Origin of the sequence: Celeribacter ethanolicus, assembly GCF_001550095.1 — a bacterium.
Lineage (GTDB): Bacteria > Pseudomonadota > Alphaproteobacteria > Rhodobacterales > Rhodobacteraceae > Celeribacter > Celeribacter ethanolicus.
In genome coordinates this window covers 1-115,077 of the sequence record NZ_LRUC01000013.1, presented here as the reverse complement: position 1 = coordinate 115,077, position 115,077 = coordinate 1, and the positions used below count along the sequence as shown (strand labels likewise).

Annotated in this window: 107 protein-coding genes (1 of these 107 only partly in view); 48 read left to right on the top strand and 59 right to left on the bottom strand. The window is 62.3% G+C overall.

Annotation, left to right across the window (positions count from 1 at the left end; all coding sequences use genetic code 11):
• Positions 1-85, top strand: partial view of a peroxiredoxin gene (locus tag NH195_RS07135; protein ID WP_066705000.1) — the 3' portion only. 464 nt of this gene lie to the left of the window's left edge; only the last 85 of its 549 coding nucleotides appear in the window; the start codon falls outside the window, past its left edge; its stop codon occupies positions 83-85.
• A gap of 132 nt (positions 86-217) precedes the next feature.
• Here NH195_RS07135 and NH195_RS07130 read toward each other — a convergent pair whose 3' ends face one another.
• Both NH195_RS07130 and NH195_RS07125 read right to left on the bottom strand, forming a co-directional pair.
• On the bottom strand, positions 218-1,141 hold the full coding sequence (locus NH195_RS07130; RefSeq protein WP_066704998.1) for a hydrogen peroxide-inducible genes activator: 924 nt from the start codon (positions 1,139-1,141) through the stop codon (positions 218-220).
• Positions 1,142-1,560: 419 nt separating this feature from the next.
• Positions 1,561-2,739, bottom strand: a complete 1,179-nt coding sequence (locus tag NH195_RS07125; RefSeq protein WP_066704996.1) for a DUF6456 domain-containing protein — start codon at positions 2,737-2,739, stop codon at positions 1,561-1,563.
• 350 nt (positions 2,740-3,089) lie between these two features.
• Here NH195_RS07125 and NH195_RS07120 point away from each other — a divergent pair, with 350 nt between their 5' ends.
• The 13 genes from NH195_RS07120 to NH195_RS07060 all read left to right on the top strand — a co-directional run bounded on the left by NH195_RS07120 (position 3,090) and on the right by NH195_RS07060 (position 15,047).
• Positions 3,090-3,383 (top strand): DUF6477 family protein, encoded by a 294-nt coding sequence (locus NH195_RS07120; RefSeq protein WP_066704995.1) that lies wholly within the window; start codon positions 3,090-3,092, stop codon positions 3,381-3,383.
• Between the two features lie 192 nt (positions 3,384-3,575).
• On the top strand, positions 3,576-5,147 hold the full coding sequence (gene guaA / locus NH195_RS07115; RefSeq protein ID WP_066704993.1) for a glutamine-hydrolyzing GMP synthase: 1,572 nt from the start codon (positions 3,576-3,578) through the stop codon (positions 5,145-5,147).
• A 57-nt stretch (positions 5,148-5,204) separates the two neighbouring features.
• Positions 5,205-6,176: a glycosyltransferase family 8 protein gene (locus tag NH195_RS07110; RefSeq protein WP_066704992.1), complete on the top strand. Its 972-nt coding sequence runs from the start codon at positions 5,205-5,207 to the stop codon at positions 6,174-6,176.
• A gap of 60 nt (positions 6,177-6,236) precedes the next feature.
• Positions 6,237-6,518 carry a putative quinol monooxygenase gene (locus NH195_RS07105; protein ID WP_066704990.1) on the top strand — a complete coding sequence of 94 codons (282 nt, stop codon included), beginning with the start codon at positions 6,237-6,239 and terminating at the stop codon, positions 6,516-6,518.
• Positions 6,515-7,411, top strand: a complete 897-nt coding sequence (locus tag NH195_RS07100) for a DMT family transporter (protein ID WP_066704988.1) — start codon at positions 6,515-6,517, stop codon at positions 7,409-7,411. Before NH195_RS07105 ends, NH195_RS07100 begins: the two co-directional genes overlap by 4 nt.
• 168 nt (positions 7,412-7,579) lie before the next feature.
• The gene (locus NH195_RS07095) at positions 7,580-8,683 is read left to right on the top strand and encodes an OmpP1/FadL family transporter (RefSeq protein ID WP_066704986.1); all 1,104 of its coding nucleotides are present in this window, start codon (positions 7,580-7,582) and stop codon (positions 8,681-8,683) included.
• A 226-nt stretch (positions 8,684-8,909) separates the two neighbouring features.
• A complete protein-coding gene (locus tag NH195_RS07090) occupies positions 8,910-9,827 on the top strand; it encodes a DMT family transporter (protein ID WP_066704984.1) in 918 nt (305 codons plus the stop codon).
• 68 nt (positions 9,828-9,895) lie between these two features.
• Entirely contained in the window at positions 9,896-10,768 is an 873-nt protein-coding gene (locus NH195_RS07085) for an ATPase (RefSeq protein WP_066704982.1), read from the top strand.
• Positions 10,769-10,800: 32 nt separating this feature from the next.
• Positions 10,801-11,724, top strand: coding sequence for a homoserine O-succinyltransferase (locus tag NH195_RS07080; RefSeq protein ID WP_066704980.1), 924 nt, complete (start codon positions 10,801-10,803; stop codon positions 11,722-11,724).
• 1 nt (position 11,725) lies between these two features.
• On the top strand, positions 11,726-12,658 hold the full coding sequence (locus tag NH195_RS07075; RefSeq protein WP_066704979.1) for an alpha/beta fold hydrolase: 933 nt from the start codon (positions 11,726-11,728) through the stop codon (positions 12,656-12,658).
• A gap of 45 nt (positions 12,659-12,703) precedes the next feature.
• Positions 12,704-13,603: a polyphosphate kinase 2 gene (gene ppk2, locus NH195_RS07070; protein ID WP_066704978.1), complete on the top strand. Its 900-nt coding sequence runs from the start codon at positions 12,704-12,706 to the stop codon at positions 13,601-13,603.
• Positions 13,604-13,619: 16 nt separating this feature from the next.
• A complete protein-coding gene (locus NH195_RS07065; RefSeq protein WP_066704974.1) occupies positions 13,620-14,237 on the top strand; it encodes a TetR/AcrR family transcriptional regulator in 618 nt (205 codons plus the stop codon).
• Between the two features lie 18 nt (positions 14,238-14,255).
• On the top strand, positions 14,256-15,047 hold the full coding sequence (locus tag NH195_RS07060; protein ID WP_066704972.1) for an alpha/beta hydrolase: 792 nt from the start codon (positions 14,256-14,258) through the stop codon (positions 15,045-15,047).
• A 1-nt stretch (position 15,048) separates the two neighbouring features.
• Here the strand turns inward: NH195_RS07060 and NH195_RS07055 are convergent, their stop codons facing one another.
• From NH195_RS07055 to rplM, 7 genes are all read right to left on the bottom strand, one after another.
• On the bottom strand, positions 15,049-16,164 hold the full coding sequence (locus NH195_RS07055) for an ABC transporter ATP-binding protein (RefSeq protein WP_066704970.1): 1,116 nt from the start codon (positions 16,162-16,164) through the stop codon (positions 15,049-15,051).
• Positions 16,164-16,964 (bottom strand): ABC transporter permease, encoded by an 801-nt coding sequence (locus tag NH195_RS07050; RefSeq protein ID WP_066704968.1) that lies wholly within the window; start codon positions 16,962-16,964, stop codon positions 16,164-16,166. The genes NH195_RS07055 and NH195_RS07050 overlap by 1 nt, the downstream gene beginning before the upstream one ends.
• A complete protein-coding gene (locus NH195_RS07045; protein WP_066704967.1) occupies positions 16,961-17,866 on the bottom strand; it encodes an ABC transporter permease in 906 nt (301 codons plus the stop codon). Before NH195_RS07045 ends, NH195_RS07050 begins: the two co-directional genes overlap by 4 nt.
• An 89-nt stretch (positions 17,867-17,955) precedes the next feature.
• The gene (locus tag NH195_RS07040) at positions 17,956-18,768 is read right to left on the bottom strand and encodes a hypothetical protein (protein ID WP_066704965.1); all 813 of its coding nucleotides are present in this window, start codon (positions 18,766-18,768) and stop codon (positions 17,956-17,958) included.
• A gap of 24 nt (positions 18,769-18,792) precedes the next feature.
• Positions 18,793-19,842, bottom strand: a complete 1,050-nt coding sequence (locus tag NH195_RS07035; protein ID WP_162265852.1) for a GSCFA domain-containing protein — start codon at positions 19,840-19,842, stop codon at positions 18,793-18,795.
• 142 nt (positions 19,843-19,984) lie between these two features.
• Positions 19,985-20,473, bottom strand: coding sequence for a 30S ribosomal protein S9 (rpsI, locus tag NH195_RS07030; RefSeq protein WP_066704958.1), 489 nt, complete (start codon positions 20,471-20,473; stop codon positions 19,985-19,987).
• Positions 20,474-20,478: 5 nt separating this feature from the next.
• Positions 20,479-20,940, bottom strand: coding sequence for a 50S ribosomal protein L13 (rplM, locus tag NH195_RS07025; protein ID WP_066704957.1), 462 nt, complete (start codon positions 20,938-20,940; stop codon positions 20,479-20,481).
• Positions 20,941-21,197: 257 nt separating this feature from the next.
• On the opposite strand from rplM, the gene NH195_RS07020 reads away from it, so the two are divergent.
• Positions 21,198-21,884, top strand: a complete 687-nt coding sequence (locus NH195_RS07020) for a VIT1/CCC1 transporter family protein (RefSeq protein ID WP_066704956.1) — start codon at positions 21,198-21,200, stop codon at positions 21,882-21,884.
• Positions 21,885-21,942: 58 nt separating this feature from the next.
• Here NH195_RS07020 and NH195_RS07015 read toward each other — a convergent pair whose 3' ends face one another.
• Entirely contained in the window at positions 21,943-23,982 is a 2,040-nt protein-coding gene (locus NH195_RS07015) for a TonB-dependent receptor domain-containing protein (RefSeq protein ID WP_066704954.1), read from the bottom strand.
• Positions 23,983-24,330: 348 nt separating this feature from the next.
• On the opposite strand from NH195_RS07015, the gene NH195_RS07010 reads away from it, so the two are divergent.
• A complete protein-coding gene (locus NH195_RS07010; RefSeq protein ID WP_066705080.1) occupies positions 24,331-25,545 on the top strand; it encodes an NADP-dependent isocitrate dehydrogenase in 1,215 nt (404 codons plus the stop codon).
• Between the two features lie 78 nt (positions 25,546-25,623).
• Here NH195_RS07010 and NH195_RS07005 read toward each other — a convergent pair whose 3' ends face one another.
• On the bottom strand, positions 25,624-25,857 hold the full coding sequence (locus NH195_RS07005) for a hypothetical protein (protein ID WP_066704952.1): 234 nt from the start codon (positions 25,855-25,857) through the stop codon (positions 25,624-25,626).
• Between the two features lie 464 nt (positions 25,858-26,321).
• Between NH195_RS07005 and NH195_RS07000 the strand changes: the two genes are divergently transcribed.
• The 8 genes from NH195_RS07000 (at position 26,322) to NH195_RS06965 (ending at position 32,589) form a co-directional block, all read left to right on the top strand.
• Positions 26,322-26,888 (top strand): HupE/UreJ family protein, encoded by a 567-nt coding sequence (locus tag NH195_RS07000; protein ID WP_066704950.1) that lies wholly within the window; start codon positions 26,322-26,324, stop codon positions 26,886-26,888.
• A gap of 148 nt (positions 26,889-27,036) precedes the next feature.
• The gene (locus NH195_RS06995) at positions 27,037-27,651 is read left to right on the top strand and encodes a hypothetical protein (protein ID WP_066704948.1); all 615 of its coding nucleotides are present in this window, start codon (positions 27,037-27,039) and stop codon (positions 27,649-27,651) included.
• Between the two features lie 134 nt (positions 27,652-27,785).
• Positions 27,786-28,217: a hypothetical protein gene (locus tag NH195_RS06990; protein ID WP_066704946.1), complete on the top strand. Its 432-nt coding sequence runs from the start codon at positions 27,786-27,788 to the stop codon at positions 28,215-28,217.
• A gap of 102 nt (positions 28,218-28,319) precedes the next feature.
• Complete coding sequence (locus NH195_RS06985; protein ID WP_066704944.1) at positions 28,320-28,943, top strand: YitT family protein; 624 nt, start codon at positions 28,320-28,322, stop codon at positions 28,941-28,943.
• A 23-nt stretch (positions 28,944-28,966) separates the two neighbouring features.
• Complete coding sequence (locus NH195_RS06980) at positions 28,967-29,581, top strand: YitT family protein (RefSeq protein ID WP_066704942.1); 615 nt, start codon at positions 28,967-28,969, stop codon at positions 29,579-29,581.
• Positions 29,582-29,595: 14 nt separating this feature from the next.
• On the top strand, positions 29,596-29,931 hold the full coding sequence (locus tag NH195_RS06975) for a DMT family transporter (RefSeq protein ID WP_066704940.1): 336 nt from the start codon (positions 29,596-29,598) through the stop codon (positions 29,929-29,931).
• Between the two features lie 99 nt (positions 29,932-30,030).
• Positions 30,031-31,848 carry a translational GTPase TypA gene (typA, locus tag NH195_RS06970; protein WP_066704938.1) on the top strand — a complete coding sequence of 606 codons (1,818 nt, stop codon included), beginning with the start codon at positions 30,031-30,033 and terminating at the stop codon, positions 31,846-31,848.
• 153 nt (positions 31,849-32,001) lie between these two features.
• A complete protein-coding gene (locus NH195_RS06965; protein WP_066704934.1) occupies positions 32,002-32,589 on the top strand; it encodes a VOC family protein in 588 nt (195 codons plus the stop codon).
• A 49-nt stretch (positions 32,590-32,638) separates the two neighbouring features.
• Here the strand turns inward: NH195_RS06965 and NH195_RS06960 are convergent, their stop codons facing one another.
• The 8 genes from NH195_RS06960 to NH195_RS06925 form a co-directional block, all read right to left on the bottom strand.
• Complete coding sequence (locus tag NH195_RS06960; protein ID WP_066704933.1) at positions 32,639-32,926, bottom strand: DUF1330 domain-containing protein; 288 nt, start codon at positions 32,924-32,926, stop codon at positions 32,639-32,641.
• Positions 32,927-32,929: 3 nt separating this feature from the next.
• Positions 32,930-35,581: an alanine--tRNA ligase gene (alaS, locus tag NH195_RS06955; RefSeq protein ID WP_066704931.1), complete on the bottom strand. Its 2,652-nt coding sequence runs from the start codon at positions 35,579-35,581 to the stop codon at positions 32,930-32,932.
• Between the two features lie 138 nt (positions 35,582-35,719).
• Positions 35,720-36,781: a recombinase RecA gene (gene recA, locus NH195_RS06950; protein ID WP_238379714.1), complete on the bottom strand. Its 1,062-nt coding sequence runs from the start codon at positions 36,779-36,781 to the stop codon at positions 35,720-35,722.
• Positions 36,782-37,077: 296 nt separating this feature from the next.
• On the bottom strand, positions 37,078-39,384 hold the full coding sequence (locus NH195_RS06945; protein ID WP_066704926.1) for an ATP-binding protein: 2,307 nt from the start codon (positions 39,382-39,384) through the stop codon (positions 37,078-37,080).
• Between the two features lie 284 nt (positions 39,385-39,668).
• Positions 39,669-40,850 (bottom strand): RsmB/NOP family class I SAM-dependent RNA methyltransferase, encoded by a 1,182-nt coding sequence (locus tag NH195_RS06940; RefSeq protein WP_066704924.1) that lies wholly within the window; start codon positions 40,848-40,850, stop codon positions 39,669-39,671.
• Between the two features lie 88 nt (positions 40,851-40,938).
• Positions 40,939-42,294 (bottom strand): tetratricopeptide repeat protein, encoded by a 1,356-nt coding sequence (locus NH195_RS06935; RefSeq protein ID WP_066704922.1) that lies wholly within the window; start codon positions 42,292-42,294, stop codon positions 40,939-40,941.
• A gap of 236 nt (positions 42,295-42,530) precedes the next feature.
• Positions 42,531-43,982 (bottom strand): IMP dehydrogenase, encoded by a 1,452-nt coding sequence (guaB, locus tag NH195_RS06930; protein WP_066704920.1) that lies wholly within the window; start codon positions 43,980-43,982, stop codon positions 42,531-42,533.
• A gap of 162 nt (positions 43,983-44,144) precedes the next feature.
• Entirely contained in the window at positions 44,145-45,146 is a 1,002-nt protein-coding gene (locus tag NH195_RS06925) for a TDT family transporter (protein ID WP_066704918.1), read from the bottom strand.
• Positions 45,147-45,311: 165 nt separating this feature from the next.
• Here NH195_RS06925 and NH195_RS06920 point away from each other — a divergent pair, with 165 nt between their 5' ends.
• Positions 45,312-46,058 (top strand): NYN domain-containing protein, encoded by a 747-nt coding sequence (locus NH195_RS06920; RefSeq protein ID WP_066704916.1) that lies wholly within the window; start codon positions 45,312-45,314, stop codon positions 46,056-46,058.
• A gap of 55 nt (positions 46,059-46,113) precedes the next feature.
• Here NH195_RS06920 and NH195_RS06915 read toward each other — a convergent pair whose 3' ends face one another.
• The 5 genes from NH195_RS06915 to NH195_RS06895 all read right to left on the bottom strand — a co-directional run bounded on the left by NH195_RS06915 (position 46,114) and on the right by NH195_RS06895 (position 52,647).
• Positions 46,114-47,205, bottom strand: a complete 1,092-nt coding sequence (locus NH195_RS06915) for an ABC transporter ATP-binding protein (RefSeq protein WP_066704914.1) — start codon at positions 47,203-47,205, stop codon at positions 46,114-46,116.
• Positions 47,206-47,225: 20 nt separating this feature from the next.
• The gene (locus NH195_RS06910) at positions 47,226-48,902 is read right to left on the bottom strand and encodes an alpha-glucosidase (RefSeq protein ID WP_066704912.1); all 1,677 of its coding nucleotides are present in this window, start codon (positions 48,900-48,902) and stop codon (positions 47,226-47,228) included.
• Between the two features lie 29 nt (positions 48,903-48,931).
• Positions 48,932-50,194 (bottom strand): carbohydrate ABC transporter permease, encoded by a 1,263-nt coding sequence (locus NH195_RS06905; RefSeq protein ID WP_066704910.1) that lies wholly within the window; start codon positions 50,192-50,194, stop codon positions 48,932-48,934.
• Between the two features lie 10 nt (positions 50,195-50,204).
• Complete coding sequence (locus tag NH195_RS06900) at positions 50,205-51,206, bottom strand: carbohydrate ABC transporter permease (protein WP_066704908.1); 1,002 nt, start codon at positions 51,204-51,206, stop codon at positions 50,205-50,207.
• Between the two features lie 160 nt (positions 51,207-51,366).
• Positions 51,367-52,647 carry an ABC transporter substrate-binding protein gene (locus tag NH195_RS06895; RefSeq protein WP_066704906.1) on the bottom strand — a complete coding sequence of 427 codons (1,281 nt, stop codon included), beginning with the start codon at positions 52,645-52,647 and terminating at the stop codon, positions 51,367-51,369.
• 435 nt (positions 52,648-53,082) lie between these two features.
• Here NH195_RS06895 and NH195_RS06890 point away from each other — a divergent pair, with 435 nt between their 5' ends.
• The 10 genes from NH195_RS06890 to NH195_RS06845 all read left to right on the top strand — a co-directional run bounded on the left by NH195_RS06890 (position 53,083) and on the right by NH195_RS06845 (position 61,892).
• Positions 53,083-54,111, top strand: coding sequence for a substrate-binding domain-containing protein (locus NH195_RS06890; protein ID WP_066704904.1), 1,029 nt, complete (start codon positions 53,083-53,085; stop codon positions 54,109-54,111).
• Positions 54,112-54,247: 136 nt separating this feature from the next.
• Positions 54,248-55,588: a GH1 family beta-glucosidase gene (locus NH195_RS06885; RefSeq protein ID WP_066704902.1), complete on the top strand. Its 1,341-nt coding sequence runs from the start codon at positions 54,248-54,250 to the stop codon at positions 55,586-55,588.
• A 3-nt stretch (positions 55,589-55,591) separates the two neighbouring features.
• On the top strand, positions 55,592-56,566 hold the full coding sequence (locus tag NH195_RS06880; protein ID WP_066704900.1) for a glucokinase: 975 nt from the start codon (positions 55,592-55,594) through the stop codon (positions 56,564-56,566).
• A 184-nt stretch (positions 56,567-56,750) separates the two neighbouring features.
• Complete coding sequence (locus NH195_RS06875) at positions 56,751-57,032, top strand: STAS domain-containing protein (protein WP_066704898.1); 282 nt, start codon at positions 56,751-56,753, stop codon at positions 57,030-57,032.
• Positions 57,029-57,394: a response regulator gene (locus NH195_RS06870; protein ID WP_066704896.1), complete on the top strand. Its 366-nt coding sequence runs from the start codon at positions 57,029-57,031 to the stop codon at positions 57,392-57,394. Before NH195_RS06875 ends, NH195_RS06870 begins: the two co-directional genes overlap by 4 nt.
• Before the next feature lie 9 nt (positions 57,395-57,403).
• A complete protein-coding gene (locus tag NH195_RS06865) occupies positions 57,404-59,719 on the top strand; it encodes a chemotaxis protein CheA (RefSeq protein ID WP_066704894.1) in 2,316 nt (771 codons plus the stop codon).
• Positions 59,720-59,723: 4 nt separating this feature from the next.
• Positions 59,724-60,191: a chemotaxis protein CheW gene (locus tag NH195_RS06860; RefSeq protein ID WP_066704893.1), complete on the top strand. Its 468-nt coding sequence runs from the start codon at positions 59,724-59,726 to the stop codon at positions 60,189-60,191.
• A 32-nt stretch (positions 60,192-60,223) separates the two neighbouring features.
• The gene (locus NH195_RS06855) at positions 60,224-61,105 is read left to right on the top strand and encodes a CheR family methyltransferase (protein WP_066704892.1); all 882 of its coding nucleotides are present in this window, start codon (positions 60,224-60,226) and stop codon (positions 61,103-61,105) included.
• On the top strand, positions 61,105-61,491 hold the full coding sequence (locus tag NH195_RS06850; RefSeq protein ID WP_066704887.1) for a response regulator: 387 nt from the start codon (positions 61,105-61,107) through the stop codon (positions 61,489-61,491). Before NH195_RS06855 ends, NH195_RS06850 begins: the two co-directional genes overlap by 1 nt.
• On the top strand, positions 61,491-61,892 hold the full coding sequence (locus NH195_RS06845) for a hypothetical protein (protein WP_066704883.1): 402 nt from the start codon (positions 61,491-61,493) through the stop codon (positions 61,890-61,892). Before NH195_RS06850 ends, NH195_RS06845 begins: the two co-directional genes overlap by 1 nt.
• 377 nt (positions 61,893-62,269) lie before the next feature.
• Here the strand turns inward: NH195_RS06845 and NH195_RS06840 are convergent, their stop codons facing one another.
• The 6 genes from NH195_RS06840 to NH195_RS06815 form a co-directional block, all read right to left on the bottom strand.
• Positions 62,270-62,593 (bottom strand): hypothetical protein, encoded by a 324-nt coding sequence (locus NH195_RS06840; RefSeq protein ID WP_066704881.1) that lies wholly within the window; start codon positions 62,591-62,593, stop codon positions 62,270-62,272.
• 273 nt (positions 62,594-62,866) lie between these two features.
• Entirely contained in the window at positions 62,867-63,775 is a 909-nt protein-coding gene (locus NH195_RS06835; RefSeq protein ID WP_066704879.1) for a glycoside hydrolase family 26 protein, read from the bottom strand.
• A 13-nt stretch (positions 63,776-63,788) separates the two neighbouring features.
• Positions 63,789-65,675 (bottom strand): glycosyltransferase, encoded by a 1,887-nt coding sequence (locus NH195_RS06830; RefSeq protein WP_081423822.1) that lies wholly within the window; start codon positions 65,673-65,675, stop codon positions 63,789-63,791.
• A gap of 3 nt (positions 65,676-65,678) precedes the next feature.
• The gene (galE, locus tag NH195_RS06825; protein WP_066704878.1) at positions 65,679-66,695 is read right to left on the bottom strand and encodes a UDP-glucose 4-epimerase GalE; all 1,017 of its coding nucleotides are present in this window, start codon (positions 66,693-66,695) and stop codon (positions 65,679-65,681) included.
• Positions 66,692-67,762, bottom strand: a complete 1,071-nt coding sequence (locus NH195_RS06820) for a UDP-glucuronic acid decarboxylase family protein (RefSeq protein ID WP_081423813.1) — start codon at positions 67,760-67,762, stop codon at positions 66,692-66,694. Before NH195_RS06820 ends, galE begins: the two co-directional genes overlap by 4 nt.
• Positions 67,763-68,033: 271 nt before the next feature.
• Positions 68,034-68,498 (bottom strand): Lrp/AsnC family transcriptional regulator, encoded by a 465-nt coding sequence (locus NH195_RS06815; RefSeq protein WP_066704876.1) that lies wholly within the window; start codon positions 68,496-68,498, stop codon positions 68,034-68,036.
• A 111-nt stretch (positions 68,499-68,609) separates the two neighbouring features.
• Here NH195_RS06815 and putA point away from each other — a divergent pair, with 111 nt between their 5' ends.
• Positions 68,610-72,017, top strand: a complete 3,408-nt coding sequence (putA, locus tag NH195_RS06810; protein WP_066704874.1) for a bifunctional proline dehydrogenase/L-glutamate gamma-semialdehyde dehydrogenase PutA — start codon at positions 68,610-68,612, stop codon at positions 72,015-72,017.
• Positions 72,018-72,103: 86 nt separating this feature from the next.
• Here putA and NH195_RS06805 read toward each other — a convergent pair whose 3' ends face one another.
• The 9 genes from NH195_RS06805 to mhpA all read right to left on the bottom strand — a co-directional run bounded on the left by NH195_RS06805 (position 72,104) and on the right by mhpA (position 80,874).
• Positions 72,104-72,436 carry a hypothetical protein gene (locus tag NH195_RS06805; protein WP_066704872.1) on the bottom strand — a complete coding sequence of 111 codons (333 nt, stop codon included), beginning with the start codon at positions 72,434-72,436 and terminating at the stop codon, positions 72,104-72,106.
• Between the two features lie 10 nt (positions 72,437-72,446).
• Complete coding sequence (locus NH195_RS06800; RefSeq protein ID WP_066704870.1) at positions 72,447-73,283, bottom strand: dioxygenase family protein; 837 nt, start codon at positions 73,281-73,283, stop codon at positions 72,447-72,449.
• A gap of 29 nt (positions 73,284-73,312) precedes the next feature.
• Positions 73,313-74,341 carry a branched-chain amino acid ABC transporter permease gene (locus NH195_RS06795; RefSeq protein WP_066704868.1) on the bottom strand — a complete coding sequence of 343 codons (1,029 nt, stop codon included), beginning with the start codon at positions 74,339-74,341 and terminating at the stop codon, positions 73,313-73,315.
• A 9-nt stretch (positions 74,342-74,350) separates the two neighbouring features.
• Positions 74,351-75,214 (bottom strand): branched-chain amino acid ABC transporter permease, encoded by an 864-nt coding sequence (locus tag NH195_RS06790; RefSeq protein ID WP_066704866.1) that lies wholly within the window; start codon positions 75,212-75,214, stop codon positions 74,351-74,353.
• Positions 75,211-75,924 carry an ABC transporter ATP-binding protein gene (locus NH195_RS06785; protein WP_066704865.1) on the bottom strand — a complete coding sequence of 238 codons (714 nt, stop codon included), beginning with the start codon at positions 75,922-75,924 and terminating at the stop codon, positions 75,211-75,213. Before NH195_RS06785 ends, NH195_RS06790 begins: the two co-directional genes overlap by 4 nt.
• The gene (locus tag NH195_RS06780; protein WP_066705069.1) at positions 75,921-76,640 is read right to left on the bottom strand and encodes an ABC transporter ATP-binding protein; all 720 of its coding nucleotides are present in this window, start codon (positions 76,638-76,640) and stop codon (positions 75,921-75,923) included. The genes NH195_RS06785 and NH195_RS06780 overlap by 4 nt, the downstream gene beginning before the upstream one ends.
• 74 nt (positions 76,641-76,714) lie before the next feature.
• Positions 76,715-77,980: an ABC transporter substrate-binding protein gene (locus NH195_RS06775; protein WP_066704863.1), complete on the bottom strand. Its 1,266-nt coding sequence runs from the start codon at positions 77,978-77,980 to the stop codon at positions 76,715-76,717.
• 40 nt (positions 77,981-78,020) lie between these two features.
• Complete coding sequence (locus NH195_RS06770) at positions 78,021-79,097, bottom strand: maleylacetate reductase (protein WP_238379713.1); 1,077 nt, start codon at positions 79,095-79,097, stop codon at positions 78,021-78,023.
• 130 nt (positions 79,098-79,227) lie between these two features.
• Positions 79,228-80,874 carry a bifunctional 3-(3-hydroxy-phenyl)propionate/3-hydroxycinnamic acid hydroxylase MhpA gene (gene mhpA / locus NH195_RS06765; protein ID WP_066704861.1) on the bottom strand — a complete coding sequence of 549 codons (1,647 nt, stop codon included), beginning with the start codon at positions 80,872-80,874 and terminating at the stop codon, positions 79,228-79,230.
• Between the two features lie 298 nt (positions 80,875-81,172).
• Between mhpA and NH195_RS06760 the strand changes: the two genes are divergently transcribed.
• Complete coding sequence (locus NH195_RS06760) at positions 81,173-81,856, top strand: TetR/AcrR family transcriptional regulator (RefSeq protein WP_066704860.1); 684 nt, start codon at positions 81,173-81,175, stop codon at positions 81,854-81,856.
• Here the strand turns inward: NH195_RS06760 and NH195_RS06755 are convergent, their stop codons facing one another.
• Positions 81,857-82,807: a LysR family transcriptional regulator gene (locus NH195_RS06755; RefSeq protein WP_066704859.1), complete on the bottom strand. Its 951-nt coding sequence runs from the start codon at positions 82,805-82,807 to the stop codon at positions 81,857-81,859.
• Between the two features lie 174 nt (positions 82,808-82,981).
• Between NH195_RS06755 and NH195_RS06750 the strand changes: the two genes are divergently transcribed.
• The 10 genes from NH195_RS06750 (at position 82,982) to NH195_RS06705 (ending at position 93,017) form a co-directional block, all read left to right on the top strand.
• On the top strand, positions 82,982-84,736 hold the full coding sequence (locus NH195_RS06750; protein ID WP_066704857.1) for an FAD-dependent oxidoreductase: 1,755 nt from the start codon (positions 82,982-82,984) through the stop codon (positions 84,734-84,736).
• A gap of 244 nt (positions 84,737-84,980) precedes the next feature.
• Positions 84,981-85,856 carry a helix-turn-helix domain-containing protein gene (locus NH195_RS06745; RefSeq protein ID WP_066704855.1) on the top strand — a complete coding sequence of 292 codons (876 nt, stop codon included), beginning with the start codon at positions 84,981-84,983 and terminating at the stop codon, positions 85,854-85,856.
• 146 nt (positions 85,857-86,002) lie between these two features.
• Positions 86,003-87,010 (top strand): TRAP transporter substrate-binding protein, encoded by a 1,008-nt coding sequence (locus NH195_RS06740; RefSeq protein WP_066704853.1) that lies wholly within the window; start codon positions 86,003-86,005, stop codon positions 87,008-87,010.
• Positions 87,011-87,110: 100 nt separating this feature from the next.
• Positions 87,111-87,602 (top strand): TRAP transporter small permease, encoded by a 492-nt coding sequence (locus NH195_RS06735; RefSeq protein ID WP_066704851.1) that lies wholly within the window; start codon positions 87,111-87,113, stop codon positions 87,600-87,602.
• The gene (locus NH195_RS06730; RefSeq protein WP_066704849.1) at positions 87,599-88,882 is read left to right on the top strand and encodes a TRAP transporter large permease; all 1,284 of its coding nucleotides are present in this window, start codon (positions 87,599-87,601) and stop codon (positions 88,880-88,882) included. The genes NH195_RS06735 and NH195_RS06730 overlap by 4 nt, the downstream gene beginning before the upstream one ends.
• Positions 88,883-88,896: 14 nt before the next feature.
• Positions 88,897-89,736 carry a dihydroorotate dehydrogenase electron transfer subunit gene (locus NH195_RS06725; RefSeq protein ID WP_066704846.1) on the top strand — a complete coding sequence of 280 codons (840 nt, stop codon included), beginning with the start codon at positions 88,897-88,899 and terminating at the stop codon, positions 89,734-89,736.
• Positions 89,736-90,674: a dihydroorotate dehydrogenase gene (locus NH195_RS06720; RefSeq protein WP_066704844.1), complete on the top strand. Its 939-nt coding sequence runs from the start codon at positions 89,736-89,738 to the stop codon at positions 90,672-90,674. The genes NH195_RS06725 and NH195_RS06720 overlap by 1 nt, the downstream gene beginning before the upstream one ends.
• Positions 90,671-91,951, top strand: coding sequence for a Zn-dependent hydrolase (locus NH195_RS06715; protein ID WP_066704843.1), 1,281 nt, complete (start codon positions 90,671-90,673; stop codon positions 91,949-91,951). The genes NH195_RS06720 and NH195_RS06715 overlap by 4 nt, the downstream gene beginning before the upstream one ends.
• The gene (locus NH195_RS06710; protein ID WP_238379712.1) at positions 91,948-92,670 is read left to right on the top strand and encodes an orotate phosphoribosyltransferase; all 723 of its coding nucleotides are present in this window, start codon (positions 91,948-91,950) and stop codon (positions 92,668-92,670) included. Before NH195_RS06715 ends, NH195_RS06710 begins: the two co-directional genes overlap by 4 nt.
• Positions 92,671-92,699: 29 nt before the next feature.
• Positions 92,700-93,017, top strand: a complete 318-nt coding sequence (locus NH195_RS06705) for a hypothetical protein (RefSeq protein WP_066704842.1) — start codon at positions 92,700-92,702, stop codon at positions 93,015-93,017.
• A 16-nt stretch (positions 93,018-93,033) separates the two neighbouring features.
• Here the strand turns inward: NH195_RS06705 and NH195_RS06700 are convergent, their stop codons facing one another.
• From NH195_RS06700 to NH195_RS06645, 12 genes are all read right to left on the bottom strand, one after another.
• Positions 93,034-94,023, bottom strand: a complete 990-nt coding sequence (locus NH195_RS06700) for an asparaginase (protein WP_066704841.1) — start codon at positions 94,021-94,023, stop codon at positions 93,034-93,036.
• 39 nt (positions 94,024-94,062) lie between these two features.
• Positions 94,063-95,256, bottom strand: coding sequence for an ABC transporter substrate-binding protein (locus NH195_RS06695; protein WP_066704837.1), 1,194 nt, complete (start codon positions 95,254-95,256; stop codon positions 94,063-94,065).
• Entirely contained in the window at positions 95,256-96,302 is a 1,047-nt protein-coding gene (locus NH195_RS06690) for a CobW family GTP-binding protein (protein ID WP_066704831.1), read from the bottom strand. The genes NH195_RS06695 and NH195_RS06690 overlap by 1 nt, the downstream gene beginning before the upstream one ends.
• Positions 96,299-96,631: a hypothetical protein gene (locus tag NH195_RS06685; RefSeq protein WP_066704829.1), complete on the bottom strand. Its 333-nt coding sequence runs from the start codon at positions 96,629-96,631 to the stop codon at positions 96,299-96,301. Before NH195_RS06685 ends, NH195_RS06690 begins: the two co-directional genes overlap by 4 nt.
• Positions 96,632-96,708: 77 nt before the next feature.
• Positions 96,709-97,587, bottom strand: a complete 879-nt coding sequence (locus NH195_RS06680; protein ID WP_066704827.1) for a polysaccharide deacetylase family protein — start codon at positions 97,585-97,587, stop codon at positions 96,709-96,711.
• A 23-nt stretch (positions 97,588-97,610) separates the two neighbouring features.
• The gene (locus NH195_RS06675; protein WP_066704825.1) at positions 97,611-98,678 is read right to left on the bottom strand and encodes an ABC transporter ATP-binding protein; all 1,068 of its coding nucleotides are present in this window, start codon (positions 98,676-98,678) and stop codon (positions 97,611-97,613) included.
• 80 nt (positions 98,679-98,758) lie between these two features.
• Positions 98,759-99,979, bottom strand: a complete 1,221-nt coding sequence (locus NH195_RS06670) for an ABC transporter substrate-binding protein (protein WP_066704823.1) — start codon at positions 99,977-99,979, stop codon at positions 98,759-98,761.
• 78 nt (positions 99,980-100,057) lie between these two features.
• Complete coding sequence (locus NH195_RS06665; protein WP_202906488.1) at positions 100,058-100,810, bottom strand: SDR family NAD(P)-dependent oxidoreductase; 753 nt, start codon at positions 100,808-100,810, stop codon at positions 100,058-100,060.
• A gap of 24 nt (positions 100,811-100,834) precedes the next feature.
• Entirely contained in the window at positions 100,835-101,566 is a 732-nt protein-coding gene (locus NH195_RS06660) for an SDR family NAD(P)-dependent oxidoreductase (protein WP_066704816.1), read from the bottom strand.
• A complete protein-coding gene (locus tag NH195_RS06655; protein ID WP_066704814.1) occupies positions 101,563-102,405 on the bottom strand; it encodes an ABC transporter permease in 843 nt (280 codons plus the stop codon). The genes NH195_RS06660 and NH195_RS06655 overlap by 4 nt, the downstream gene beginning before the upstream one ends.
• Before the next feature lie 3 nt (positions 102,406-102,408).
• Positions 102,409-103,317, bottom strand: coding sequence for an ABC transporter permease (locus tag NH195_RS06650; protein WP_066704812.1), 909 nt, complete (start codon positions 103,315-103,317; stop codon positions 102,409-102,411).
• Positions 103,317-104,282 (bottom strand): ABC transporter ATP-binding protein, encoded by a 966-nt coding sequence (locus tag NH195_RS06645; protein ID WP_238379711.1) that lies wholly within the window; start codon positions 104,280-104,282, stop codon positions 103,317-103,319. The genes NH195_RS06650 and NH195_RS06645 overlap by 1 nt, the downstream gene beginning before the upstream one ends.
• A 363-nt stretch (positions 104,283-104,645) precedes the next feature.
• Here NH195_RS06645 and NH195_RS06640 point away from each other — a divergent pair, with 363 nt between their 5' ends.
• Positions 104,646-105,650 (top strand): GntR family transcriptional regulator, encoded by a 1,005-nt coding sequence (locus NH195_RS06640; protein ID WP_066704808.1) that lies wholly within the window; start codon positions 104,646-104,648, stop codon positions 105,648-105,650.
• Positions 105,651-105,761: 111 nt separating this feature from the next.
• Here NH195_RS06640 and NH195_RS06635 read toward each other — a convergent pair whose 3' ends face one another.
• From NH195_RS06635 to NH195_RS06605, 7 genes are all read right to left on the bottom strand, one after another.
• Positions 105,762-106,238, bottom strand: a complete 477-nt coding sequence (locus NH195_RS06635; protein ID WP_066704806.1) for a PaaI family thioesterase — start codon at positions 106,236-106,238, stop codon at positions 105,762-105,764.
• Positions 106,239-106,322: 84 nt separating this feature from the next.
• A complete protein-coding gene (locus NH195_RS06630) occupies positions 106,323-107,498 on the bottom strand; it encodes an acetyl-CoA C-acyltransferase family protein (RefSeq protein WP_066705063.1) in 1,176 nt (391 codons plus the stop codon).
• Positions 107,499-107,582: 84 nt separating this feature from the next.
• Positions 107,583-109,223, bottom strand: a complete 1,641-nt coding sequence (locus NH195_RS06625; protein WP_066704804.1) for an acyl-CoA synthetase — start codon at positions 109,221-109,223, stop codon at positions 107,583-107,585.
• Positions 109,224-109,279: 56 nt separating this feature from the next.
• Positions 109,280-111,535 carry a 3-hydroxyacyl-CoA dehydrogenase/enoyl-CoA hydratase family protein gene (locus tag NH195_RS06620; protein WP_066704802.1) on the bottom strand — a complete coding sequence of 752 codons (2,256 nt, stop codon included), beginning with the start codon at positions 111,533-111,535 and terminating at the stop codon, positions 109,280-109,282.
• Positions 111,536-111,592: 57 nt separating this feature from the next.
• A complete protein-coding gene (locus NH195_RS06615) occupies positions 111,593-113,380 on the bottom strand; it encodes an acyl-CoA dehydrogenase (RefSeq protein ID WP_066704800.1) in 1,788 nt (595 codons plus the stop codon).
• 19 nt (positions 113,381-113,399) lie between these two features.
• The gene (locus NH195_RS06610; protein WP_066704798.1) at positions 113,400-114,314 is read right to left on the bottom strand and encodes an electron transfer flavoprotein subunit alpha/FixB family protein; all 915 of its coding nucleotides are present in this window, start codon (positions 114,312-114,314) and stop codon (positions 113,400-113,402) included.
• Complete coding sequence (locus NH195_RS06605; RefSeq protein WP_066704797.1) at positions 114,314-115,066, bottom strand: electron transfer flavoprotein subunit beta/FixA family protein; 753 nt, start codon at positions 115,064-115,066, stop codon at positions 114,314-114,316. The genes NH195_RS06610 and NH195_RS06605 overlap by 1 nt, the downstream gene beginning before the upstream one ends.
• Positions 115,067-115,077: the final 11 nt, after the last annotated feature.

The window sequence follows — 115,077 nt, the reverse complement described above, 5'->3', positions numbered from 1 at the left end:
CCATGGCGAAGACCCCTATGGCGTCTCCTCCCCGGAGAACGTGCTGAAGTGGCTCAAAGGCGAAGAAGCGGTCGCCGTCGCCTGATCCTCTCCCGGATCCGATCCTACGAAAGGCCCGCAGGACATCCCTGCGGGCCTTTTCGCATCCGCAGCATCGCGCGATCTCGGAATACCGTCGCATACCGGGAATACCCGGAACGCATGGCTGATACGCGCCTCACGCCCGGCTTTGCGCCTCACACATCAACTCTTCCCCCGCATCCTTCAAAAGCGCCGCCAGCTCGGTGAACCACAGCTTCGCCTCCGTCGACTGCCGCCGCACCAGCGCCACCATGCGCTGAGGTTCGGGATCGGAAAAGCGCAGCACCGCCATCTCCGGGCTCGCCGCCATTTCGGAACAGAGCGCAATCTCCGGCAACAACGTCAGGCCAAAGCCCTGCGCCACCAACCCGCAAAGCGTCGCCAGAGACGAGGCCCCGAGATCGACCGACTGCCGGTTGCGTTTCAGCCCGCAGACCTCAAGTGCCTGATCGGCAAGGCAGTGGCCCTCATCGAGCAACAAAAGGGTGTCCGGCGACAACTCCGTCGGGCGCGGCACCGTGGCCTCGGTCAGCGCCGCGATCCGTGCCTGCGATCCGGCCAGGAGAAACCGGTCGGTAAAAAGCGGCTCGGCCAGCAACCCCTGGATGTCATACGGCAGCGCGATCACCGCCGCATCGAGTTTTCCCGCCGCCACCAGCGCGATCAGCTCCGCCGTCTGCGCCTCCCGCACCCGCATGTCGAGATCGAGCGCCGCCGCCTTGATCCGTGTGAGCGCCCGTGGCAGGAGATAGGGCGCGATGGTCGGGATCACCCCAAGCGCCAGCCGCCCGGTCAGGCCTTTCGAGAGCCGGATTTCCGCCTCCAGATCGCGGGTCATCGCCAGGATCTGCCGTGCCCGGTCCAAAACCACCTGCCCCGCCCGCGTCAGCCTTATGTCCCGCGGCAGCCGTTCGACCAGTTGCGTGCCGAGGCTTGCCTCCATTTCCTTGATCTGCTGCGACAGGGCGGGCTGGGTCACATGCACGGTCTCGGCCGCCTGCGAAAAGCTGCGAGTCTCGGCCAGCGCCACGAAATAGGTCATTTGTCTGAGTGTCAGCATGGCCCCTCCAGTCATTAGAAGAGCTAATATCAAATCACGGAAATTACAATTTCAATTGATCCCATAGCGGCGCTATTCCCGCTTCACCCCGCTGGCTAGGGGGCGCCCAAAGGGTCCTGACCGACCCGATGGGCACGGATCGCAAGGTCCGACTTGAGCAGGACCGCCCCGGATCGGTCCCACCTGAACACCCGGAGGCTTTGAGACCTTCGGGTGCTTTTTTCAGGAGGCGGCAGAGCATTTGCCGGGGCAAAAACCCAGACCTACCGGCCCTCGAAAGTGGGCGAGGGCGTTCGCGCCTTGAAAAGGTCCACTGGACCTTTCAATCTGGCCACAGGCCAGACCGGCCGGGGCTCCGCCCGTAAAACCCTCAAACGCTCCACTGGAGCGTTTGCCGGGGCCATGCCCCGAACCGGATTTTACCCAATCAAATTCGAATACCCCGCCTCGTCGTAATGCTTCTTCAACCGCTGCAACGCGATCCGCAGCACGATCTTGCCCGAGCGCGCCGACCAGCCCATGCGCTTTTCCGCCTGCTCCATACCTTCCAGAAAACAACAACAGCGCAGCGCCACATCGCCAAGCCCCGGCCCGAGATCGCCAAGCGCCGCCGCAACCCGCGCTTTCGCCGCCTCCGACCCGAAACCGTTGACGTCCCCCGTCACCTGCCGTGCCTCAATCAGAAACCGCTCCCAGTTCACACCGCCCGCGCCCATCTGCGCCAGTTCGAAATCCTCGCGCAGCCGCTCCGCCGCCGCCACAAGCTCCGGCGAGAGGAACATCGTGCCATCCTTGTCACGCCGCCGCGCCAGCACCATCACCGGGCTTTCCGCGGCATTGTAGCGAATGCGCTTCGGACGATCCTCCGCCTGCGTTTCATCGCGCAAGGCAAACCCACCCGCCCCGGCATCGAACCGCGTCGGCGCTTCGGCAAAGCCTGCCCGCGCGCTTTCGTCTTCGGCGAGAAACCCGCGCAGCGCCGCGCGCCCCGCCGCCGTGATCGTGTAGCGCGTGATCTTGCCCTTGGCATTGGCCACAATCCAGTCCTTGAGCGCCATCGCCTGCGCAATGGGACGGTCGAGCACCGCCGTGCGCGCTGTGCGCCCGTCCGGTAGATCGCGCACGACCACGGCCTTTTCCATATCCTTGGCCACCGCCAGACAGGCCCCCGGCTCCGACAGGCGACGCAGGATGCGGCGGGCTTCGCGGGCGATGGTCGCGTCATCCGGCGGCGTGGTGCCGGTCGGCTCGGAGAACGGGCTGTGGTCGGTCATGGAGTCCTTGTCCTTGCTGTCCTGAATGTCCGGGGAGGTCTGAAAATGCGGGTGCGCGTGCAACGACGGATCGACCCCGGGCGCGGCCTTCGGTGCAAGACGGCTGAGCGAAGACAGCGCCTCGTCAATCAGCGGGTCGTCCCGCTTCTGTTCGAGCTTGCGCACCTGGCGCAGCACGGTCGAGGGCGCACAGCCGCCGCGCCGCGCAAGTTCACGGATCGTGTCGCCGCTTTCCGTATGCGCCAGATAGCGCTTGGCCTCCTGTGGCACCCATTTCGGAAGCTGCCCCCCGGCTCCGGCGGTTCCTTTCCTAGTTTCCAGCATATTTCCCCCAGCGTTCAGAATAATTGTTTCCATTTTTGATACAGTTAAGATTTGGGCCCCTCACAAAACAGGCAGATATCCACTGGATCTTCACAGGTTATCCCCCGTTTTATCCCGAATCCCGCCTCAACCATGAGTTGCATTGGTTACGCAAAGGTTAACTGTTTCTCGCTCTGCCATTATCGTTTCTTAAATATAAACAATAACGCCACGCACCGCCCTCAATTAGGAAACAATACGCAACACACGCTCAGGTTGTGCAAAGCTCCTTTCATATCGTTTCAACCACGACCCGCCGCCTGACATCGGACATTCCGTCGAACAGGCGCGACACCAACAGGAGACCTGCCATGACCGACGTCACGACCCTGCTTGCCGCCCTGCGCCGCCCCCGCCTTTTGATCCGTGCCGCGCGGTTCGGGCTGGAGCATTACAACCGCAATCGTGACCTCAGGCGTGTGATGCGCAGCGCCACCGCCCCCTCGCCCGCCCGCGCCCTTACCGCGCTGATCGAGGAAGAGGCCCGCATGGAGGACATCCGCCGCTCGGGCGACGCAACCTATAATGTGACGCGCCATGTCGAGGTGCTGATCGCGCTGATGGGCGAGGCCCGGCTTTTGCCGCAGGCGCAACAGGCCGCCTGAGACATCGCCGAGACCTCCCCGTTTCGCAGGCCGCCCGACAGACCCACGCCACGGGTCATCCCTCTGTGCCGCCCCCGTTTCCGCCTCTTCCCGGCCGAAACGGGGGCTTTTTTACACCCGGCCTCCCGCAACATGCCGCACAAAGCGGAAATCCATCTTGCCTGAATCCGTCCGCGCGCATAAAGGCAGGGCATGACCCAGATTTCCCATGACCGCCTCCTCATCATCGACTTTGGTTCTCAGGTGACGCAGCTCATCGCGCGCCGTCTGCGGGAGCTGAATGTCTATTGCGAAATCCACCCCTATCAGAAGGTCACCGAAGAGAGCCTCAAGGAATTTGATCCGCGTGCGATCATCTTCTCCGGCGGACCGGATTCGGTGATGCGCGAGGGCTCGCCCCGCCCGCCGAAAGCGGCCTATGAGCTGGGCGTGCCGATCCTCGGCATCTGCTACGGCCAACAGGTGATGATGCACGATCTGGGCGGTCGTGTCGAAGCGGGCGAACATGCCACCGCCGAATTCGGCCGCGCCTATGTGACCCCGACCAAAGATCACACCGATCTCCTGAACGGCTGGTTCATGGATGCGACCGGCAAGGAACAGGTCTGGATGTCCCACGGCGACCACGTCGCCGAGATCGCGCCGGGCTTTGAGGTCTACGGCACAAGCCCTGGTGCGCCTTTCGCCATCACCGCCGACACCGAGCGCCGTTTTTACGCCGTGCAATTCCACCCGGAAGTGCACCACACGCCCAATGGCGCGACGCTCTACGAGAATTTCATCAAACTTGCGGGCTTCTCCGGCGACTGGACCATGGGCGCGTATCGCGAAGAGATGATCGCGAAAATCCGCGAACAGGTCGGCGACAAGAAAGTCATCTGTGCCCTGTCCGGCGGCGTCGACAGTTCCGTCACCGGCATCCTGCTGCACGAGGCGATCGGCGATCAGCTCACCTGCGTCTTCGTCGATCACGGCCTTCTGCGTCTCGGCGAAGCCGAGCAGGTCGTCAACATGTTCCGCGAGAACTACAACCTCAATCTGATCCATGCCGACGAGAGCGATCTTTTCCTCGGCGCGCTCGAAGGCGTGTCCGACCCGGAAGTGAAGCGCAAAACCATTGGCAAGCTGTTCATCGACGTGTTCCAGAAATACGCCGATCAGATCGAAGGTGCCGAATTCCTCGCGCAAGGTACGCTCTATCCCGACGTGATCGAATCCGTGTCCTTCTCCGGTGGCCCCTCGGTAACGATCAAATCGCACCACAACGTCGGTGGTCTGCCGGAAAAAATGGGCCTCAAACTGGTCGAACCGCTCCGTGAGCTGTTCAAGGACGAGGTCCGCGCGCTGGGTCACGAGCTGGGCCTTCCGGCCTCCTTCATCGGGCGCCACCCCTTCCCCGGCCCGGGTCTTGCGATCCGTTGCCCCGGCGAGATCACCCGTGAGAAACTCGACATCCTGCGCAAAGCGGACGCGGTTTACATCGACCAGATCCGCAAACACGGGCTCTACGACGAGATTTGGCAGGCCTTCGCCGCCATCTTGCCGATGCGCACCGTGGGCGTGATGGGCGACGGGCGCACCTATGACTATGCGCTGGCGCTGCGCGCCGTGACCTCGGTCGATGGCATGACCGCGGATTACTACCCGTTCACCCACGAGTTCCTCTCTGAGACCTCCACCCGGATCATCAACGAGGTCAAAGGCGTGAACCGCGTGTTCTACGACTGCACCTCGAAGCCGCCGGGAACCATCGAGCTGGAATAAGTCCAAGTCTCAACATGCCCTGCTTTGGGGCATGTTCCAGTTTTAAAGCCTATATTGATGTCAGACCCTGCCCATTTTTCCTACGTATTCAACCGCGGCTATGCGTTTCCGTCTCTGGTGTCGTTGTCGTCTTTGCTGCGCCAAAGCCGCAAAGGCTGCGACGTTCTTCTCCTGACCGACTGCGCGGTGCCGCGGTTCAAGGCCGCCTTGGACTGCCTGCGCGAGCGCCATCCCGAATCTCGGATCAACCTCGTCGAAGACCCGACCCTCCCTAGTGCGGATCACCCCCTGGCGCATAAGGTGCGGCTGCAAAACTTCTGGCAGCTGTCTCTCTATAAGATCCTGCCGCGAAAAAGCCTTGCGATCGACGGCGACACTTTGGTGATGGAAGACCCTGCGGAGGCCTATGAAACACCTCTGGGACAACATGCCATCGCCGCCGCACCCGATTATCACTTTCAGGACCTCTATTACCGAAAGCGGTACTACCGGCGCTTCTATCCGTTCGAGCAAAACAAATGGCGCGACATTCCCGCCATCCTTTGTAAGAGCAAACGCGACATTCCCTTGCGCCACTACTGCAACAACGGCATCGTCCTGATCGACATGCCGAAACTGCGCGCTACGGGATGGGCGGACCGTCTTTGCGATCTCGACACCTGCCTGAGCACCAAACTGGAAAAAGGTTGGGAACACAACGATCAGGACTGGGTGAATTTTATGTTCGCCGGACGGATCGCGCCGATGTCGCTCCGGTGGAATTTCCAGATCATGCTGATCGTGCCAAGCCGAACACGCAAACGCTACACACCCCGCCATATGCGCAAAGACTACAAAGACGGCTTTGCCCGCCCCGGCATCCTGCATTTCGCCGGAGATCGGAAACCCTGGCGGGACATGGAGACCGACACGGACCTGAACACTCTGCATCGCGAGGCCTTCCTGCATTGGCGCAAAGAGGCTGAGCGTCTTTCGGAGGAAACAGGGATGGACATCCGCCACCTTTGCAACGACCCTTTGGCTGCTTGACACGTGTATTCATTGCCAAAATAACGCAGGCGTGTCGGGCACAGGGAGGAGACAAGAACCATGGCTGGCAAAGTGATGCTCAGCGGCACCCTGACCTGCGCCGCCCATGAGGTCGACCATGTTCTGGCGCTGATGCCGGAACATATCCGCCTCTCACGCGCCGAACCGGGATGCCTCCAGTTCGAACTCTGGCAGGACGAGGTGCGCCCCACCGAATTCCACGTCACCGAAGTCTTCCGCGACGCGCGCGCCTTCGAGGCCCATCAGGACCGCACCCATGCCTCCGACTGGGGACGTGTCACCCATCACATGCAGCGCGATTTCCGGAAGACCGACGCATGAGTCAGGAGAGCCACCCACTCAAGGCCGCGCTCTGGATGAGTGGCGCACTCGCGGGATTCTCCGCCATGGCCGTCGCCGGGCGCAAACTCGCCGGTCATCTCGATACGTTCGAAATCCTCGGCTACCGCTCGCTCGTGGGGCTCGTGATCGTACTCACCATCGCCGTGGCACAACGCCGTCTCAAGGAATTCCGGCCCAAGGCCATGGGCCTCCACATCGGCCGCAACCTCGGGCATTTCGCCGGTCAGAACCTCTGGCTCTACGCCCTGACCCTCATTCCCATGGCCCAGCTCTTCGCGCTGGAATTCTCCTACCCGATCCTCGTGGGCCTCGGCGCCACGATCTTTCTCGGGGAAAAGATGACACCGACGCGGGCGCTCACCTCCGCCATGGGCTTTGTCGGCATCCTGATCGTCGCCCGGCCCTTCGGCGGTGCGCTTTCCATCGGGTTGATTGCCGCCATGCTCTGTGCCCTCGGTTTCGCCGCCTCGGCGCTGTTCACCAAGCGCCTGACGCTCACCGCCCATGTCACCGTTCTCTCGATCATGTTCTGGATGGTCACGCTGCAACTGATCTTCGGTCTGGTCTGTGCGCTGGCCGACGCCGATGTCGCCCTGCCGCGTCTTCAGGATGTGCCCTGGGTGATGGTCGTTGCCGTCGCCGGACTCGGCGCGCATTTCTGCCTGACCACGGCATTGTCGCTGGCGCCCGCCTCCATTGTCACACCCATCGACTTCCTGCGCCTGCCGATCATCGCGGTCATCGGCATGGCCTTTTACAATGAGAGCATCGACATCTGGGTGTTCATCGGCGCGGCGATCATTTTTTCCGCCAATTACATCAATATCTTGTCCGAAAACCGCCGGATGTCCCGCTTGTCCCGCCCCGCCTGATGCAGAAAAGCCATGGTCGGGCGGTTGCAACCATGACGCGGCGTCAGAATTGCTTGAAATCTTGTCGCAGCTTAGGCTGATTGGACAATAAGAGCGGCAATTCGCTCACCACGACACTTTAAAAAGATCTAAGGAGCGGGCCTCAGTGCCCGTCAGGGATGGAGATCAATGAAAAACACGACACTTCTGGCGGCCTCCGTGGCCGTCGCGGCCATCGGCGCCGCATCCGGGGCACATGCAGGCGGCATGGATCGGTCCCGTCAATCCATCGCACCGCTGTTTGAGACCGGCACCTATGTCGAGCTGAGCTTCGGTTCGGTCAGCCCGGATGTGAGCGGCTATTTCCCGCACCCTCTCTACGGTGACCTCGACGCGGGCGATGTGACGCCGTCCTTCAACATGGTCGCGGGCGCCTTCAAACAGGACCTCAGTCCCAATCTGTCCTTCGCGCTGATCATCGACCAGCCCTTCGGCGCCGATGTCGATTATGGCGCCGGCACCAGCTACCCGATTGCCGGCTCCAACGCGACGGTGAAAACCACGGCGGTGACCGCCGTCCTGCGCTACAAGTTCGATGATCGTTTCTCGGTCTACGGCGGCGTGCGCAACCTGACGTCCGAGGGCGAGGTGTCGCTCTACAATCAGGGCGTCAATTTCTATCAGATGGAGACAACGACCGAGAACGACTGGGGCTATCTCGTCGGCGCCGCCTATGAAATTCCGGACATCGCGCTGCGCGCCAGCCTGACCTACAATTCCGAAATCGACATTGATTTCACCGCAGATGAGCTTTCCGGCCTCGGCGCCAACTCGTCGGCCCTGTCCGTGACCATGCCGAAATCGGTGAACTTCGATTTCCAGACCGGCATCGCGGCCGATACGCTTCTGATGTTCTCGGCACGCTGGGCGGAATGGACCTCCACCACGATTGCCCCGGACGATTACGTCACGATCATCGGCGACAATCTTGTCGACCACGACAACGATACCGTCTCCTACAGCCTCGGCCTTGGCCGTCGTTTCAACGACAAGCTCTCCGGTTCCTTCTCCATCGGCTATGAAAAAGCCTATGGTGGAACCTCCGGAAACCTGTCGCCGACCGACGGCTACAAATCCGTTGCGGCCGGTCTGAAATATCAGATCACCGATCAGACCGCGATTTCCGGTGGCGTCAGCTACGCCTGGATCGGCGACACCACCACTTCGGTGGGCGGCGAGTTCGAAGACAACTCCGCCCTCGGTTTCGGCATCAAGCTGTCGCATCACTTCTGATCCGATCCCATCAATCCATGGAAAGGCCCTGCGATCCCGCGGGGCCTTTTTTGTGGCGGTCCTTGCCCGACAAAAGTCCGACACAAGTCCGACGCTTTTCCGACAGCGGTTTTGAGCCCGTTTGCAGTCCCTTCCGATCAAAAACCGTGATCCGCATTTGCACAAATTCCGGTTTGCCACCGGGGCCCGCTCAGGCGATTTTGCAGCGAACACATAAGGAAAGATCATGGCCCCGCAAAAGACCATCTCCGCCGCCGCATGGGCCGGGCTGTTTGCCATGGGCTTTCTCTGGGGCTGTTCCTTTCTCGCCGTCGCGATCCTCATCCGCGAGCTGCCGATCTACTGGGTCGTGGCGGGCCGGGTCTCCATCGCCGCCGTGGTGCTTTGGGGCTACATCATGCTCAAGGGTCTGCCCGTGCCGAAAATTTCCCAGTATTTATGGCGGTTTATCCTTGTCGGTGCCTTGACCTCCGCGATCCCCTTCCTGCTGATCACATGGGCGCAGCGGCACATCCCCTCCGGCCTTGCGGGCATTCTCAACGCCTCTACCGCGATCTTCGGCGTGCTCTTTGCGGCGCTGATTTTTGCCGATGAAAAACTGGGATGGCGCAAGGGAACCGGTGTGGCGCTCGGCGTGCTGGGCATCGTCGCCGTGATCGGCCCGGAGGCGCTTCAGTCCTTCGACCTGACCTCTCTGGGCCAGCTTGCCATGATCGCCGCAACCATGTCCTACGGGGTCTCGAACTCCGTCGGGCGCATCCTGCTCTCCGACCTGCGCCCCGAGGTGGCCGCCGCCGGCATGCTCTCCGGTGCAGCCCTCATCGCGCTTCCGGTCGCCTTTTTCGTCGCGGGCGCCCCGCCCGTGTCGCTCAAGCCCGAAACCTGGGGCGCGCTGCTCTATCTCTCGGTGATGTCGACCAGCCTCACCTATATCATTTACTACAAGGTGATGGCCGCAGCCGGTGCGGGCAACACCTCGCTCACCACGCTGATCGTCGCACCGGTCTCCATCGCCCTCGGGGCACTGGTGCTGGGCGAGAGCCTGCCACCGCAGGCCTATCTCGGCTTCGGCCTGATCGCGCTCGGGCTTCTGGTGATCGACGGGCGGATTTTGACCCGGCTGCGGGGCAAGGATACGGCTTAGCCCTTGCGAGCGGGCGCGCGCCGTGGCACCACCGAACCCGACCAACAGGGCCCGACAGGAACAGACGGATGACATACGAAACAGGTGCACAGTGGCAGGAGTGCGGGCGCAAGCGGCTCATTCTCTTTGGCATGTCGGGACTCGGCAAGACCGTGATCTCCAACATGCTGCGCGGCACGGGGGAATGGTATCACTACTCGATCGACTACCGCATCGGCACGCGCTACCTCGGCGAAGCCATTGACGACAATCTGAAAAAGGTTGCGATGCGCGAGCCGTTCCTGCGCGAACAATTCCTCTCCGACAGCATCTACATCAAGGCCAACCTGACCTTCGACAACCTCGCACCGGTGTCCTATTTTCTCGGCAAACCCGGCTCCGAAGCCCTGGGTGGCATCCCCATGGCCGAGTTCCGCCGCCGTCAGGCCCTGTTCCGCCGTGCCGAAGAAGCCGCCCTTCTCGACACCGGCCATTTCATCGACCGGGCGCAGGCGCTTTACGGCTATCCGCATTTCGTCTGCGACACCGGCGGCTCGATCTGTGAATGGGTCGATCCCGAGAACGCGCAGGACCCGATCCTCAAGGCGCTCTCCGACGAGGCGCTTCTGGTCTGGATCAAGGGCTCCGAGGCCCATACCGAAGAGTTGATCCGCCGTTTCGACAAGGCGCCGAAGCCGATGGCCTATCAGCCGGAATTTCTGGCTGCGATCTGGGAAGAATATCTCGCCGCAAAAGGCGTCAAGGAAGACGCGGTCAACCCGGACGATTTCATCCGTTACACCTATGCCCGCGCCCTTGCACATCGCCAGCCGCGCTACAAGGCGATGGCCGACAAGTGGGGCATCACGCTCGATTATGAGGACGTCAAACGGATCGAGGGTCCCGACGACTTCTCCGCCCTGATCGCCACGGCGCTTGATAATCGTCCAAAAGAGTCCTAAATCACCTAGCCTTACCCATAAGGAGCGCTCACATGCCCATCACCCTGCCCGAAAACCTTCCCGCCTATGACGTGCTCTCGGCCGAGGGTGTGATGGTCATGGGCGAAGGCCGGGCAGCGACGCAGGAGATTCGGCCGCTCAAGATCGCGCTTCTGAACCTCATGCCGAAGAAAATTCAGACGGAGAACCAATTCGCCCGTCTGATCGGCGCAACCCCGTTGCAGATCGACTTTCACCTGATCCGCATGAGCGAGCATCAGACGAAAAACACCGCCGCCGAGCATATGGAGCAGTTCTACCGCCCCTTCTCCGAGGTCAAAGCTTCCGGCGAGAAATTCGACGGGCTGATCATCACCGGCGCACCGATCGAGCATCTGCCGTTTGAGGCAGTCACCTATTGGGACGAGCTCAAAGAGGTGTTCGAGTGGACCCAGAGCCATGTGTTTTCCACCTTCGGCGTCTGCTGGGGCGGGATGGCGATGATCTATTACTTCCACGGGGTGCAGAAACACATCCTCGATCACAAGGCCTTTGGCCTGTTCCAACAGGAAAACCTCGCCCCAAGCTCGCCCTATCTGCGCGGGTTCTCGGACCTGTGCTACATCCCGGTGAGCCGCTGGACGGAAATGCGTCAGGCGGAGATCGACGCTGTGCCCGGCCTCGTGCCGCTTCTCGGGTCCGACGAGACAGGGCCGTGCCTCGTGCAGGACCCGGATCACCGCGCGCTCTATATCTTCAACCATTTCGAATATGACACGGGCACATTGTACGAGGAATATCAACGGGATGTGGATGCGGGCAAAGAAATCATCCTGCCGCAGCACTATTTCCCGAACGACAATCCCTCGCTGCGCCCGATGAACCGCTGGCGCTCGCACGCGCATCTTCTCTATGGCAACTGGATCAACGCGATCTATCAGGACACGCCCTACAAACTGGAAGAGATCGGGCTCTGACATGCGCAGTCGCGCGCCCGCTCCGCTCGAAATGCCGCTGCGGCGCGGGCCGATGCGGGCGCTCAAAACCCGGCGCAAGGGCGATCTGATCGAAACGCCTTCGGGCGCGGCGATCCATGTCGAGAGCTATGGCCCGCCCGAATCCACCCCCGTCGTTCTGATCCATGGCGCGTCGGGGTCGACTTATGACATGAATTTCGCCCTTGCCCCGGCCCTGGCACAGGACCACCGCGTCTATGTCGTGGACCGTCCCGGCTATGGTCACAGCTCCCGGATGCGCGACGAAAGCCTTGCCGCTCAGGCGCGTGTCCTGCGCGACGCCATTGCCATTGTGGAGCCGCGCACGCCGGTCGTTCTGGGCCAGTCCTACGGCGGCGCCGTCGCCTTGCGGTGGGCGCTCGATGCGCCCGGCACGCTTGCGGCCCTCGTGCTTGTCTCCTCCCCGTCCCATGACTGGGAAACCGGCCATCCGCTGCTGCACCGCACGCTGGCCGCGCCCGTTCTCGGCTGGTGGGCGGCGGAGCTGATTTCGCTCACCGTGCCGGAGTTCATCGTCGAACAGCGTCTGGCCGAGGTCTTCGCCCCCGATCCGGTGCCCGACGGCTATGCCGAGCATTTCCAGCCGCGCAAGTCGATCCACCCGCCCCGGCACCGGATGAACGCCCGCCAACGCATCGCGCTGCGTGACGAGATCAGGGCCATGGTGCCGCGCTACGATACGCTCACCCTGCCGATCGAGAGTATCCACGGCACGGCGGATGTCATCGTCCCAGACAGCGTGCATGCTCTGGCGCTTGCCGCGCGCCTGCCCTCGAACCGCCTCACGCGGCTCGAAGGCATCGGCCATATGCCGCATCACGCCGCGACAGAGGCGGTGGTCGCCGCCGTCGCGCGCGCCACGTCACGGGCTGCCGCACGTTGCAACCGGGGCTGAAAAACCCCATAGTGTTAAAGAGATTAACACGGAAAGCCACGCGCCATGCCCGACAAATCCCCTGATCTGCCCTTTGGCGGGGCCATTTCCCGCTATTTCGAAAAGGACGCGCCGAAATCCATCCGCAAGGCGGTCGAAGACGGCGGCAAGAAGGAAATCCTCTCGCCCTCCTTCCCCTATGAAACCTGGATGAAGAAGGCCGAGTACGAGGCGGAGATCGAGGCGCTGCAACTCGAACTGGTCAAGATGCTTTCTGATGTGCGCGAGACCGGCAAGCGCATCGTCGTGGTCTTCGAAGGCCGCGACGCGGCGGGCAAGGGCGGCACGATCAAACGCTTTCGCGAGAATTTGAACCCGCGTTCGGCACGGATCGTGGCCCTGTCGAAACCGACCGAGCGCGAGGCCGGGCAATGGTATTTCCAGCGCTACATCGACCACCTGCCGACGGCGGGGGAAGTCGTCTTGTTCGACCGCTCATGGTACAACCGCGCCGTGGTCGAAAAGGTCTTCGGCTTTTGCAGCGATGAGCAGCGCGAGAAATTTTTCCACCAACTCCCCGAGTTCGAGGAGATGCTGGTCTCCGAAGGAATCCAGCTTTTCAAGATCTGGCTCAATGTCGGGCGCGCCGAACAGCTCCGGCGGTTTCTGGCGCGCGAGAGCGATCCGCTGAAACAATGGAAACTGTCCTCGATCGACGTCGAGGGGCTGAAACGCTGGGACGAGTATACGAAAGCGATTTCCGAGACCATGGAGCGCAGCCACACGCTGATCGCGCCCTGGACGGTGATCCGCTCCGACGACAAATACCGCGCGCGGCTGAATGCGATCCGCTCGGTGCTTTCGAAAATCGACTACAAGGGCAAGAACGCCAGAAATCTCGGCGAGATCGACCCGAAGGTCGTTGACGGACCGAAGCTTCTGATCACCGGCGACGCAGACGAATAAGCGGGGCGATTGAGCGGTGAGCAAACGCGGCTATCATCACGGCAACCTGAAGCAGGCCCTCATCGACGCGGCCTTGCAGTTGATCGAGGAAAAGGGCCCGACCGGGTTCACTCTCTCGGAAGCCGCGAAAACCGCGGGCGTGACCCCCGCTGCGGTCTATCGCCATTTCGAGGGACGTGAGGATCTGATCGCGGAGATTGCGTTGCAGGGCTTCGAGGTGTTCGCCGACCTGCTCAACTACGCTTACGACACCGGCCAGCCCTCGGCGCTGGCGTCCTTCGAGGCGGTCGGGCGCGCCTATCTGGCCTTTGCCCGCAAATACCCCGGCCATTACATAGCGATGTTCGAAAGCGGCATCTCCATGCAACGCTCGCCCGAGCTTTACGCCGTGGCGAACCGCGCGCTTGGCGTGTTGGAACGCGCCGCCGATCAGCTTGCGCAGCAAATCCCCGAAGGCAAACGCCCGCCGCCGCAGATGTTTGCCGCCCATGTCTGGGCCATGGCGCATGGGGTGGTCGAGCTTTTCGCGCGCGGCACCCCCGGCGCGCGCGTCCCTTTCCCGCCCGAAGACCTTTTGGAAACCGGAATCGGGATATACTTGCGTGGATTGGGGCTCATTCCACAGGATACGTAAACCCCGCAAAGGAGGCATATGTCTGGTTTCACACGCAGAACCCTGATTGCTGGCGGCGCGGCGGCACTTGCCTGCCCCTCCCTGCTTTGGGCCAGAGACAAGACTGAGACCCGGAGCTACGGCGCGGATGTGCTCGACATTTTCCGCGCCCCCGCGTTGCGCGGGGCGGTGATTTACATCCATGGCGGGGCATGGCGGGCCGGATCGCGCAAGGCGGTCGATGCCAAACCGGCATGGATCAACGCGATGAACCTCGATTTCGTCTCCATCGACTATCCGATGTTGCCGAAAACCCCGGTGACCGGTCAGATCAGGGCAGTGCGGCAGGCAATCGACTGGTGCTTCGCCCATGTCGCCAAACCAGATCGCACGATTGTCATGGGCCATTCGGCGGGGGCGCATCTCGCCGCCATGGCGACGCTCACCGGATGGGAGCCACGCCCGGCGGGCGTCATCGTCAACGACAGCGGCGCGGTCGACCTGATCACATTGGCGCGTGTCAATGAAGGCCACCTGCCCTTCGGAACCGCGAGCGCGTTCAAGGACCGCGCGCAATGGGGAGCACTCTCCCCCGCCTACAACCTCGCCAAGACCCTGCCGCCCATTCTGGCAATCTGGTCGGGGGCGCGGGGCCACGGGCTGGCGATGTCGAATTTCGTCACTGTGGCACGTTCCAGAGGCGCGAATGTCAGCCTGTTCGACGGATCGGCCTACCGCCATGCCGAGGTGAACCGCACGCTCGGCACGGGCAAGATCCCCGATCTGGAACGCGCAGTGACAGGGTTCGTGACCAAGGCGCTGCGACGGTAAGTTACTGATCCGCCCCGAACACCACCAGCGCCCCCGGCGACCAGCTCACGCGGGCCGAGGCACCGACGTCCAGAACATCCCGGCCGAAAATGTTGCGCATCGAAATGCGCACCGGCTTTTCGACGCCTTCGAAACGCACGTCATAATAGGTCATGTCACCGTAATAGACGACCTCCTCGACCTTGGCGGGGGCTTCGCGGTGGGTGGCGGTCTGACCTTCGTAGAGGATGGTCAGGGTTTCAGGCCGAAAGCCCACGGTCGCCTCGCCCAAGGGCACGCCTGCGGGGCATTGCCCCTCGGTGATCTCCGCCTCGCCGAGCCCCGCGACCGAGGCAATATATGTGCCGTTCTCTTCGCTCACTGTGGCAGGAAGGAAGTTCATCACCCCGATGAAATCCGCCACGCGTTTCGATTTCGGACGGCGATAGAGCACTTCCGGGTCGTCGCATTGCACGATTTCGCCCTCAAACATGACGGCGATCCGATCAGACATCACCAGTGCCTCTTCCTGATCGTGGGTCACGAGGATGAAGGTGATACCCACCTCGCGTTGCAGCTTGATCAGCTCCACCTGCATCTGCTCGCGCATCTTGCGGTCGAGCGCGGAGAGCGGTTCGTCGAGAAGCAGAACCTTGGGTTTCAGCACAAGCGCGCGGGCCAGAGCCACCCGTTGACGTTGCCCTCCGGACAAAGCATGCGCCGCGCGGTGGCCGTAGCCCTTGAGGCCGACCATCTCCAAAGCGTCCTCGGCAGCTTTGGTTTTCTCCGCTTTCGACATCGGCGATTTGCGCAGACCGAAGGCGACGTTCTGCAACACGGTGAGGTGCGGGAAGATCGCGTAGCTCTGGAACACCATGTTCGTGGGGCGCTTGTTGGCCGGAACCCCGCGCATGTCACGCCCGGAGATCAGCACGTAACCGCTGTCGTAATCCTCGAACCCCGCGATGGTGCGCAACAGCGTGGTCTTGCCACAGCCCGAGGGGCCGAGGAGCGAAAAGAATTCGCCCGTGCCGATCTCAAGGTTGATGCCCCTGAGCGCATGGTAGTCGCCGTAGTGCTTTTCCACGTTCTGAAGCGTGATCAGCGCGGGGCCTGTCGGTTTTTTCTTGATGGTCATTAGAGGAAGCCCCCGGTGTCTTTGAGCCCGGCGCGTTTGGCGCCACGGCGGCGGAAGAATTCTGCGATGACGATGAGCAGCACGGAGAGCACGACGAGGATCGTGCCAAGCGCCATGACCGCCGGAAGAAGTTTCGGAAAGCGCATCATCGAGAACAGGTAGACCGGCAGGGTCGGCTCAGCCCCTGTGAGGAAGAAGGCGATGATGAACTCATCCATCGAGATGGTGAAGGAAATCAGAAGCGCGGAGATGATCCCCGGCATGACGAGCGGCAATGTCACCAGACGGAAGGTCGAGGCGGGCGTCTCCCCCAGATCATAGGCCGCCTCTTCGAGCGAGGGATCGAGCGAGGCGAAAGCCGATTGCAGGATGGCGATGGCAAAGGGCGTACAGATCAGCGTATGCCCCGCAATCACCGACCAGGCGCCGGTGTTGAACCCCATCCGCAGGATCACGATCAGAAGCGACACCGCGACAATGATCTCCGGCAGTACCAGAGGCAGCATGATAAAGCCCATGATGCCCTTTTGCCCCGGAAAGGTATAACGCGTCGCCGCCATGGCCGCGAAAATCCCGAGGATCGTGGCGAGCACGGCCGAGGTCAGTGCGATCTTGAGCGAGTTCAACAGCGCGCCGTGCATTTCGGTCAGCGTCAGGAGCGTGGTGAACCATTCGGTCGTGAAGCTCGTGAGCGGAAACGCGATGACCGTCGAGCTGTTGAAGGCGAAGAGCGGCAGCAGAAAGATCGGCGCGTAGAGGAAGATCAGATAGAGGATGGCGTAGGTCTTGAGCGATTTCATTTCCGGCGCCCTCCTTTGTTCCCGCCTGCGGCCTTGTTGCCCAGGAGCATGAAGGCGATGGCGATCACCGCGACGATGAGCATGGCGAGCACCGCCAAAGTGGCCCCCAGAGGCGCGTTGTTGAGGCGCAGGAACTGGGTCTGGATCATGTTGGCGATCATCAGACCACCCGGACCGCCGACAAGGCGCGGGGTCACATAGTCACCGATGGTCGGGATAAAGACAATCAGCACGGCGGCAACCACGCCGGGCGCGGCCAGCGGCAGGGTGACGCGCAGGAAGGTCATCGTGCGGCTTTCACCGAGATCGCGGGAGGCCTCCAGAAGCGAGCGGTCGATCTTTTCGAGCGCCACGAAGATCGGCAGGATCGCAAAGGGCGCATAGGCATGGGCCAGTGTGATCACCACGGCATTGACGTTGTAGAGGATGAAACTCATCGGCTCCTCGATCACGCCCACGGCCAGAAGCCCGGAGTTCAGCACGCCGTTGTAACCAAGGATCACTTTCCACAGGAACACACGGATCAGATAGGAGGTCCAAAACGGGATGGTGATCAGGAAAATCCACAGGGATTTATGCTCGGGTTTGACCCCGAAGGACACGAAATAGGCAATCGGGAAGGCCAGAACCACGGTGATCGTCGTCACCAGCCCCGACACCATCAGCGAGCGCAGCATGAGCTGACGATAGAGCGGATCGGTCAGGGCCTCTTTATAATTGGCGAGCGTGAACGTGGTGTCGAAATCGCGTACGCCCGTCTGGGTCCAAAACGAAATCACGACAATCGCCACCAGAGGCACCGCCAGCAGCAAAAGCGCATAAAGGGCGGTCGGTGACACGAGCATCACGCCAACCCCCTGCTCCGAACGGAAGAACCGCCGTATCTTGTCACCGAATGTCATGCCCTCTTCCCCTGGACCCACCTGTGAGAACCGCTTTTCCCGATCCTGTGAGGTTTTTGATCAAATGCGCAAGAGCCAACCCGCAAGCCTCACGCCGCAATGGGTAAATTCATCGAAACTGCCACTTGATCGACCATCAAACGGGCAAAATCCGCATTGGCATGCAGCACATCGTCGTCGTCATGCGCCAGGCCTTTGCGCTTGGCAAGCCGCACCGAGCCACGCAGAAAGGACTCGCTCGTGAACAGCCCCTCCTCCACCGTCTCCGCCGGTTGCGGGATAAACTTGAGCCGCCGGGACGCACAGAACGCCTCTGTCTCCCGGTCGAACCAGTCGGACACGAACCCCCCGTCGCCCCGCGCCGCCAATTGGCTGAATCCAAGATAGGTGCCGCCGCGCTCCCGCACCCGCCCCGAGGGCCGCGGCTGGCTTGCGACGAAGACCGGCACCTCGGTCGCCGCGCGCAGCATCAGGGCAAGCTTTATCCCGCCGGTGCGCATCAGCCGCTCCGCCCCATAGGCGCGGAGCATCGCCCCGGACGCCAGAGGCCGCCCGTCCTCCAGCGCATTCGAAGCCCCCTTCACAGAGGGCATGTCGACCGAAGACAGCTCACGGAACATCCGCACGAAAGTGAAGACCGAAACATGCAGCCCGGTGACGACGAAACCGTCGTAATCGGAGAGCGCAAAGGCGTCACGCCCGACCAGATGGGCGAGCCGCGCCCGTGCCTCTGCATCCTCGCTCAGAAACCGCCCGTCCTGCACCTCGAAGCGCGACAGCGCATCGCCATGTGCCCCGAACATGTCGAGCGCCATCCCCGGCCAGCGCGCGGCATCGCGCTCCGCCGCCGTGGCGAAGGCGGCCATGTGGGAATTGCCCAGAACGCAGAGCCGCTTGGTCATCTCGCCCCCTTCACTTTGCCAGCTTCATTTCCGGAGCGCCTCCAGAAGCGCGTCTTCGCAGACCACATCGTCCTCCGCCTCCTCCCTGTCGGAAAACTCTTCATGCTGCATCGCCTCGACAGGCTCCAGAAGCCCCTGTGCGGTGAGGAAGATCGCCATGACCCGCTCCACCGTCTCCGGCCGGACCGAGCGCAGGTTGGCGGCAAAGGCGGGCGTGGTGTTGGCCCATGTGGTCACCAGCTCATAGGACGGGAAATAATCCACACTCTTCCGGGAGGCGGCGAAATCGCCCGCCGCAGCACGTAGCACGGATTTCGAATAGGTCGTCGCCGCCAGAACGTGCTGACCCGAGGCGGTGGCCGTGAGCGGCACCGGCGAGACGGTCAGCAGGAGCCGGATGTTCCTGTTCAGCATCCTGAGCAGGCGCTGGATCTCGGCCAGATCGGCCATGATCTCGTCATAGGTGAAATTGTGAAACACATGGCGCTTGCGATAGCTGCCCGCGATCACGCCCGGAGCCATCGCCATGGTGCGGTTGACCCCAGTGTGTATCCAGCCCTCGGTCAGGCCAAGGGTGAAGACGAAGACATCCGCCATCTGCGCCAGAGACGCCACTTTCATGAGATGCTCGCGCCTGAGTTCGATCGCCTCTTCCCGGCTCTCGCAACCCTCGGGCTCCACCCCGGGCCGCAACGCATCGAACCAGCGATCTTCGCGGGTCAGGAACAGGCGGGTGTAGACCTGCCCGGCAATGGCATCTTCGAGCAGTTCGCGCATCTGCCGGGCGGTGTAGACATTGCCATAGCGCGCCGAATAGAGGCCATAGCCATAGCGGCGGGCCAGCGCATCGCTCATCCCTTTCGGCTTGGGCTCGGCATCGAGTACATTGACCCCGGCCAGCGTCAGGTAATTGCCGATATGCTGGGCGAAACAGCTCCCCGCCGTGGCCACGGCCGTGTCACGCCTGATGCGCACCTTCGGCATATACATCCCCGGCCAGCTCTGGCGGTCGGTCTCGACCACCCCGCTGCGCCAGAAACTTCGCGAAGGAATATCTTCGTAGGGATGGGACAAATTTCAGGCGGCTCGCATCGAACGGATTTGCCCCACTATGAACCGCAGGGCCCGGGTTGCCAAGGGGATCGCAGCTTCGTCTTCCGGCATGGAAAAGGGCCGCCCGAAGGCGACCCTTTGAATTTCTGGACCAGTCCGGCGATTAACGCTTGGAGAACTGGAAGGAACGGCGGGCTTTGCGCTTACCGAATTTCTTCCGTTCCACAACACGGGAGTCGCGGGTCAGGAAGCCGGCGGCTTTCAGAGCGCCGCGCAGTTCCGGGTTGTAGAGCTGCAGAGCTTTGGAGATGCCGTGTTTCACAGCACCGGCCTGACCGGAGAGACCGCCGCCTTTGACGGTGGCGACAACGTCGAATTCACCTTCGACGCCGGCGATCTGGGCCGGTTGTTTCACGATGAGCTGGAGCACCGGACGGGCGAAGTACACGGACATGTCCTTGCCGTTCACGGTGACCTTGCCGGAACCCGGCTTGATCCAGACGCGGGCGACAGCGTCTTTACGCTTGCCGGTGGCGTAGGAACGGCCCAGTTCGTCACGAACGGGTTCACGGGGGGCAGCGGCTTCGACGACGAGGGTCTCACCACCGGCGACTGCGCTCAGCGCGTCGAGGGATTTGATTTCTTCAGCCATCGGTCTCAGCTCCGGGTGTTTTTCTTGTTCATGGACTTGACGTCCAGCACTTCCGGGCTCTGAGCTTCATGCGGGTGCTCGGAGCCGGCGTAAACGCGCAGGTTGGTCATTTGCTGGCGGGACAGCTTGCCGCCCGGCAGCATACGTTGCACGGCTTTGGTCACGACGCGTTCCGGGTGATCGCCTTCGAGGATCTGACCGATGGTGCGGGATTTGATGCCGCCCGGGTGGCCGGTGTGCCAGTAGAAGCGCTCGTCGGTGCGCTTCTTGCCGGACAACTGGATTTTGTCGGCGTTGATCACGATGACGTTGTCACCCATGTCCATGGACGGGGTGAAGGTCGCTTTGTGTTTGCCACGCAGGCGCATGGCGACGATGGAAGCGAGACGGCCCAGCACGACGCCTTCAGCGTCGATCAGGATCCATTTCTTGTCCACGTCCGCGGGAGTAGCGGAAAAGGTTTTCATGTTTCTTGCCCTTATGGGATAGGAATTCGATTGAGCGTGTTCTAAGCATTTCACGCCCCGCGTCAAGCGCCCGCCACTTCGATTTTCCATTCAAAAACAAATGCTTAAAAAATAGGTATTATTATACCCCATAAAATCCCCGGCTTTCTCCGCAAAATCCGGTCCACATCGGGTTTGAGCGATGTCATGGAGCGCTCTATAGCTCTCTTCTACCATCGCAGCCAGTCGGATGCGAGACGCGCAAGAAGGACCCCAGCATGTTCGCCAGGCCCAGGCTCACCGATCACCTGAAACAGATCGTCTATGGCGGCAACGACGGCATCGTCACCACCTTCGCCATTGTCGCAGGTTACGCGGGCGCCAATGCCGAGGGAGGCGGGGAGCTCGCCACGCTGGCGGTGCTGGTCTTCGGGCTGGCCAATCTCTTTGCCGATGCGACGTCGATGGGGCTGGGTGAATTCCTCTCTGCCCGCGCCGCGCGCGACATGATCCGGCGGCGACAAGCCCGGCTGTCACGCGATCCTTCGGCACAGATCGGCGCGCTCACCCGGCATCTCAAGGGCCACGGGCTGTCGACGCTCGACGCCACCACCATGGCAACTCTGGCCGCCAAATCACCTGGCCTGATGGCGGAGATCACCCTGTCGCAGGTCGAGGGGCTGGAAGACCCCGGTCAGGGGGCGCTCTGGCCACGGGCGCTGATCACCTTCCTCTCCTTCGTGAGCTTCGGCGTGATCCCGATCCTGCCCTATATCCTCGGCCTCCCCGGCCCCGACCAGTTTACCGCCGCAGTTGCCGCCACCGTGCTCGCACTGACACTTCTGGGGCTGTTGCGCCATGTGGCGACGCGGGCCGGGCTCTGGCGCGCGATCGGGGAAACGGTCTTCCTCGGCGGCATCTGCGCCATGGTCGCCTATGCGGTCGGGGTGATCGTGGCGGGATGACGCCAAAAGGCCTGCCCCCGAAGGAGCAGGCCCGCCTGATATTCCATCCGCGAAGGGCTCAGAACCGGTAGGTCATCCCCACCTGAATCGTCCGCCCGCGTCCACCGAAGTCGTTTTCGTAATCCACCGAACCGGTCGAGGCGTCGATGTAATAGGTATCGGCGACGTTCTCGATATTGGCGTAAAGCTCCAACGAGTCCGTGACGTCCCAGGAGGCATAAAGGTCGACCACCGTGTAATCATCCACCGGCTGCACGGCCCCCTCGCCGGTCACGAAGGACATGATCGCAATCGAGCTTTCCCCGACATAGCGCACCCGCGTGCCGATCCGGGCATCGCCCTCCAAAAGTTTCATTCCGAGATCGAGAGTCAGGTACTGATCCGGCAGTTCGCCGTATTGGTCCTGACCATAGCCAGCATAGGTGGCAATCGGCTGATCCGTGTCGGAGAGCGTGAAAGCGAGGCTGCCAAAGAACCGGTCGTTTTCGAACCCGCCCGACAATTCCAATCCGCGCATGTGCGTTGTGCCATCAATGTTCACATAACGCACATTGCTGTCCGTATCCTGCTGATACCCGATGTAATCGTCGATATCCGACTGGAACAGCACCGCCTCGGCCCAGAGCCCCTCGCGGGCAAAGCTCACGCCGATCTCAAAGGTCTCGGCCTTTTCCGCCTCAAGGTCCGGGTTGGTCAAAACCGAGTTGACCGCCGTCGCATGCGAACCGCCGCCGTAGAACATTTCCGTCACCGTCGGCGCGCGCATGGTCTGGGCGTAAGAGCCATAGACAGACCAGGCGTCGCTCAGATGATAGCGCGCCGACAGGTTGGGGTTCCATTCGCCAGCGCTGCGGGACACCTCGTCGCTGTCGATCAGCCCGGTGAGCTTGTAGTGATCGTAACGCAGGCCCCCGCCCAGTTCCCAATTGCCAATCGCATAAGCCGCCGACAGGAAGGCCCCGGACTTCGCAAGTTTGCCATCCGAGTTCGACCCGCCGTATTCATTGATGTCGAAATCGTTCTCCGTGTAGGCGACGCCGTAATTCAGCAACAGCTTTCCATTCGCCAGCGCGATGCGGCTTGTATTGGAAAGATCGCCCCCAAGCGTCGCATCCGTGCCATCCCGCCCAAGATAGGAACCGGAGGTCTTGCCTTCGCCGGTCGGAAAGCTGAAATCCAGCTCCTGCCAGTACAGTTTGGCGCTGACGTCGATCAGCGGATCGCCCGGATCATAGGCCATCTCCGCCACCACGCTCTGACGTTTCACATCCCAGATGTAGCCCGATGAACTGGTCGGGTAAAAGGTGTTGTCGTAATCCTGCGCGGTCAGGTTGAATTCGAGATCGGACGACGGGCGATAGCGCATCTTGGCCAGAAGCGTGCGCGGTTCGTCCTTGTAATACTCACTGGTCTCCGTGCCATCGCCGTCTTTGTAAGGCCCGTCGTTATAACCGCTCACCGCCGCCATGCCACCGAACACGCCGTCGGCGCTTTGCATCGCGCCCGCAAACGTCGCCGCCGCATCCTTGCCGTTGTCGCCGAAGCTCAGCCGCACCATACCGCCGGAGGTCTCCCCTTCCTCCAGCAGATCGTCGATGCCGATGGTGCGGAAATTCGCGGCCCCTGCCAGTGCGCCCATACCCGCCGCCCCGGCAACCGCGCCCTTGGCAATGTCCGCCTCGGCCAAAAGACCGGGGTCGAGATAGACCTGATCGTCATAGGAGCCGCCATGGCCCGACATGTTCCGGAAGGTCTGCGGAATGCCGTCGATCATGGTGTTGACCCGGCCAAAGCCCTGCATGCCACGGATGTTCACCGAAACCGCCGGGCTGTCGGAGGGCGAACGGGTGAAGGCACCGGGCGTATTGCGCACCGCGGTCGCAACATCGCCGCCATAGGTTTCGACCAGCGCCGTGCCGTCGATCGTGCTGACGGAGCCGCCGGAGAGGGTCTCTGCCCCCTCCTCCGTTTCGCCCTGAACCACGATCAAGTCGAGCTGTGTCATATCCTGTGCGGCAAGCGGCAGGCCAGGCAGAACCAGCGCGGCACTGAGCAGCAGCCGGGCGCGGGCGCGTTCGGGCCATAGAAATACGGTCATGAGAATCCCCTCTGATGTCTCCGGATCGGTTGAAGCTTGGGCTTTCGTGATCTCGGGGGCCGGGTTCGGGGACCTTGGGCTGCCTGGCACCGGCATGCACCTGCCGGGAAAGCGTATGAGACGCCGTGTATAAATTCTTAGTTTTTCTGTCAACTTTAAAATCACATTGCGTGACGGCATGAACTGCCGCGAAATCGGGCAAAGCCGAAGGCCGCAACACGCAGAACCCCCACCGCCACTCTCAGCTTTGTGAAAATTTGGTATACAATGGTATGCACATCTTCCACTCGCCTCGGATATGGTCTAAAAGAAAGCGACTCTCCCAGACCCCTCATGGAGCTCCCCCAGATGACCAAGATCAAGGTAGACAACCCCATCGTCGAGATGGACGGCGATGAGATGACCCGCATCATGTGGGATTTCATCAAGAAGAAACTCATCCTGCCCTACCTCGACATCGACCTGCTCTATTACGATCTCGGCATCGAAGAGCGCGACGCCACCGAGGACCAGATCACCATCGACGCCGCGATGAAGACCAAGGAGGTCGGTGTCGCCGTCAAATGCGCGACCATCACCCCCGACGAGCAACGCGTCGAGGAATTCGGCCTCAAGAAAATGTGGAAATCGCCCAACGGCACGATCCGCAACATCCTCGGCGGGGTGGTGTTCCGCCAGCCGATCATCTGCAAGAACGTGCCGCGCCTCGTGCCCGGCTGGACCAACCCGATCGTGGTCGGTCGTCACGCCTTCGGCGACCAGTATAAGGCCACCGATTTCCGCTTCCCCGGCAAGGGGCAGTTGACGATGAAATTCACCGGCGAGGACGGCACCGAGATCGAACATGTGGTCTATGACGCCCCCTCGGAGGGCGTGTTCATGGGCATGTACAACCTCGACGCCTCGATCCGCGATTTCGCCCGCGCCTCGCTGAACTACGGTCTCAACGTCGGCTGGCCGGTCTATCTCTCGACCAAGAACACCATCCTCAAGGCCTATGACGGTCGCTTCAAGGACATCTTCCAGGAGATCTACGAAGAGGAATTCGCCGATGCCTTCAAAAAGGCGGGCATCTGGTACGAACACCGGCTGATCGACGACATGGTCGCCTGTGCGATGAAATGGTCCGGGAAATTTGTCTGGGCCTGTAAAAACTACGACGGTGACGTGCAATCCGACACCGTGGCGCAGGGCTTCGGTTCGCTGGGTCTCATGACCTCGCAACTCATGACCCCAGACGGCAAGATCGTCGAGGCCGAAGCCGCCCACGGCACCGTGACACGCCACTATCGCCAGCATCAGGCGGGCGAAGCCACATCGACCAACTCGATCGCCTCGATTTACGCCTGGACCGGCGGCCTGAAGCACCGCGCGAAACTCGACGGCAACGAACAGCTCATGCGCTTTGCCACCACGCTGGAAAAAGTCATCGTCGACACCGTCGAAAGCGGTTTCATGACCAAGGACCTTGCCCTGCTCGTCGGCCCGAACCAGGGTTGGCTCACCACCATGGGCTTCCTCGAGAAGATCGACGAGAACCTGAACAAGGCTCTGGCGGGCTGAGATCCCCAGTCCACCCCGCCACAAAGGCCGGAGCTCGCACGCTCCGGCCTTTTTTATGCCGATGTCATGCGCAGTCTATCAGCGGAAATCCTGCCACTCCGCCTTTCCCGGAGGCGCTTCGGGCGGCAGACCGATGTCACGGCGCAGATGTGCATTGAGATCGCCCGGTTTTTTCGCCAGCCGTGCCTCGCGTTTGAGCGCGCCACGCGCGGCAAAGGCGGCGCGGAGCACCTGCCAGAAGCCGTGACTTTCGATCAGGGGTTGCAGAGCCTGCCGCAGGGAAAGCGGCGCGGAGGGATTGGAAACCAACATGAGATTTTCCCGGCAAACACCGGGCCCTATTGAGAGATTTTGGAAGAAATGGGCCGCCCCGGACGCCCGATCCAAGACAAAATGTCGGAAATCAGAAGACGTCTTAACCGGCCCGTTGCAAAGAACAGACACGGCAGCGATGACGGGTTTTCAGGAAAAGGATCGTTTAAGATCGCAGAGCTTTGCCAGCTCCCTTGCCACACAGGGTCATCGCCGCAGAGGCGTGTCCACGGAGGGTATGTCGAATGCTGATGATCATGTCGCCCTCCTTCGTGGCTGTTTGCAATGGGCGCACCATGGATGACGCCCGAATTTGAGGCAAAGGTTTTTTTCTTCCGCAAGGAAACCGTGTCCTTTTTGCCGCAAAGCCCGCCCCGCCCCTTGCCTGTGCGGTGCGGCTTCGTCAGGTTGGGCAGAGGCGTGACCCAACCCGGGGCGCCCGTTGACTTCAGTAAGGGACAGTCATGAACAAATATCTCCTGACCGGGCTTTTCGCCCTTCTCGCCAGCCCCGCCCTCGCACATCTGCCGCCCGAGGAGCACGGCTCCTTTCTGGCCGGGGTGAGCCACCCGCTCTTCGGTCTCGATCACGTGCTGGCGATGCTCGCCGTCGGCGTCTGGGCGCTGCAGATCGGCGGCAAGGCGCTTTGGGCCGTGCCTGCGGGCTTCGTCGGCGCCATGACGCTGGGCTATATCGGTGGCATCACCGGCCTGCCCCTGCCCTTCGTCGAACCGATGATCCTCGCTTCCGCCATCGTGATCGGCCTCCTGGTCAGCTTCGCCGTGCGTCCGGGTCTCTGGGGCGGGGTCGCCATCGCCGCCTTCTTCGGCCTGTTCCACGGCCATGCCCATGGCGCGGAACTCGGTGCGGCCCATGCGATGGGCTTTGGCGTCGGTTTCATCTTCGCAACCGCGGCGCTGCATGCGGCGGGCATCGTGATGGCCCAGTTCATGGCCCGCGCCCATCCGCTCGCGCCCCGCTTCCTCGGCGCGGCCTCGGCGCTTCTGGGGCTGTCACTGGTGTTCGGCTGATCGCCACGAGGATCACGAAGAACTAACCATAACCTACGGATTGCGCGGGAAAATTACGCCGTAAAATTTCCGCGCAATTTTACCTGTTATCTCGAATTTAAGCCACGGGCACCTATCTTCTGATCATCAGGAGAACAGAAGGTTTCCGATGCAGATTTCCTCTGCCTATCATTTTCCCGCCCCCCAGGGGACGACACAGGGCTCCCCCCAGGGCAGCCAGTCGCAAAACCGGACCGCCGTCCCGGATGCGGAGGCGCGCGGCTCTTCGGTGTCCGACGGCCCGGCCTCGCAAGACTCGCCGCAAAACCCGGCGAAATCCACCACCGACACCGGCAAGAGCACTGCGGTTCAAAGCGCACGCGACATCTTTGCCCGCTACGACCTCACCGCGATTTCCGCCAATGAGATCGACCGGCTGACCGCCGATCTCAAGGCCGCGCGCTTCGACGATCTGGGGTTTGTCATGGGGTTCGAACGCCAGGGGGCGATCTATCGCGCCGATATGGAACATTCCGGCAGCGTCTATGGCATTGGCGGTGCCGAGGCGTTCGATCCCGATGCGCCGATGGACCTGATCGCGCAAACCCGCTCCGATCTGGCCTTGGCACGGCGTTACGGTCAGGACACCGAGCGCCTGTCCACACACCTGTTCAAGCTCGAGAAAGCACAGATGACCCGCCCGGTCGCGACCGCCACCGCCTCGACCCCGCAACTCGCGGAGACGCTGGTGCTGTTTCAGGCCCAACGCCTTTGGATCGAATGACCCCCAACCCAAAAGGTTCCGCCATGCAGATTGCCGCCGACACGAAGATACCGCAGCCCGTGCCAAAAGGCCTCCCGCTCCCATCCCCGGGACCGGAGAGTACGGCAGAGGCCCGGAGCGGTTTCCCCGCCGCCATGAGCGCCGAAGAAATTTACGCAGAATACGATTTCACCGCGATCACCCCGCGCCAGATCGACGAACTGGCCGACTGGCTGCGCGACAATGGCGTTTACGATTTCGGCACCATGATGGCGCTTGAGACGCGCGGCGAGCGGTTTGTGCAGCATATGCACGACATGCTCTATGAAGCCGGGCTCATTTACACGCCGGAGTTCGACGCCACCACGCCCATGGATCTGATCGAAGGGTTCAAGGCCCAGATCGAGATGTCGCGGCGCCATGGCGACCCGATCGCGTTTCATCAGCGTGCGCTCGACCGGATCGAAGAATTGCAGCGCCTGTCGGAGGCGCGGCGGGCAGAGCCCCGCTCTCCCGTCGCAACCACGCCCGTCGCGACGCCCGCGCTGACCCAGTCTCTGTTCGGATTGCAAACAACCGCCGTCTGAACTGCTGCAATTTTCCTCAGCCCTGCGCCCCGCTCCGATTTTGTCATGGGCAAGCTGCATTTTGCGCTAGACAGGTCAGCAACACTGTCCTACCTACAGCTTATGCCAGCCCCCTTACCCCTTCCGGAGAATCCCCCGAAACACAGCCTCATCGAGGATGTGCAGGGCTTTTCCATCGCGCTTATCACCACCTCCATCGGCTTGGTGATCATCAATCAGCTCGGTTTCATCACCGGACAGACGGCGGGGCTGGCGCTGGTGATCTCCTATCTCACCGGCTGGTCGTTCTCGTGGGTGTTCTGGCTGATCAACGTGCCGTTCTATGCGCTGGCATGGTTCCGCATGGGCACGGAATTCACCGCAAAATCCGCGATTTGCGTCACCGTCGCCTCCGTCCTGATCGCGCAGATTCCGAACTGGATGACGTTTTCCTACATCAACCCGCTGTTCGGCACGGTCGCCTTCGGCATTCTGGCGGGCTATGGGCTTTTGGGGATCTTCCGGCACAAAGGCTCACTCGGCGCGCTTGGCGTCGTCGCGCTTGTGGCGCAGGACCGCTTCGGCGTCCGGGCAGGCATTGTCCAGCTCGGTTTCGACGCCGTGCTGTTTGCCGTGGCGTTCTTCCTTTTCGAACCGACGCGGGTGTTGTATTCGCTCCTCGGCGCGGTGGTTCTCAATGGCGTGATTGCCTTCAACCACCGCCGGGACCGTTATATCGCCAACTGACCGACGAAAGACCGGGGACACTCATGCAAACGGATGTGCAAAAGCCCGAGAAACACACATGGTTCGAGGACCTTCAGGGCTATCTGTTCGGCACCTCCATGTGTGCCTTCGCCCTTGTCATGCTGCGGTCTCTGGGGCTGATCACCGGGCAGATGGCGGGGCTGGCCGTGCTGATTTCCTATATCACCGACCTGCCCTTCGGCTGGGTCTTCTTCGCCGTCAACCTGCCGTTCTACTGGTTCGGCTACAAACGCATGGGCAAGGTCTTCGTCGGCAAGACCTTTATCAACGTGGCGCTGATTTCGGTTCTCTCCGAATGGTTCCCCTCGATGGTCTCCTTCGAAGGCGTCACGCCCTGGTTCGGTGCGGTGATGGTCGGGTTCATGACCGGCGCGGGCCTCATGGCGATCTTTCGCCACGGCGGATCGCTGGGCGGACTGGGCATCCTCGCGCTCTATCTTCAGGACGCGACCGGCTTCAAGGCGGGCTATGTCCAACTGGCCTTCGACGCCTGCCTGTTTGCCATCGCGTTCTTCGTGATGCCCCTGCCCCTCGTACTCTATTCGCTTCTGGGCGCTGTCGTCGTGAACCTCGTGATCGCAATCAACCACCGTCGCGACCGCTATATCGCGATGTGAACGGAGCCGGGATCATGCCGAAACATTACCTTTTCCTCATTGCCGCCATCGTCTCCGAAGTCATCGGCACCTCGGCGCTCAATGCCTCGCAGCAGTTCACCAAACCGCTGCCGACCGCTGCGGTGGTCATCGGCTATGGCCTCGCCTTCTATTTCCTCACCCATGTGCTCAAGGTCATGCCGGTGGGGGTGGTCTACGCCATCTGGTCCGGTCTCGGCATCGTTCTGATCACGCTTGTCGGCCTTGTCGCCTTCGGTCAGAAAATCGACCTCGCGGCGGCTCTTGGCATGGGGCTGATCATCGCAGGCGTGCTTGTCATCCACCTTTTCTCGCACACCGCATCACATTGAACGGCTTTTCACACCGTTCGGGTGCTTTAAAGCTGGTCTTTTGCCCTTTCACCCGTTAGGCGCGGGGCCAAGACATATTCACGACGGAAACCCCACCCTATGGATCTTCGCAATATCGCCATCATCGCCCACGTGGACCACGGCAAGACGACGCTTGTCGATGAGCTTCTGAAACAATCGGGCACCTTCCGCGAAAACCAGGCCACCACCGAGCGTGCCATGGACTCCAACGATCTGGAGCGCGAGCGCGGCATCACCATTCTGGCGAAAGCCACCTCGGTCGAGTGGAAAGGCCATCGCATCAACATCGTCGACACCCCCGGCCACGCCGATTTCGGCGGCGAGGTGGAGCGCATCCTCTCCATGGTCGATGGCGTTGTCCTTTTGGTGGACGCCGCAGAAGGCCCGATGCCGCAGACCAAATTCGTGACCTCGAAAGCGCTGGCTCTCGGTCTGCGCCCGATCGTGGTTCTGAACAAGGTCGACAAACCGGACGCCGAGCCGGATCGCGCGCTGGACGAGTGTTTCGATCTCTTCGCCTCGCTCGATGCCGACGAGGACCAGCTCGACTTCCCGCATCTTTACGCCTCCGGTCGCTCCGGCTGGTGTGACGCCGAACTCGACGGGCCGCGCAAGAACCTCGACGCGCTGTTCAACCTGATCCTGAACCACGTGCCCGCACCGAAACAGATCAAGAAACAGGGCGAGCCCTTCATCATGCTCGCCACCACGCTGGGCTCCGACCCGTTCCTCGGCCGTCTGCTCACGGGCCGTGTTGAGAGCGGCAAGATCAAGGCCGGTGCAACCATTCAGGCCCTGACCCGCAACGGTCAGAAGATCGAGCAATTCCAGGTCAAGAAAATCCAGGCCTTCCGCGGTCTCGCCATGGCGGAGATCGAAGAGGCCGTCGCGGGCGATATCGTGTCGCTCTCCGGCATGACAAAAGCGACCGTCTCCGACACGCTCTGCGCGCTGGAAGTTGACGAACCGCTCGAAGCCCAGCCGATCGACCCGCCGACCATCACCGTGACCTTCGGCATCAACGACAGCCCCTTGGCCGGTCGTGAAGGCAAGAAGGTTCAGTCCCGTGTGATCCGCGACCGCCTCATGAAAGAGGCCGAGTCGAACGTCGCGATTAAGATCAAGGACACCCCCGGCGGCGAGGCCTTCGAAGTCTCCGGTCGAGGCGAATTGCAGATGGGCGTTCTCATTGAGAACATGCGCCGCGAGGGCTTCGAGCTGTCGATCTCTCGTCCGCAGGTGATCATGCGCGAAGAGAACGGTCAGCGCATGGAGCCGATCGAGGAAGTCACCGTCGATGTGGACGATGAATACTCCGGCGCGGTGATCGAGAAACTGACCGGCGCGCGCAAGGGCGACCTGACCGAGATGAAACAGCAGAACGGCAAGACGCGGATCATCGCGCATGTGCCGTCGCGCGGTCTGATCGGCTATCACGGCGAGTTCCTCACCGACACCCGCGGCACCGGCGTGCTGAACCGCGTGTTCCATAGCTGGGCCCCCTACAAAGGCGCGATCCCGGGCCGTCGTCAGGGCGTTCTGATCTCCATGGAAGACGGCGAGGCCGTGGCCTATGCGCTGTGGAACCTCGAGGAGCGCGGCAAGCTGTTCCTCGGCGCTCAGGCAAAGGTCTATCAGGGCATGATCATCGGCGAGCATTCGCGTGACAACGATCTCGAAGTGAACCCGCTCAAGGGCAAGAAACTCACCAACGTGCGCGCCTCCGGCACCGACGATGCGGTGCGTCTCACCACGCCCAAGACCCTGTCGCTGGAAGAGGCCATCGCCTATATCAACGACGACGAACTGGTCGAAGTGACGCCGGAAAGCATCCGCCTGCGCAAACGCTACCTCGACCCGCACGAGCGCAAGCGCAACGCCAAGGCGGCGCAGTAAGCGCGCGTAAGTCTGAGTATTTCAGGCACAAAGGAAACCAGAAGGCCCGCCCTCCCCGGCGGGTCTTTCTCTTTGGCGCGCAGTCTCTGTGCGCGGGCGGGACTACGGTGTGGCGGGCTTTTCGCCTATCTTGGGCCGAAAGGAGACACATCCATGCGTAAGATTCAGACCCAGGGGGTTCACCACATCACCATCACCGGCGCGGACCGGCAATCTTCCATCGACTTCTGGGAGGGCGTTTTGGGCATGCCTTTCGTTTTCGATCAGCCCAATCTGGACCGCCCCGAAGAGGGCCATCTCTATTTCGATCCGGGCGACGGACGGCTGATCACGGTGTTCACCAATGAGGAGCGAAAACCGGGCCGTCACAAGATCGACCAGGGGCCCGGCTCGCTGCATCATCTGGCGTTCAACATCTCGAAGGTCACTTTCGACCAGGTGGTGGAGCGGCTGGATGCGCGCGGCGTCAAGCACTCCGGCGTCAAGGATCGCGGGTTCATGGACAGCATCTATTTCCGTGAACCGAACGGCATGTTGATCGAACTTGCGAGCTATCGGTTTGAGCCGCCGCAGGGGTTTACCCATACCGATGTGCTGCACCGTGCGCATTTCATTCGCGTGGCGGCGGGCGACGATCACATCGACACGGTGCATCTCGCCGACGCCATCGAGGAGCTGGTGCATCAGAGCACGAACACGCTGTCCTTCGATCGCAGCCCGAAAAACCCGTTTTCCAAATAAAAGCGGCGCGGAGTGTCCCCCGCGCCGCATTCAAATCCTGTGAGAGATCTCACTCGGTGGTTTCGATCACCACGATGTCCCGCTCGGAAGCGCCATTGGCGTGGCTCAGCGCCTCCTGATATTCAGGGCTGTTGTAGCAGGCGACGGCGGCCTCGACACTGTCGAACCGCGTCACCACATTGCGCGGACGGTCATTACCCTCAAGCTGGACATAGCGCCCGCCCCGCGCAAGGAAGGTGCCACCGTGCTTGGCAATCGCGGGGCCTGCGAGTTTGGCGTAGCGGCCATAGGCCTCTTCGTCGGTGACCTTGATATTGGCGATCCAGAGAGCGGGCATGTCTTATCCTTTCAAAAGCATTTCAGCGGCAGCAATGGCGGCCTCGGCACCGGAGAAGTCCTTGCCCCCGCCCTGCGCCATATCCGGACGACCACCGCCGCCCTGACCGCCCACCGCGGGCACAGCGGCCTTGAGCACGTCGACGGCGGAGATTTTGCCGGTCAGATCGTCGGTCACGCCACAGGCGACTGCGACTTTGCCGTCTTCTTCGGCGATCAGAAGGATCACGCCGGAGCCGAGATTGTTTTTATGCGCGTCGATCAAGCCGCGCAGGTCTTTGCCGGAGACGCCCGAGAGCGCCTGCGCGAGGAATTTCACGCCGCCGATCTCTTTGGCTTCGACCCCGCCTTTGGCTCCGCCACCAAGCGCGATCTGTTGCTTGAGGTTGGCGACCTCCTGCTCCAGTTTCTTGCGCTCGTCCGCGAGCGCCTTGACGCGGTCCACCACCTCGGCGACCGGGGTTTTCAGCAGGGCCGCCACCTCAGCCGCGCGATGCGCCTCGGATTCGAGATGGGCAATCGCCGCCTGACCGGTCAGCGCCTCGATCCGGCGCACACCGGCAGAGGACGCGCTGTCGCCCAGCACCACGCAAACCCCGATGTCGCCGGTGCGTTTAACATGGGTGCCGCCGCAAAGTTCGAGCGAATAGGTCTGGCCATCCGTGCCCTTGCCGGTGTCCGCACGTCCCATGGAGACCACACGAACCTCGTCACCGTATTTCTCGCCGAAGAGCGCCTGCGCTCCAAGTGCACGGGCGTCATCCGGGGTCATGATCCGGGTTTCCACCGCAGTGTTCTGGCGGATGAAGGCATTCACGTCGCGCTCGACCTTGGCGATTTCCTCGGCGCTCAAGGCTTTGGCGTGCGAAAAGTCGAAGCGCAGACGATCCGGCGCATTCAGAGACCCGCGTTGGGCCACGTGATCGCCAAGCGTTTCGCGCAAGGCTTCGTGCAACAGGTGCGTCGCGGAGTGGTTGGCGCGAATGGCAGACCGGCGGGTGTGATCAACCTCGAGAGCCGCCGGTGCGCCGACTTTGATCTCACCGGTCTCGATGGTGGCGAAATGGATGAAGACGCCCGCGACCTTTTTCGTGTCGGTCACTTTGGCGATGGATTTTTCCACGCGGATCACGCCGGTGTCGCCAACCTGACCGCCAGACTCGCCATAGAACGGCGTCTGGTTAACCACGATTTGCACCGTGTCACCCTCTTTGACGCTGTCCACGCGCGCGCCGTCTTTAACGAGCGCAACGATCTCGCCCTCGGCCTTCTCGGTGTCATAGCCCAGGAATTCCGTGGTGCCTTTGTCTTCCGCGATGTCATACCAGACGCTCGCATCCGCCGCCTCGCCGGAGCCGGCCCAAGCCGCACGCGCCTTGGCTTTTTGCTCGGCCATGGCCGCGTCAAAGCCAGAGGTGTCGACCTCGACGCCCTTTTCGCGCAGCGCATCCTGGGTCAGATCGAGCGGGAAGCCGTAGGTATCGTAAAGCTTGAACGCCGCCTCGCCCGGAAGCTTTTCACCTTCGGGCAGGTCAACAAGTTCGTCTTCCAAAAGCTTCAACCCGCGATCCAGCGTCTGGATGAACCGGGTTTCTTCGAGCTTCAGCGTCTCTTCGATCATCGCCTGACCGATGCGCAGCTCTGGGTAGGCATCCCCCATCTGGCGCACTAGTTCCGGCACGAGCTTGTGCATGATCGGATCTTTCGCACCCAGAAGATGCGCATGACGCATGGCGCGGCGCATGATCCGGCGCAGCACATACCCGCGGCCTTCGTTGGACGGCATCACGCCATCCGCGATGAGGAAAGAGGTCGAGCGCAGGTGATCCGCGATCACACGGTGGTGGACGTTCTTGTCGCCATAAGGATCGACAGAGGTCGCATGCGCAGACGCCTCGATCAGCGACTTCATCATGTCGGTGTCGTAGTTGTCGTGCGAGCCCTGCAAAAGCGCCGAAATCCGCTCAAGCCCCATGCCGGTGTCGATCGACTGCATGTCGAGATCGACCATCGTGCCGTCGGCGAATTTCTCGTTCTGCATGAACACGAGGTTCCAGATCTCGATGAAACGGTCGCCATCCTCTTCCGGGCTGCCCGGAGGCCCCCCCCAGATGTGATCGCCGTGATCGTAGAAAATCTCGGTGCAGGGCCCGCAGGGGCCGGTGTCGCCCATCTGCCAGAAGTTGTCAGAAGTCGCGATACGAATGATCCGGTCTTCCGGCACGCCGACTTTCTTCCAGATCTCGAACGCCTCGTCATCGGTGTGATAGACGGTGGTGTAGAGCTTGTCCTTCGGAATGTCGAAATCCTTGGTGATCAGCTCCCAGGCAAAGGGGATCGCCTCATGTTTGAAGTAATCGCCAAAGGAAAAGTTGCCGAGCATCTCAAAGAACGTGTGGTGCCGCGCCGTGTAGCCGACATTATCCAAATCGTTGTGCTTACCGCCCGCGCGCACACATTTTTGCGCCGTGGTGGCCCGCACGTAATCGCGTTTTTCCACCCCGGTGAAGCAGTTCTTGAACTGCACCATCCCGGAGTTGGTGAACATGAGCGTCGGGTCATTGCGCGGCACGAGCGGCGAACTCGGCACGACGGTGTGACCGTTGCGCTCGAAATAGTTGAGGAAGGTGGAGCGGATATCGTTCACGCTGGGCATGGTGGGCGCGTCCTTACGGAAAATCTTGGCGTTCGGCATGGTTTACCCGCGCGCGCCCGTGCTGTCCATAAGCGCCAAACGGAAAAGGGCCGAAACCCTCATGGCTTCGGCCCTGAAATCCTAGGACGGTCGGACGAATTATTCGTCGTCGTCGATCATGTCATCATGCTCGAACCCGTCGCCCATGTCGAAATCGAGCCCGTGGGCGGCGCGGATCTTGTCCTCGATCTCCAGCGCGGTCTGCGGGTTGTCCTTGAGATAGCGTTTCGCATTCTCCCGGCCCTGCCCGATGCGCTCGTCGCCGTAAGAGAACCACGCGCCGGATTTATCGACCACGCCCGCCTTGACGCCGAGGTCCAAAAGCTCGCCGGTTTTCGAGATGCCTTCGCCATACATGATGTCGAATTCGACCTGTTTGAACGGCGGCGCGACCTTGTTTTTCACGATTTTCACGCGAGTCTCGTTGCCGACCACCTCGTCGCGGTCCTTGATCGCTCCGATGCGGCGGATGTCCATGCGCACGGAGGAGTAGAACTTCAGGGCGTTGCCGCCGGTGGTGGTTTCGGGCGAACCGAACATCACGCCGATTTTCATGCGGATCTGGTTGATGAAAATCACGGTGCATTTCGAGCGGCTGATCGAGCCGGTCAGCTTACGCATCGCCTGCGACATCAGACGGGCCTGAACCCCCACGGAGCTGTCGCCCATGTCGCCTTCAAGCTCGGATTTCGGCGTCAGAGCGGCCACCGAGTCGACCACGACCAGCGACACGGCCCCGGAGCGCACCAAGGTGTCGACGATCTCGAGCGCCTGCTCGCCGGTGTCGGGCTGGGAAATCAGCAGCTCGTCGAGGTCGACGCCGAGTTTCTTGGCATAGATCGGATCGAGCGCATGTTCGGCATCGACGAACGCGCAAACGCCGCCCTTTTTCTGTTCCTCGGCGACGCAATGCAGGGTCAGCGTGGTTTTCCCCGAGGATTCCGGGCCGTAGATCTCGACGATACGGCCTTTCGGAATGCCGCCGATGCCAAGCGCAATATCGAGCCCCAGAGAACCCGTGGAGGTCGCTTCGATCTCCTGCACCGGGTTGTCGGCGCCGAGTTTCATGATCGACCCTTTGCCGAATTGACGTTCGATCTGCGCCAGCGCGCTTTCGAGCGCCTTCTGCTTGTCCCCGTTCTGCTTGTCGTTCTTTGCCATGTTTTTTTCTACGTCTCTGGTCGCCGTTGCCATCTGTTCAATCCCTTATCTCACACCCGTCAAAAAGCGTCCATCGCGGAAACGTCGCGGGGCTGGGGACTGCTCTGAGCGGGGCCTTGTTCGCCTCTTGTTCTCACTTATCCTTATGAGCACAGAAAGAGAACATTTCAACTTAAATTTATGGAAATCACTTTGATCTGGAATCGGTTAACGACAGGTTATCAAAAGACCTGGGCGTGCAAAAATTATGCCCTTCCGGAAGGGCGCCCCCGAAACACCTTGAAAAGACATGATTTTCAGTGAAACTGTGCCTGCACCGTCGCGGTCAGTTCCGACAAGGAAAACGGTTTCGGCAGGAAGGTCGAATTCGGAATGCGCGATTGCTGTTCAGAGAAATGATCTTCCGCATAGCCGGAGACGAAGACCACCTTTACACCCGGACGGTGTTTCAGCGCCTCGGAGACCCAGCTCGGCCCGTCCATCCCCGGCATGATCACGTCGGACACGAAAACGTCGATATGCAGGCTCTCGTCCTCCAGCGTCTCGAGCGCCTCCTCGGCATTCTCAGCCTCGATCACCGTGTACCCACGCAATCGCAGCGCGCGGGAGGCAAAGGCCCGCACCGGCGCCTCGTCCTCCACCAGAAGGATCACGCCGGAGCCCCGCTCGGAGGTCGGATGCGCCTCCGCGACCGGCTTGTTCGCCGCCTCGACCACTGCCTCGGCCCGAGCCGTATGCGCCGGCAGGAAAATGGTGAAGGCCGTGCCGCTGCCCACCACGCTGTCGACGAAAATGAAACCGCCGGTCTGCTTGATGATGCCATAAGCGGTCGACAACCCAAGCCCAGTGCCTTCACCCGTCCGCTTCGTGGTGTAGAACGGTTCGAACACTTTTTGCAGCCGGTCCGGCGGGATGCCGACGCCCTGATCCGACACGGTCACCACGACATATTCCCCCGGCGGAATCGTCGCCCGGTCGCGGGTAAACGCGTCCCGGAGCACCTCGTTGCGGGTCTCGATCTTGATCTCGCCGCCCAACGGCATGGCGTCGCGGGCGTTAACCACAAGGTTCATGATCACCTGCTCGAGCTGGCGCTTGTCGACCCGGATCGGCAGGAGCCCGGCGTCATGGTCGAGCGACAGGCTGACCTTTTCGCCCACCAGACGGTTCAGAAGATGGGTCAGATCGGACAGCGTATCGCGCAGGTCGATCACCTCGGGCTTGAGCGTCTGCTTGCGCGAAAACGCCAGAAGCTGTCCGACCAGAGACGCGGCCCGGTTGGCGTTCTGATGAATCTGCACGAGATCGCCATAGTCCGGATCGGCCTTATCATGACGCAACAGCAACAGATCGCAATGCCCTGATATTGCAGTCAAAAGATTGTTGAAATCATGTGCTACACCACCCGCGAGCTGGCCGATGGCCTGCATCTTTTGCGATTGCACGAATTGCGCCTCGAGCGATTTCAACTCCGTCGCATCAGAGAGCACGGCGATCAGTTCGATCTGGTCCTTCTTGCCTTCTCCCTTGCCTTCGACGCGGTTGAGAGAAATTTGCAGGAAGGTATCGCTTTGCGGGCGCGAGGCCCGCACGAACTCGGGCTTGCGCGCCCGCCCCATGGCCACATCCGAGACCCAGTCCTGCACCGGTCGCCCCAGCCCCTCCACCAGATCGCCAAGACTCAGACGGTCATGCGACGGGATCGCCAGAAGCTCCCGCGCGGGGCGGTTGGATTGCAGGATACGCCCGTCCACTGCCACTTTCAAAAGTGCGACCGGCAACGCGTCCAAGGCCTCCCATGCGCCGAGACTCGGAGTCGTTTCCGGAAGGAAATACAATTCCTTACGTCCCGTTCCCGAGCGTTCGTATTGCGCGACGCGGGCATGGATCCGCCCCTCGACACCCGCCAGGACATGGACATCCCCCGGACGGATCGGCAAGTCGGTCACCACCCGGTCCAGCGCCTTTTCGCGGTGCCCGATCAGGCGCCGCATCGGTTCGTTCAGAAACAGCACCGTGTTGTTCTTCGACAGGGTGACCATCGGCAGGGAGATCGCGTCGCCATCGAACGCGCCACCGCGTTCGGCCATGTCCTCGAGCCGCCACAGGAAACCGCTTTCGCCAATCAGATGCACCGAGAGGCGCATATGACCGTGGCGCATCACCACGTCCTCGCGCGCCGCCCCTTTGGCCAGCGCCCGCGATTGCAGCCGGCTGAGCGTCGCGCCGGGGGCCGCAAAGACCTCTTCGAGGGCGTGGAGCAGCGTCTGGCCACCGCGCCCGCCGAACCGTTCGATCGCGGCCCGGTTTTCATAGCCGATCACCCCATTCAGATCGGTGGTGAAAGAGGGTGCGGCGTCATTGGCGACAAATTCGGCCAGCGCCATGTTGAGACGGTTGCGCGCCACATGCCGGCGGTGGTTGAGGACCCGCACCAGAAGTGCGGCCCAAAGCAATGCGGCGCCGCCACTGAACAGGATGAGACCGAGTTGCGGGACCGGCAGGATCAAGGCTCCGACACAAAGTGCCAGCCCGCCCAGAGCAAGCCCCATGCTGTAAGGTGCGATCCGTTCGGCCTGTTTCGACAATGGCCCTGCGGTCATGCTGGTGCTGAACACCTGTTCCCCTTTGCGTTTCTTTCCCGGGTGACGCGCCGAACCGGTTGCGCAATACGCAATCCAGAGCACTGTCCCACGGGATGTCCCCGATGTCTTGCCGATTTTGGCCCGATTTTGGCCGATCCTGACGGATCCTGGCCGAGTTTTGCGGTGATTTGGTTAACGGCTCTTTAATCGGCAGCACAAAACGAGGATAAAACGCGAATAACTATCGGTAAAGTTGTATCCGATAAGAATTTTACACGTCAGATAAAAAGTTGCGTTTTGCGTCAGTTCAGGCGGCGCAGAGTCGCGAAATAGAAACCGTCGCCGCCCTCCAGCGGGCTGATCTGCCTTTGACGGATCGGCTCGAATGCGGCATGACGCGCCAGAAACCCCGCGACCTGAGCTGCATTTTCCATCTCGAACAACGAACAGGTCGCATAGGCCAGCACGCCTCCCGGGCACACACGAGGGGCGACTTCCGCGAGAATCTCGGCCTGAAGTGCGACCAGCCGGTCGAGCCGGGCCTGGGTCAGAGCCCATTTGCCCTGCGGGCTGCGGGAAAACGCGCCGGAACCGGAACAGGGCACGTCGCAGAGCACCAGATCGTAGGCGGCGGCGAGATCGGCTTTGCGCGCGGTCTGAACCGTGATCCCCGCCCGGGAGGCGCGCGGGGCGATGTCCTGCATCCGCGCGGGGTCGACGTCATGCGCCGTGAGGTTCAGCGCGGCGCGCGCGCCCATGGCAAGGCTCTTGCCACCGCCCCCCGCGCAATAGTCCAGAACCGCCATGCCGTCTTCCAGAGGCAAGCCGTCGATGATCGCCTGCGAGCCTGCGTCCTGCAATTCCACGACGCCGGTGAGATAGGCCTGCGAGCGGGCAACGGCACGCGCACCACGGGTGACTTTCAGGGCGGTTTCGGAGAGCGGATGCGGCACCGCCTCGATGCCGTCGTCGGCCAGAAGTTCGAGCGCATAGCTCAGGGTGGATTTGCGGATATTGACGCGCAGGAAGACATCGGAACGCTGACGCAGGAGGGCGAGCGCGGCCTCTGCATCCGCGCCCAGCGTTTCATCATAGAGCGGCAAAAGCCAGTCGGGGCAATCGAGACGCACACCCCGCGGCGGCGCGTCGAGCGCCGGAGGGGCCGTGCGTTCCTCGTCGGTCAAAGGGCGCGGTGCGAAACGGTCGTCACAAAACAGCGTATCGGGATCGGCACCCTCTGCCCGGAGCGCGCCGATCATCAACTGACGCCCGGAGGGGCGCGCCTCGCCCGCCCCACCAAGCCAGCCATAGGACCGTTTGCAGCGCAACGCGTCGAAGACATGATCCCGGATCGCGGCGCGATCCTTGGACCCGGCGAACCGATGCCCGCGCGCCCAGTTGGTGAGCACGCGCTCGGCATTCTCACCGGCGAGCACATCGTCGAGACATTCGATGGCGGCGGACAGTCGGGCGGCAGGGGTCATTCAGGGCTCCGGTTGCGGATCGGACACGATCCCTCTCCCCAGACCTACACCGCCCCTGCCCGACAATCAACGCGCAGTCACAGGCCGCCTAACGGGCCAGAAGCTTGCCGATCAACCCGGCATCGAGCACCCGGTCGCCGCAATTCTCTTCGCCCGGCAAAGCTTTGCACATCTTGTAGAGCCCCTTGAGCGTGCGCGGTCCGGCATAGCCATCCTGCGCCCCGCCATAAAGCCCCTGGGCCTTGAGATCAGCCTGCAACATATAGATCGCGAGGTTCGGATTGGCCTTGTAGAGCTCCTTGCCAAACCAGTCGGTCATCAGGCCGGGAGTTTCCGCAACGGCCGCCTCGATCCTGGCCGCCATCTTCGGCAGATCCTGTTTCATGCGATGGGTCGCGGCCGCGATCGTCAGAGCGTATTGCGTCCGCTGCTCGGCACTCAACAGATCACCATGGGCCTCAAGCGATGCCAGAGCGCCTGCCGGGTCCTTGCGGATGTTGTAGCGATTGCCGTCGCGTTGCAGCGAAATCAGGTTCAGAAGAGCGGTGACATTGCCATCCTCCGCAGCGGTTTCCAGCTCGGCCAGAGCTTTCGGGCCGCTGGCTTCCATGGAAATCCCCCAGGTCGCACGCTGCGACTCGAGAACCGCGATGCGTTCCTCGCCCGCCGCCCGCGCCTTGTCGGCGAACCCGTCGAACTTGCCGCGCGAATCCGCTCCGAGATAGCCGTACATCGCCCCTTCCGCGAGCGTGACCCACGCCCCGCCCTCGCCCATCTCTCCGGCCCGGATGAGATCGGCCTCGGCGGTCCTCCAGTCCTTTTCGCTCCACATCAGCATCGCGCCATAGGCCGCAAGACCGGAGCCGTCCCCCGCGGCGGCAGCCTCTTCGAACAGCGCCTCGGCGCGTGTCCAGTCTTTCGCCAGAGGCTTGCCATAGAGATAGAATTCCCCGAGCGCGATCTTGGCCGGAACATCGCCCTGCGCCGCCGCACCTTCGAGCAGAGGCAGGCCACGCTCAATGTCCTGCGGCATGACCCAACCGCCGATCAACTGTTGCCCCAGCACCCGCATCGCACTGGCATCGCCCAAGGCCGCGGCGGCGCTCAGGAGGCGGTCGGCCTCGGCGAGATCCTTGGCCAGCGGCGTGCCCCAAAGATAGGCCTGCCCGAGCGTCGATTGCGCCTTGGCATCCCCCGCTTCGGCGGCATGTGTCAGCAAAAGCGTCGCGGCCTCGACATCCTGATCGACACCGCCATAGCCCCAGAGCAGCGCACTGCCGAGCTGCCGCGCCGCGACCATGTCGCCCGCCTCCGCGGCGGCCTTCAGAGCGGGAGCATCAAGATCCTGTGCCCCCCCGGCCAGCGGCAGAGCAAGACAGGCAAGGCTCACCGTCCCCCACAGCGTCCCCCAACGCGCGATTTTCCGAAGTCCCGAATGCAACATGTTCCCCTCCTCTTCCCAGGACCATGGGCGGAAAAGGCAATTCTGTCTCTCTCGCACAGAACGCATCTGACGCGCTTTCGACGGGCGAGTGAGTCCGGCACCATGGCCATGCTGATATTAGATCACAAAAGCGGCAGAATATCAATTTGCCACAGCGTCACGAAGCTGCGGTGCAGAAAATGAAAAAGCGCCACGGTTCATTCCGTGGCGCCTTGCAATCCTGTCGTCTCGAAGCCTCAACCGATGCGGTAGTTCGGGCTTTCACGGGTGATCTGTACGTCGTGGACGTGGCTTTCCTTGAGACCCGAGCCGGTGATCTTCACGAACTCGCAGTTTTTGCGCATCTCGGCCACGGTGGCGCAGCCGGTGTAGCCCATGGAGGCGCGGAGCCCCCCGACCATCTGATGCAGCACGGTCGCGACCGGGCCCTTATAGGGCACCTGCCCCTCGATGCCCTCGGGCACGAGCTTGTCGGAGGCCGCGTCTTTCTGGAAATAGCGATCCGCCGAGCCGCGCGCCATGGCGCCCAGCGACCCCATGCCACGGTAGGATTTGAAGGAGCGGCCCTGATAGAGGATCACCTCGCCCGGAGACTCGTCCGTGCCCGCAATCATCGAGCCGACCATGGCGACTGAGGCGCCCGCCGCGATGGCTTTCGAGAAATCGCCGGAGAATTTGATGCCGCCATCGGCGATGATCGGCACGTCGCCCGCCGCCTTGGCGCAATCCATGATGGCGGTGAGCTGCGGCACACCGACGCCCGCGACCATACGGGTCGTACAGATCGACCCCGGCCCGATGCCGACCTTGACCGCATCCGCACCCGCGTCGATCAGTGCCTTGGTCGCGGCACCCGTGGCGACGTTGCCCGCGATGATCTGAACCTTGTCACCGAAGATCTTTTTGGCCCGCGCCACCGCTTCAACCACGCCTACCGAATGGCCATGCGCCGTGTCGATGACGATGATGTCGACGCCCGCATCGACCAGCGCCTCGGAGCGCTCGAACCCCGCATCGCCCACGCCCGTCGCCGCCGCAACCCGCAGACGCCCAAGCGCGTCCTTGCTGGCCGAGGGGTTCAGCACGCTTTGCTCGGTGTCCTTGAGGGTCAGAAGGCCGGTGAGGCGGTTGTCCTTGTCGACGACCAGAAGTTTCTCGATCCGGCGCGCTTTCATCAGCGAGATCGCCTCGTCACGGTCGGCGGGTTCCTGAAGGATCGCGAGATTGTCCGAAGTCATCACCTGAGAGACCGGCGTGTCGTCCGAAGTGGCAAAGCGCATGTCGCGGTTGGTGACGATACCGACGATGCGACGATCCGCGTCGATCACCGGGAAGCCGGTGAAATTGTACTGGGCACAAAGGGCCTTGGCATCGGCGATGGTCTGGTTCGCGGTCAGCGTCACCGGATTGTAGACGATGCCGCTCTCGAACCGTTTGACCCGGCGCACTTCGATAGACTGCTGCTCGATGTTGAGGTTCTTGTGGATCACCCCGATGCCCCCGGCCTGCGCCATGGCGATAGCCATGCGGGCTTCGGTCACGGTGTCCATCGCCGACGACAAAAGCGGGATGTTCAGCTGAATGGATTTGGTGACATAGGTCCTGGTATCGGCTGTGGACGGCAGCACGGTAGATGCAGCCGGAACAAGCAATACGTCATCGAAGGTAAGCGCCTCGCGAATCTCCATCGGGTCTCTCCATGGGGGATACGGTTTGGCACGTCCCTATTGCACGGATACCCCACAATGGAAAGGGCGTTTTGTGGGTTTTACAGCGATGCCCCGCAAGATTTAGGGCCGCGCTCCCCTCGGAGGCAGCCCTTTTTCGAGGTTTTGGCAGCAAAGGAAACGTCAGACCGTCGCGGCGTTGGTGGCCTTGGACAGCTTGCCCCGCATCCAGATCTGCATGATCTTCGAGGCGATATAGACGATGATCAGCGTGGCCGCGACCAGTTCGAGCCCGCCGATCAGACGGAACGCGCCCGGCGAGACGGAAGCCACAGCAAACATCAGGTTGGCAAAGGCCGCGAGCGGAAAAGTGAAGGCGCCCCAGAGCGCGGAGAACCCTGCCTTGATCAGATAGGGCGTGCCGAGAATGCCGATCACCAGAAGGGTGATGGCGATCAGTCCAAAGCCCGCCGCGGCGGAATTATAGCCCAGCAGAACCGAGACGATGCCAAAGAGCGAGAGCGGCGCGATATGGATCGCCAGAAGCGGACGCAGCGGCGCGGGCACATCGGCCTTGAGCACCTGAAGCACGGAGATCAGCCAGATCGCCAGAGCGATCGGCAGGGTGGTCATATAGATGAACTGCGACAGGCCGATCCAGCCCAGCGGCACGGCGGAAAGCGGCGCGAGGATGTAACCGACGAAAGACAAATGCCATGCGGGAGTCACCCTGCGCTGCTCGGCAGGGCCAAGCGCGAAGGACCGCAGGATCAGCAGCGCCACGACGGTCAGCGCGATCAGCGAGAGCACCAGAACGGTTTTCGCCAGCCCCGTTGAGTAGGGCACGAGAGCGGCGGCAAAGAGAAAGCCGGTGTCGGCGCCCGCGGCAAGCCCCGCCCGCCCCGGCAGAATGCGCAAGTCCTCTGCGATCACCGAGGGGCGGCGCGCCATCTTGGCAACATAGGTCAGGAGCGCGAAGAGATAGAGCAGAGAAAAGGCGCCAAGGAGCATTTCCCCGATCCAGGCGGGGGCGCCGGGGATCACCTTGGCGGCGTTGCGCCAGGCCAGCCCGAGGCCCATCAGCCCCATGATCGGCGGAAAGATCGCCGGCGGCGTGGCGCGCCAGAGCCCCTGCGGCGGGGCGTTGAAGGGTTTCGGCATAATGCGCGGCGGGGTCTGGGACATGGGATCTGGCCTTCAAACATATATTTCGAAGGTTGAATATCACCCTGCCCGGCCCGTTGAAAGGATTTCATCGGGGCGCATCGTGGGGCGCGACGTCGCGGTGGCGCTGGCGCCCGGGGCCACGATACTCTATGGCTGGAGAAACGCGCACCCGAGGACTTTCCCATGCCCAATATGACCAAACCGCCCCTCCTTGCCGTTCTGATCGACGCCGACAACATCTCCGCGAAATATGCCGAGGCGATGTTCGAGGAAATCGCCACCCTCGGCGAGGCCAGCATCCGGCGGATTTACGGCGATTTCGCAGGCAGCGCGCCGCAGGGCTGGAACAAGGAAAAACTGGCGGCTCTGGCAATCGTCCCACATCAGCAATTCGCCAACACCACCGGCAAGAACGCCTCGGACATCGCCCTGGTGATTGATGCCATGGATATTCTGCATTCCGGACGGTTCGACGGATTCGTTCTGATTTCCTCGGACAGCGATTTCACCCGGCTCGCCAGTCGCATTCGCGAACAGGGGCTCGATGTCTTCGGCATGGGCATGCGCAAGACGCCAGGTGCATTCGTCAAGGCCTGCAAGCGTTTCATCTATGTCGAGAACCTCCTGCCGGAGGCGGTGAAACCCGTCACCAAGCCGCGCAAACCCGAAGAGGTCGCAGAGGTCAGCCCCGCCGCAGAAACGCCGCTTGAGGATCCCACCAAACTGGTGATCCGGGCCATGGATGCGATCAATTCGGACGATGAATGGGTGACTCTGGGACAAATCGGTCAGTATATCACCGCCGCCCAACCCGATTTCGATACCCGCAGCTATGGCAAGCGCAAGCTCAGCGAATTGATCACCTCTCTGAAACTGTTCGAAACCAGACGCGGCGAGGGCAACCAGATCATGGTGCGGCGGCTCGACTGATCTGCTTCCCTCGGTCTAGCGCAGGCCGCCTTGCGGCGACCTTTCGCGGTCGCTCTCACCCTTTCGGCCGCATCGACAGCCCGTCGGCGAAAAGATGCACCTTTTCCGGGGGCGCGGACAGCTTCACGGTCTGGCCCTTGAGCCCCGCGTGAATACCCGGCAGCTTGGCGATGATCGGATCGTTGCCACGCTCGGCGACGAAATAGAGCAACGTCACTTCACCCAGAGCCTCGACCACATCGACCACGCCGTCGAGGATCGCTTCGTCTTCCGCGAAATGCATGTCTTCGGGGCGCACGCCGATGTTGACGCGACGGCCCATGTCGGCCTCCACCGTCGGGATCGCGGAGGTGGCGATGCCCTCGCCGTCGAGTTTCACCCGGGTCATCGCGCCGGTCTCGATGATCTCGCCCGCCAGAAGGTTCATCGCCGGAGAGCCGATGAATTGCGCCACGAATTCGTTGTCCGGGCGCTCGTAGAGATCGAGCGGGCTACCGACCTGGGCGATACCTTTGTTCGCGAGCACCACGATGCGGTCGGCCAAGGTCATCGCCTCGACCTGATCGTGGGTCACATAGATCATCGTGCTCTCGGGCATGCTTTCCTTGAGCTGGGCAATCTCAAGCCGGGTGGCGACGCGGAGTGCGGCGTCGAGGTTGGAGAGCGGTTCGTCGAACAGGTACACTTTCGGGTCGCGCACAATGGCCCGACCGATGGCGACGCGTTGACGCTGACCGCCCGAAAGCGCCTTGGGCAGGCGGTCGAGGTAGTCTTCGAGCTGAAGGATATGGGCGGCGCGCATCACCGCCTCCTTGATCTCGGCCTTCGATTTCTTGGCGAGTTTGAGGGAGAAGGCCATGTTGTCGTAGACGGTCATATGCGGGTAGAGCGCATAGGACTGGAAGACCATGGCGATACCGCGTTGCGCGGGCGGCACGTCGTTGACCAGAACGCCGTCGATCTCGAGCGTGCCGCCGGAGATTTTCTCCAGCCCCGCGATCATCCGCAACAGCGTGGACTTGCCACAGCCCGACGGGCCGACAAAGACGATCAATTCCCCGGTCGCGATGTCGAGATTGATGTCCTTGAGGACTTCGACCTTACCGCCGTAGACCTTCGAGACATGTTCCAGTTTCAGATCGGCCATAACTCTCTCCCCTCGCGCTCTTATTCCTGTTCCGGGTCTTGTCCCGATGTCTCACGCAGCATCAGCGCCGGTTGCCACGGCCCCAGATGCAGCTTGCCGTCTTCCATCGGAGAGGCCGAATTCAATTCGCTGCCGACATGATGCCAGTTCCCCCCGGGCGCGTCGAGCGTTGCGGGCTGATCGGACAGATTGAAAACGCAGAGCAACTCTTCCTCCGCACTCTTGCGGGTGAAGGTCAGGCAGGCACCCTGCACCTTCATGTCGACCATCTCGCCACTTTTGAGCGCCGGATGGGCGTGACGGAAGGCAATCGCGCGACGGTAGTGATGCAGGATCGAGCCCGGGTCGTATTCGGACTGCGCCACGGACAGCGACAGGTGATCGGGGCTGACCGGCAACCAGGTGCGCGGCGCCTCGGAGAAGCCGCCGTGATGCTGGGTCTGATCCCAGACCATCGGCGTGCGACACCCGTCGCGGCCTTTGAACTCCGGCCAGAAGCGGATGCCATAAGGGTCTTGCAGATCCTCGAACGCAACATCCGCCTCGGTGAGGCCAAGCTCCTCGCCCTCATAGATACAGGTCGAGCCGCGCAGGCACATCATCAGCGTGGTAAAAGCACGCGCCCCCATCGGGTCGAGATGCCACCGCGACATGTGCCGCACCACGTCGTGGTTGGAATAGGCCCAGCAGGCCCAGCCGTCGGAAGCCACCTCGGCCACCTTGTCCATCACCTCCTTGACATAGCCGGGCGTCGGCGTGTCGCCGGACAACAGCTCGAAGGCGTAGCACATATGCATGAGGTCATCGCCACGGGTGTATTCGCCGAGGATTTCGAGGCCACGCTGATCGTCTCCGACTTCGCCCACCGCAGCCGCGTTGAACGGCTCCATCACCGCTCGCAGCTTGCGCAGGAACTCAAGGTTTTCCGGTCGGGATTTGTCGTAGATGTGATTTTGCCACGTGTAGGGGTTGACCGCCGGGGCGGTTTTGGCCTGACGCTCTGCGGCGGGCAACGGCGGGTTGTCGCGCAACTCCGCATCATGGGTGTAGAAGTTGATGGTATCAAGACGGAACCCGTCGACGCCACGTTGCAGCCAAAACCGCGCCACATCGAGAAGCGCCTCCTGCACCTCCGGTTCGTGGAAATTCAGATCGGGTTGCTCGACGAGGAAATTGTGCAGGTAATACTGCATCCGCCCGGCGTCCCATTGCCAACCGGAGCCGCCGAAGATCGACAGCCAGTTGTTCGGCGGCGTGCCGTCGGGTTTGGCATCGGCCCAGACATACCAGTTCGATTTGGCATTGTCCTTCGACGACCGGCTTTCCGCGAACCACGGATGTTGATCCGAGGTGTGCGACAGCACGAGGTCGATCATCACCTTGACCCCGAGGCTGTGTGCCGTGTCGATCACCGCGTCGAAATCGGCCAAAGTGCCGAACATCGGATCGACATCGCAATAGTCCGACACATCGTAGCCGAAATCCTTCATCGGCGAGGTGAAGAAAGGCGAAATCCAGATCGCATCGACACCGAGCGAGGCGATGTAGGGCAGACGGCTCACGATGCCCAAAAGATCGCCGACCCCGTCGCCGTTGCTGTCCTGAAACGAGCGCGGGTAGATCTGATAGATGACGGCGCCGCGCCACCAGTCCTTATCACGGGTGAACCCTTTGGGGGAGGAAGAGGATGCGTTCATGATTTTGCTCTTTTGTTATGTCGTGCGTGTCACTTGACGGACCCGGCCAGAAGGCCGCGCACGAGGTATTTCTGCATGAAGAAGAAGACGGCCAGCGGCACGGAGATCGACACGAAGGCTGCGGTCGCGAGGATTTCCCAGTTGCCGCCCCGGGTGCCCAGAAGCTCGACGATCTGGCGCGTCATCACGGTGGTCTCGCCCGAACTGTCGATCAGGAAAACCAGCGCCACAAGAAGGTCGTTCCAAGTCCAGAGGAACTGGAAGATCGCGAAGGAGGCGAGCGCCGGGAAGGAAAGCGGCAGGATGATTTTCGTGAAAATCTGGAAATCCGTCGCGCCGTCGACGCGGGCGTTTTCGATGATGTCCTTCGGAAGGCCGACCATGTAATTGCGCAAAAGATAGATCGCAAGCGGCAGACCGAACCCGGTATGCGCCGCCCAGACGCCCAGATAACCCTTGGAATTGATCGTATCGCCCGGCGCAAAGCCCAGCATCTGACCCAGAGAGCCAACCGTCAGGAAGCGGCGCGCATTGGCCGGATCAGGTGTGCCCATCAGGTCTACGAACCATTCGACCACCGCGCCATGGAAGGACAGAAGCGGAATGAGCGCCAGTTGCAGCGGCACCACGAGAAGCCCGACGATCACCGCAATCAGAAATGCGCGGCCCCGGAAATCCATCCACGCCAAAGCATAGGCCGCGAAAGCCGCGATCAGGATCGGAATGACAGTCGCCGGGATCGTCACGGTAAAGGTGTTGATGAAGGCCTTGCCCATCTTGTCCGTGGCCTTGCCGGAGAACAGCACGGTGCGGTAGTTCTCCAGCGTGAAGCTGGGCGGTGTCCTGGCGGTGAGGAACACCCGCTCACCGCGCGAGCCGGAATATTGCGTCTCCCCGACCAGCCGGTAATCGCCGTTTTCCTCGACTGTCAGCAGACCGTCTTCGCCCAGATCGGCGGTCTCCCCGGCCTTGTAGGCGTCGATGGCGCGTGAAGACGTGCCCCAGACCGAAATCGTGCCGGGCTTGTCGCCCTCTTCCGCGAAGAGATTGCCCGCGATGACATATTTGCCGTCGATCTGTTGCTGCGTCTCGGGTGCCGCGGTGCGGATCATCGTGTTCTGCACCTGCGGGAACAGCGCCTTCCACCAGCCGGAACCGGAGATCTGATCGGCCGTGCGGAAGGACGAAACGAACAGCCCGACCGTCGGGAACAGCCAGAGGAAGACGAGCAGAGCGACCGAGAGATGGGTGGCCCAGATCAGCGCGGGTTTCTTGCCGGCAATATTGTCCATGGTCCTGCCCTCACTTCATCTCTTTGCGTGCGTTGTAGACGTTCCAGACCAGGATCGGCGTCACCAAGAGCATGATCACCATGGCCGCCGCCGAGCCAACGCCCCAGTCACGGGCGCGGAAGAGTTGGTCGTACATGTAATTGGCCAAAACCTGCGTCTCCCATTGCCCGTTGGTCATGGCGAAGACGATGTCGAAGATTTTCAGCACGGTGATGGTGATCGTGGTCCAGACCACGACGATGGTGCCCATGATCTGCGGCACCTTGATGCGGAAGAAGATCTGGAACGGGTTGGCGCCGTCGACGATGGCCGCCTCGATGGTTTCCTCCGGCACGCCTCTGAGCGCTGCCGAGAGGATCACCATGGCGAACCCGGTCTGTATCCAGATCAGCACCACCATAAGGAAAAAGTTGTTCCAGAACGGCAGGGTCAGCCAGTTGATCGGCTCCGCCCCCCCGAGGCCAAGGTAGATCGCGTTCAGGATGCCGATCTGTTCCGTGCCCAGAGGCCGGGCGTCGTACACGAGTTTCCAGATCACCGCCGCGCCAACAAAGGAAATCGCCATCGGCATGAAGATCAAGGACTTGGCGATGGAGCCCCAGCGGATGCGGTCGGTGAGCTGCGCCACCAGAAGCCCGAAACCGGTGGACATCGCCGGAACGACCAGAAGCCAGAAGGCATTGTTGCGCATCGCCTCCCAGAATTTCGGGTCGTTCGACATCTTGCGGTAATTCTCGAGCCCGACATAAGCGCCGCCGAGATCGCGATCCGTGAGAGACAGCCTGAGCGTCTCGACCACCGGATAGGCCAGGTAAAGCCCAAGTGCCAACAGCCCCGGCAGCAGGAACAGCCACGGACGAACAAGATTCGCCCGGTTGATGTTGCGCCCGGCATGCGGACCACGGGCCGGGAAGATCACCTTGTCGAGAATGATGTTGGAAAAATAGAAATAGCCGATACAGGCGCCGACGCCGATGGCGATGGTCAGAAGACCCTGAAAAGCCGGATGCATTGTCTCTCTCCCCTTCGATCTGTCGCGCCGCGGTCTCCTGACCGGACCCGCCCTCCCCGCCTGATCGTTTCTCCCCGAACCGGGGGCCATCTTAAGCGACGCGGACGTGAAAGTCCCCGGCCCCCGAAGGGCCGGAGAGCCTGTTGGGCTTAGACACCGATTATTTCAGCGCATCCCAGGAGGCCTGGATCGACTTGGCAACATCCTCGGCGGATTTACCACCGGCGTAATCGACCATTCCGGTCCAGAAGGAGCCTGCACCCACGCCGCCCGGCATCAGGTCGGAGCCGTCGAAGCGGAAGGTGGTCGCGCCGAGCAGGATCTCGTTCATCGCAGCCGTCGCCGGATCGCCGAATTTCGACGCATCGACGCCTTTATGCGGGGTCAGGAAGCCTTTTTGCGACATCCAGACCTCATGCGCCTCAGGCGTTTCGAGGAATTCGATAAACTGATGCGCCGCCGGGCTGTCGTTGGTGATCGCCCAGAGCGTGCCCGCGCCCAAGACCGGATTGCCGAGATCTTTTTCCGCATAGGACGGGAAGTAGAAGAAATCGACATCTTCCCCCTCGACGGTGCCTTCCGGGAAATAGGCCGGGATGAACGACGCCATACGGTGCAGGTAGCATTGCGGCGGCGAGGTGAAGAGACCTTTCGGGCTGTCGCGGAAGTCGGTCGAGGCCACCGCGGAAGCCCCACCGGAGACGAAGGCGTCGTTGCGGGCGAACCAGCCGAATTCCTCGATCGCAGCGACCACGCGCGGGTCGTCGAATTTCACGCTGTTGTCGACCCAGCCGTCATAGACTTCGGGCGGCTGCGTGCGCAGCATCATGTCCTCGACCCAGTCGGTTGCCGGCCAGCCGGTCGCGGCCCCGGACCCCAGACCGATACACCAGGGCGTCTCGCCATCGGCAACGATCTGTTCGGTGAGCGCTTTCAGTTCTTCCATCGAGGTCGGGACCTCATAACCCGCATCCTCGAAGTTTTCCGGCACGTACCAGACGAGGGATTTCAGATCGACCTTGTAGAAGAAGCCGTAAAGCGCCGGGTTTCCGTCGGGCCCCACAGACGTGCCGAGATCGACCCAGGACTGACCGGCAGCGTAATTGTCGCGCACCCAGTTTTCCACGTCGGCGCCCAGCGGCGTCAGGAAGCCGCGCTTCGCCATGTCGGAGGCCAGACCCGGCTGCGGAAAGACGGCGATGTTCGGCGCGGAGCCCGCTTCGGCGTCGATCACGATCTGCTGTTCAAAACTGTCGGAGCCGACATAGGCGACATCGAGACCGCTCTGTTCTTCGAAAAGCTCCAGAACCTTCTCGACCATCTCCTGGTCGGCGCCGATCCACGGACCGGCAATGGTCAGATCCTGTGCCTGCGCGCCTCCAGCCAAGCCGACTGTCGTCAGGGCGAGCGTCGCAGCGCCGGTCATAAGTGTCTTTTTCATGTAAAACCTCCCAGTTTTCAGACCCGGACACGGGTGAGGAAATCTTAGCGCTACCAGTCCGAAAATCAATCACTTCCCACAGGATCAAAGCGCTTTGACGCCCACACCCTGTCGCAAGCCCGCCCCCGTGTCAATGACACGGATCAAGGCAGGCTTCACGGCGCGGGAGAGAGGCTGCACGACTTCCGCAACGTCATTCCGCAAGGATCGCACAGGCCTCGCATCGGCATCGCACCGGCCCGGACGACAGAAACGCGGCCCAGAGGCGCTCCCGAGAAACGCCCCGGCGTGACATGGTCCGAAACTCGCGTCTTTACCTCCGCCCCGCGCTCGGTCTAGCGTGGCGAAACACCACGCAACGGGTCATCCGCGCACATCCGGGCCCATGTGACGCCTGCGTGGCTCGCACGACGCCATTTCACCAACGGGGATCACATGAACCTCAAAGAGCTTTCAACCCTGCTCGGCCTGTCCCAGACGACGGTCTCCCGCGCCCTGAACGGATACCCCGAGGTCTCCGAGGTGACGCGGCAAAAGGTGATGAAAGCGGCGCGCAAGCACAATTACGCCCCGAACCCCCGTGCCCGGGGCCTCGCGACCGGGCGCAACCATGCCGTCGGCCATATCATCCCGCTCTCCAAGGGCCATGAGATGGTCAACCCGGTGTTCGCCGACTTCATCGCCGGCGCGTCGGAGATCTACTCGCGCGAGAACATCGACATGTTGTTGACCGTGGTGCCCGACAGCGGCGAGGCCGACGCCTATCGGAAGATCGCGGCCAAGGGCTCGGTCGATGGGGTAATCGTGCATGGCCCCAAGGCAGACGATCCCAGAATCAAACTGTTACGCGACATCGGCATGCCGTTTGTCGTGCATGGACGGTCCGGCAGCGCCGATGAAAACGACTATGCCTGGGTCGATATGAACAACCAGCGCGCCTTCGAGCGGGCAACGAAATTTCTCATTGACCTGGGGCACCGGCGGATCGGCCTCCTGAACGGGCTGGAGACGATGGACTTCGCCGCCAAACGCCGCGAAGGCTATCGCGCAGCCCTCGACGCCGCCGGGATCGCGGAGGATCCGAGCCTCTGCCACAGCGCAGAGATGACCGAGGAATTCGGCTATGTCGCCGCGATGAACGTGCTGAACCGGCCCGATCCGGCGACCGCACTTCTGACCTCCTCGATCATCATCGGCTATGGCGTGCGCCGAGCGCTCGACACGCTCAAACTCACCATCGGCAAGGACGTCTCGCTGATCGTGCATGACGACGAACTGTCCTATATGCGCAACGGCAGCTCCGAACCGATCTACACCGCGACACGGTCTTCCGTGCGGCTGGCCGGGCGGATTTGCGCGGAGATGCTGCTCGAACAGATCGCCCACCCCGAGCGCCCGCCGCGCCACGAATTGCTCGATGCCGATCTGATCATCGGCCACACCACCGGCCCCGCCCCCCGATAACCGCAGGATCCTTGCGCCAAATCATGGCGTGCCGACAGCGGCGCTGTTAGCTCAAAAACTCAAAGCGCTTTGAGCTTGCCCGAAGCCGCACCTTCTCGCTATAAGCGCATCCAGCCCTTCACAGATGGAGCCCCCGATGACCTCGATCGCCTCGCTCACCCGGAACGATTTCCCCGACGGCTTCCTGTTCGGCGCCGCCACCGCCGCCTATCAAGTCGAAGGCCACAAATTCGGCGGGGCGGGCTCCTGCCACTGGGACACATTCGCTGCCACACCGGGCAACGTGCTGCGGGCCGAGGATGGCGCGCTGGCCTGCGACCAGTATCATCGCTACGAGGAAGATCTGGACATTCTCAAGGCCGGCAATTTCGACGCCTACCGGTTCTCCACGAGCTGGGCACGGGTGATCCCCGAGGGCCGGGGTGCCGTGAACCGTGAGGGACTCGACTATTACGACCGCCTCACCGACGCGATACTCGAGCGCGGAATGGAGCCGCATGTCACGCTCTATCACTGGGAACTGCCATCGGCGCTTTCCGATCTCGGCGGCTGGACCAACCCGTCGATTGCCCGCTGGTTCGGCGATTTCGTCGAGGTGATCGACGACCGGATCGGCGACAGGGTCGCCAGCTACGCCACGATCAACGAACCGTGGTGCGTTTCCTACCTGTCGCATCTTCTGGGCCATCATGCGCCAGGTCTGCGCAACATCCGCGCCGCCGCGCGTTCCATGCATTATGTGCTCAAGGCTCATGCCGAAGCCGTCGCCCGCCTACGTGGCCATGGCCGCAACAACCTCGGCATCGTGCTCAATTTCGAACACACCCAGCCTGCCACGGATGACCCCAGGGACATTCGGGCCGCCGTCACACAAGACGCCACCCACAATCGCTGGTTCATCGAAGCCATCGCCAAGGGGCGTTACCCGACAGAGGCGCTCGAAGGGCTCGAGCCGTATCTGCCGCGCGACTGGCAGGAGGATCTCAAGGCGATCTCGCGGCCCATCGACTGGCTCGGCATCAATTATTACACCCGCAATCTGGTGGCTCATGACGCCGAAAGCCCCTGGCCCTCGACCTCCCCGGCGCAGGGTCATCTCGCCACCACCCAGATGGGCTGGGAGATCTGCCCGGAGGGGCTCGAGGCGCTGCTGTTGCGGCTCAAGGAGAGCTATGTCGGCGATTTGCCGATGATGGTGACGGAAAACGGCATGGCCTGGGACGATCACCTGCGCAATGGCGTCGTGGACGACCCGGAGCGCTGCGGCTTTATCCGTGACCATATGGCGGCGATGCAGCGTGCCATTGCGGCCGGTGTCAACCTCAAGGGCTTCTTCTACTGGTCGCTTCTGGACAATTACGAATGGGCCTTCGGCTATGAGCGGCGCTTCGGGATCGTGCATGTGGATTTTGACACGTTGAAACGCACCCCCAAAGCCTCGTATCACATGTTGAAAGACCTTCTGGAACGGACCTGAGCCATGCCGCAACACCCCGCCGACACTCTCACCCTCGTGGCCGACATTGGCGGGACCAATACCCGTGTGGCGCTGGCCGACGGCGCAAGCCTGTTGCCGGAGACGATCCGGCGCTATTCGAACCGCAAGTTTCCGGGACTCGAAAGCGTCTTGCGGCAATATGTCGAGGATGAGGGCGGCGTGGATTGCAAGGGCGCCTGCGTGGCGCTCGCCGGCCCGGTGCGCGACGGGGTCGGCACGATGACCAATCTCGACTGGACCATCGACCGCGACACGCTGCACCGCGCCACACGGGCCGAACATGTCTCCATTCTCAACGACTTGCAAGCGCAGGGCCATGCTTTGGGCCTGATCGCACCGGACAACATCCGCCCGGTGATCGAGGCCCCAGCCGCGCCCTCGCAGGCGGTGCGTCTGGTGATCGGCATCGGCACCGGATTCAACGCCTCGCCGGTGTTCGAGACCGAAACCGGTCGTTTCGTCGCCCCTTCCGAAAGCGGTCACGCCAACCTGCCGATCCGCACCCCGCATGAGCTCAAACTCTGTGAATTCGTTGAAACCGCACATGGCTTTCCCGCCATTGAGGACGTGCTTTCGGGCCGTGGCCTCGAACGCACCTACCTGTTCCTCGGCACCGAGGCCGGGACCCCGCGCGAGAAATCCGCCGCCGACATCATGGCCGCCGTCGAGAGCGGCATGGATGCCATCGCCACCGAAGCCGCCCGGCTTTTCGTCCATATGCTCGGCACAGTGGCCGGAAACCTCGCACTCATCCAACTGCCGTTCGGCGGCATTTACCTTGTCGGCGGCGTGGCCCGTCACATCGCGCCTTACCTCGATCGCTTCGGCTTTGACGACGCGTTTCGCGACAAGGGACGTTTTGCCGGTTTCATGAAGAATTTTTCCGTCTCCGTGATCGAAGACGACTATGCGGCGCTCACCGGATGCGCCTCGCATATGCACAACATCTACCCGTAATTCATTGACATAAAATATATTTATCAAGCCCCCTCTAGGCTGAGACAGGGGAATTTTCGGTGTCCATAAAAATCGAGCCACGTAACCTCGTTTTAACTCCCTTGCCCTTACACAAGATCTCGTGACCGCAGTTGTAAGGGAAATTTGAGATGTCTCACCCCTGCCGTAATGAAGGTGTGCGCACATGACCACACATGTGCAACTCCACGACCGGCTCGATTATCAATCCGTGGCTCCCCTGATGGCAGAGCTCACCGCCATTGCCGACGACATACTGGTGATCGACGCCGGCAATGTCCGGCATCTCGGCACCCTGCCGCTTCAGGTGCTCCTCTCCGCGGTCAGGACCCGGGCGGCGCAGGGCAAGATCACGCGTCTCGCCCATGCCTCCGACAACTGCATCGACATGCTTGGCCTCTTTGGCTTTACCCCCGAAACCCTGACCCAACCGGAGGCCTGGACATGAGTCTGGAAGTTCTCGCTGTCGACGACAGCCGCACCATGCGCGATATGCTCAATCTCGCACTGTCATCGGCGGGCTTTACCGCCCATCTCGCCGAAGACGGCATTCACGGTCTCGAAGTGCTCGAGGACATCGAGCCCGACGTGATCATCACCGACATCAACATGCCACGCATGGACGGGTTCGGTTTCATCGACGCCGTACGCTCCGAGGACAAATGGAGCCGCATCCCGATCCTCGTGCTGACCACGGAAAGCGCCGACGAGCTCAAGGCCAAGGCCCGTGCCGCCGGTGCCACCGGCTGGATCGTCAAACCGTTCGACCCCGCCAAACTCGTCAAAGCCCTCCAAATGGTGGCTGGTTAAGAGGTTCCCATGTCCGACCCGATGGCAGAAATCCGCGCCTCCTTCTTTATCGAATGCGAGGAACTCCTGGAAAGCCTCCAGGATGGTCTCCAACTGATGGATGACGGCGACACAGATCCGGAAACGATCAATATCGTGTTCCGCGCCGTGCATTCGATCAAGGGCGGCGCGGGAGCTTTCGGGCTCGACGACCTCGTGCATTTCGCGCATCGCTTCGAAACCGCGATGGATGAAGTCCGCGCCGGGCGCTTCCAGCCGGATGGCGAGGCGATCCGCCTGTTCTTCACCTGCGCCGATGTGCTGGGCGATCTCGTGCGAGCCGCCCGCGACGATGACGCGGTGTCCTCCGAGGTGACCGATCCGGTGCTGGAAAAGCTCGAAAAGCTCGTCGGCGTCGAAGAAGAATCCGAAGAGGAACTCGATTTTACCCCCGCCACCCTGTCACTGGATTTGTCTCTGGATTTCGGGGGCGATGCAGGCCTGCCGAATTTGCCGGACCTGTCCGACCTGCCCATGGCCGGAGCCGACGAATCCCCCTTGGATCTGAGTTCCTCAGAGGAGGCCACCGAACCGCTGGTGGCCAGCAAGGGGTTCACCGTCTTCTTCAAGCCCGAACCGGCCCTTTACATCTCTGGCAACGAACCGCTCTACCTGTTCCGCGCCCTGCGTGACCTCGGCGATCTCGCCGTAACCTGCCATGCGGCCTCTCTGCCGCTTCTGGACTCGATAGATCCCGACATCGGACATCTGTCATGGACACTCACGGTGCATACCGAGGAAAGCGAACAGACCGTACGCGAAGTGTTCGAGTTCGTTGACGGTCTGTGCCAGCTCGACATCACACCGCTGGCGGCAGCGCCCGTGGCGCCCTCCCCTGCATCCGTCGCTGTCGTACCTGCCCTCCCTCCCCTGCCGCCTCTCGTACAACCGGAACCCGTCGCAGCCCGACCGGCCCCCGACCCCGCGTCCACTGCCACGCCGAACGATGCACCTGTCACAGCCGCCCCCAAGCCCGAAGCACCGCAGGAAGAAGCCTCCCCCGCGCCCGTGAAGAGCTCGGCCACAACCACGTCCGAAGGCACCACCCCGACCAAGACGACCGGCACACCGACGCAGCCGCGCGCCACCGTGCGCGTGGATCTTGAGCGCATCGACCGTCTGGTGAACCTTGTGGGGGAATTGGTGATCAATCAGGCCATGCTCAGCCAATCTGTCACCGAAGCCGGCCTGCCGCCGAACTCTCCGGTGTCCACCGGGCTCGAGGAATTCCTGCAACTGACCCGTGACATTCAGGAATCGGTGATGATGATCCGCGCCCAGCCGATCAAGTCCCTGTTCCAGCGCATGGGCCGGATCGTCCGCGAATCCTCGGCTTCGGTCGGCAAGGAGGTGCGCCTACACACCGACGGCGAGAACACCGAAGTCGACAAGACCGTCATCGAGCGCCTCGCCGACCCCCTCACCCATATGATCCGCAATGCCGTGGACCATGGCTTGGAAAGCCCCGAGAAACGCCTTGCAGTGGATAAATCCCGCGAAGGTCACGTCACACTGACGGCACAACACCGCTCCGGGCGCATCGTCATCGAAGTGAGCGACGACGGCGCCGGGATCAACCGCGAACGCGTCAAGGCGAAAGCCATCGAAAAGGGTCTCATCCCCGCCGAAGCGCAACTCAGCGATGGCGACATCGACAACCTTCTGTTCCTGCCCGGCTTTTCCACGGCGCAGGAAATCTCGAACCTCTCCGGGCGCGGGGTCGGCATGGATGTGGTCAAAAGCTCCATCCAGGCGCTGGGGGGGCGCATTGCGATCACCTCGCAGGAAGGCAAGGGCACGACCTTCTCAATTTCCCTGCCGCTGACATTGGCCGTGCTCGACGGCATGGTCGTGCGCGTTGCCGACGAAACCCTGGTCGTGCCGCTCAATGCCATTCTCGAAACGCTCACCCTCACCGACGACGACGTCAAGGCGCTCGGCCCGGAGACCCATGTGGTACAGATCCGCGGCGGTTTCGTCCCGCTGCTCGATCTCGGCGCGGAGCTTGGCTATCGCCCGCCGCAGGAAAGCTATGTCGGCGGCATCGCCCTCCTGATCGGGCAGGAAGACGGCAACCGCGCAGCCCTCGCAGTGGATGCGATCGAAGACCAGCGTCAGGTCGTCATCAAGGGGCTCGAAGGCAGCTACGGACGTGTCCCGGGCATCGCCGCTGCCACCATCCTCGGCGACGGGCAGATCGCGCTCATCCTCGATCCGACCGATCTGGTCAGCCAAGCCTCCGGGCGCACCCGTCCCCGCAAACCCCAGCATGCTCTTGTAGGATAAGACAATGACCGACAACGACAAACTGACTTCCTCATCGTCTATCGAACTCTTGTCCTTCCGCGTCGGCGGTCAGGACTACTCGGTGGACATCATGTCCGTCCGCGAAATCCGCGGCTCCGCCAAGGCGACCTCCCTGCCGCATGCCCCCTTCTTCGTCAAAGGGGTCATCAACCTGCGCGGCACCGTATTGCCGATCATCGATCTGTCGGCGCGCCTCGGATTGCAGACCGGTGAGGATTCCGAACGCAACGTCATCATCGTGGTCGATCTCGGAGAACGCACCGTTGGTCTTATGGTCGATGCCGTGTCCGATATTCTCGCCATTCCCTCCGAGGAGATGCAGCCACCGCCTGATCTCGCCGCAGATGACGCCCGTACCTTCGTATCTGCCCTCACCATCGTGGACGGACGGATGATCCGTATTCTCGATCTGGAAGCTGTCATGCCGCCGCAGGGCGAGGAGGTCGCTTGAGCGAGTTGTCCCCCATAAGCGGACGTCCCAGAATGGCGAGCGCCATTTCGGATCGGGCCTTTGCCCGAATCGTCGCCATCGCGTCCAGGGAGGCGGGCATCGTGCTTGCCCAATCCAAGGTTTCGATGGTGAAATCCCGTCTGGGCCGTCGTCTGCGCGCCCTGAACATCCCGAGCTTCGACGCCTATCTGGATTTTCTGGAGACCTCGAACGACAAGCAGGAGATGGAGAATTTCATCTCGGCGCTGACCACGAACGTCTCGCATTTCTTCAGGGAAAACCATCACTTTGACTATCTGAGTACCACCATCATCCCGCATCTCCGTAAAAAACTTGCGGCGGGCGGCAAGGCCCGGATCTGGTCGGCGGGCTGCTCGAACGGGCAGGAACCCTATTCCATCGCCATGACAATCCTGAAGGAAGCCCCCGACCTCGCCAAGAAGGATCTCAAGATCCTGGCGACGGATATCGACCCTGAGGTCCTCGTGCGGGCGAAAAGCGCGCAGTATATCGGCTCCCTGACCACGGGTCTCAGCGACGAGATGATCAAAGCCTTCTGCACGAGTTCCGAACAGGACGGCGAGATTGCGTTGACCCTCAAACCGGAGCTTCGCAACATGGTCGCGTTCCGACAGCTCAACCTGCATGCAGAATGGCCCATGAAGGGCAAATTCGACGCCATTTTCTGTCGCAATGTCGTGATCTATTTCGACGAAGAGACGCAAGCCCGGCTGTTCCGGCGTTTTGCCGGCATTCTCGAACCCGGAGGCTGGCTGATGCTCGGACATTCAGAGCGGTTGAGCGAAAGCGCGGCACCGCTTTTCGAAAATGCCGGCGTCACCACCTACAAAACGAAATCGAACACCCTGCTCCTCTCCACGACTGAGGCACAGGCCAAAAAAGGAACGGTCTGATGGCACTTCGAGATCAACTTCGCGTCATGGTCGTCGATGATATGTCCACGAGCCGCGGGCTTATCACCAACGCCTTGGATTCCTTCGGCATTCGCAATGTGGCAAGCGCGGGAGACGGGCCCTCCGCCTTGCAGAAACTCGCAACCACCCCGGTGCATCTTGTGATCTCGGATTACAACATGCCCGGTATGGATGGGCTTCAGCTTCTGCATGCGCTGCGCACGAATGGCCCCACCCGCGGCATCGGTTTCCTGCTGATCACCGGACGGGCCGACCGGGAAATCATCGACATGGGCAAGCGTCTCGGCATGAACAATTTCCTCAAGAAGCCATTTGATCCGAACGGGCTGCGGGCAGCGATCGAAGCCATCGTGGGAAAACTCTGATGTCTCCGATCCCAGCACATAGCCTGCCGCAAGACAGTTCGACCGAACCTGCGTCCATTCCCCTGAAAACGCTGAACAAGCGCATTCAGGATGAAATGGTGACTCTGGTCATTCTGGCGGCGGAGGTCCAGATTGCGCTGGGGCCGACACTTGCGGAAGCCAAGAGCCTCTCCCCGGCGGTGCAACGCAGCCTTCAGGCAATCGACCGCCTGCATCAGACGCTTGACGATCTGCAACGGGTGATGGGGCATCTGTCCGGCCAGGCCGAACAGGAACTGGTGGAAATCTACCCTTTGAGCGAGGTCATCCGGCTGCGCCACCTCGCCCATAAACTGTTCGACAATATCGACGCGCCTTTCGCCCTCTCAGAAGACGACTCCGGGGAAATCGCCTGGTTCTGATCCGCGCCCCTCGGGCGATCCTTCCGGCGCGAACCTTCGCAGCCTCCGCGTCCCGGTCCGACAGCAGGAACCTCCCTGTCGGACGACACTCTGTCAGCGATGTCGCGGTTGCCTCTGACACAGGCCAAAGAGAACAGCCAGGACGAAACAGAACCGGCCCGACGGAGCCCAAACCCGCACAGGGTTCAAACCAGCGCTCGAAATAAAACTCGCAATGACAAACAGCGCCTGTTTCCACAGCACTCTGTTCTGCGCTCTTTTCAAACAGATCTGACACAGCAGAAGAGCTCAGGCACTCACCCGAAGTTTCTCTCGCGATTGGTACGGCACAGGTCACGGCTCGGACCGTAGCCCCCTGCCGCCCCAAACTGTCGAAATCAGCGGCGATAGCAGCGGGAATGGTTGCCGAAGCCGGCAGGCGAACAAATCCAGGAGCCGGAGCCTTGCGGTGTCGGGGCCGTCGTGGTCATGCCGGCATCCGCGACATCCTTGCCACCTGCGAGCCAGTCGAAGCGGGTGCCGCCGCTGCCACCGACCGTGGTCTTTTGCGCGCTCGTCCCCGTCTGCGAGGCCAATACCGGATCCCCCGCAGCCATCACAGCCATTGCGAACGCGGCAGTCAGAACCGCCTTGGATAGAACACCTTTGCTGCACACATCTTTGCTGTACACATGGGAAATGGATTTCGTAAACACGAACATTGCTCTGCCTCCTTTGCGCGGCCTCGTCCAGCACAGGGGCAGAGACAGGTCCGTCGTTCTCTCGTTACCCCGTGATTGGTAAAAACGAGGTTACAGGTCAAGAAGGTCATGAGTTCGACACAAGCATGGCAGCATTGTGTCAGACACGGATGACGAATGTGATCCAGATAAAATAAAATATCTTCAATACGTTGCACAAAACAAAAGAAATGGGCGGTTTTTCGCCGCCCATTCGTCTCTGTCGCAATTTAGAGCATAACGCCCAAGATCAGGTCATTTGAGAACCTGGTTCTTGACGCGCCAGTCCGGCTGTCCGAAGCCTTCCGGCCACGGGTAGACTTCCGGGTAGTTGAAGTAGACGACACCGACCAAAGCCGGATAATCGGCATTTTCGGCCCGCACCGTGTTCTTCCAGTTTTCGACGTAACCCGCCTGACCGACATAGCCGAGTTCGGCGATCACGACCGGTTTGCCGAAGGCCTGCGCCCGTTCATAACGCGGCGCGAAAATCTCGTCATAGGTCCGGTCATGACCGTATTTCGCCTGATCCCAGGCCTGAAGACCGAAGACCGACAGGCCAACAAGATCGGCATAGTCGTCACCCGGATAGTATTGCGCCATTTTCTCATCGCCCAGTGGCGACCACATCAGGTTGATGTTCGGCGCATCTTCCTTGCAGAGATCCGTCATCCGGCGATAGGCGGCGATATAGTCGTCGGGGTTCCAGCCTGCCCAGATGAACTGACCGCTCTCGTCGTCCATTTCATGCATGAACCGCAGGGTCACCGGGCTTTTCAGCGTGCCCAGAACCTGACAGACCGCATGCATGTTGCCGTCATAAGTGCCATTGAAAATCCCCTCGCGCAGGTAGCGCGCGGTGTTGCGTTCGCTGCGCGACCAGGTCCAAGGCTCCAGCGTCACCAGCAGCGCGCGCTGACGTTCGAGCGCATAGGCGTCGGCATCGTTCAGCGACGGAAGGTACACGTCCTCCCACGGCAGGAACAGATGTTCGACCGTGATCGCATCGTCGCGGGAGAAATCCCCGTCCGGGTCATAGACCCCGAACGGCACCTGCCCCGGCGGCGATTGCGCAAAGCCCATGCTCAGAAGCCCCGACAGGACCCCTATTCCAAGACCGGCGCCCAGCGCCTTCATCATCCGTTTTGTCGACATCGTCAGCATCGCTCCCTCCCTTTCAGGGCGCTAGGTCCCCAAACCATTCCGGTGCGAATTCCAGATGCACATCCCCCGGCTGGCCCTGACCCGCACCGGCGACCACGTACTCGACTTTCATCACTTGCAGAGGCTCGAGTCCGTAAGACAGGGCAAGGAGACCCATCTGTCCCCTCAGGATAACAGAATTGGCAAAAAACGCCATGATCATTATCAAAACAGCACTTTGCATTGCGAGTTTCGGGGTGAAATTCCGCAATCTGATATGGTTTTCCCGCACATGGTGAAGGATCGCCACCGCAAGCAGGATGACGTAGATCACCGCGTTCAACAGCGTCAAAAGATAGAACCCCGGCGCCACCACGAGATGCGCGCGCAGCATGACCGGAAGGATCGCGCCCAGCGCCAGAACCGCGTACACCATGATGATCCGCATTGGCATAGTGGCCTGCGCCGCAGCCCCCTTGGGCGTGATGCGGAAATCCACGAAATGCCCGGAGATCCGATCTCGCACCGCCATGGCAACGCCCCAAAGCACCCATGGCCATTGTAGGGCGACGAAGAGGATTTTCTCCCAGGCGAGAATCTTCGCATTCATCGGTCGCAACAACCCGTCGCGTTTCAGCCCCCGCACGATCACAAGCGGGATCAGCGCCATCGGGAAACCATGGGCGATAAAGGACGGATACGTGACATCGGCATAAGTGAAATCGAACAGCACCGCCAGAACCGGCGCGACATAGGCCATGGCCATGGCGAGCGCGAAGAACACGTACCAGAGCTGGCACAGCAGGAAGAGCGCTTTGAGCCGGAGCGGCAGCTTCGGAAGGTAATCGGGCGTATAGCGCAGCAACAGCGAGACGAGCGAGCGCGACCACTGGAACTCCTGCGTCACCAGATCGGGCAGCGTCGCCGGCCCGTCACCCAGCGCGAAGGCGTCGATGGCATGAACCCCACGCCACCCCGCCGCCGAAATCAGCATGGTGGTGGAGTGATCCTCCGCCAGCTCCGGCCCGAGACCGCCCGCCTCTTTCAGCGCCCTGGTGCGCACCGCATAATGCGAGCCGATGCACATCGGCGTCAGAAGCCGGGTATAGCCCGCCTGAAAGATGCCATGGAAGGCCGCCTCGACATAAAGCCTTGTGCGTGCCGCCCAGTGGCCTTTGGCATTGGCGCCACAGATCGAGGGGGCGGAGACATAGCCGACCTCCGGATCGGCAAAAGGACGCACCATCTCGCGCAGGTATCCCGGCGCAGGGACATGATCCGAGTCGAGCTGGGAGACGATGTCGTAAAGCCGATAGCCCCATGTGTCGTAGAAATAGGCCAGATTGCCTTCTTTGCAGCGGGTCCGGCGCGGCCATTCCTTTTGGTGATAAACCTCAAGCCCATAGCGCGACGAGATATGCACCCCGTGGGCGGCGCACCAGCCGGTGACCTCCTCGGTCGGGTGTTCGTCGGCGAGCCATGTGTCATGGGGATAGTCCTGCGCCAGCATCGCCTCAAGCGTGGGCCGGATCACCTCGAAGGGTTCCGAGGGCGTCTTCGTCACGATCATCGCCACCCGGTACTGCCCCGGCTCGGGATCGGGCGCGGCGGAGCGATGCGCCGCAAGGAAAATCACCATGAAATAGGCCTGCATGCTCCAGACCCAGACCAGCCCGAGGGTGATCAGCGCAAACTGCCCCACCCCGCCGATATGCGCGGGTTGGAACCACCAGGTCCAGAACCACAGCGAGGCGAGAAACCACAGCCCCGCCAGAAAGCCGTACCAGAGCCTGCGCCGCCGCGAGAACAGCGGGGTCAGCATCGACCGGGGCGCAAGCGCCGGATGACGGCACACACGGCACTTCGCCTTCGGGGCGACTGGCTTTTCCCTCACGGGCTGTTTCATCACAGGCTTGGTCATCACTCAGGCGACCTTCGGCGCCCCCACGGGCCGTTCGGCAAACCACGGTGCAGCATGGCCGACGATCTCGTCGATATTGGTCCATTGCGCCTCGAAGCCCAGCGCCTCACGCGCCCGGGCCGGGTTGGCCACAAGTTCCGGCGGATCGCCCGCGCGCCGCGGACTGTCGATATGCGGCACCGCATGTCCGGTCACCCGTTCGACCGCATCGAGGATCTCCTGCACGGATGTGCCCTTGCCGGTGCCCAGATTGAGCTTGAGCGGTCCCGCCCCTGCCCGCAGTGCATCCAGCGCCAGCACATGGGCCCGCGCCAGATCGCCGACATGAATGTAATCACGCACACAGGTGCCGTCGGGCGTCGGGTAATCCGTCCCAAAGACCTGAAGCGGCGCGCCCGTGCCTTCGGCAGCCATCAGCGCCAGCGGGATGAGATGGGTTTCCGGATCGTGACGTTCGGAAAGCTCGAACTCCGGGTCCGACCCCGCCGCGTTGAAATAGCGCAGAGCCGCATAGCTCAGCCCCCAAGCCGTGGCGGCGTCCTCCATCATCCATTCGCAGATCAGCTTCGAACGCCCATAGGGGTTGATCGGCGCCTGCGCCATGGTCTCGTCGATCGGCATATGCGTCGGCACACCATAGGTGGCACAGGAGGAAGAGAACACCAGCGTCTTCACGCCCATCTCCTGCATCGCCCCCAGCAATGCAATCATGCCGCCGACGTTGTTGTCGTAATACATCTGCGGCTCATGCACGCTCTCGCCGACATAGGCGAAGGCCGCGAAATGGATCACCGCGTCGATGCGCTCGTCCCTGAGCACCTGCACGAGCCGCGCACGATCCCGCAGATCGCCCTTCATGAAGGCCCCCCAGCGCACCGCATCGGCATGGCCGCGCGACAGGTTGTCATAGACCACCGGCACCATCCCTGCACGGCTCAGCGCCTTGCAGCAATGCGACCCGATATAGCCCGCGCCACCGGTGACCAGCACGCGTGCGGGTCTGGACGGAAACTGTGTCATGCCGCACCTCCCCCCGCAATCAGATTGACGACATTGCCCGCATTGGTATGCGCCTGGGACAGTTCCAGTTCCTTGCTGAAATAGCTGACCGTCGGCACCAGCCCCACGCGCAACGACACTTTCGGTTCCCAATTCAACAAGGTGTTCGCCCGCGTGATATCGGGACGGCGTTGCCGCGGGTCGTCTTTCGGCAGATCACAATACACCGCGCCGCCATGTTCCGGGATCATCTTCTGCACCAGACGCGACAGCTCGTTCATGGTGAATTCGCCCGGATTGCCGAGATTGACCGGCACCGCGCCGCAGGTTTCGCATTCCATCAGTGTCATCAGCCCGTCGAGCATGTCGTCGACATAGCAGAAGGAACGCGTCTGTTCGCCCGTACCGTAAATCGTCATCGGCTCACCCTTGAGCGCCTGCACGATGAAGTTGGAGATCACCCGCCCGTCCTCCGGGTCCATCCGCGGCCCGTAGGTGTTGAAAATCCGCGCCACGCGCACATCGACGCCGCGCGTCACATGCATGTCGTGGAACAGGGTCTCGGCGGCGCGTTTGCCCTCGTCATAGCAGGAGCGCGGCCCCATGGTGTTCACCAGCCCGCGATACTCCTCGTTCTGCGGCGAGACATCCGGGTCGCCATAGACCTCGGACGTCGAGGATTGCAGCACGCGCGCACCTTTTCTGGACGCCAGTTCAAGCAGGTTGAGCGCCCCCATGACCGAGGTCTGGAAGGTGTGGATCGGGTCTTTCTGGTATTTCGGCGGCGAGGCCGGGCAGGCCAGATTGTAAATCCGGTCCACATGCCCCTTAATGCTGAACGGTTCGACGATGTCATGCAGGAAGAACCGGAACTCCGGCTCCGGCATGAGCGCGCCGATATTCGACAGCCGCCCGGTTTCGAGATTGTCGACGCAGATCACCCGATCCCCTTGCGCCAGCAACCGCCGACACAGGTTGGACCCGATGAACCCAGCGCCCCCCGCGACCAGAACGACCTTTTGCGCAGCACGATTTTCATTGGATGCAAGACTGAATTGCGGATCGAACCGCTTCACGTTGGAGCCCATCTCCCCCTCCTAACCCCTGATCCCTATAAAGCCCCCGCAGCAGAGAGATCAGAGCCATTTGTGCTAAACGTCTATATTTTACATCATAGCCCAAAAATCGACGTTGATGTGTCTCAATCTAACCATAATTTGAAATACACCTTTCTGGTTAACATGCTGCAAAGCCGCGCAAAATGGCGCTGCACCGCGTCGAAATTCCGTCGTGAAACCCCGTCCCGGCCCCTTGGTCGCAGCAGGTCCGGGATCGTTCCCGGACCACCCAAAGCGCCCCTCAAAGATTGAGCCAACTCTGTTCCACCACAGCCTCCATGGCAACGTAGCTCGTGGTCGAACTGATATGCGGCAGGGCGGAGATTTTCTCGGCCATGATCTCGCGATAATGTGCCATATCCCGCGAGCGCAACTTGATCTGGTAGTCGAACCCCCCGGCAATCATGTAGCATTCCTCGACCTCGGGAATGCTTCGCACCGCCGCGTTGAAGTCTTCCAAAGCCTTTTGGCGCGTATCCGACACCCGCACCTCGATATAGGTCACATTGGTGAGCCCGAGCTTGAGCGGAGAGAGGATCGCGCGATAGCCGGTGATCAGCCCGACATCCTCCATCTGCTTGATGCGATAGGTGACGGGGGTCTTTGACAGACCTACCTTTTTAGACAGTTCCGTGATCGGGATCCGGGCATTGGCGACGAGTGCCTCGAGAATTTTCTGATTGGTGGCGTCCAACTCGAAATTCATACTAAACCTCCCCTGAATTTAGGTCATATCGTCTATTCATATTTCAAAATTAGAGCCTTCGTCTACAGATTACCCGGTATATGTGGCGAAATTCCAGTTCCAGAGGTCAACATGGCTCTTCCCTCCTTCCCTGCCCTTGGCTTTGCCGCGAAATACGCTCCAGAGAATCAGTTGCTCGATCAGCTGATCAAAGAGGCCGCAATTTCGCCACAAACCCGTGCCGCGATTTCCGCCCGTGCCGTCACCCTCGTGAAACGCATCCGTACCGAGGCCAAGCCGACACTGATGGAGCATTTCCTCGCCGAATACGGGCTCTCGACCCGCGAAGGCGTGGCGCTCATGTGTCTGGCCGAGGCGATGTTACGCGTGCCGGACAGCTTTACCATCGACGCGCTGATCGAAGACAAGATCGCGCCGTCGGAGTGGAACAAACATATCGGCACCGCCGCCTCCTCGCTGGTGAACGCCTCCACCTGGGCTTTGATGCTCACCGGCAAGGTGCTCGACGACAATCAACCCGGTGTGGCGGGAACGCTGCGCGGCGCGGTCAAACGTCTGGGCGAGCCGGTCATTCGCGCCGCCGTCGGGCGTGCGATGAAAGAAATGGGCCGTCAGTTCGTCTTGGGCGAGACCATCGACAGCGCGCTGAAACGTGGCGAAACCCGCGAAAAACAGGGGTTCACCTATTCCTTCGACATGCTGGGCGAAGCGGCCCGGACCAAGGCCGATGCGGATCGCTACGCCAAGGATTACGCCGACGCCATTACCGCCATCGGCCAACATGCCGCTCATGACACGATCGTCGACAACCCCGGCATTTCGGTGAAATTCTCCGCCCTGCACCCGCGCTACGAAGTGGCGCAGGAAGCGCGCGTGATGTCCGAACTGGTGCCGGTTCTGACCCGTCTGGCCCGTCAGGCGAAAGACGCGGGTATCGGGTTCCATGTCGATGCCGAGGAACAGGACCGTCTGGTCCTGTCCTTTAAGGTGATCGAAGCCGTGCTCTCCGACGATTATCTCGCCGGATGGGAAGGGTTCGGCGTGGTGGTTCAAGCCTATGGAAAACGCGCCGCCCCGGCGATTGATGCGCTTTACGACATGGCGAAACGCTATGATCGCAAGATCAACATCCGTCTGGTCAAAGGCGCCTATTGGGACACGGAGATGAAACTCGCGCAGGTCACCGGCCAGCCGGGCTTCCCGCTGTTCACCTCGAAAACCGCCACCGATGTGTCCTATGCCTGCCTCGCCCGGAAACTCTTCGGCATGGGCGATCACATCTTCCCGCAATTCGCCACGCACAACGCCCATACGGTTGCGACCATCATGGAGCTTGCCGAGGGCCGTCCCTTTGAGTTCCAGCGCCTGCACGGCATGGGCGAGCGTCTGCATGACATCGTGCTGAAGGAAACCGGCGGGCATTGCCGCATCTATGCACCCTGTGGCGCGCACCGCGACCTTCTGGCCTATCTCGTCCGTCGCCTGTTGGAAAACGGCGCGAACTCCTCCTTCGTGCACCAGATCGTCGACGAAAACGTGCGCCCCGAAGACATCGCCAAGGACCCGTTCGACGCCATTGCGACCGCCAAAGCCCCCTCGGGCCTTGTGCATCCGGCGCAGATCTTCGGCGGCGACCGCGTCAATTCGAAAGGCTGGGATCTCACCGACGATGGCGTTCTGGCAGAGATCTTCGCCGCCCGCGATGTGGCCCTGCCCAATGCGCACCCGCTCACCGTCGCCGACCCCTCTGGCACGGCCCAGCCGGTGACCAACCCGGCCACGGGCGAGACCATCGGCGAGGTGATCGAGGCCGACAAAGCCACCGTCGAGGCCGCCTTGGACAACGCCCGCCCTTGGACCGCCCCCGCCGCCGAGCGCGCCGCCGTGCTGCGTCGTGTCGCCGATCTCTATGAGGCCAATTACGGCGTGCTCTTCGCCATTCTCGCGAAAGAAGCCGGGAAATCCCTGCTCGACGCCGTTGGCGAACTGCGCGAGGCGGTCGATTTCCTGCGCTACTACGCACAGGAAGGCGAAACCAGCCCCCGCAGCCCGCGCGGCATCTTCACCGCGATCAGCCCGTGGAACTTCCCCCTGGCGATTTTCACCGGTCAGATCGCTGCCGCGCTGATGGCCGGGAATGCCGTGCTCGCCAAACCCGCCGAACAGACTCCGATCATCGCCACCAAAGCCATCGCCCTGATGCATCAGGCCGGTGTGCCGCGTGAGGTTCTGCAACTGCTGACCGGGCGCGGGGCGACCGTCGGTGCGGCGCTGACCTCGGACAAGCGCGTCAAGGGCGTGGTCTTCACCGGCTCCACCGACACGGCCCAGCGGATCAACCGCACCATGGCCGAGCATCTCGAACCGGGCACGCCGCTGATCGCGGAAACCGGCGGGCTCAATGCGATGATCGTCGACTCGACCGCTTTGTCCGAACAGGCCGTGCGCGATGTCGTCGCCTCCGCGTTCCAATCCGCCGGTCAGCGCTGTTCCGCGCTGCGCTGCCTCTACCTGCAAGAAGACAGCGCGCCGCATGTGATCGAGATGATCAAGGGTGCGATGGATCAGCTCACAGTTGGCAACCCGTGGGACCTGACCACGGATGTCGGCCCAGTGATCGACCGCGAAGCACGCGACGAGATCGCGGGCTATGTGGCGCAGAAATCCAACAGCATCATGCACCAGATCGCCGCGCCCTCCGAGGGCACGTTTGTGGCGCCGACGATGCTTAAAGTTTCGGGCATCAACGATCTCGAACGCGAGATTTTCGGCCCGGTTCTGCACATCGCGACCTTCAAGGCCCGCGATCTCGACAAGATCGTCGCCGAGGTCAACGCCCGTGGCTTTGGCCTGACCTTCGGGCTGCACACGCGGATCGACGACCGCGTGCAGAACATCTCCGAGGCGATCCATAGCGGCAACATCTACGTCAACCGCAACCAGATCGGCGCGGTCGTCGGCTCCCAGCCTTTCGGTGGCGAAGGCCTCTCCGGCACGGGTCCGAAAGCCGGTGGTCCGCTCTACCTGCCGCGCTTCTTCGCCCCGGAACCGGGTCTTGCCGAAGCCGGTCGGTTCGAACGCGGGGCCGATCTCAGGGCGCTGCGCGAGGCGCTGGCCAACCCGGTCGAGACCAAGCTCGAAGAGCGTCTGATGCCCGGGCCGACCGGCGAGATGAACCGTCTCGCCTTTTACACCCGCCCGGCCGTGCTCTGCCTCGGGCCGGGGGCGGAAGCGGCCAAGGCGCAGGCTGCGGCGGTCAAGGCTCTGGGCGGGATCGCCATCGCTTTTGGCGGGACGCTTTCAGCGAAAGACCTTGCCGCGCTCAATGGCTTCTCCGCCGCGCTCTGGTGGGGCGATGCCGAGACGGCACGGGGCTTGGCCAAGGCGCTGGCCTCGCGCGACGGGGCGATCCTGCCCCTGATCACCGCGCGGCCCGACAAGGCCCATGTCGCCCATGAACGCCACCTTTGTGTGGACACCACGGCGGCGGGCGGCAACGCAGCCCTTCTGGCTGGTTGAGGCTTTCAGGATTGGAAAACGGAAAAAGAGCGCGGCCCCCCGCGCTCTTTTGATGTTCAGGGTCCGGATTGTCAGCCTCTGGATTGTCAACGACGGGCGAAATAGCCCCCGGGGTCCATCACCGTGATCCGCACACTGGCACGACTGTCGCAAATCGCACTGAGCCGCACCTGCAGGCGCTCAGCCACATCCTCAAGCACCTCGGGACCGCGCCCCGCCTTGCCCAACACCCGCAGATCGGCATTGACCTGTGACTGATCCGGCAGGCCGAAGACCGGCACAACCGTCAGATGCGCGAAATCCGGCGCGACCGTGAGCCGTTCGCAGAGCATGGCGCGCAGATCGGGCAAGGCCGCCATCAGCGCCTCCTGCCGGGCCTGCCAGAGCGCGTGGTCAATGGCGATGGACAGCAATGGCATCGCACCCTCCTCAGTCTGCAACCATGACGAAATCGAAGGGCGACCGCCACTCCGTCTCGGCTTTGACATGCTCGAACGGCGCGACCAGCGTTTCCTTGACGCCGAAGACGCTGTCGTCGTTCAGATAGCTGTCATCGCCCACGAAGGTGTGGGTGACGATGGTCTTGAAGCCGGGGGCCGTGACCATGAAATGCATATGCGCCGGACGGTAGGGATGCCGCCCGAGCTGGCCCAGCATCTTGCCGACCGGCCCGTCATCCGGGATCGGATAGCTCACCGGTTTGATACCGACAAAGCTGTAGGCCCCGTCCGCTTCCGTGATGAACCGGCCCCGATTGTTGAACGCGGGCTGGATGTCGGGCTGCTGCACGTCGTAATACCCATCGGCATTGTCGGACCAGACATCGACACAGGCGCCTTCGATCGGCTCGCCATGAATGTCGATGACCTTGCCGAGGAAGAGGCAGCTTTCCCCCTTGCCGTCGAGAGAAATATTGTCCCCCATCTTGCGGATCGGCGCATCGGCGACGTGGAACGGACCGAACACGGTGTTTTCGGTCGCCCCCGCCGGGCGGCGGTTGTTGATCGCATCGACCAGCATGGAAAAGCCCAGCACGTCGGACAAGAGGATGAACTCCTGCCGCTCCGGGCTGCAGATCTGGCCGGTCTGGGTCAGGAAGTCGATGCCGAAGTCCCATTCCTCCTGGGTCAGGTCGACCTCCTTGGCGAAGGCGTGCAGATGCTTGACCAGCGCCCCCATCACGGTTTTCAGACGCGGGTCGATGTCAGCCCCCATACGGGCATTGACGGCCTCGACGGAGCCTTCCTCGGTGAAATAATCGGTCATGGGTTTCCCCTTTTTCTGTTACAGGATTATCAGGTGTCGGAACGCGGCAGCGCTCTGTGCCGCAGCGGCAGAAGCTCGATCCCCGTCTTTTCGGTGAACATCCCCCAAAGCCCCTTGCGCGCGAACAGCATGATGACGATGCCGATGAGGCCCAGCACGATCAGATAGACCGTGCCGTAATCCGCGAGCGCGCGTTGCAGGATGTAGAAGACGAGCACCCCCACGACCGGGCCGGGCAAGGTGCCGATGCCGCCGATGACGGTGATGAAGATGACGAAGGCGGTCCAGTCCACGACCGAGAACGCCGCATCCGGGCTGACCCGCGTGATCTGGATGAACAGAAGCGCGCCGCAGAGCCCGGTGCCGAAGGCGGTGAGCACGAAGACCAGCGCCTTGAGCCGCAAGGGGTCGACCCCCACCGAACGTGCCGCTTCGACATTGTCGCGGATCGCCTGAAGCCCCAACCCCATGCGCGAGCGCAGAAACAGGTACCCCGCCAGAAGCGTCACCGTCGCCAGTACCAGCGCCAGCCAATAGGTCAGCGCATCGGACGCCGCCGAAGACGAGACCCCCAGAATCTCCTTGATCTGCGCCACGCCGAGCATGTCCTTGGTGGTGCCCTTGGGCAGAGAGGTGCCGGTGCCGCCGCCCAGTGCTTTCCACTGGGCCAGAGAGAGTCGGACGATTTCGGCCGAAACCCATGTGCCAATGGCGAAATAAGCCCCGTTCAGGCGAAAGGTGAAAAACGCAATCGGAAGCGACAGGAGCATCGCAGCCAGCCCGCCCAGAAGGATCGCGGGCAAAGGGTCCCAGCCCCAGAGGATCACGCCACCGAACATGGCATAGGCACCGACGCCGACGAAAGCCTGCTGCCCCACGGACACGAGCCCCGCGAAGCCCGCCAGCATGTTCCAGTTGAGCGCCAGCACCAGAAGGGTGAGCACCATGAACAGGTCCTGCACCATGGCGCGCGAGCCGATCACCGGCACGCAGACGAGCGCCACGAAAACCAGCGCCATGAACGCGCGTGTCAGGGTGATTTTGGAAGAAGTGGTCATCGTGAACCCTCAGTCATTGGCGCGCGGGAACAACCCGCGGGGACGGATCAGAAGAACGAGCACGAAGGCGATATGGCCCGCGAGGATCTGCCATTCGGGATTGACGGCGGCGCCCAGCGCCTGCGCCACCCCGATCAGAATGCCCCCCGCGAGTGTGCCCCAGAGCGAGCCGAGACCGCCGATGATCACCGCTTCGAAGGCGTAGATCAGCCGTGCCGGACCGATGGAGGGATCGAAATTCGCCCGGATGCCGAGGTACAGAGCCGCGATGGTGGCGACGACCATGGCAATCCCCGTAGCGATGGCGAAGACGTTGCGCGGACGAATGCCCATCAGCCCCGCCGTCACCGCATCGTCCGAGGTGGCACGAAAGGCGCGGCCCAGTTTGGTGCGGTAGAACAACCGGTTGAGAGCAAAGATCACCACCACGGCGGAGATCAGCGTCAAAAGCGGCATGACTCCCACGGTGATCGGGCCAAGTGGCAGGGAAGCCGCCTCGATGGGACCGGCGGACAGCTTCTGGCTGTCGGCGGAAAAGCCTTCCAACAAGCCGTTCTGGATCACCACGGACAGTCCGAAGGTCACAAGAAGCGGCGGCAGGATGTCGTCGCCCAGCACACGGTTCAGCACATAGGTCTGAAGCGCCCAGCCGATGGCGAACATCACCGGCGCCGCGATCAGCACCGCCACGAACGGCGACAGGCCCAGAAAATTGACAACCGTCAGGATGAGAAACGCCGCCAGCACTATGAGATCGCCATGTGCGAGGTTCACCAGTCGCATGATCCCGAACACAAGGCTCAGCCCCGCCGCGAACAGCGCGTAAAGCCCGCCCAGAAGGATGCCCTGAACAATGGTATCGACCCAGATCATGCGCTCACTCCGAAATAGGCGTCGTGGATCGCATCGCGCGACAGATCTCCGGGTGCACCGCTCAGTGTGATCCGGCCCTCCATCATGCAACAGACATGATCGGCGACCTTGAGCGCCTGCCCGATGTCCTGTTCGACCACGATGACCGACGCGCCGCTTTCGCGGATGCGCGGGAAAGCGGCGTAGATGTCACGGATGATCACCGGGGCGAGACCCAGAGAGATCTCATCGCAGAGCAGCACGTCCGGGTTGGACATCAGCGCCCGCCCGATGGCGACCATCTGCTGCTGCCCGCCCGACAGGGCCGTGCCGGGATTGTGCCGGCGTTCCTTCAGGACCGGGAAGAGATCGTAGATCGCCTCCAGCGTCCAATAGCCATTGCCAATGCGGCTGTGTGCGCCGATCAGGATGTTTTCCTCGACCGTGAGCGACGGGAAAAGCCGCCGCCCCTCCGGCACCATGGAAATGCCGGCCTCCAACACCTCCGGCGCCGAAAGCGCGCCGATGGGGCGACCGTTTAATTGGATCGCCTCGGCGGGACTGGGCAGAATGCCGGTGATCGCTCGCATCAGCGTCGATTTGCCTGCGCCGTTGGCCCCGATGATCGCCAGCGCCTGTCCGCGTGCGAGCGTCAGATCGACCCCGAACAAGGCCTGAAAATCGCCATAGAAGGCGGTCAGATTTCGGATGGAAAGCACAGTGTCGGTCATACGTCGATCCCCAGATAAATCTCCTTCACCTCGGGCGAGGCCATCACCGCATCCGGTTCGCCGATCATCAGCATCTTGCCGAAATTCAGCACCATGAGCCGTTCGACCACGGAGGTGAGCGCATGCAGCACATGTTCGATCCAGATGATCGCCGTGCCCTCTGCGTGAATGGATGTGATGGTCTCGATCAGCGCGCCGCATTCCGCCTCGGTCAGCCCGCCCGCGATCTCGTCGAGCAGGATGAGCTTGGGCGAGGTCGCCATGGCACGCGCCAGTTCGAGCCGCTTGCGTTGCAGAAGCGACAACCCGCCGGAGGTGGCATCCGCCACACCGCCAAGCCCGGTGCGCTCGAGAATATCCATGCAGAGCGCCGCCGCATGGGGACCGTGATGGCCGCCGCCGAAATTGGCTGCAACCAGAAGGTTTTCGAACACGCTCAGATGGCTGAACGGCTGCGGGATCTGGAAAGACCGCCCGATGCCCGCCGCCACCCGGCTCATCGGCGGCTTGCGCGTGACATCCGCACCGTCGAACAGGATGCGCCCCGCATTGGGCGCGATATTGCCGGTGATCAGGTTGAACAACGTGGATTTCCCCGCGCCGTTCGGCCCGATGATGCCCAGGGCCTCGCCCGGCGCAACCTCGAAGGAGACCGCGTCGGCGACCTTGAGCGCACCGAAGGATTTCGACACACAGTCGAGTGTAAGAAGGGACATGTCTTGCCTCATGTGGGCCTCTTGTGGGAGGGCTGGCGGTCGAGACCACCAGCCGGTTCCGTCTCGGGTCGGGCTCAGCTCAGGGTCTCGAGCGTGCCGGTCAGCGCGATCTCAGGCGCAAGCCCGTTCTCCACGATCACAAGATCGAACCCGCCATCGCCCTGCATGCGCCACTGACCGCCCACGAGCGGGGTTTTCGACACATTGGCCCGGGCGAAAGGCGGCACGTTGTCCCGGCCCCACTGGATTTTGCCCACAGCGCTGTCGATGTTTGTCGTCCCGATCAGTTCCGCCATCTCATCGCCGTCGGTCGGATCGTCCGCGCGCCTGATCGCATCCATCGCCACTTCGAACAGGCTGTGGATGAAGCCCAGCGGCTGGGTCCACTGACGGCCCGCATAGTCTTCGAACTCGCCCGCCAGATCGGCACAGCTCTGACCGGTCAGGGACGAGGTGAACGGGTGCATCGGCGACCACCAGACCTCGCAGGTCAGATTATGCGCTAGCGGCCCGAGGGCGGCGACGCTTTCCGGGAACAACAGCGCCTTGGCGACCGAGACCATCTTCGGCTGGAAGCCCTGCTGTTTTGCCTGAGTCCAGAAGGTGGTGAAATCCGGCGGGATCGGAATTCCGGTCAGGATCTGCACGTCATTCTGTTTGAACGCGTTGATCTGGGCGGAAAAATCGTCCGTCAGGTTCTGATAGCGCCCGGTGTCGGTGAGCGTGTACCCCGCCCCTGCCAGCGCCGGCGGCATCCCCACGTCGGAGGCCCAGGCATTGCCGTCGCCGTCATTGGGCCAGAGCGCGCCGACGGATTTGTTGCTGTCGATCATGTCCCACATGTTCATGAAGACCTGGACGTTGTCCTCGAGCCCCCAGAAGAAATGATGGACGTAATCGAAATCCTGCCAGCTCGCCGGATCGGCGGGATTGCCCTGCTGGCCGATGAACCACGGCTGCCAGGGCGCGACGGTGGAGATCACCGGCACCTCTTCGGCCTCGGCGATGGTACAGACCGGGTTCGTCGTTTCCGGCGTCGAGGCGACGCAGATCAGATTGACCTCGTCGCGCACGATCAGCTCGCGGGCGACCTCGGCGGCCCGGTTCGGGTTCGACTGGCTGTCCTTGACGATCACCTCGACCTCGACGCCTTGCGCCCGGGCGGTCTTGACGAAAGTCTCGATGACATAGACATCGGTCGCCGCGAAACCGCTCAAGGGTCCGGTCTGCGGGCTGACATAGCCGATCTTGATGGGGCCGCTTTTGGCCAGCGCCGGCATCGCCAGAGCGCCCGCCGCCGTGGCCGCCCCGGTTTTCAGGAATGTGCGTCGTGAAAGCATGTGTCTCCTCCCTAAGGTTTATGCTTTTCTTATCTTTTTGTTATGTCCCGCTCTCGGGCGGCGCCCCCTCCCAGGCCCGCCCCAGAAGAGCCCGGATCGCGTCCCGCTCCACCGGGCGCGGATTCCAGTAAGGGTTCTGCACCGCGAGATCCGCCGCACGGTCGAGATCGGTCTCCTCCAGACCGAGATCGCGCAGGGACATGGGCGCGCCGAGGTCTTTGGCAAACTGCCAGAGCCCCGCTCCCAGATCGCCGCCGAACAGATCGGCGAGCGGTTGCAGGGCCGTCTTCGCGGCCCCGGCATTATAAGCCGCCGTGTGAGGCAGCATGACCGAATGGGTCTCCGCATGGGGCAGATCGAAAGACCCACCCAGCGTGTGACAAAGCTTGTGATGCAGCGCCATACCGACGGAGCCCAGCACCGTACCGCAAAGCCAGGCGCCATAAAGCGCAGCGCCCCGTGCCGCCGCATCCGCAGGCGTCCTGACGATCGCCGGCAGCGCATCGCGCAGCGCCCGCACGCCCTCGACGGCCATCATCGCGGCGATCGGATTGCGGTCCTGCGCATAGACGCCTTCGACCGCATGAGCCATGGCGTTGAGCCCCGATGTCACAGACATGCCGACCGGCAGGCCAAGCGTCAGATCGGGATCGTAGATCACCGTTTCCGGCAGGATCGACCCTGCACGCACCGTGGTTTTCACGCCGTTTTCGGTCTGGCCCAGAATGGGCGTCACCTCGGATCCGGCATAGGTCGTCGCCACCACGAGCTGCGGGCAGTCGTTGCGATAGGCGATGGCCTTGCCCAGTCCGATGGTCGAGCCGCCGCCGAGCGCAACCACCCCGTCGGCCCCCGCCGCCGCATAGGCTGCCATGGCGGTTTGCGTCACCTCGACCGGCGTGTGCATGGCCGCATGGGCGAAGACCCCCGCGGCCAGAGCCCCCAGTTCCGCGGCCAGAGCCTCCGCATCCGCCTTCTGAAACGGGGTCGACAGCACCAGCGCGCGGGTCACGCCGAGCCGGTCGAGTTCGGAGGCGACCGCACTGCGTTTGCCAGCCCCGAACACGATGCGCGCCGGGTTAAGCGCACAGGTGAATGTCGTCATGTGATCTGTCATGTTTCGGTCCTCTTCCCGCACTGACGATAGAGAGAAAATCCGGGCAATGGATCGCATGCGCTCAGAATTACATAACATAATGTTAAGTATTCAGACACATATTCCTGACCTCCGAAAGCCCGGTTTTCCGCTATTGCGCCGCCAGATCCAGCGCTCCGACGCGCCCCATCAACCCCATGATATTGCTGAATTTATCCTGCAAATCATCGACATCCCGCGCGGTCAGGGCGACGTAGAAATCCGGCCGGATCAGCACGTAACGTGCCCCGATCGCATTCAGCCATGTTGCGAAGCGACCTTCGGCATCGACCACATCCGCCGCCTCGCCATCGGCCACCAGCGTCACGCACCTGCCGCCGAGCCGGTCGAACTGTGCCCGCTGCGCTGCGCTCAGCCCCGCCGCCGGGTCGGCCTCATAACCGAGGAGCAGCCAGCCCTGTCCGACGACCTGATCGAAACGATCGCGCCGCCCCGCATGTTCGACGATGCCCTGCACCGACAATTCTCCGGCATAGGCGCTGCCCTCGTCCCAGAGCCCCTGCCCGAGCTGGCAGATGTCGGTCGGCACCGGTGTGTGACCGCGCGCCTCCAGATCGGTGATCATCCGGGCGTCGCGGGCGGCGGCCTGCGCCGCGTCGTCGATACAGATGATCTCGCCCAGCATCTGGCTGAAGTCGATGTAATGCCGCACATGCGCCATGCGTTCCGTGGTGTAGCTGGCGAGCACATCCATCGGCAGGCGCCCCTCCAGAATGCCGTTCAGACGCCAGGCCATCGCCACCGCGTCGCGCAGTCCCGCGCACATGCCCTCGCCCGCGAACGGCGGCATGAGATGGGCGGCATCGCCCCCGATCAGACAGCGCCCCTTGCGCCAGTCCCGAGCCCAGCGCGCCTGGAACCGGTAGACGGCAGCGCGCTCCAGTTCGGCATTCTCCGGCGTCAGCCCCCAGGGCGCCATGAGCTTCCACGCCTGCTCCGGCTGTTGCAGCGCCTGCCCGTCCTCGCCGGGCAGCACCATGAATTCCCAGCGTCGCCGGTCCGGCCCGCCGCTCACCGGCCCCGGGCCGCCCGGCACCACGGTGGTCGGCCGCGCGGGATCGCAAAGTTGCCATTGCGCCGGTTGCTCCGGATGGGCGGCGACGTAATCGAACTGCGGGATCATGTCGAGGATCAGCCAGTCGAAGTAATAGCCCTTGTCCTCGCTCTCCAGCCCCAGAGCCTCGCGCACGAAACTGTTCGCGCCATCCGTGCCTGCGACGAATTGCGCCCGAACCTCGCAGGTCTCCCCCTCGGGACCGACTTCCTCGGGGGTACGGCGCAGGGTCAATGTCACGCCCTCCGCGTCCTGCTCAAGCCCCACCCCGCTCCAGCCACGCCGGATCGTCACCTCCGGCAATTCGGCCGCAATCGCCAGAAGCCGCTTCTCCAGCTCCGGCTGATTGAACCAATAACGCACCCGCCAACCGGAGGCCGACTGGCTCTGCCAATCGACGATCTGGATGTTTTCCCCCGCGCGGTTGCGCCAGTAATACAGCTCATCGTGGTAATTGATCGCCGGATCGTTCTCGGCGTCGATGCCGAGGGTGGCGAGAATGCGGGCGATCTCGTGGTCGAAAGTCACCGCGCGCGGCAACGGGTAGTGCTGCGACCAGCGTTCGATCAGCGTGACCCTCCTGCCGGCCTTGCCGAGCAGAATGGCCAGAAGCGTGCCCACAGGCCCCGCCCCCACGATAGCGACATCGGTCCGAAGACCGACCTTTTGGGTCGATGCGGTCATGATTTCCTCCCTGAAGCGGTCTCCCGCTGCGGCCTATGCCGAAATGCGATTTTCCTCCGCCGGCGCCCCGCCCTCCCGTGGGCTTTGCCGACCTATGCCTTTAGCGTTGCAAGAAAATGAATATTCGTCAACTTTGAGTTTTCGTCATTTATTTTCACAACCAGAGGCTTGATCACATTGAGATTTTACCGGCCACGAGGTGGTCGAGACGCGCACCGGAGGCTGCGCCCCGTGTTGAGCGCCGTGTTGAGCCCGGAGGCAAAAGTGAATATGATTCGATTATGAACGGAGAGAGCCGATGCCCGAGACAGACACCGCATCCCCAACGGCCCCGAAGGCAGAGGGCCGCGTTGCCCGACGGCAGAGGCGCAACCGCGCCGCGCTGATCGCAGCGGCACGCGCGATCATGGCGGAAAAAGGCGTCGACGCGGCGACCATGCTGGAAATCGCAGAGCGCGCCGATGTGGGCGCAGGCACGGTATATAACTATTTCAAATCCAAAGATGAACTTGCCCTCGCCGTGCTCGAAAGCCTGATGCAGGAACTGGCGATGCGGATCGAGACGGTCACCGACACGTTCGAGGATCCGGCACAGGTCTACGCTTTCGGCATTCGCACCGTGCTCGACACCGCCACGACCGATCCGCGCTGGCAACAGATGCTGCCGCGCTCCGAGGTGATCGCGGACGCGTTGTTTCGTTGCATGGGGCCATTTGCGATCCGCGATCTGACCAATGCCGTCGCCGCCGGGCGATTTCGCGCCACCGATCCGGCGCTGGTCTGGCGGCTGAGTTGCCATGCCATCATCGGCGTCAGTCTTGCCATCACAGAAGGCCGACAGAGCGCGGACAGCAAGGTTCCGATCATCGCCCGGCTGCTCGCCATGGCAGGGATCGAAGGCGACGGGGCGGAGGAACTGGCCGCCCGGCCCCTGCCCGATTTGCCGTCCATTCAGGCCCTGCCCGTCGGATCGGCACCCTGATCAGGGACGGCGCCTGGAAAGCTGGTTTTCCCGCTCCATCCGCCGTTCCAGATGGTCGCATTCCGAGGCCAGGAATTTCACCAAAGCCTTCCCCACCGGCGCGAGGTTTTCGCCCTTGCGCGTGAGCACGCCAAGAGCCCGGTCCGGGTGTTCGACCTTGATCGGCAGAGAGACGATATTGCCCTGCCCCTGCATCAGGTAGACCACGGAATAAGGCAGCACGGTCAGACAGTTGGAGCGCGCCAGAAAGGACGAGATCGAAGCCAGCGTGCCGCCCGAAAAGGTGAACTGGAAGTTCTCGCTGCCGATGGAAATGATGGCGCGCTTCAGGTCGCGGAACAGCGGGCTGTCGGCGGGCGGCGCGACCCAGGAATAGGCGTCGATCTCCGACAGGGTGATCGGCCCGCGACGCGTCAGCGGATGGCCCTTGCGACAGGCGATGACATTGCGGCCCTCGAGCAGCGGCTGGAAATCCAGATCGAGCGGCACATGCCGGACCTGCATCGGCAGGATTGCCAGATCGAGCGTCTTATTGCGCAGCTTGGTCACAAGGCTTTCGAAATAGCCATAGGTCTGTTCGAACTGCGCGCCGCCGATCCGGTCCTGAAACTCGGCCAGCATGGTGGTGATCACCCCGTCCATGAACAAGGGCGTGCCGCCGATGCGCAGATGCCCGGCGTGGCCTTTACGGAAATTTTCGACCAGCACGCTGGCCTCGCGGTTCAGATTGTGAATCCGCAACCCGATCTCGGCCAGGGTGCGCCCGAATTCCGTCGGTGTCAGGGGCCTCCGCCCCGGTTCGAACAACGGCATACCGAGCCGCTTCTCGAAATTGGAAATGGTTCGCGACACGGAGGGTTGGGACTTGCCCATCGCCTCCGCCCCCTCGGTCAGACCGCCCTTTTCGACGATCATGGCCAGGATTTCGAGATGTTCACTGTCTATCTTCATAACAAAATGAGATATTATCCAGATGCAGATTAAAAGCCACAGAAATTTTGCATCCCTAATGTGGGCACAATGAGGTGGATCGACGCTATCCGGGAAGAGGAGCCCAACCGTCACGAAGGTCCACACCAGTCGCACACCAGAACCGCACAGACGTCACTTAGGGAGGAGACGCATATGTCCGATTACGAAACGGATGTCCTCATCATCGGCACCGGACCCGCCGGCTCGGCCACGGCCGCGTTGCTGTCGAGCTACGGCATCGAGAATATGGTGGTGAACCGCTACCGCTGGCTCGCCAACACGCCGCGCGCCCATATCACCAACCAGCGCACCATGGAGGTGCTGCGCGATCTCGGGCGCGAGGTCGAGGACGAGGCCTATCTGCACGCCACCCACAAGGAGTTGATGGGCGAGAACATCTTTTGCGAAAGCCTTGCGGGCGAAGAAATCGGCCGCATGAAGGCCTGGGGCAATCATCCGCTCTCGGCGGCGGAGCACAAGATGTCCTCGCCCTCGACGATGAACGACCTGCCGCAGACCTTCATGGAACCGATCCTGTTCAAAACCGCCTGTTCGCGCGGCACGCAGGCGAAAATGTCGACCGAATACCTGCGCCACGAACAGGACGATGGCGGTGTGACCACCACCTGCCGCGACCGGCTGTCGGGCAAGGACATCACCATCCGCTCGAAATATCTCATCGGCGCGGACGGCGCGAAATCGCTGGTCGCCGACCATCTCGGCCTGCCCTTCGATGGGCAAATGGGCGTCGGCGGCTCGATGAACATCCTGTTCAAGGCGGATCTGTCGAAATACGTCGCCCACCGACCCTCCGTGCTCTATTGGGTAATGCAGCCCGGCGCGGATGTCGGCGGCATCGGCATGGGTCTGGTGCGCATGGTGCGGCCATGGAACGAATGGCTGATCGTCTGGGGCTATGACATCAACGCCCCGGAACCCAAAGTGACCGAGGAGATGGCCACCGACGTGGCGCGTCAACTGATCGGCGACCCGGAACTGAAGATCGAACTTCTCAGCGCCAACACCTGGACGGTGAACAACTATTACGCCACCGAACTGTCGAAAGGCCGCGTGTTCTGCATGGGCGACGCCGTGCACCGGCACCCGCCCTCGAACGGGCTCGGGTCGAACACGTCGATTCAGGACAGTTTCAACCTCGCATGGAAACTCGCCATGGTGCTCAAGGATCAGGCCGGTGAAGCGCTGCTCGACAGCTACACCGCCGAACGGGCGCCCGTGGCGAAACAGATCGTCACCCGCGCCAACAAGTCGATCGGCGAGACCGGCCCGATCTTCGACGCGCTCGGCATGAGCGAAGGCGTCGACCCGGTGCAGATGCAGAAGAACCTGGAGGCCCGGTGCGACGGCACCTCGGCGGCGGAAAGACAGCGCGAGGCGATCCGCAAGGCCATCGCCTTCAAGAAATACGAATTCGATGCCCATGGCGTGGAGATGAACCAGCGCTACCGCTCCGGGGCCGTGCTCACAGACGGTCAGGTGGAGCCGGATTTCGAACTCGATGCCGAGCTGCATCACCAGCCGACGACCTGGCCCGGCGCCCGCCTGCCGCATACCTGGCTCTATGCCACGGACGGGGCGGAAGTGTCTTCGCTCGATCTTTGCGGCCACGGCAGGTTCACCGTGCTGACGGGATTGGGCGGCGAGGCCTGGTGTGCGGCGGCAGAGGAGCTTTCCTCCGAACTCGGCCTCGAGATCGCCTGCCACGTCATCGGCCCGCGCCGTCCCTACATGGACCACAGCGGCGACTGGGCCCGCGCCAGTGAGATCACCGACACGGGCTGTCTGCTGGTGCGCCCCGACCACCATGTCGCCTGGCGCAGCCACAAGCTTGCCAAGGAACCGAAGGCCGAACTGAAACGGGTTCTGAGCGCGGTGCTCGCGCGCTGACGAAAGACGGCGCCGGGCCTTCCGCTCCGGCGCCTCCCCATTCCACACACACGACGAAGCTGCCCGATCGGCAGAAGCGACGGATGTTTTCCGGGAATTTCGACAAAATTTTCACCAGAGACGCTTTTGAAATCACTCTTGCGAGATCGGGGAAACCATGCTTGTCTCAAGTTTGAGACAACACGTTTGCCGTGTCTTTCCGATCCGGCACGAGACGGTCAGGCAGATTTCAAGCGAGTTCAGAGTGGAAGACACCCAAATCAATTTCCAAGACATCGGCGCACGGCTCAAGGCCCATCGCCTCGGGCGCAACCTCTCGCCGGAAGAGCTTGCGACCCGGCTGAACATTTCCCGCGCCGCGCTTTACCGGGCCGAGAAAGGTGAGATCGCCAAGATCGATATGCTCGCGGCCATCGCCCATGAGCTGCATATGTCTCTGCCGAGCCTTCTGGGCGTCGGCATCGAATATGTCGACAATGCCGTGAGCTTCTTCGAGCGCATGCGTCAGATCGAAGAAGATTGCGAGCAGATCATCGGCCTGTTCAGCCCGATCTCCTATCTGGTGACGACCGGACGCTACGACGCCGTGCTCAAGGATGTTCTGGGCGAATCCGTGCCTGTCTCGGAACATCAGGACATCGACAGAATCCTTGAAATTCTTGAGAGAAGAAAACAGCGTTTTGCGCAAAGGCGGCCTTTGCTCGCCTCGATCATCTCGGATGCGGATATTCGCAAATTCCTGCGTGAAGGCCTTGAGGGACGCCCGGAATTGCCGCAGGAAATCCGCGCACAGCGCCGCAGGATGGCGCTCGCCGAGGTGCGGCACATCGTCGGGATGCTGCGCGCGCCCGACATCGGCATCCAGATCGGCGTCGCCCGCGAACCGATCCCCTCCACCTCCTTTCAGATCATGCGCCAGGCCGGGCGCTCGATCCTCACGATCAGCCCGTTTCGCCTCGGCCACAATCCGAACATTCGTATCGGCGTCGGCCTGATCACTTCCGCCCCGGAAGCGCTCGAACTGCACGAGGGCATCGCGGAGCGGCTGTGGGCCAGCGCGCTCAAGGGGCGCGAGGCGGCGGAACATGTCGAAGACCTGATCGCACGCGAGGGGATCTGACCCGGATTTCAGCCTAAAATTTCATCCAAAAAATAAATCATCTGGTCAAAATCGAATTTCGTCTCATTTTTTAGACTTTTTTATTGACCTGACCTCCGCTTTCGGGAGTCTATGATCTCGAGAACCAAACCAACCGGGAGCGCTACATGTCTCAATCCACCCCCTTTCTGTCCGCCCTGCTGCTGGCCGGGCTCGCCATGGCCAGCCCCGCGCTCGCGCAGGATTACGTGGCCCGCATCGGCCATCTCGAAAGCACACAGCAAAGCCGCCACATCCACCTCGAGAAGGTTGCGGAACTCGTCTCCGAGCGCACCGACGGCGATGTGGAATTCCAGATTTTCCCGCAAGGCCAGCTCGGCAACCAGCGCCAGATGAACGAGGGTGTTCAGCTTGGCACGCTTGAGGCGACCGTCGCGCCCGCCGCTTTCCTCGGCGGCTTCAACCCGCTGGTGTCGATCCTCGACATCCCCTACCTCATCCCCGAAGACCCCGACAAAGCCGCCGCCCTGCGCGACGGTCCCTTCGGTCAGGCACTGCTCGACAGCTTCTCCGACAAGGGCATGGTGGCGATTGATCTCTGGCCCAACGGCAAGAAACAGTTCACCTCCAACGAACCGCTCGACACGCTTGGCGATTTCGCCGGTCAGAAATTCCGCGTCATGGACAGCTCGATCCTGATCGAACAATTCAACGCACTTGGCGCCTCCGCCATCGCGCTGCCGTTCGGTGAGCTCTACACCTCGCTGCAAACCGGCGTTGTCGACGGCGAGGAAAACCCGCTCGACACCATTAAAGCGATGAAATTCTACGAGGTGCAGAAGAACCTCGTGGTGTCCGACCACGGCGCGATGGAGGATGTGATCCTCTTCAACCCGATGTTCTGGGACAGCCTGCCGGAAAACTATCAGACGATCATCAAAGACGCGTTTGCCGAGGTGATCCCGGAGCTGACCGCGCATAAAGCCGCCGCTGTCGAGGGCGCGCTTGAGACCATCAAGGAAGCAGGCACCAATGTGCGTGTCGCCGACGAGGCCGAGCGTGCGGAATTCCGCGATGTGATGTTCGGCCCGGCCTCCGCCGCCTATGTCGCCAAGACCGGCGACGCGGGTCAGACGCTTCTGGACATCTACACCGAAGCCTACGGCAATCTCTGAGACCTGACGGACCCGGCGTCCCCTTCCGGGTCCTTCCGCTCCGCATTCGCCTCAAACCGGATGCGGAGCCACTTCTTCCACGGTGATCGAAAGCCCCCTCATGCACGCCCTCACTCTGCTCCGAACGGTCGAAAGAACCGTTCTCATCGCCCTTTTCCTGATCATGGTGTTTCTCTACACCGGCTCGGTCGTGACCCGAGAAATCGGCGGCACATTCGCCAGCCGCTTCGCCTGGATCGAAGAAGCGGTGCGGATCATGAACCTGTTTCTGGTGTTTCTGGCCCTCGGGCTGGCTTTGGAGCGGGGCAAACATGTGGGCATCACCAATATGCGCGATCGCCTGCCCGAGCCGGTGCGCAAAACGGTGTTGAAACTCATTGATCTCGTTGGGCTTTGCGTGAGCCTTTATGTGGCGTGGCTGGCGCTCGATCTTGTGCAATTCGTGCTCAAATCCGGCCAGAAATCCCCCACACTCGGTGTGCCGATGGGCGTGATCTACCTCGCTCCCGTCGCGGGCTTCCTGCTTTTGGGCCTGCGTTATGGACTCAGCCTTCTGGGACTCATCGACCGCTATCAGGAGGCCGCCGAATGATCTTCGCCCTCATCATCCTCCTCGCCGTGATCCTCCTGGTCGCGGGCTTCGAAATGCTCCTCGTGCTGAGCATCCCCGCGCTGGCCTATAAGGAAGCCTTCTACGCCCGTCTGCCCGACGCGGCCGTGGTGCAGAAGATCGTCGGCGGGATCGACCATTCGACGCTTCTGGCGATCCCGTTCTTCATCTTCGCGGCCAACCTCATGGGTTCCGGCCAGATCGCACGGCAACTCATCTCTGTCGTCAAGGCGCTCGTCGGCCACACCAAAGGCGGCATGGGCCATGTCGTCGTCGGCGGGTCCATGGCCTTTGGCGCGGTCTCCGGCTCCGCCCCTGCCACGGTGGCCGCCATGGGCCGCATGGTCTACCCGGAACTGCGTCGCGCAGGCTATTCCGACAAATTCAGCCTCGGGCTTTTGGTCTCCTCCGCCGAAACCGCGCTTTTGATCCCGCCCTCGATCACGCTCATTGTCTATGGCTGGATCACCGGCACTTCGATCTCGAAACTCTTCGCAGGCGGTCTTGCCGTCGGCGTTCTGCTGGGCCTCGCCTTCTCCGTCTATGTCCGCATCCAGGCCGCGCGCGATGGCGTCACGCACGATGCGCGCCTGCCCTGGCCCGCGCGGTTCAAAGCGATCTGGGAGGCGAAATGGGCGCTCGGCATGCCGGTGATCATCCTGGGCGGCATCTATTCCGGCTTTATCACCCCCACAGAGGCCGCCGCCGTCAGCGTGGTCTATGCGATCCTCGTCGAGATGTTCGTGTTCCGCGCCCTTGATCTCAAAGGCCTCGCCAAGATCACCGAAGACAGCGCGGTGAACACCTCGATCATCTTCGTGCTTCTGGCCATGGGCGGGCTGATTTCCTTCTTCGTCACGCTGGCGCAGGTCCCGAACGAGATCATCGCCTTCCTTGAGGCGACAGGCGCGGGCAAGATCTCCTTCCTGATCGCCGTCAACGTGCTGTTCTTCGTGGCGGGCATGTTCATCGACCCGAACTCGACGCTTTTGGTGCTGGTGCCGCCGCTCTACCCGGTCGCCATGAGTTTCGGCATCGATCCGGTGCATTTCGGTATGCTGGTGACGCTCAACGTCAGCCTCGGGATGATCACGCCACCCTTTGGCCTCGACATCTTCGTCGCCTCCTCGACGCTGAACAAACCCGTGGCGGACATCATCCGAGGCGTCTGGCCCTTCGTGCTGGTGAACCTGATCGTGCTCTTGCTGATCACCTATATCCCGCAAATCTCCCTCTTCATTCCCAAGCTGATCTACGGCTAACCCGAGGCAGACAAATGACTTATCCAACAACCGTGTCCGTCCCTGTTCCGCAGGGGCTCCGGCCCCGCTGTGCCGAAGCGACCTGTATCGTGCGCTCCAATACGCCCGTGAACGGCGAATATCGCCTGCTCACTCTGGACGCGCCCGAGGCCATTCTCGCGTGCCAACCGGGGCAGTTTTTCCAACTCCTGTGCCCCGCGCCCGAGGGGGAAACGCCCTTCCTGCGCCGCCCGATGAGCATCTACGGCTATGACAAAGCCGCGGGCCGACTGGAGTTTCTCTACAAGATTGCAGGCGCCGGCACGCGTGGCCTCGCGACACTGCGCCCCGGTGATCGGTTCAACGTGCTGGGGCCGCTGGGCCAAGGATTTTCGATGCCGGATGACTGGCAAAACCTGATGCTGGTGGCGCGCGGCGTGGGCCTTGCGACCCTCGCCCCTCTCGCCCGTATGGCGCAGGAAAAGGGCCGCAAGCTGACCGCGATTTGCTCCGCCCGCCGCCCTGAATTGGCCATGTCCGTCGAGTTGTTCGAAAGCTACGGCGCCGAGGTGATCGTTGTGCATGACGAGGACGGCAGCTCCACGCCCGAGGCGCTCCGCCCGCTGATCGAGGCGCGCATCGCACGCGGGGACGTGGACGCCTTCTACACCTGCGGCTCGTCGCGCCTGTTGCGGATGCTGCAAGACCTCGGCGACGCGCACGGCATCCCCGGCGAGATCGCCATGGAACAGCAAATGGCCTGCGGTCTCGGCATGTGTCAGGCCTGTGTGCGCAGTTTCCGGGTCGGCGACCGCATCATCCAACGCCGCGTCTGCCGCGAAGGCCCGGTGTTTCCCATTTCGGAGGCGATCTGATGAAAGACCTGCATACTCCTGATCTCAGCACCCGGATCGGCGCGCTGACCTTCCAAAACCCGATCATGCCCGCCTCCGGCACGTTTTCCGAAGACCTCGCCGACGTCTTCGATCTCGATGTTCTGGGCGCGCATGTGCTCAAGACCATCATGCACGGCACCCGCTCGGGCAATCCGACGCCGCGGGTCTGCGATATGCCCTCGGGGATGCTCAACGCCATCGGCATTCCGTCGAAAGGCATCGACTATTTCCGCGACGAGATGCTGCCCTATTGGGCCGGGTTCAAAGCGCCGCTGGTGGTGTCGATCTCGGCGCATTCCATGGATGAATTCGCCCGGCTCTGTTCTGAGGTCAGCCTGCCGGGCGTCGCCGCGATCGAGGCGAATATCTCCTGCCCGAATATCGAGGCCGACGGCAACGCCTTTGCCATGCGCCCCGACACGACCCATGCGGTTGTGACACGACTGCGGGCAGAGACCGACCTGCCGCTGTGGGCGAAGCTCACGCCCAACACCGGCGAGCCGGTCGAGGTGGCCCGCGCCGCCGAGGACGCAGGTGCCGACGCGCTCGTCACCGCCAACACCATGCTCGGCATGTCCATCGACATCACTGCGCGCCGCCCGCGGCTTGGCAATGTCATGGGCGGCATGTCGGGCCCCGCGGTCAAACCCATCGCGCTTCGGATGACCTATCAATGCGCCCGGGCTTGCGACATTCCGGTCATTGGCTGCGGCGGAATGTCGACATTGAATGACGTTTTGGAATTCCTGATCGCGGGGGCCAGTGCGGTGCAGATCGGCACCGCCACCTTCCAGTCCCCCACCGTCATGGCACGACTGATCGCAGAACTGAACGAATGGATGATCGCGCAGGACATTGCCACGCTAGATGAGATCATCGGCACGCTCGAAGCGCCCGAGGCCGGGGTGTTCGAATGAAACACCATCCCACCGCGAAAATCGGGGCAAAGGACCTCGCCGCGCTCGCCACAGAGATGTTCGAGGACATCCGCGCGCTGTCTCGCGACACAGCGGGGGTGAGCCGGCCGGCCTTTTCGGAGATCGAGACCGAAACGCTCGACTATCTTTCGAAACGCGCCCGCGCCGAGGGGCTTTGCTTCGAAGAGGATGCCGGGCGCAATCTGGTGTTTTACCTGCCGCAACATGCCGCCGCCAAGCGCTATACGGTGATTGGCAGCCATGTGGATTCTGTCCCGATGGGCGGAAATTACGACGGGCTTGCGGGTGTGATCGCCGGGCTTATGGTTCTGATCGAGGCGCGCCGGGGCAGCCGCGCCCTGCCCCGTCCGCTGCGGGTTCTCGCGATGCGCGGCGAGGAAAGCGCGTGGTTCGGGGCCTGTTATCTCGGCTCGAAAATGCTCACCGGCACCCTGCCCGAGGCGGAGTTCAACGCAGCCCATAAAGCCGATGGCCGGCCCTTGAGTGCGCATCTCGATGCGCTCGGGATCGACATCGCCCCGGTCAAAGCGCAGGAACCGATCTGCGATCTGAGCCGGATCGAAGCCTATCTCGAACTGCATATCGAACAAGGCCCGCTTCTGGTCGAACGCAACATCCCCGCCGCCGTCGTCACCGGCATTCGCGGCAATTTCCGCTATCGCGATGCGCGCTGCATCGGTCAGGCCGGGCATTCCGGCGCCGTACCGCGCGCCTATCGCCACGACCCGGTGCTGGCCTTTGCCGAGTTGATGCACCGGCTTGACGGCACCTGGCAACACCTGCTCAACACCGGTCAGGATCTTGTGCTGACATCCGGCGTCGTCGGCACCGATCCGACCCGCCATGCCATTGCCCGCATCCCCGACGAGATCGGATTTTCCCTCGACATCCGCTCGCAGGATACCGAAACGCTCGACCGGATGCGCGCCTATCTCAAAGGTGAAATGGCCGACATCGCGCGCTCCCGCGGCGTACGCTTCGAGCTTGGCCCGGAGGTCGCCGTCGCCCCGGCGCTCATGGACCCGACACTGGTCAAGGCGCTGGAAAAGGCCATGGCGCGGGTCAGCGGCGAGGCGTTTTCCATGGCCTCGGGCGGCGGCCATGACGCGGCGGTCTTCGCACAGGCGGGCGTGCCCTCCGGCATGGTCTTCGTGCGCAACCGCAACGGCTCACACAACCCCGACGAGGCGATGGAAATTGCCGATTTCATGGTGGGCGTGGACATCCTCGCCACCTGTCTGGAGGCTACCTCATGAAGGACCCGAAATCCATGCCGCCACATATGCCCTTGAGCCCCGAAACCCGTGCCGATTTCGCCCGACGCACGGCACTTGCCCTTCTCGACATTCGCGCCGTCGAAGTCGCGGGGGAGCGGCCCTTTATCCTGTCATCGGGCATCGCAAGCCCGGTCTATATCAATGTGCGCAAAGTCATCTCCGTCCCTGCCGTGCGCGAAAAGCTTATGGGATTTGCCACCGAGGTGATCGACGCGGAGATCGGGCGCGACCGGATCGACGCCATCGCAGGTGCCGAAACCGCCGGCATTCCCTTTGCCGCCTGGATCGCCGCCGAGACCGGCCTGCCGATGCAATACGTTCGCAAACGCGCACAGGGGTTTGGCCCCGAAGCGCAGATCGAAGGGCTTTGGGAGACCGGTCAGCGCGTGCTTCTCGTGGAAGATCTGACCACCGACGGCGCCTCGAAACTGCGGTTCTGCCAAGCCCTGCGGGCGGCGGGCCTAGTCGTCGAGGACGTGTTCATGCTGTTCCAGTACGACATCTTCCCCGAAACCCGCGATGCGATGGCACGCGCCGACATTCGCCTTCATGCGCTCGCCACCTGGAAAGACATTCTCGACGTGGCCCGCGCGCATGACCGTTTCACCCCGGAACAACGCGATATTATCGCTGAGTTTCTCGATACCCCGCTCGACTGGTCTGCCGCCCATGGTGGCGCACGCAGCCTGACGTTCTAACCCTCTGCGATGTTTTAAGGAGACACCGAATGTACACTTTCCTCCTCGATCTGATCACCGAAAAAGGCCGTGGCATCCACGCCTATGCCGCCGCTTCGAAAGCCGCCTTCGCGCGCGCGCTCGAGGAACCGGATCATGCCACAGCCTTCTATTTCCTTGCCACGACGGCAGAAAACTTCGTCGAGCTGCACGAGCGTCAACCCCTGTCGGGCGAAGAACTCGACCGGAATTTCACCGCCTTTCAGGACGACATTCGTGCTCTGGACGCGGTGGCGCAGGCCGACAAGGCCAAGCAGCTCGAAACCCTCAACACCGTCGTGACGGCCCGCATCGCCCGCAACCTCTGAGGGGCGTCAGCGGCGCTCAGGCCTCGGCAATTGCGGCAAAGGCCCCGGCAAGATCGGGGCCCGACAGCCCCTTGCCCAGAAGAGTCGAGAGCAGCAGGCGCGCCTTTACTGCGGAAAGATCCCCCGCCAGAAGCGCGCCTTGGGCCACCAGCGTCACGCCACCGCTGTCCTTGCCATAGATCGCCTGCGTGCGCCCCTCGTGACAGCGGGACGCCACCACGACCGGGCATCCCGAGGTGACGAGACGCGCCGTGGCATCGCCAAAGCCTCTGGGGGCATTGCCGCGCCCGAAGGCGGACAACACGACCCCCGTCGCGCCCGCCTGCCCCGCCAATTCCATCAGCCGGGGCGAAGTCCCGAGGCCCAACCCGATCAACTCGACATCCCGGTCGAGCGCAGGGGTCTCCAGCACCACGCGGGCCTTGGCCGGACGGGTGTAGAGATGGACGATCCCGTGATCGACCTCGCCGAATTTGCCCAAGCCCACGGAGCGGAAGGTGTCGACCCGCGAGGTATGCGCCTTGGTCACATAGCGCGCGCCATGGATGTCACCCTCGAAGAGGATCACGGCGCCGACACCCGTCAGATCGGCGCAGCCGGCGGCACAGATCGCGTCATGGATGTTGCGCGGGCCGTCTGTGTCTGGCTGACCGGCATGGCGCTGTGCGCCGGTGAAGACCACGGGCTTGTCGCTTTTGACCAGAAGCCAGGCGAGAAACGCGCTTTCCTCCATCGTGTCGGTGCCATGGGTGACGACAACGCCGTCCACATCGTCCCCGGCGAGCACCTCGTCGATCCGGCCACAAAGCCGGTGAATGGTCACCAGATCGAGCGCATAGCTGCCCGCCGCCTCGAAATTCTCGACCGTGACGGAGATGCCTTCAAGCGGCTGGTGCAGGCTTGCCAGCAAGGTTTCACCGCTCAGCCCGGCATTGACGGCACCGGCGGTTTTATCGGCGGCGGAGGCAATGGTTCCGCCCGTGGCGATCAGGACGACATGTTTCATCGGTGTCTTTCCGTGTTCAGAAATTCCAAGAGAGATTCGCTAACTGGCGCGACGTTGCGCACGGCCTTTCGCGGCGGCCAGATCGACCAGCTCGTTCCAGCGGCGCACGACGTAATTATGTTCGTCCATGGTCGAATTCCAGATCGCGATGTGATGCGCGCGGTCCCTGCGTGACCCGCCAGAGCGGGTTTCACCCGCGCGGATCGCCGGACGCCCGGCCACGTCAACAAGGTCTTGCGATGCCGGAAGGCCCTCATACCAATAATCCCATTCCGCCTCGGACATATGGGCTTTCACGCGGTCCGGCACGGACATGTAATAGCCCTGACGCGCCACGACCGACCCCGCATAGCCATCGAGATACCAGTTCAGCCAGTCATAGGCCCGGTCGAGTTTGTCGTCCTTCAACAGACGCGACAGGCACATGCCGCCATGCCAGGCGCGGTAGCCTTCGAGCGGGCGGGCCTGGCGCACATGAATGCCGCGGCGTTTCATTTCGACAATCGTCGGCGACCAGATCGAGGCGAGTTTCAACTCGCCGCTCATAAACCGCTCGACCGGTTCATCGGCGCGCAGCCAGAAGGGGCTCAAATGTCCGGCATGAATGAGGCTCTTGCCATGCTCAACGAGGGCGTCGATTTCCGCCACGGACATATTGCCCATGTTCTCGAATTCCATCTGCCCCGAGGCCGACAGAGCCAGCGCCAGATCGAAGAGACCGATCGCCGGCTCATCGACCAAAGAAACCCGCCCCGCCCATTGCGGGTCCAGAAGCGCTGCCCAGCTTCGGATGTCGCGGTCGACGTCCAGCCCTTCGGTCTCCACCCCGAAACTGTCGAAGTTGTAAAAGGTCGGCAGCATGGAAATCCGCCCACTCGGGCTGTCCGAGAGCGTCATGTCGTGCTGCACGAAGAGGCGCGAAGCGGGCACATCGCCCAGCGCCTGACGCCCGCTTGTCCCCATGATCCGCGACAGCTCGTCGAGATCGTCCCAATGGGTGATCCGGCGGGTGTCGATGGCCTGCACAGCGCGCCAATACCAGACGATGTCGAGGTTGTGGAAACACTGATCGTAGACGTCATAGCGTGACGGATCGAGCGCGGCCGTGCGTTGCGCACTGTTGAAATCCATCTCGATGAATTCGAGCGGAAAGCCCAGATCCGCCTCGGCGCGGTCCTTGAGAAAGCGCCAGGGCTGAATTTCCGTGGTGAGAATGCGAAGCGGTTCCGTCATCACGCGGCGGCCCGGACGCCGGAGAGCCCCATGAACGCGGCAAAGCTGCGACGGATCTGTTCGGGCGACAGCCCTTCGAGAATAAAGACGATGCGCGACTGGCGCGGCCCGTCCGGCCAGTGCGTCATATGCGTGGGCGCATGCACAAGATGCTGCACGCCGTGAATCGCAATCGGTCTGTCTTCGCCTTCGAGCGCCAAAATACCCTTCACCCTGAAAATCCTATCGCCATGCTTATGCAGCAACAGTGTAAGCCAGGTTCCGAACATAGTCCAATTGATCTCATCTTCGATGACGAGAGAAAAGCTTGTCACGCCAAGGACATCGTCATGATGATGCGCCGCGTGAGACGCATGGTGGTGATGGGCGTGATTGTGGCTCTCATGACCACAGTCCGGCCCGCAGATGTGACCATGTGCTTCCCTGCCGACCAGCCCCTCGGCAAAGGCCGCCGGACCAAAGCCGCCAAGGATCTCCGCCACCGGCGCCTCGCTGTTCACGATCCGCGCCGCCGGGTTGATCCGGGCCAGACGGTCGCGCAGCGCCTGATCCTGCCCCGGTTCCGCCAGGTCGGTCTTGGTCAACACAATGCGATCCGCCGCCGCGATCTGGCGGACGGCTTCGGCGCGATGCTCGACCTGAAGCCGCGCATTGACGGCATCGACCGTGGTCAGCACGCCGCCATTGGTGAAATGCGAGCGCAGCACCGGATGTGCGGTCAGGGTCTGCAACACCGGATAAGGATCGGCCAGCCCGGTGGTCTCGATCACCACGCGGTCAAAAGCGATCTCGCCCCGCGCCCGCAGGCTGTCGAGATTGCCGAGCGCTTCGGCCACCTCGCCGCGCACGGTGCAACAGATACAGCCGGATTTCAGCAGGATCACATTGTCGTCGATCCGATCCAGAAGATGGTGATCCAGCCCCACCTCACCGAATTCGTTGATCAGCACCGCCGCCCCCGCCATAGACGGGTCTTGCAGCAGACGTTGCAACAGCGTGGTTTTGCCGGAACCCAGAAAGCCGGTGAGCAGAATAACAGGCGTCATGCGTCACCTCGCGCTTCCATCCAGGAAATCAACGCATCGTCGAGCGGATCAAAGTCGCGGCCCGCGAGGGCTTCGGCCTCGGGCCAGAGATGTGACAGCGCCTCAAACACGCTCGACGCCCCGGTCGGAGATCTCACGACATAGGACCGCCCCTGCCAGACATCGAGTTTGACACGACGGTAAGAGAGAATGTCATTCGCGGCTTTCATGCGGCGCGCGGCCTCGGCCCGACGGGCGGGCATATCGTGGTTGCGTGTGTAGACGCCCGGCCGCGCAATCGCGTTGGTCCAGTGATCGTCACACCCGAGAATACCGCACAGGGAACACATGGTCCGCTCCTCTCAAAACCGTCGAAAAAGACGGACGGCACAGGGGAAGGCCGTCCGCCCAGTGAACCCACGAGGAGTCAGCCGCGCGGGAATTTCGCGTCGTAATCGTCCGCCATCTCGTTCATGGTGACGAATTTCACACCCTCATGCGAGGCCATGTGCTTGAACAGGCGTTCGAGCATCAAAAGCACTTGCGGCCGACCGGAAACGTCGGGGTGGATGGTGATCGGGAAGACCGCGTAATCCATGTTCTCGTAGACCCAGTCGAACTGGTCCTGCCACATCTGCTCGATGTCGCGCGGGTTCACGAAACCATGCGAGTTCGGCGATTTCTTGATGAACATCATCGGCGGCAGGTCGTCGAGATACCAGTTCGCCGGGATCTCGATCAGATCGGTTTCCTCGCCACGCTCCAAGGGCTTCATCCAGTCTTCCGGCTTGCCCGCGTAGTCGATCTTGGTCCAGGTATCGCCCACGCGCACGCGGTAGGGTTCGAAATCCTTATGCATCAGCGAGTGGTCGTATTTGATGCCTTTTTTCAAAAGCAACTCGTTGGACACCGGAGAGAATTCCCACCACGGCGCGACATAGCCGGTCGGACGTTTGCCGGACAGCTCGGTGATCAGGCCGATGCATTTGTCGAGAACCGCCTCTTCCTGCTCCGGGGTCATGGCGATCGGGTTTTCGTGGCTGTAGCCGTGAATGCCGATCTCGTGGCCGCGTTTGGCGACCTCTTTCATCTGCTCCGGGAAGGTTTCGACGGAATGGCCGGGGATGAACCACGTCGTCTTGATGCCGAGCTTGTCGAACAGGTCGAGCAGACGGATCGAGCCGACCTCGCCCGCGAACATGCCGCGGGAAATGTCGTCCGGGCTGTCTTCGCCGCCGTAGGAACCGAGCCAGCCGGCCACGGCGTCCACATCAATCCCGAAACCGACGAGAATTTCTTTTGCCATTGGATAAGTCTCCTGTTGGATGATTAAGCGTGAATGAGGGTGATGGAGGCCGGGTCGATCCCGAGGGTGACCGGTGCCCCAAGCGTCAGGGCGCGCACTTCGGGGCGATCGGCGCTGACTTCGACGGCGACGTCGCGCTCGCCTGGCAGGCGAACCTTAAGATGGCCGACCGCACCGACGAGATGCCGTTCGGCCAGAACGCCGTCGATGCGAATCTCGTCCGGCGTGTGCAGCGGCGCGATGCGGAAGGCTTCGGCGGGAACGACCGCGAGGGTCTCATCGCCCTGGCCCACGCCTTTCATCATGCCGTAGGGGGTCTCGATCATACCGAAACCGGTGCCTGCCGCACCTTTTGCCGTGCCTTCGAACACCGTGTTCGAGCCGATAAAATCCGCGACAAAGGGCGTTTGGGGGCGGCGATACAGCTCGCGCGGGGCGGAGATTTGTTCGACCACACCGTTCGACATGACGACGACACGGTCCGACAGGCCCAAAGCCTCGGATTGCGCGTGGGTCACGAAGATGAAGGTGATGCCCAGCTCGCGTTGCAGAAGTTTCAATTCGTTCTGGATGATCCGGCGCAGGTTGGCGTCGAGCGCGCCCAGAGGCTCGTCGAGCAACAGGATCTCGGGTTCAACCACGAGCCCCCGCGCCAGAGCGATCCGCTGACGCTGACCGCCCGACAGTTTGTCGGCCTTGCGATCCGCAAATTGCTCCAGATCGAACATGTCGAGGATGCGGTCCACCTTGCGGTTGCGCTCGGCCTTGGGCGTGCCTTTGACGTCGAGGCCAAAGGCCACATTCTCGCGCACCGTCATATGCGGGAAGAGCGCGTAGTTCTGAAAGATCATCGAGGTCGGACGCTTTTCCGGCGGCACATGGGTCACGTTGCGCCCCATCATCATGACCTCGCCATTGGTGATGTCCTCGAACCCGGCGATCATCCGCAGCGTGGTGGATTTGCCGCAGCCCGACGGGCCGAGAAAGGCCACGAATTCGCCCTTTTCCACCTTCAGATCGAAGTCGGAAACAGCAACGGTGCCATCGGAATAGGTTTTGCCGACGGAAATCAGCTCGAGATCGTAGAGCATGGCGATCAGCTTTCGTGTTATATGTTCAGGAAATGGGCGGGCAGCCCGGAAGAGGTGAATGGACCGCCCGCCAACTCGGATCAGGCGTTCAGGAATTCGTCCCAACGCATGATCAGATGGTCGTATTCATCCGGCCACTGGTGCCAGTAAGCGACGTTGGACGCGCGCTCTTCGAGCGAGCCGCCATCGCGAAGATCGCCCGGGTTGATGCCACGCTCGGCTTCGCCTTTCCACGGCGCACCTTCGTACCAGAAGGCATAGGCGTCGGGGTCCATCGCCTCTTTGATGTTGGTCGAGGGCGAGTAGTAACCCTGTTCGGTGACCGCGATGCCCGGCTCGCCCGACAGCCAGAAGTTGGCATAGGCGATGACGGCTTCGCGGTTCGGCGTGCCTTTGAGCATCGACGGCCCGATCGCCCAGCCGCGCGTGCCTTCTTTCGGCGTCGCGTATTTGGCGGGCTTACCTTGGGCTTTGACGGCCATGACGGCGGGCTGCCATGCGTCGCAGACGACCATTTCGCCGGAGGCCATCAGGTTGACGAGCTCGCCGAAGTCGCCCCAAAGCGCACGGAACTGACCGTCTTTCTTTTTGGAGATCAGGAACTTCGCGGCTTCGTCGATCTCGTCCATCGTCGGGTTGCCGGGGTTCTTGGCTTCCAGCAGACCGAGCGAGTTCATGGCGAGGATGGCCTGACCGATGGCGATGAGCGGGTCGACGTTCAGACCGGATTTGCCCTTCCACTTCTCGTCGAACAGCGCAGTCCAGGTGTTGGCTTCCTCGTCGGTGAGGACCTCAGGATTATAGCCGATGGAGTCAAAGTTGTAGACCGCCGGCACCATGTAGAGCTGGGTTTTGGCGTCATCCGCCCAGATCTGACCGGAGATTTGCGCGCGCGCATCCCATTTCGGATTGGTGGTGGTGAAGGTGTCGCGGATCGAGGCCCAGTTCGGCAGATCAGCCGCGGGGATGGGTTCGACGTTGTCAGTCGCGATCAGCGCCGGAAGACGTTCGCCGATGATTTCCCAGCAGTCGTAATCAGACGAGCCGGAGAGGATTTTGGTCTGCGCATCCGGGTAGGTGGACGGCGTGCCGGAGGTGGTGCCGACGCCGGACGCAGCCTTGAACATCTCGAGAATACGGTCTTGCACGGTGGTCGAGAGACCGGTGGTGCGCAATTCCTGCTCCGAGAGATTGGCGGCATAGGCCATACGCGACCACGGGTGCAGACCCGAGCCGAGGGCAGCAGCGCCCGCGGCGGCCCCGTATTTCAAAAAGCTACGGCGATTGGGTGTCAAAGTCATGGTGTCTTTCCCTGTTGATGATGACGTGGTGACATTGAGTGTTGGTGCGGGGGCGTTCGTCGCCCCTCGTTGGCGACCTCAGTAGCGGCCGGGGGTCAGCCCGCCGTCCACGGTGATGACCTGACCGGTGAGGTAGGAGGCATCGGAGGAGGCAAGAAAGGTGATGACATTGGCGATCTCGGCAGGCTCGCCCAGACGCTTCATCGGAATGTAGGGCGAGGCGATCTCTGCCGCGTCCGGGCCAAGGCTGTGGCCGGGATTGAGCAATTGCGCGGTGCGGATATAGCCAGGGGCGACACCGTTGACGCGAATGCCTTTGGCGGCGAATTCGACGGCGAGGCCGCGTATGAGACCGATCACACCGGATTTGGCGGTGGAGTAATGCACATGCTCGTCCCAACCGTAGTTGGTGCCCATGATCGAGGAGAGGCAGATGATCGAAGCGCCCTCTTTCATCGCCGGAAGCGCCGGGCGGATCACCCGCATCATGCCGTAGAGATCGACGTCGAGCGTTTCATGCCAGGTCTCGTCGGTCATCTCCGCCATCGGCACACGCAGCGCGATCCCGGCGTTGGCGACAATCACGTCGATGCCGCCGAAGCGCGCGTTAAGATCGCCGACCAGCGCATCCGCCGCCTCGGTCGAGCGCACGTTCAGCGCGTGAAACTCGGCACTGCCGCCCGCGGCTTCGATCTCGCTGACGACCGCTTGGCCTTTGTCTTCGAGCACATCGGTGACAATCACATGATCGCCCTTGGCCGCGAACGCGAGAGCGGCTGCGCGACCGATGCCAATGCCCGCACCGGTGACGAGAACAATACGCTTATCCATTTGAGAGCTTTCCATTTTCTGGGATCACAACATGACGTCGCCGGAGTTCGGCCCGAGCGTTTGCCCGACGAACAGAGCGGCATCGTCAGAGACGAGGAAGGAGACGACACCGCCAATCTCCGCCGGAGAGCCAAAGCGCCCGAGCGGAAGTTCCGCGCGTTTTGCGGTCTTCCACTCCTCGGAAAGCGCCTCGACGAGCGGCGTGTTGATCGGCCCGGGTGCCACGGCATTGACCCGGATGCCTTGGGCGGAGACCTCGCGGGCCAGCGATTTCGTCATGCCGATCACGGCGGCCTTGGCACCGGCGTAATGGACCAGTTCCACCCCACCGATTTGGCCGAGCTGCGAGGCGATATTGACGATATGCCCCTGCCCTTTTTCGAGCATCGCGGGCAGGCAAGCACGGGTACAGAGGTAGTTGCCCCGCACATGCACGGCGAAGATTTTGTCGAACATGGCGGGCTCGATCTCGGTGAACCGCGCCTGATGGCCAAAGCCCGCGTTGTTGACCAAAATCTCCGGCGCGCCGAAATCTTCGGTGATCAGATCGACCATCTCGGTGACGGCGACCTCATCGCTGACATCGGCGGCATAGGCGCCTGCGACACCGCCGGCTGCGTGGATTTTCTCGACGGTCGCCTTGGCGGCCTCAAGCGAGAGATCGTTGACGGCAACCCTGTGACCATCGGCGGCAAGGCGGAGTGCGATGGCCGCACCGATGCCGGAGCCTGCGCCCGTGACGAGAGCAATCATCATGCATCCTCCTGACCGGAATAACGGGAGGCCTTTGAGGTGAAGCGTTTCATCAAGAGGCCGTAGATCACCAGAAGCGTGAAGCTGAACAGCGTGGTCAGCACCCCGAAGGCGAAGATGTTGGGATAGATCTCCACCGAGAACGTCCCGTAGATCGCCAGCGGCAGCGTCAGATCGCGACCGGCCGTAAAGAGTGTGCGGGCAAATTCGTCATAGCTGAGCGTAAAGGAGAACAGCATGGCGGAGAGAACACCGGGGAAGATGATCGGGAAGGTCACGCGGCGGAAGGTCTGCGCCGGGCTTACACCCAAGGAGAGCGAGGCTTCTTCGACGGTGCGGTCGAACCGGTTGAAGATGGCCAGCATCACGAGGAAGGCGAAGGGATAGGTGTAGACCACATGCAGCACGAAAGAGGTGCCCCACCACGCCCGGGCGATGCCCAGAGTGTTGGACAAAAGCGCCATGCCAAGCCCCACCAGCACGCCGGGCACCATCATGCCGAGGATGATCAGGTAAAACGCCGGACCCGAGCCCTTGAACCGGGTGCGGAAGGCTTCGGCGCTCATGACGCCCAGAACGGTCGAGACCACGGTGGTCATGAAAGCCAGCACGATCGAGCGCAGCAGGCTATCGCCCACCGGAAGCTGCGAGACGCGAGAGGTTTCGGCAAAGCCCAAAAGGTGCTCGTACCAGTAGACGGACCACTCGCGGATCGGGAATTGCGGACCGCCATCGGCGCTTTGGAACGACAGGATCGTGAGAACAATCATCGGCCCATAAAGAAACAGCAGAAAGAGGACGGTATAAAGGGCGAGCGTCGGGCGCAGGATACGGGATTCCATGGCTCACATTTCCTTTCGCAGATCGACGAGACGCAGCGCGAGCGCGATCACGGCGGTGATGATGATGGTGAGAACCACACCGGCGACGGCGGCGAAGGCCCATTTGAGAGAGCCCACCTGGCTCACGATGATGTTGCCCAAGAGGTTGGTCTTGCGGCCCGACAGCGAGGCGGCGGTGGCAAACTCGCCCAGCACCATGACGGAGACAAAGATCGACCCGACCATGACCCCCGGCAGCGACAGCGGCAGGATAATGCGGCGGAAAATCGTCCCGAAAGAGGCGCCGAGATCACGCGCGGCTTCGATCACGGAGATGTCGATCCGGCCCAGCATGAAGGTGATCGGCCCGACCATGAACACGCAGTAAATCTGGGTCATGCCGACGAGGACGGAGAATTCGGAGAACAGCAAAAAGGTCAGCGGCTCATGGATGATCCCGAGTTTCATCAGGATCACGTTGATCGCGCCTTCGGTGCCGAGCATCGGACGCCAAGCGATGACGCGAATCAGGAACGAGGTCCAGAACGGGATCACACAGGCCACCAGGAGCGCGGTCTGAAGCGTCTTGTTGCGCACGAAAAGCCCGATGAACAAAGCCACCGGATAGCCCACCACGATGGTCGCGATCAGCACGATGACCCAGATCCGCAAGGTGGTCCAGATCGCGCCCAGATAGGTCGCGGAACTCAGGAAGCGTTCCCAGCTTGCCGTGGTCAGGGTCGAGTTTACGGAGAAGGTGGTCTGGGTCCAGAAGGAAACATAGATCACCATGGCCATCGGCAGGACCATGAAGAGGGTCATCCACAAAAGCCCCGGCGTCAAAAGCGCGATGGCGCGACGACGGTCCTTTTTCTCGCGAAGTTCAGCGGGGGAATGGGTGTTGGACGGGGTGTCCGTCGTGAGGGCGGTCATCAGGCGGCTCCGTGGAATTGGCGCAGGGCATCGGCTGCGAAATGAAGGTCATAGCCTTGGCCTTCGACCAGATCGGGAAGGCGCGGCTGGCTGAGGTGATCGACGACCTGCAACAGGGTGCCGTCTGCGGCGCGGAAGAACGACAAGGCGGTCGGCCCGTTGAATTCGCCGGTGAGATAGGTGGCCTGCAACGACGGGCGCGCGGACGGGGCGGTGCCTTTGGCGCTCACGTCGATTTGGTCGAAACGCACGGCAATCGGACCCTGCCCCAAGTCACCACGACAAAGACCGGCGTCGAAAATATTCCAGGCATTGAGGTGGCGCGCGGCCTCGGCATTGCCGGGATGGCTGAACAAGGTGTCCGGCGCATCCGATTGCATGATCCGCCCGTTGGCGAGCACGGCGACCTGATCCCCCATGGTAAGCGCTTCGGTCTCGGAGCCGGTGACATGCAGGAAGCTGACGCCAAGCCGTTCACGGATCGCCTTCAGCTCGTCGCACATCCGCGACCGCAGGTTGGCGTCGAGCGCGCCGAGCGGTTCATCAAGCAGAACGATCCGCGGCTCACACACCAAGGTGCGGGCCAGCGCGACGCGCTGTCTTTGACCGCCGGAAATCGCGCTGACGCCCCGATGCCCAAATCCGGTCAGACTGACCAACTGCAGAGCGGCATCGGTGCGGTCCTTGATCTCGGCCTCATTGGTCAGGGGCGCATGGGCGCGGTGACGCAGCCCAAAGGCGACGTTCTCCGCCACGGTCAGATGCGGAAACAGCGCGAAGTTCTGAAACACGAAACCGATGTCACGCAGATGCGAAGGCTGTCCGTCGATGCGCGCGCCGTTCAGAGAGATCGTGCCCTGATCCGGCTCTTCGAACCCCGCGATGAGACGCAACAACGTCGTCTTGCCCGCCCCGGACGCCCCCAACAGGGCCATGTAGGTGTTTTCCGGAACGACGAAGTCCACGCCATCCAAGGCCGTCGCACCGCCATATCGGCGACTTACCTGATTGAGAGTCAGCACTGAGTATTCCCCGCGTCGAGTTTTTCGATTTTTTAGATACAAACATCATTTCTTGCCGATCAGTAAAGATAAAAATGATTTTTGAATTATAAAAATCATTTTTATCTAGAGCGCGCTTTTCCTCCTGTGCTCATAAACCCTGAAAACCGCTCTTTAATTGGAGTTTCGAGCCTGTTTTCTACGCAGAATTAAAACGCCAATCCTTTAATTGACTCATTTTTTGATTTTCTGCATTCAAAAACAAATTGCTTCCAACCGTTTCGGCAGCCCCCTATTGTCAGATGAAGAATCCCGAATGAGGCCACGATGATCGTTTCAGAAGCCACCCACCGCAGCGGCGACGACAGCGACAAGCGCGCGCCTCTTTTCGAGCTGGCGGCGGAGTTCCTTCGCAGCAACATCGCCCAGGGCTACCTGTATCCCGGCCTCGTCCTGCAAGAGAGCGCCCTGTCCGAACGGCTTGACATGTCGCGCGCGACGGTCAAACGCGCCCTGGAAATCCTCGAGGACGAAGGCGGTGTTCAGCGGTTTTCAGGGCGGGGCTTCGTGGTCTCGGGCACGACACATGATCCCAAACGCGAAGACCTGCGTCAGATCGAACTTGACCTCAGAATGCTCGACGGCAGTGCCGGAAAACCGAGCTGGCTGCGGGTCTATGACGATGTCGCCTATTACGTCACACGTTGCCCGGTGTTCGGCTGTTACCGCATCGTCGAGGCGCAGATGGCAGAGGAATACGGTGTCTCGCGCACGATCATCCGCGATGTGCTCGGACGTCTCCAGGAGCGCGGCCTTGTCCACAAGAACCGCACCTCGCGCTGGATCGTCGAACCGCTGACCTCGAAAAAGATCAAGGACAAATACGAGTTGCGTGGCATTCTGGAGGTGGCGGCGCTGTCTTCGGCGAAACTTCCGACCAGGCAATTGCGCGACCTGGCGGAGGAAATTCGTGCCCTTTGCGACCAAACCGCACCGACACCGGCGCAATGGTTTTCACTCGACCGGCGTTTCTTTGAGATGGTGGTGCTGAGCACCCCCAACGAAGACCTGGCCAATTACGCGTCGAACAACCGACTGGCGCTGGAGGCCTGCCAGGCCGCGTTCTTTTCGCTCGGACTGCCACCAGACACGCAATCCATCCTGGAGCTTGGCCAAGTGATCGAACTGGCTCTCTCCGGCTCCGTCAAAGCGGCGCAAAGCATGCTGGCGATGCATCTGAAAAAAGCGCGTGACCGCACGATTGCGCAACTGAAGATCACCGCGATCCTGCCACCGCCCTCGGATTTCCCATCCTACCTGCAATTCACATGACCGCGCATCCCGTGCGCCGCGACGAGGACGCTCAGCGAAGGCGCGGGGCTGCACCCGTTCGCGACCTGACACTGCCCCCGAATCTTGCCCCGACCGATGCGCCGCAGCGCCTCAAAACTCGAGGATCAGGCAGGTCGTGGTGCCGAAGGCGACAACCCGGTCCTGCCCGTCGAGCAGCTTCGCCTCAGCCGTCGCGGTGCGGCGACCGGCGGTGAGGATCTTGCCTTCGCAGAGATACCGTTCACCGACTTTCGGCGCGCGCGTCAGATTGGTCTTGACCTCCATGGTCGTGTAGCCGATGCCCGCCGGTAGCATCGAATGCACTGCACAGCCCAGCGCCGTGTCGAGCACCGTCATCGCCCAACCGCCGTGCACGCCGCCCATCGGGTTGACGAAATTCGCAGGTGGGCTGGCCTCCCAAAGCGCACGGCCCTCTTCGATTTCGAGCATCCATTCATTGGCGACACCGCAAACCTGCGGCGCGGGCAGGTCTCCGGCAATGACGCGTTTGAACAGCTCGACCCCGGACAGGGTTCTCAGTTCGTCAATCGGGATCGGAGCCAGACGGCTGGTGTCGATGGTGTGCATGAAATTATCCTTTGATTTTGGCCACACCCGCAGATGTGGCGAACGGGGCCCGCCACGCGCGCCCCGTTTTGTCTCACGTCGCCGTCACAGAGCTTCGATCGCCAGGGCAATCCCCTGACCGCCGCCGATACACATGGTGATCAGCGCGCGTTTCTGGCCGGTGCGTTCCAATTCGTAGAGTGCCTTGATGAACAGGATCGCCCCCGAAGCCCCGATCGGGTGGCCCAGCGCAATCGCGCCGCCGTTCGGATTCACCTTGGCATTGTCCATGCCGAGCGTATTGCTGACCGCCAAAGCCTGTGCCGCGAAGGCCTCGTTCGACTCGATCACGTCGAAATCGGAAAGCGACAGGCCGGTGCGGGTCAAAAGCCCCTGAACCGCCGGGATCGGGCCAGTGCCCATGACCTCCGGGCGCACGCCCGCGACGTGATATCCGAGGATGCGCGCGCGCGGTTTCAGCCCGGCCCCGGACGCGGCCTCTGCCGTCGCCAGCACCACCGCCGCCGCCCCGTCGTTGAGGCCGGAGGCATTGCCCGCCGTCACAGAGCCGTCCTTTTGAAAGGCCGGACGCAGTTTGGCGAGGCTCTCAAGCGTGCTGGCCTTGGGGTGTTCATCGGTGTCGAAAGCCACCATGTCGCGTTTCACCCGAACTTCGACCGGCACGATCTGCGACTTGAAATGGCCTGCCTCGATGGCTTTGAGCGCGCGTTCCTGACTTTGCACCGCAAAGGCGTCCTGGGCCTCGCGGGTGATGCCGTATTCGGAGGCGACATTCTCCGCCGTGATCCCCATGTGCCCGGTGCCGAACGGGCAGCTCAGCGCCCCGAGCATCATGTCGGTCGCGCCCGTGTCACCCATTTTCTGCCCCCAGCGCAAGGCGGGCAGGATATAGGGCGCGCGGCTCATGTTCTCGCTGCCCCCCGCAAGCGCGAAGGAAGCGTCCCCCAGCATCAGCGATTGCGCCGCCGAGACGATGGCCTGAAGCCCCGAGCCGCAGAGCCGGTTGACGTTCATCGCAGGCGCCTCGTTCGGCACGCCCGCGCCCACAGACGCCGCCCGGCTCACATACATGTCGCGCGGTTCGGTGTTGATCACATGGCCGAGCACCACGGTTTCGATCTGGCCGCCCTCGACACCGGAACGCGCCAGCGCCTCTTTCGCCACGATGGTTCCCATCTCGATCGGCGAGGTGCCCGCAAGCGATCCGCCAAAGGTCCCGATCGCCGTCCGCGCCCCGTCCAGCACCACGATATCTGTCATTGTCTTCTCCATTGATTGCGCCTGTTGCGCAGGTCAGGGGCGGGCCATGTCCGGCCCGCCCGTCTCATATCCGCCGACACCCCGTCAGCTTTGCAATTCCAGCGCCCGCGCCTGTTCGCGCAGCACGAATTTCTGCACCTTGCCCGTCGAGGTTTTCGGCAGCGGGCCGAAGATCACGGTTTTCGGCGCCTTGAAATGCGCCATGTTCTGGCGGCAATAGGCGATCACCTCGGCCTCGGTCACCGTGGCCCCGGCCTTGAGCGTGACGAAAGCACAGGGGGTTTCGCCCCATTTCTCATGCGGGCGCGCAACTACCGCGGCTTCCATGATTTCGGGATGCTTGAACAGCACGTCCTCGACCTCGACCGAGCTGATGTTCTCGCCGCCCGAGATGATGATGTCCTTGGAGCGGTCCTTGAGCTGGACATAGCCGTCCGGGTGCATCACCCCGATGTCGCCACTGGCGAACCAGCCACCCCGGAACGCCTTGTCGGTGGCCGACGGGTTCTTGAGATACCCCTTCATCACGTTGTTACCGCGCATGAAGATCTCGCCCATGGTCTCACCGTCCCACGGCACCGGCGCGAGCGTCTCGGGATCGGCCACCATGAGACCTTCGGCCGCCAGATTGCGCACGCCCTGACGCGCTTTCAGAGCCGCGCGCTCAGAAGCCGTCCGCGCATCCCATTCGTCGTGCCAGGCACAGATCACGGCAGCGCCATAGGTTTCGGTCAGACCGTAGCCATGTGTCACGTCGAAGCCGAGCGCTTCCATCTTCTCGATGATAATCGCGGGCGGCGGAGCCCCGCCGGTCAGCACCTTGATCCCGGCCTGAAGGCCCTTTTTCAGTTCTTCCGGCGCATGAACCAGCATTGCCAGAACCACACTCGCGCCGCAGAAATTTGTGACCTTCTCTGTCTTCATCAACTCGAAAATCGGCTCTTCGCGCACCGCGCGCAGACACACCGCCGTGCCCGCTGCCGCCGCGATGGTCCAGGGGAAACACCAGCCGTTGCAATGGAACATCGGCAGGGTCCAGAGATAGACCGGCGCATTGCCCATTTCCCACATCACGATGTTCGACAGCGCATTGAGATGCGCGCCGCGGTAATGGTACACGACGCCCTTCGGGTTGCCGGTCGTGCCGGACGTGTAGTTGAGCGAAATGGCGTCCCATTCGTCCCTCGGCGGCGCCCACATGAAATCCGCGTCGCCCTCGGCCAGCACATCGTCATAGCTCAGCGCGCTGACCCGCACGCCGCCTTCAAAACTGTCGTCCAGAATGTCGAGCACGAGAATGTCGTCGCGCCCCGTCATCTTGACCGCCTGCGCGGCCACTTCCGACAGTTCCGGATCGACGATGAACACCTTGGTTTCGGCATGGTTCAGGATGAAGGCCACGGCCTCGGCATCGAGACGCGTATTGATCGCATTGAGCACAGCGCCCGCCATCGGGACGGAGAAATGCGCCTCGTACATCTCCGGGATGTTGGTCGCGAAGATGGAAATCGTATCGCCCCGCCCATAGCCGCGTTTCACCAGCGCACTGGCAAAGCGGCGGCAGCGGTCATAGGTTTCCGCCCAACTCCGGCGCACATCGCCATACACGACAGCCGTGCGCTCAGGGTAGATATGCGCCGTGCGGGCCATGAAGCTCACCGGCGTCATCGGAACGTAATTCGCGGGCGTCTGGTCCAGGCCCAGATCGTAAATCGTATCTTTCATTCGGATGTCCTCCTCCGTGGAATTCTCGTAGGGCGGGGCCGTGCGGCCCCCCGTGCTCATATCCGAAGCGGTTTCCCGCTCCGCAGCATGTGCCGGATCCGCGCAAGCGTTTCCGGGGTTTTGGTGAGCGCCATGAAAGCGTCGCATTCAAAGGACGCGAGATCGGCGTCCGACAGCCCGCCACCTCCTCTGGCGAAAATGTCTGCAATGCGGCTCTGAATCTCGAATGCGTTTTGCGTCAGCGCCCCGTCGTCCCGTGCAGTTTTACGGTCTGCGAGCAGGTGGTCCAGAACGGCCTGCGGCTCAAGACGCAACGTCACCGGCGGATGGACGCTCCCGCCCGGCGAGAGCCCATCGAGATGCGCGAGCGCAGCCGCAAAGACGTCGCCCTCATGCATGACCACCGGCTGGGACGGGTCCAGAAGCCCCAGCGCCCCCGCCTCGCGCGCCGAGGCGGCGGGGGTCTCCAGCGTGGCGGCCCGGAAGGCCAGCGCGATGCGATCCGCAAGCTCTGCCTCGCTTGCGACACCGGCGCGTGCCCGGTCCAGAAGACGACGACAGCCCCCCCAGCCCGGCACCAGCCCGACGAGATGTTCCGGCAGACCGATCCGGGTCTCGGCATGGGCCACCGTGCCGGTGCAATGCATCGCCAGTTCGCAGCCACCGCCAAGCGCCAGCCCGCGCATCGCGGCGACACTCGGGGCATCGGCCGCGCGCAGGGCCGCGAGAACCGATTGCCCGCGCGTGATAAAGCCCTCGATCGCCTCCCATTTTCCGCCCTCGATCCATGCCACCATCTGCGACAGATCGGCGCCTGCGGAGAACACCCGCGGATTGTGATTACCGACGACCATCCCGCGCGCCGCGCCGTTCAGCCGGGTCACACCCTCCTCGAGAATGTCGAAAACCTCTGGGCCAAGCGCATGCATTTTGCTCTGAATATCGAGACAGATCACATCGTCGCCCAGATCCCAAAGCGCGGCGGAAGCGTTCTGTGCCAATGGTGTGCCAGAGGCTTGCGCCCGGCTCAGCCGATCCGTCTCGCCCCCCAGCACGACCGGGGCCGCCAGCGCCCCGAACGGCACGCCCTCGGGCATCTCGGCCCGCAGACGTGCCTGCGTCTCGGGGCTCAGCCCCCACCATAGCGCCACCGGACCCGCGCGCCAGGCATAGCCCAGCTCCATTCCCAGATCGGTCTCCTTCAGAGAGGGCGCAATCTCCCCGGCATGGGTCAGGGCATAGCCCACCACCTGTGCCAGAACCGCCCGCGCATAGGCACCCGGCGCCGTATCCCCGTTCAGGAGCAGATCGAGATCGCGGCCTTCTCCCGGCAGGTCTTTTTGCGTGAACCCGCTATGGGCGCGGTAGTCTCCTGTGACGAGATCAAGCGCTTCCATCTCGCCGCTTTCGGATTTGCGATAGAACCCGGCGCGGCTCTTGCGTCCGAACCGTCCGGCGGCTACGAGGTCCGTGATCACCCCCTGCCCCGGCAAATCGAACGCATTGATCGCATCCGTCTCGGGCAGCGCCGCCATCAGAGAGCCCCAGATCGGCTTCACCACATCGAGCCCGATCAGATCGAGCAGGCCGAACACCCCGGTGCGCGGCACGCCAAAGGCCATATGCACCGCATCCGCCTCCTCGACCGTGAGGCCAAGCCGGAGCGCCTCGACCACCGCCACCGAGAGCCAGGTGCAGCCCAGTCGGTTGGCGATGAACCCCGGCGTGTCGCGGCATTCGATCACGGTCTTGCCAAGCGCCCTGCGCCCGATCTCGGCGGCGCGGTCAAATGCCGCCCGGTCGTCACCCCCGATCAGTTCCAAAAGAGCCATGCGCCGCGGCGGGTTGAAGAAATGGCTGATCAGGAAATGATCCTGAAACGCTGCGCTGCGCCCCTCGATCAACCGCTCCCGCAGAATGGTCGAGGTGTTCGAAGAGACAATCGCGCCGGGTTTGCGCAAAGGTTCGATCCGTTCGTAAAGCGCGCGTTTGAGATCGAGGTCTTCAAGAATGACCTCGACGATCCAATCCGCTTCTGCCACCCGCTCCAGGTGATCTTCCGTGTTGCCGACCCGCACGAAACCGACGGGCGCCTCTCCCATGAAGGCCTGTCGCGCAATCTGTTGCGCGAGGCCCTGTTCGGCGGGCGCATTCCGCGCCTCATCCGGCCCCACCCGGTCCAGCAGATCGACGGCAATCCCCGCATTCGCAAACTGTGCCGCGATCCCGCCGCCCATATTGCCCGCGCCGATCACCGCAACGCGCCGACAGTCCAAATCCCCGACCCCGAAGGCCATCTTGATCGTGTTCATAATACGTCCAGAATTCAATATGTTCTGGCGCGGGCGATGTCGCCCGCGCCGAAGGCCTCAGATCGCGAGATCGAAATCCGCCGCCGTGAACGCAAGCGTCGCAGCATTACCGGCCTTGGAAATCGCATGCAGGGCCGCCGCCATCGGAAAGACGTTGCTGGCGTAGAACCGCACCATGCTCAGCTTGGCCTTGGCATGGGTCGTGTTGCGCCCTTCCGCGAGGCGCTTGGACGCCGCCATCGCCGCATCGCCCATCACCCAGGCCCCAAGGCAAATGCCGAAGGTCTCAAGGATATTGACCGCCGCCGACAAAGGCTCCGTGCCGTTCTGCGCTACCAGCCAATCGGTCAGGTCGCTGACGATGCCTGCGGCCTCTTCGACCATCGAGGCGAGCCCCGCCCAATCGGCATCCCCGCCGCTTTGCACCTTGAGCGCCGCGGCGGTCGTTTTCATCTCGACGATCAACTCACGCGCGGCGGTGCCGTTGTCCCGCTTGATCTTGCGTCCGACGAGATCGAGCGCCTGAATGCCGGTCGTGCCCTCGTAGATCGTGGTGATCCGCGCATCGCGCAGGTGCTGCGCCGCACCGGTTTCCTCGATGTAACCCATGCCGCCATGGATCTGCACACCCAGCGATGCCGCCTGCACGGAAAGCTCCGTCGACCAGGCTTTCGCCACCGGGATCAACAGATCCACGCGACGTTGGTGATGGGCGCGGGTTTCCTCGTCCTCCGAACGATGCGCGAAATCCAGAGACCGCGCCGCCCGGAACGCCAAGGCCCGCGCCGCCTCGGTCCGCGCCTTCATCAGGCCCAGCATCCGGCGAATGTCCGGGTGCCCCATGATCGTGGCTTCCGCGCCCTCTGGCGTGCCTCCCTGTACCCGGTCCATGGCATAGCGCACCGCGTGTTGCGTGGCCGCTTCGGAAATACCGACGCCCTGAAGGCCCACGCCCAGACGCGCGTTGTTCATCATGGTGAACATATAAGCGAGCCCCTTGTTCGGCTCGCCCACCAGATAGCCGATGGCCCCGCCCTCATCGCCATAGGACATGGTGCAGGTCGGGCTGGCATGGATGCCCAGCTTGTGCTCGATCGACACACAGCGCAGATCGTTGCGCGTCCCCGGTGCGCCCTCGGCATCCGGGATAAATTTCGGTACGATGAAGAGCGAAATACCTTTCACCCCCGCCGGCGCATCCGGCAGGCGCGCCAGCACGAGATGGACGATGTTTTCCGCCATGTCATGTTCGCCATAGGTGATGAAAATCTTCTGGCCGCTGATCCGGTAGTGATCCCCCTCCGGCACCGCCTTGGAGCGGATCGCCGCCAGATCGGAGCCCGCCTGCGGTTCGGTCAGGTTCATCGTCCCGGTCCATTCCCCGGTCACGAGTTTCGGCAGGTAGAGCGTCTTGAGATCATCGGAGGCGTAGCCATTGATCGCCTCGATCGCGCCCTGTGTCAAAAGCGGACAGAGCTGAAACGCCGTGTTCGCGCCGTTGAACATTTCGAGAATGGCGGCATTCACCACCTCGGGCAAGCCCATGCCGCCGTGATCCGGGGAGGCCGTGGGGGCGTTCCACCCCATCTCGACCAGCGTGTGATAGGCGGCACTCCAGCCCTCGGGCGTGGTCACCTGCCCCTCGGAAAACCCGAGACCGGACTGATCGCCCACGGCATTGAGCGGCCCGAGCACATCGCCCGCGAATTTCCCCGCCTCTTCGAGGATCGCGCCCACCATGTCGGCGGTCGCGTCCTCAAGCCCCGGGAGCTGCGCGATCTCGTCCAGCCCGCAAAGCTCTTCGAGGACGAACATCATGTCCTCTGTCGGTGCAACATAAGTCATCTGATGTATTTCCTGTTTCTCACAATTTCTCGGTCATTTCTGGCACGGCGTCGAAGAGATCAGCGACGAGGCCGAAGTCTGCGACCTGGAAGATCGGGGCTTCTTCGTCCTTGTTGATCGCGACGATCACCTTCGAATCCTTCATCCCCGCGAGGTGCTGGATCGCACCCGAGATGCCGCAGGCGATGTAAAGCTCAGGCGCCACCACCTTGCCGGTCTGGCCGACCTGCCAGTCGTTCGGCGCAAACCCGCTGTCGACCGCCGCACGCGACGCGCCCACGGCCGCGCCGAGCTTGTCGGCGAGCGCCTCGATGATCGCAAAGCTCTCTTCCGAACCGACACCGCGCCCGCCCGAGACGACGATCTTCGCGCTGGTCAGTTCCGGGCGGTCGCTTTCCGCCACCTTGTCCTCGACAAAGGCCGACAGGCCGGTGTCCCCCGCGCCCGAGGCCGCCTCGACCGCCGCGGAACCGCCGCTGCCCGCCGCCTCGAAGGTCGAAGTGCGGAAGGTGATAACCTTCTTTTCATCTTTCGAGCGTACCGTCTGAATCGCGTTGCCGGCATAGACCGGGCGCTGGAACGTATCCGCATCCACCACGGAGGTCACATCGGTCAGAACCATCACATCCAGAAGCGCCGCAACCCGCGGCAGGACGTTCTTGCCCGTCGTCGTCGCGGCGGCGGTGATGTGGCTGTAGCCACCCGCCAGAGACACGATCAGATCGGCAAGGTTTTCCGCCAGCCCGTGGGCATAGGCCGCGTCATCGGCGACCAGAACCTTGGCCACGCCGTCGATCTTCGCGGCCTCGTAGCCCGGCGCACCGCACACGAGAAGCGTCACATCGCCCAGTTTCGCCGAAGCCGAGACGGCTTTCGCGGTGGCGTCGAGCGCGACCGCGCCGCCCGCCACATCCGCAAGACAGAGAACAGCCATCAGACGAGACCTCCCTCTTTGAGTTTCGCAATGAGTTCATCGACCGAGCCGACCTTGATCCCGGCTTCGCGCGCCGCGGGTTCTTCGGTTTTCACGACCGTCAGGCGCGGCGTGGTGTCGACGCCGTAATCGGCGGCGGTCTTCTCGTCGAGCGGCTTCTTCTTCGCCTTCATGATGTTTGGCAAAGAGGCATAGCGCGGCTCGTTGAGACGCAGGTCGGTCGTCACGATGGCCGGAAGAGTGACGGAAATCGTCTGCAACCCGCCGTCCACCTCGCGGGTCACCACCGCCTTGCCCTCGGAGATCAGCACCTCGGAGGCAAAGGTCGCCTGCCCCCAGCCGAGAAGCGCCGCGAGCATCTGACCGGTGGCGTTCATGTCGTTGTCGATCGCCTGCTTGCCGAGGATCACCAGTTCGGGCGCCTCCTCCGCGACGATCTTGGCGAGGATCTTTGCCACCGCCAGCGGCTCGATCTCGACGCCCTGATCCTCTTCGACCAGAATGCCGCGATCCGCGCCCATGGCGAGCGCGTTGCGGATCGTATCCACGGATTTCTTCTCGCCGATCGACACCACGACCACCTCGGAAGCCACGCCGGCCTCCTTGAGACGAATGGCCTCTTCGACCGCGATCTCGTCGAACGGGTTCATCGACATCTTCACGTTCGCAAGATCGACACCCGTGCCGTCGGTCTTAACCTTGACCTTCACGTTGTAGTCGATCACGCGTTTAACAGGTACCAATACCTTCATGCGTAAACTCC

Excerpts from the sequence above, each read along its gene's own strand:
- NH195_RS07130 (WP_066704998.1), bottom strand. The coding sequence starts at position 1,141 with ATGCTGACACTCAGACAAATGACCTATTTCGTGGCGCTGGCCGAGACT.
- NH195_RS07125 (WP_066704996.1), bottom strand. The coding sequence starts at position 2,739 with ATGCTGGAAACTAGGAAAGGAACCGCCGGAGCCGGGGGGCAGCTTCCG.
- NH195_RS07120 (WP_066704995.1), top strand. The coding sequence starts at position 3,090 with ATGACCGACGTCACGACCCTGCTTGCCGCCCTGCGCCGCCCCCGCCTT.
- guaA (WP_066704993.1), top strand. The coding sequence starts at position 3,576 with ATGACCCAGATTTCCCATGACCGCCTCCTCATCATCGACTTTGGTTCT.
- NH195_RS07110 (WP_066704992.1), top strand. The coding sequence starts at position 5,205 with ATGTCAGACCCTGCCCATTTTTCCTACGTATTCAACCGCGGCTATGCG.
- NH195_RS07105 (WP_066704990.1), top strand. The coding sequence starts at position 6,237 with ATGGCTGGCAAAGTGATGCTCAGCGGCACCCTGACCTGCGCCGCCCAT.
- NH195_RS07100 (WP_066704988.1), top strand. The coding sequence starts at position 6,515 with ATGAGTCAGGAGAGCCACCCACTCAAGGCCGCGCTCTGGATGAGTGGC.
- NH195_RS07095 (WP_066704986.1), top strand. The coding sequence starts at position 7,580 with ATGAAAAACACGACACTTCTGGCGGCCTCCGTGGCCGTCGCGGCCATC.
- NH195_RS07090 (WP_066704984.1), top strand. The coding sequence starts at position 8,910 with ATGGCCCCGCAAAAGACCATCTCCGCCGCCGCATGGGCCGGGCTGTTT.
- NH195_RS07085 (WP_066704982.1), top strand. The coding sequence starts at position 9,896 with ATGACATACGAAACAGGTGCACAGTGGCAGGAGTGCGGGCGCAAGCGG.
- NH195_RS07080 (WP_066704980.1), top strand. The coding sequence starts at position 10,801 with ATGCCCATCACCCTGCCCGAAAACCTTCCCGCCTATGACGTGCTCTCG.
- NH195_RS07075 (WP_066704979.1), top strand. The coding sequence starts at position 11,726 with ATGCGCAGTCGCGCGCCCGCTCCGCTCGAAATGCCGCTGCGGCGCGGG.
- ppk2 (WP_066704978.1), top strand. The coding sequence starts at position 12,704 with ATGCCCGACAAATCCCCTGATCTGCCCTTTGGCGGGGCCATTTCCCGC.
- NH195_RS07060 (WP_066704972.1), top strand. The coding sequence starts at position 14,256 with ATGTCTGGTTTCACACGCAGAACCCTGATTGCTGGCGGCGCGGCGGCA.
- NH195_RS07055 (WP_066704970.1), bottom strand. The coding sequence starts at position 16,164 with ATGACCATCAAGAAAAAACCGACAGGCCCCGCGCTGATCACGCTTCAG.
- NH195_RS07050 (WP_066704968.1), bottom strand. The coding sequence starts at position 16,964 with ATGAAATCGCTCAAGACCTACGCCATCCTCTATCTGATCTTCCTCTAC.
- NH195_RS07045 (WP_066704967.1), bottom strand. The coding sequence starts at position 17,866 with ATGACATTCGGTGACAAGATACGGCGGTTCTTCCGTTCGGAGCAGGGG.
- NH195_RS07040 (WP_066704965.1), bottom strand. The coding sequence starts at position 18,768 with ATGACCAAGCGGCTCTGCGTTCTGGGCAATTCCCACATGGCCGCCTTC.
- rpsI (WP_066704958.1), bottom strand. The coding sequence starts at position 20,473 with ATGGCTGAAGAAATCAAATCCCTCGACGCGCTGAGCGCAGTCGCCGGT.
- rplM (WP_066704957.1), bottom strand. The coding sequence starts at position 20,940 with ATGAAAACCTTTTCCGCTACTCCCGCGGACGTGGACAAGAAATGGATC.
- NH195_RS07020 (WP_066704956.1), top strand. The coding sequence starts at position 21,198 with ATGTTCGCCAGGCCCAGGCTCACCGATCACCTGAAACAGATCGTCTAT.
- NH195_RS07015 (WP_066704954.1), bottom strand. The coding sequence starts at position 23,982 with ATGACCGTATTTCTATGGCCCGAACGCGCCCGCGCCCGGCTGCTGCTC.
- NH195_RS07010 (WP_066705080.1), top strand. The coding sequence starts at position 24,331 with ATGACCAAGATCAAGGTAGACAACCCCATCGTCGAGATGGACGGCGAT.
- NH195_RS07005 (WP_066704952.1), bottom strand. The coding sequence starts at position 25,857 with ATGTTGGTTTCCAATCCCTCCGCGCCGCTTTCCCTGCGGCAGGCTCTG.
- NH195_RS07000 (WP_066704950.1), top strand. The coding sequence starts at position 26,322 with ATGAACAAATATCTCCTGACCGGGCTTTTCGCCCTTCTCGCCAGCCCC.
- NH195_RS06995 (WP_066704948.1), top strand. The coding sequence starts at position 27,037 with ATGCAGATTTCCTCTGCCTATCATTTTCCCGCCCCCCAGGGGACGACA.
- NH195_RS06990 (WP_066704946.1), top strand. The coding sequence starts at position 27,786 with ATGAGCGCCGAAGAAATTTACGCAGAATACGATTTCACCGCGATCACC.
- NH195_RS06985 (WP_066704944.1), top strand. The coding sequence starts at position 28,320 with ATGCCAGCCCCCTTACCCCTTCCGGAGAATCCCCCGAAACACAGCCTC.
- NH195_RS06980 (WP_066704942.1), top strand. The coding sequence starts at position 28,967 with ATGCAAACGGATGTGCAAAAGCCCGAGAAACACACATGGTTCGAGGAC.
- NH195_RS06975 (WP_066704940.1), top strand. The coding sequence starts at position 29,596 with ATGCCGAAACATTACCTTTTCCTCATTGCCGCCATCGTCTCCGAAGTC.
- typA (WP_066704938.1), top strand. The coding sequence starts at position 30,031 with ATGGATCTTCGCAATATCGCCATCATCGCCCACGTGGACCACGGCAAG.
- NH195_RS06965 (WP_066704934.1), top strand. The coding sequence starts at position 32,002 with ATGCGTAAGATTCAGACCCAGGGGGTTCACCACATCACCATCACCGGC.
- NH195_RS06960 (WP_066704933.1), bottom strand. The coding sequence starts at position 32,926 with ATGCCCGCTCTCTGGATCGCCAATATCAAGGTCACCGACGAAGAGGCC.
- alaS (WP_066704931.1), bottom strand. The coding sequence starts at position 35,581 with ATGCCCAGCGTGAACGATATCCGCTCCACCTTCCTCAACTATTTCGAG.
- recA (WP_238379714.1), bottom strand. The coding sequence starts at position 36,781 with ATGGCAAAGAACGACAAGCAGAACGGGGACAAGCAGAAGGCGCTCGAA.
- NH195_RS06945 (WP_066704926.1), bottom strand. The coding sequence starts at position 39,384 with ATGACCGCAGGGCCATTGTCGAAACAGGCCGAACGGATCGCACCTTAC.
- NH195_RS06940 (WP_066704924.1), bottom strand. The coding sequence starts at position 40,850 with ATGACCCCTGCCGCCCGACTGTCCGCCGCCATCGAATGTCTCGACGAT.
- NH195_RS06935 (WP_066704922.1), bottom strand. The coding sequence starts at position 42,294 with ATGTTGCATTCGGGACTTCGGAAAATCGCGCGTTGGGGGACGCTGTGG.
- guaB (WP_066704920.1), bottom strand. The coding sequence starts at position 43,982 with ATGGAGATTCGCGAGGCGCTTACCTTCGATGACGTATTGCTTGTTCCG.
- NH195_RS06925 (WP_066704918.1), bottom strand. The coding sequence starts at position 45,146 with ATGTCCCAGACCCCGCCGCGCATTATGCCGAAACCCTTCAACGCCCCG.
- NH195_RS06920 (WP_066704916.1), top strand. The coding sequence starts at position 45,312 with ATGCCCAATATGACCAAACCGCCCCTCCTTGCCGTTCTGATCGACGCC.
- NH195_RS06915 (WP_066704914.1), bottom strand. The coding sequence starts at position 47,205 with ATGGCCGATCTGAAACTGGAACATGTCTCGAAGGTCTACGGCGGTAAG.
- NH195_RS06910 (WP_066704912.1), bottom strand. The coding sequence starts at position 48,902 with ATGAACGCATCCTCTTCCTCCCCCAAAGGGTTCACCCGTGATAAGGAC.
- NH195_RS06905 (WP_066704910.1), bottom strand. The coding sequence starts at position 50,194 with ATGGACAATATTGCCGGCAAGAAACCCGCGCTGATCTGGGCCACCCAT.
- NH195_RS06900 (WP_066704908.1), bottom strand. The coding sequence starts at position 51,206 with ATGCATCCGGCTTTTCAGGGTCTTCTGACCATCGCCATCGGCGTCGGC.
- NH195_RS06895 (WP_066704906.1), bottom strand. The coding sequence starts at position 52,647 with ATGAAAAAGACACTTATGACCGGCGCTGCGACGCTCGCCCTGACGACA.
- NH195_RS06890 (WP_066704904.1), top strand. The coding sequence starts at position 53,083 with ATGAACCTCAAAGAGCTTTCAACCCTGCTCGGCCTGTCCCAGACGACG.
- NH195_RS06885 (WP_066704902.1), top strand. The coding sequence starts at position 54,248 with ATGACCTCGATCGCCTCGCTCACCCGGAACGATTTCCCCGACGGCTTC.
- NH195_RS06880 (WP_066704900.1), top strand. The coding sequence starts at position 55,592 with ATGCCGCAACACCCCGCCGACACTCTCACCCTCGTGGCCGACATTGGC.
- NH195_RS06875 (WP_066704898.1), top strand. The coding sequence starts at position 56,751 with ATGACCACACATGTGCAACTCCACGACCGGCTCGATTATCAATCCGTG.
- NH195_RS06870 (WP_066704896.1), top strand. The coding sequence starts at position 57,029 with ATGAGTCTGGAAGTTCTCGCTGTCGACGACAGCCGCACCATGCGCGAT.
- NH195_RS06865 (WP_066704894.1), top strand. The coding sequence starts at position 57,404 with ATGTCCGACCCGATGGCAGAAATCCGCGCCTCCTTCTTTATCGAATGC.
- NH195_RS06860 (WP_066704893.1), top strand. The coding sequence starts at position 59,724 with ATGACCGACAACGACAAACTGACTTCCTCATCGTCTATCGAACTCTTG.
- NH195_RS06855 (WP_066704892.1), top strand. The coding sequence starts at position 60,224 with ATGGCGAGCGCCATTTCGGATCGGGCCTTTGCCCGAATCGTCGCCATC.
- NH195_RS06850 (WP_066704887.1), top strand. The coding sequence starts at position 61,105 with ATGGCACTTCGAGATCAACTTCGCGTCATGGTCGTCGATGATATGTCC.
- NH195_RS06845 (WP_066704883.1), top strand. The coding sequence starts at position 61,491 with ATGTCTCCGATCCCAGCACATAGCCTGCCGCAAGACAGTTCGACCGAA.
- NH195_RS06840 (WP_066704881.1), bottom strand. The coding sequence starts at position 62,593 with ATGTTCGTGTTTACGAAATCCATTTCCCATGTGTACAGCAAAGATGTG.
- NH195_RS06835 (WP_066704879.1), bottom strand. The coding sequence starts at position 63,775 with ATGCTGACGATGTCGACAAAACGGATGATGAAGGCGCTGGGCGCCGGT.
- NH195_RS06830 (WP_081423822.1), bottom strand. The coding sequence starts at position 65,675 with ATGACCAAGCCTGTGATGAAACAGCCCGTGAGGGAAAAGCCAGTCGCC.
- galE (WP_066704878.1), bottom strand. The coding sequence starts at position 66,695 with ATGACACAGTTTCCGTCCAGACCCGCACGCGTGCTGGTCACCGGTGGC.
- NH195_RS06820 (WP_081423813.1), bottom strand. The coding sequence starts at position 67,762 with ATGGGCTCCAACGTGAAGCGGTTCGATCCGCAATTCAGTCTTGCATCC.
- NH195_RS06815 (WP_066704876.1), bottom strand. The coding sequence starts at position 68,498 with ATGAATTTCGAGTTGGACGCCACCAATCAGAAAATTCTCGAGGCACTC.
- putA (WP_066704874.1), top strand. The coding sequence starts at position 68,610 with ATGGCTCTTCCCTCCTTCCCTGCCCTTGGCTTTGCCGCGAAATACGCT.
- NH195_RS06805 (WP_066704872.1), bottom strand. The coding sequence starts at position 72,436 with ATGCCATTGCTGTCCATCGCCATTGACCACGCGCTCTGGCAGGCCCGG.
- NH195_RS06800 (WP_066704870.1), bottom strand. The coding sequence starts at position 73,283 with ATGACCGATTATTTCACCGAGGAAGGCTCCGTCGAGGCCGTCAATGCC.
- NH195_RS06795 (WP_066704868.1), bottom strand. The coding sequence starts at position 74,341 with ATGACCACTTCTTCCAAAATCACCCTGACACGCGCGTTCATGGCGCTG.
- NH195_RS06790 (WP_066704866.1), bottom strand. The coding sequence starts at position 75,214 with ATGATCTGGGTCGATACCATTGTTCAGGGCATCCTTCTGGGCGGGCTT.
- NH195_RS06785 (WP_066704865.1), bottom strand. The coding sequence starts at position 75,924 with ATGACCGACACTGTGCTTTCCATCCGAAATCTGACCGCCTTCTATGGC.
- NH195_RS06780 (WP_066705069.1), bottom strand. The coding sequence starts at position 76,640 with ATGTCCCTTCTTACACTCGACTGTGTGTCGAAATCCTTCGGTGCGCTC.
- NH195_RS06775 (WP_066704863.1), bottom strand. The coding sequence starts at position 77,980 with ATGCTTTCACGACGCACATTCCTGAAAACCGGGGCGGCCACGGCGGCG.
- NH195_RS06770 (WP_238379713.1), bottom strand. The coding sequence starts at position 79,097 with ATGACAGATCACATGACGACATTCACCTGTGCGCTTAACCCGGCGCGC.
- mhpA (WP_066704861.1), bottom strand. The coding sequence starts at position 80,874 with ATGACCGCATCGACCCAAAAGGTCGGTCTTCGGACCGATGTCGCTATC.
- NH195_RS06760 (WP_066704860.1), top strand. The coding sequence starts at position 81,173 with ATGCCCGAGACAGACACCGCATCCCCAACGGCCCCGAAGGCAGAGGGC.
- NH195_RS06755 (WP_066704859.1), bottom strand. The coding sequence starts at position 82,807 with ATGAAGATAGACAGTGAACATCTCGAAATCCTGGCCATGATCGTCGAA.
- NH195_RS06750 (WP_066704857.1), top strand. The coding sequence starts at position 82,982 with ATGTCCGATTACGAAACGGATGTCCTCATCATCGGCACCGGACCCGCC.
- NH195_RS06740 (WP_066704853.1), top strand. The coding sequence starts at position 86,003 with ATGTCTCAATCCACCCCCTTTCTGTCCGCCCTGCTGCTGGCCGGGCTC.
- NH195_RS06735 (WP_066704851.1), top strand. The coding sequence starts at position 87,111 with ATGCACGCCCTCACTCTGCTCCGAACGGTCGAAAGAACCGTTCTCATC.
- NH195_RS06730 (WP_066704849.1), top strand. The coding sequence starts at position 87,599 with ATGATCTTCGCCCTCATCATCCTCCTCGCCGTGATCCTCCTGGTCGCG.
- NH195_RS06725 (WP_066704846.1), top strand. The coding sequence starts at position 88,897 with ATGACTTATCCAACAACCGTGTCCGTCCCTGTTCCGCAGGGGCTCCGG.
- NH195_RS06720 (WP_066704844.1), top strand. The coding sequence starts at position 89,736 with ATGAAAGACCTGCATACTCCTGATCTCAGCACCCGGATCGGCGCGCTG.
- NH195_RS06715 (WP_066704843.1), top strand. The coding sequence starts at position 90,671 with ATGAAACACCATCCCACCGCGAAAATCGGGGCAAAGGACCTCGCCGCG.
- NH195_RS06710 (WP_238379712.1), top strand. The coding sequence starts at position 91,948 with ATGAAGGACCCGAAATCCATGCCGCCACATATGCCCTTGAGCCCCGAA.
- NH195_RS06705 (WP_066704842.1), top strand. The coding sequence starts at position 92,700 with ATGTACACTTTCCTCCTCGATCTGATCACCGAAAAAGGCCGTGGCATC.
- NH195_RS06700 (WP_066704841.1), bottom strand. The coding sequence starts at position 94,023 with ATGAAACATGTCGTCCTGATCGCCACGGGCGGAACCATTGCCTCCGCC.
- NH195_RS06695 (WP_066704837.1), bottom strand. The coding sequence starts at position 95,256 with ATGACGGAACCGCTTCGCATTCTCACCACGGAAATTCAGCCCTGGCGC.
- NH195_RS06690 (WP_066704831.1), bottom strand. The coding sequence starts at position 96,302 with ATGACGCCTGTTATTCTGCTCACCGGCTTTCTGGGTTCCGGCAAAACC.
- NH195_RS06685 (WP_066704829.1), bottom strand. The coding sequence starts at position 96,631 with ATGTGTTCCCTGTGCGGTATTCTCGGGTGTGACGATCACTGGACCAAC.
- NH195_RS06680 (WP_066704827.1), bottom strand. The coding sequence starts at position 97,587 with ATGGCAAAAGAAATTCTCGTCGGTTTCGGGATTGATGTGGACGCCGTG.
- NH195_RS06675 (WP_066704825.1), bottom strand. The coding sequence starts at position 98,678 with ATGCTCTACGATCTCGAGCTGATTTCCGTCGGCAAAACCTATTCCGAT.
- NH195_RS06670 (WP_066704823.1), bottom strand. The coding sequence starts at position 99,979 with ATGACTTTGACACCCAATCGCCGTAGCTTTTTGAAATACGGGGCCGCC.
- NH195_RS06665 (WP_202906488.1), bottom strand. The coding sequence starts at position 100,810 with ATGGATAAGCGTATTGTTCTCGTCACCGGTGCGGGCATTGGCATCGGT.
- NH195_RS06660 (WP_066704816.1), bottom strand. The coding sequence starts at position 101,566 with ATGATGATTGCTCTCGTCACGGGCGCAGGCTCCGGCATCGGTGCGGCC.
- NH195_RS06655 (WP_066704814.1), bottom strand. The coding sequence starts at position 102,405 with ATGGAATCCCGTATCCTGCGCCCGACGCTCGCCCTTTATACCGTCCTC.
- NH195_RS06650 (WP_066704812.1), bottom strand. The coding sequence starts at position 103,317 with ATGACCGCCCTCACGACGGACACCCCGTCCAACACCCATTCCCCCGCT.
- NH195_RS06640 (WP_066704808.1), top strand. The coding sequence starts at position 104,646 with ATGATCGTTTCAGAAGCCACCCACCGCAGCGGCGACGACAGCGACAAG.
- NH195_RS06635 (WP_066704806.1), bottom strand. The coding sequence starts at position 106,238 with ATGCACACCATCGACACCAGCCGTCTGGCTCCGATCCCGATTGACGAA.
- NH195_RS06630 (WP_066705063.1), bottom strand. The coding sequence starts at position 107,498 with ATGACAGATATCGTGGTGCTGGACGGGGCGCGGACGGCGATCGGGACC.
- NH195_RS06625 (WP_066704804.1), bottom strand. The coding sequence starts at position 109,223 with ATGAAAGATACGATTTACGATCTGGGCCTGGACCAGACGCCCGCGAAT.
- NH195_RS06620 (WP_066704802.1), bottom strand. The coding sequence starts at position 111,535 with ATGAACACGATCAAGATGGCCTTCGGGGTCGGGGATTTGGACTGTCGG.
- NH195_RS06615 (WP_066704800.1), bottom strand. The coding sequence starts at position 113,380 with ATGACTTATGTTGCACCGACAGAGGACATGATGTTCGTCCTCGAAGAG.
- NH195_RS06610 (WP_066704798.1), bottom strand. The coding sequence starts at position 114,314 with ATGGCTGTTCTCTGTCTTGCGGATGTGGCGGGCGGCGCGGTCGCGCTC.
- NH195_RS06605 (WP_066704797.1), bottom strand. The coding sequence starts at position 115,066 with ATGAAGGTATTGGTACCTGTTAAACGCGTGATCGACTACAACGTGAAG.